Here is a 113,401-nt window from a genome sequence, read left to right as displayed (position 1 = left end):
ACGTGAAGGTGATGAAGACGGGCCAGCCCTACGTGGCGGTGGCCGAGGTGCAGTCGCGCGACGGCGAGCTGGTGCGCCTGTCGGGGCGGCTGGAGAGCCCGGTGGAAGGGCTGGTCGCGGCGGCGGATGCGACGTTCATGCTCCTGGACGCCGAGCGGATGGATGCGGCCCGTCACGGGCTGCCGGAAGAGACGCTGGAGAGCTTCAAACGCTACATGCGCGAGGTGACCTGAGATGCGGAACGACATCATCCAGATTCTGAGTGGCGAGCTGGGAATGCCAGCCGAGGAGCTGACGCCGGACGTGCACCTGCGGGGGATTGCGGGCATGGACTCCATGAAGGTGCTGTCCATCATCCTCAAGGTGGAGAAGAAGTTCGGCATCGAGATTCCGGACGACGCCACCTTCCGCATGGAGACGGTGGGGCAGTTCCTCCTGCTCGTCGAGACGCTGGCCGCGCCGCAATCGCTGCAGCAGGCGAGCTGAGCGGAGCCGCGGAGGTGTCCGGCCACCCCTGCGTGGAATGAACGTTCCTTCCACCCTCGGGGCGGGAAGGACACAGGTCGTGCAGGACCCTTCGCATCCTGGAAGAAACGAACCCACTCGTAGGAGCGTCGCCATGACCTCGCCCACGGAGAGCTTCTTCGCCTCGCTCAAGCGAGGCGACACGCTGGTGGAGATGTTGCGCCAGTCCTCGCTGGCCCACCCCGAAGCGGGCATCCGCCTGCTGAGTGGAGGCGAGGAGGTGGAGTGGCTGCCGCTGGCGCAGCTGTACGAGGACGCGGGGCGGCTGGCCACGGGCCTGCGCAACCAGGCGGGTGTGGAGCCGGGAGACCGCGTGGCGCTGCTGCTGCCCACGTCGGGCGAGAGCATCCGCGGGCTGTTCGGCGTGCTGGCGGCGGGAGCGATTCCGGTGCCGCTGCCACCGCCGCTGCCTTTCTCCAACCCGGAGCGCTACTTGGAGCGCACGCGCGGGGCGCTGGAGCGCTCTGGCATCAAGCTGCTGCTGGGGCCCACGGCGCAGGAGGGCTTCCTGCGGATGCTGGAGGACGGCATGGCGGCCCAGGGCGTGCGCACGCGCACGCTGGAGCCGCTGCTGGAGTCCGGGCCCACGTGGCACGCGGTGTCGCCGGACTCGCCGGCGCTCATCCAGTACACGTCGGGCAGCACCACGGCGCCGAAGGGGGCGGTGCTCACGCACCGCAACCTCCTGTCCAACGTGGAGGCGATTCGGCGCGGGCTGCGGATGACGTCGCAGGACGTGGGGTGCGTGTGGCTGCCGCTGTTCCACGACATGGGGCTCATCGGCTGCCTGCTGGCGCCCATCTACGTGGGCATGCACTTGGTGATGACGTCACCGGAGAGCTTCGTGATGGACCCGGAGGGCTGGCTGTCGTCCTTCGGGAAGTACCGGGGGAGCATCGCGCCCGCGCCGAACGCGGGGTACCTGCACTGCGTGAAGCGGGTGGGCGCGGAGGCGGTGAAGGGGCTGGATTTGTCCTCATGGCGGCTGGCGCTGATGGGGGCGGAGGCGGTGGACCCGGCGACGGTGCGGCGCTTCTGCGAGCACTTCGCGCCGGCGGGCTTCCGGCCGGAGGCGGTGATGCCCGTCTACGGGCTGGCGGAGGCGTCGCTGGCGGTGACGTTCAGCGCGGTGGAGGAGCCCCTGCGCACGCTGACGGTGTCGCGTGCGGCGCTGGGGCAGGACGTGGTGGAGCCGGTGGCGGCGGGCCATCCGGAGGGCCGCGAGGTGGTGTCGGTGGGCACGCCCGTGTACGAGACGGAGGTGCGCGTGGTGGACGCGGAGGGAAGCGACGCGGGCGCCGGGAAGGTGGGGGAGATTCTCGTCCGGGGCGGCAGCGTGATGCAGGGGTATGACCGCAACCCCGAGGCGAGCCGGGCTGCCTTCCGCGACGGGTGGCTGTCCACGGGGGACCTGGGCTTCCTGCATGAAGGGAAGCTGTACGTGGTGGGGCGCCGCAAGGAGGTCATCATCTCCAACGGCAACAACTACTACGCCACGGACGTGGAGGCGGCGGTGAGCCGGGTGCCGGGCGTGCGCGAGGTGCTGGCCATGGGCGTGCAGGTGGAGGGCACGGAAGGGCTGGTGGTGCTGCTGGAGACGAAGGAGCGGGACGAGGCGGTGCGCAAGAAGCTGGTGTCCACGGTGAGGGACACCGTGTCGTCGACGCTGGGGCTGTCACCGAAGGACGTGGTGTTGCTGGAGCGCGGGCAGATTCCGCGCACGTCGAGCGGCAAGCTGGAGCGGCACAAGGGGCGCGCGCTGTACGCGCAGTGGCTGTCGGAGCGCCAGGCTGCGTGACACCGGGACTGCTCAGCGGGTGGGCAGCTCGCGGAAGGTGAGGCCGTCCAGCTCCAGGCGGAGCACGACCTCCCTGAACCGCTCGGTGCCGATGACCATGGTGGCGAAGTTGCCCACACGAAACAGGTCCCGGTCCATGGGCAGGGATGCTGCGTCCAGGATGGGCTCTTCGGGCCGCCGGAAGCCGTGCCGGCCACAGGTGGCGCACGGCGGAGGCACGTCCGGCGGAATGCAGTCCGGGTGCAGCCGGCCGAGAGGCTCAATCTGGAGTTCCATCAGCTCCGGTGGGCTCTTCTGCCGGTACCGCAACTCCGTCCGGCAGCCGAGGAGGCCGCGTACTCCCTCGGCCTGGAGTCGCTCCAGCGCGTCCCGGTGCACGAGCAGGACCTCGATGATCCAGGCGAACGCTGCGAGCTTTCCCGAAGCCGTGCCTACCAAGGGGCCGAAGCGTGTCGCGGGGGGCAGCTCGGCACCTGGAGGTACCAGGGGGCGAACCAGCTCGCGCAGGCGCGCGAACTCGGCGAAGGGCTCGGGCCGCGCCTTCTCGAACTCTCGCCGCGCGGGTAGCTGCGACAGGTCGATGCAGGGGTACTCATGGCCCACGTTGCCCCAGGTTGCGCCGCACGTGTGGCAGCGCACAGCCGGGAGCTTCCACCTGTGCGCTCCGTGGGCCTCCCCGCCGTACTTCTCCGCAACCGCGTTGTCCTCATCCACCCAGAAGAAGCGGGTCATCGGTCCTCAGATACCAGGGCGGGAATGGTAGGGCTGGATGGGGCCACCGATGAGCTGGAAGCGATAGATGAGCTCTCCCGCGTACTGGTAGATCTCCTCGGGAGTGGCAAACGGGTTCGCTCGCTTGAAGTCTCGCCAGTCTTGATTCCACTGTCCGCCACGTCCACCGACCCTGTGAATCTCCCGATGGAGGTTGTACGGAAGGGGCATGGTGTAGTCGTGGATCTTGACGCCTCTTTCAATGAACCACTCCCTGAACTCCTGTGCCTGGGGAAAGATGTGGTGCTTCTCCCATCGTCCGGCCGTGAGCTGGCGTGAGGGAGGGAGGACCTCCGCGGGGGCGCCATTCCAGTTGGGAAACACCATGACGGCGCCACGGGGCAGGTGCTGCCCGCCGCCCCAGTTCCTCCTCGGCCCGCTGCCCGGCGCGGCTGCGGCGGCGGGAGGACGCGAGGGCGGGAAGCGCGCCAGCTCAAGCGCACCAGGCATGTCCTCGCAGCGGTAGAAGCCGCACGCGTCACCCAGGCACAGCAGGGTGACGCACCGGTCTTTTCCAGGGTCGTCGCACTCCACCTCCGCCTCGCCCCGGTGCTGCAGGGACGGGCGCGGGGCCGTGGAGCAGCCCAACCAGCACAGGGCCAGCAACGAGAACCAGAGGGCGTGAAGGGCTCGCATGCCTCGCGAACCCTAGCATCGGGAGTTCGCCCTCAGAACGCCACTGCGTGCTTCACTTCAAGGCGAGGCTCGACAAGAGCGTCGCGGAGAGAGAGCACTGGGAGGCATTCCCACGCTCGGTGAAGCGAGCCGTCCTCGTGTAGATTCTCGGCGCGATGCGGCCGGAGACGCGGCAGATGCGCATCGACGAGACGGTGCCCCAGGCTGCGAAGAACCGTCGAGCCAACCAGCTGCGGCAGGCGAGCTGAAGCCTGCTAACCCCCTTCAGGTAAGTCGCTTAGGCATTCTCAGTTGAGGCAGGTTAGATGTCGGCCCGCTGCCGGGTGCCTGAGAGGTACTCCTTCAACTCAGTCTTCATCTGCGCCGTTCGCCTCTCGACCACCAGCCGAACCTCCTCAGCGGTCTTTCCTCTAGGATCGACGAGGTCGGCATCCACACCGATCGCCCTCGCCCAGTCATCGACTTTGAGAGCGCCGGTCTTGAATTCGTGCACACGATCCAGGAACACGCGAAGTGGCGCGGCGCTCTTCGCAATGTTGAAGGATTTCTCAAGAAGACAACAGTTGCCGAGCGCGTTCATCGTGGTCGACATGTCATCCGTCGTTAGCGCTGACTCGTCCTCTTCGCCTACTTCTGCTGCATTCTGCGGCGTGTCCTGGAGTGTCTCCCAGAGCTTCACCGCGACAACATGATCGACGTCGACACTCAAGCTGCCGCGCTTCGACTCCCGCAGGGGCAGCTTAGACGCTTTCCAACGCTCAGCATCGATTCGATGCCACAACCAAAGAGGCAGGTAGTACTGGTGTACGGCGTCGCGGGTGAGGACGCCGAGGTCATCCAAGTACTTCGAAGACTCTGCTTGGAGGGCGCTGATCCACGCCTCCATCCGGCGCTTGAGGATTTCTATCACATCATCGGGGGCGGTCAGTTTCCGGATCCTCGCCCAGTCCGCCGACAGGTCCTTGATGTAGTCGGCGAACGCCTTGTCGGTCGACTTTCCCCACCGACCGGACCACTGCGACAAGAGAATCCAGCGATCGCACGAAGCAGCGAACGCAGCATCCAGAGACTTCTCGAAGCTGTCCTTCGCCATGACACCGAGCGAATGCTCTGCCAACCACTGGCGACCGAGCAGCCGCCAGGAGAGCAGCAGCGTGAGCACGTTCAGCGAACGGTAGTGGGTGCCGAAGCGAAAGCCGCGAACATCGACAAGCTGCGCGCCGTCCACCGCGTTCGCCGATACCGTCTCCCAGTTCTGTACAAGGTCCTGCACCATGGGGCGAACCTTCTCGCCACGAAGTAGGTCGTTTGCTGTGAGCAGCGCGCCGTCGCGGTGGAGGACTGACCACATCGCAGAAACGGTCCCGACGAGGGCATCAATGTCGAGTACTACGCCTTCCTCGGCAAGAGCTTCACCGAGTTCCTCAAAGCACTTACCAGCCGTGCGGTTGTCCGTCTTCGCTGCGTCCCATCCAGTCTTGATCCACGCGAAGGTAATCTCCTGGCGCGTGAGCGCACGCCCGGCGGTGTTGAGCCGGGTGAAGATGTTGACGATCGCGTCGTTGTAAAGGTCCTGGCTGAAGACTTGGTCGTTGAAAGGCGCGAGCTGCAGGTAGCTCACCTTCGACTGCTTGATCGCGACGAGCGTAACAATAAGTTCCGCGAGGGGCTCAAGCACGGCGTTGGCCACGACCTTCGGAACATCATGTTGCTCCAACAGCGGGGCGAGCCTCTCGCGGAAATGTTTCTCAAAGAGGCCCGGCTGCGTGGACGCCAAATCCCACAGGCGGCTCAGTCGAACGAAGCGGCCCTTGTTCTCCGTGTCAAAGCTGCTTGTGATCGGATGCTTGTAGTTCGTGGGGCGCTTCAGCGTCGAGCGCCCGCCATCTGGGCGCTGAACGACCCATACAAGGACATCGCGAAAATCAACCTTCGCCACACCTCCAGATGCCTGCACACGCTCGCTGAAGGAGTGAACATCGAGGCATAGGTGCCCGAGAGACCAGTGGCGCCTTGCGTTGCGACCGCGCGGGCGCTCAGCGTCGAGCACTGTCGACCACTCATGGTCGAGCAGACGAAACCCCCAGCTGTCGCCGCCAAACGCGAGCAGGAGGCTCTGCAGACGCTGCTGCCCATCGAGAACCATGCGGAACTGCGCTGGCGGGTTGCTCTTGCTGACCTGCTCGTCATCGAATTCGCCGGTTCGATCCGCTACCCGCCAGAACGGCCTAGATGGAATGCTGGCGAGGTCCTCCTTGTGAACGCTCCACAGCAACAGTGTGCCGAATGGCCAGCCTCGCAGCAGCGAGTCGACGAGGAGGGTGACCTGACTTGGGCTCCAAACGTACGGTCGTTGGAGGTCAGGAACGAGCAGGGTCGCGCCCTGATCCGAACTCGCAGCACGGAGAAGCTCGTGGAGTGGTTCAGCGCCTTCATCGTAGATCTTCATAGCCGCCCTCGCGGGGGGCATCGTACACCGTCGTGCCGACCAACAACACTCATACAGTTCGCTCAGAAGTCACCGCACCAACTCGCAGAAGGCGTACGTAAGCGAGGCCTGCTCGACGACGTTCTCGTCGCGCTCGTTGTCCCATTCGTTAGCGACGAACTTGATCGGCCATGCACGGGATAGCGACTAATTAGCCCCCTTCAAGAGGAAGGACGGACAACCTCTCAGCGGAGACCGTCTTAATGGAATTTGCTAGAGCAGGTTAGCGCGTGGGCAGCGCGCGGAAAGTGAGGCCGTCCAGCTCCAGGCGGAGCACGACCTCCCTGAACCGCTCGGTGCCGATGACCATGGTGGCGAAGTTGCCCACGCGGAACAGGTCCCGGTCCATGGGCAGGGACGCCGTGTCCAGGATGGGCTCTTCGGGGCGCCGGAAGCCGTGACGGCCACAGTTGGCGCACGGTGGAGGCACGTCTGGAGGGATGCAGTCCGGGTGCAGCCGGCCGAGCGGTTCAATCTGGAGTTCCAGTAGCTCGGGCGGGTTCTTCTTCTGCCGGTACCGCAATGCTGTCGGGCAGGCCCTCAGTCCCCGCAGACCTTCTGCATGAAGCTGCGCGAACGTCTCCTGTCGTACGAGAGGTACCAGCCCCGATACCCATACGAAGGCCGCGAGCTTTCCGGAGGCAGTGCCTTCCAGCGGCCCAAAGCCCGTGCCGGGGGGGAGCCAGGCATCAGGTGGAGCCAGGGGGCGAACCAGCTCGCGCAGGCGCGCGAACTCGGAGAAGGGCTCGGGTCTGGCCTTCACGAACTCGTGGTGCTCCGGCAGTTGTGACAGGTCAATGCATGGGTACTTGTGGCCTGCACCACTCCAGGTGACGCCACACGAGTGGCACTGCACACCGGGCAGTCCCCCACCTGCTCGTTGCGTCGACGTAGCCACCGTACGTCTCCGCAACCGCGTTGTCCTCATCCACCCAGAAGAATCGGGTCATCGGTCCTCAGGTTCCGCCTCGGCCCGGTGCTGCTGCATGGGCGCGTGCGTGACGGTGGCACAGCCTGCCCAGCACAGGGCCAGCATCGAGAACCAGAGGGCGTGAAGAGCTCGCATGCCTCGAGAACCCTACCATCAGGAACTCGCCATCATAACGCCACGACGTACTCCACGTCGTTGCAGGTCCAGCGCAGCATGACCACTTCGCTGGGCACGGACTTGAAACGGAGCCGCACCTGCTGACCGTGTGTGACGAGCATCTTCCGCGTGCTCGTCGTCAGGTCCACGTCGAGCGTGATGCGCGTGCCGTCAGCGAGCTCCGCCTCGAACGTGACACCCGGGTCCCAGAACAAGGCCTCGCATTGGAGCTCCAGCGTGTCGAGCCCGTCGGACGCGCCCAGCCTGCGTCCCCGCAGAACGATGGGGCCCTGTTCCGGTGCCACATCCACCTCATCGCGGCGATGCCCACTGCGCTTGGGCTTGCGCCGCGGGCGCTCCGTGCGCTCCGGTTCCTCGGTCACCACCATGAACGCCCTGATGGGTGCCCGTCCCAGGAACTCAGGAGGAGAGGGCGGTTCCGCCCCAGAAGCCGCCGGTGCTATCCGCCTCACCTGGATGAGTGGTCGCGATACCATCCCTCCCGAGAGCTGGAGCCCCAGACCGCTCGCGGACATCCCATGCGGCAATTCCTGTGGCATCACCTCACGCCGGGTGGGCGCGGTGGCATCCACGGTGGGCTCCTCGCTCACTGCAATCCAGGCCGTCAGCGCCGTGGCAATCCGATGCTCCAGTCCGAGCCGCTCGATGCTCGGCTCCATCTCCTCGCGCGGAGCACCTCCGGCAATCCGCATCGAGAGGTCTTCCACCTTCTCCCGCGCATACAGCGCCGCGATGGCCGGGCTGCCCTCTCCCGGACGCAGCGGAGGAACCAGGAGCCGTCTCTCCCATGAACCTTCGGGAGTCCGTCCTCTCACCGTGAGCGGCCCGCCCTCCGGGCGCAGCTTGAGCGACAGGAGCACCGGCGCCCCCGCCAGCAGGTCCGTCACCGAAGCGGGCGCCACGTCCTCGACGGCGTCCCCCTCCACGGTGACCTCCACCACCACGGGAGCCCGGGTCGCCGCGATGAGCCGGGCGGTGCCGCGCTCCACGTCCTCGTCCAGCCCGATGAGCACCTCCACGCCCCGCCCCGCCCGCGCCGCGGCCTGGGTAAGCGAGCGGTTCACCGACGACCCCACGCCCACCGTGTGCAGCCGCGAACCGCGAGGCAGGTGCCAGAGGAGGTGACTCACGATGTCCTGCTCGAAGCCGATGAAGCCGTCGGTGAAGAGCAGCACCTGACGCTGGCTGTCCGGACGCAGCGGACGGAGGGCCTCCTGGATGCCCTGGTGCATGTGGGTTGCACCGCCCACGGCCAGCTTCCGCACCCAGGACATGGCCTCGCCCCGCATGACCTCATTCGCGGGCACGGGCCCCCCAGTCCAGCGCCGCACCTGGCTGCTGAACACCAACAGCTCCAGCGAGTCCCGCTCCTCCAGCGTGTCGATGAGCGAGCAGATGACGCGCTTGCAGTACTCCAGCGGAGGTCCACCCATGGAGCCGCTCACGTCCAGCAGGATGACGAGGTCCCGAGCCATCCCCGCCGGCTTCACTGCGGGCGGCACCAGCGTGAGCAGCCCGAACGCACTCTCCGCCAACCGCCCTTCCAGCCGAGCCCCATGCAGTCGCACACCGGCCTCGGGCGTGGCCACAGGCCACCGCACCACGATGTCCCGGTCCAGCAACGCGCCCTGCTCCAGCCGAGCCACTGCCTTCCCCGTCTCATGCGAGCAGCGCACCGGATGGCTCGGACACTCGGGCTCGCGTCCATCCAAGAGCACATCTCCGATGGACAGCTCGAACGTGACGCCGAGGCCCGTGGGCCCACTGGCCACGTCCACGCAGATGCGGTCCGCATCCGGAGTGTGCCCCTCCGCGCCCAGGTAGCGAGGTGCGACGACGGTGGGGAACCGCCATTCCCACATTCCCTCGGACAGCCAGCGCAGGCGCTGGTCCACGGTCAGCTCGACGGTGAGCGGCTGGCCCGGAGGCACATTGCCCAGCTCCTGCGTGAAGAGGCTGGTCCGCTCCTGCGTGAGCAGCGCCGCCGTCCTGCCGGAGACCAGCGCCTGGTCGAAGCGCTCACGCGCGGCCTGCACCTTGTCGACCTCGCCCACGATGCGGCGCTCACCGATTCGGAACGCGTACCCCGCCACCGCGCCGTCCGCCGGCATCGGTACCTGGTAGCTGACCTGGAGCGGCTCCGCGTAGGGATTCTGGAACTGCTGGGTGAGCGTGACGCGGGCAATGCCCCCCTGCGCCTCCGCTCTCAGTGCCACGGCGGTGAGCGGCAGCTGTCTGCCATCCACCGAGACCATCCGACCACCGGTACCACGCTCCTGCCGCTCCGCGTTCGTCAGTGTGTGCCTCGATTCGAGCCTTCGGGTTCCAGCGCACCCACGGCGCAGCCCCAGGCCGACTGACAACGTCCCCCACCGACCCCATGTCATTGATGACTCAGAGTCTCCGTACGCCTGCTTGCCGGTGAGGACGGCCACCGTGCAGCCCGTGACGCCAGGCGCCACCGTCACCCGCGTCGCGCGGTGTGCGACGGGCTGCACACGCGCCGGGTCTCCGTGCGCAGGCCATCTCCAGGAAAACCGCGCACCTGGCCCATCACGGTGACGCGGCACGGCGGTTGCGTTGGTGGCCTCCCAGGAAGCGCACTGCACGGAGACCCTCATGCAACTGGCGATGAAGCACTCCTCGGCCGCGAGGTATTCGCGGACCCCTGGCAACACCGTCGCGGCGAGCGGCCTGCACTGTGAGCTGTACTCCACCGCGGAGGCCCTGCCGGACGCGGACTGGCGCACGGTGGTGGACGCCGGGCACGTCTTCCTCCAGCCCACGTACCTGCGAGCCCTGGAGCGCAGCCGCCCCGAGCGCATGACGTTCTTCTACGCCCTCTTCCGCGAGCAGGACCGCCCGGTGGCGGTGGCGAGCTTCCAGTGCGTGGACTTCGGCATGGACAGCTTCGGGCCCAACCTGCTGGCCGAGGGCGCGGAGTCGGCGGGCACGTCCTTCTTCGTGCGCGCGCAGCTCAAGCGCGTGCTGGGGCGCATGCGCGCGCGGGTCCTCATCTGCGGCAACCTCTTCGTGTGCGGCCCGCATGGCTTCGCGCACCGGCCGGAGCTGGACTCGGAGCGAGCCTGGTCCGCGCTGGCCGAGGCGGTGGACGTCCTCCAGGCGCGCGAGCGGGTGACGATGGTGCTGGTGAAGGACCTCGCGCCGGACGCGCACGGTGCCAACCGCGCACTGGAGCGCGCGGGGCTGGACTGCATCCAGGTGGAGCCCACCATGGTGCTCACCGTGCGCCCCACGTGGCGGCGCTTCGAGGACTACCTGGGCGACCTCACCACCAAGTACCGCGCGCAGGCCCGGCGCGTGCGGCGCCAGTTCGAGGGCGTGGAGCGACGGAGCCTGAGCGCTGGGCAGATTGCGGACTCCGGTCCGAAGGTGGAGGCGCTGTACGGCGCGGTCCTCCAGCGCTCGCGGCTGCGTCCCTCGAAGGTGGGGGCGTCGTACTTCGTGCAGCTCAAGGAGGCGCTGGGAGACGCCTTCGACTTCGTCGGCTACTTCGAGCGCGGAGACCTGGTGGCCTTCAACAGCCGCCTGCGCGCGGGCGACGAGCTGGAGAGCTACTACCTGGGCCTGGACTACGCACACAACGAGCGACTGGCGCTCTACTTCAACGCGATGCTGGACGACGTGGAGTACGGCATCGACACGGGCGCGCACCGGGTTCAGTTCGGTCGCACCTCGCTGGAGCGCAAGAGCGCGCTGGGCGCCGAGCCGGTGGCGCTGAACCTCTTCACGCGCCACCGCGAGCCGCTGCTGTACCCGCTGGCGAAGAGCCTCCTCCCGCTCGTGCAGCCGCGCTGGACGGCCCGCCATCCCTTCAAGGAGCACGCATGAAGCGCCACCTGCCCGCGCTGTTGATGCTGCTGGGCGTCGTGGCGACGCTGCTGCTGCTGCGTCCGCTGGCCGAGGGCGCGCTGCCGGTGCTGGACACGGTGCGCGCGTCGGGCCCGCGGGGCGCGGTCCTCTTCAGCCTCGCGTACAGCGTGGCCACGTTGCTGCTGCTGCCCACCACGCCCTTCACCCTCATCGCCGGTGCGCTCTATGGCCCATGGGGTGGCGGCCTGCTGCTGATGTTGCTCAGCCTGGGCGTGGACCTGGTGGCCTTCTACGTCGCGCGGCTGGCACGGGGCCCCTTCGCACGGATGAGCGAGCGCTTCCCCGGACTGGCGCGGCTGGACGCGGCGCTGGGTGAGGGGGGCTTCGGAGCAGTGTGCCTGCTGCGCCTGTCGCCGCTGGCTCCGTATGGCGCGCTCAACTACGCGCTGGGGCTGACGCGGGTGAGCCCGGCGGCCTTCCTTGCGGGCACGGCGGTGGGGAGCCTGCCGGCCACGCTGCTCTTCCTCATCCTGGGACATGGGGCTGCGGGAATGGTGGAGGGCGGAGGCGGCTCGCTCGGGCTCTGGGTGACGGTGGGGCTCACGGCGCTGAGCGCGGTGGGGCTCACCGCGTGGGCGAAGCGGAGGCTCGGTGCGCCGGTGGCGGCGCGGGAGGTGATGGGATGAAGCCCTCGGATTCGCGGGGACACGCCATGGACGCAGCGTCCATCCACAAGCTGAGCACCGGGGTGAAGCCGCTCGATGTGCAGGGACACGCCATGGACGCGGTGTCAGTCCGCAAGCCGAGCACCGGGATGAAGCCCTGGACGCAGGTGGAGCGCGTGGCGCGGCTGTCGCCCGAAGCGCTCGCGAAGCGCACCACGCCCGTCATCCTCACACGCGCCATTTCCGACTGGCCCGCGCTGCGCAAGTGGACGCCCGCGTACTTCCGCGACGTGTGCGGCGAGCAGGAGGTGTGGCTGCACCGCTTCACCCGGCGCAACGCCCTGAAGGCCACGCTGGGGACGTACGTGGACGGGCTGGAGGGCCGAGGCCCGCTGGCCGACGGCGGGCCCGACCTGTACTTCGCCTATGACGCCTCCGTGCTCGGCGGCTCCAACAGGCTGCGCGAGGACTTCGACTTCCGTCCCCTGTTCCCCTCGGGCATGGGGCTGCCGAAGACGGGGCTGTGGATGGGCCGCAAGGGCGCGCACACGCCGCTGCACTACGACATCGACGCCATCAACCTCCACGCGGTGCTGCGTGGCCGCAAGCGCTTCATCCTCTTTCCGCCCGAGGACTCGGCCCGGCTCTACCCGTCGGACGTCTTCGAGTGGACCACCGTCTTCAGCGAGGTGCGGGTCGCCCGGCCGGACCTCGCCCGGCACCCCGAGGCGGCACATGCTCAGGGCTACGAGGCCGTCATCAATCCCGGAGAGGTGCTGCTGCTGCCGCCCGGCTGGTGGCACGACGTGTCCTCGCTGGAGGACTCGCTGTCGCTCAACGCATGGTGGGTGACGCCGGGCCTGTTCGCCGGCCCGTCCCTGTGGCGCGAGAATGCACGGGCGCTGCTTCACCGGCTGGGCCTTCACGCCCGGAACCGCTGCACGTGCTGCGGGCACGGCGACCTGCGGCTGCACCTGGGCTGGGACGAAGCACCCGCCATGCCGATGCCCCTGGCGAAGGCGGGCTGAAGACCCGCGCCGCCCCGCGTATGGAGAGGCGGCGCGATGCAGCGGCTACCTGGCGTGGCAGCGCCTCATCAGAAGGCGCACTCGAAGGGGCCAGCCTGCGCTTCATTGGAGACGGCGCCGTTCGCGTCGAACACCCTGAACCGGATGGTCAGCGAGAACGTGGTGCCACCCGGCTCCGGCGTGAGGCAGTCGACGACGCGGGTGTAGCCGCCCGAGTCGTAGCCCTCGACGTAGATCCGGCCCATCATGAGGCGGCGATTCTGCCACTGCGGGTCGTAGGGCGCGCTACCGCCCGAGGCATTGGCCGTGCAGCTGATGTCGATTCCGGACGTGCGGGCGCACGAAATCGAAGCGGAGGGGCTCGTCAGCGCCGCAGCCTGTTCGCCCGTGCCTTCCCCCAGCTCCTCGGCGGCGGGGCCCTCGGGCCCACCGCAGGCGGTCAGCAGCAGCCCCGCCATCAGCGCGGGAAGTGAAGAAGAGACAGAGAAGAGGTGTCGCAAGGAGTGCCTCCAGTCAGGGGACGTGCGCGTGCGCGCTTTGCCTGTCTATCAGGCAAAGCCGTGGTTTGGCTTTGCGCGCCGCGCGATGTTGACCGGTGCTCACCTCGGGTTGCCGTGGAACAGTGGAAGACGCGACACGGATGCAATCCAATTACCTCTGGATGTTTCGGCGCTCGACCGCGGCCTCCAGCCGGGACAGGCCGCGCTTGAGCTCCGCGAGCTCGGCCCTCAGTGCGTCCACCTCGGCGCTCTTCGCGCGCAGCTCCTGGGTGCGCCGCTCCAGGGCCTGGATGGCGACCATGTTGACGCCGTCGATGTCGAGCAGGCCGATGCTCTTGTCATCGGTCCCCAGTCCGAACGCCGCGCGGAAGTCCTGGGCGACGGGGCCCAGGTGGCGCACGCCGGTGCCTTCCTCCCTGTAGCGCCAGCTCTCGACGGGCAGCCGCGCCACCTTCGCCAGCACCTCCTCGCCGTCGATGCGGCGGAAGTCCTCCTTCGTCTCCCGGTCCGACGTGCAGGTGAACACGCCCGAGCCCGCCGGCAGGTCGCACCCCGTGGTGAGGGCGCTGTTCGTCCTCAGCCGCACGCCGCCCGCGGCGCGCACCATGAACTGGTTGTTGGCGGTGCTGGCGGAGACGGTGTTGGTCGACTGGTCACCCCAGATGAACGAGCCGGTGTGCGTCGCCGTCGTCACCCGGTGCCCCAGCGCCATCGAATAGTCCTCATTCGCCGCCACCCGGTAGCCGATGGCGACCGAGCCCTGGCCGCCCGCGACGTTGGTGAAGCCCATGGCCACCGAGCCGAACCCGCCCGCGATGGAAGACGCGCCGGAGGTGAAGCTCGCCGTCCCGCTGGCCTGGTTGCTGCTGCCGAAGCACGCCGCGGCCGTGCCACTCGTGGAGCACTGGTCCCCGAAGGCGAAGGAGCCGAACGCGCTCGCCGTGGTCTGGTTGCCTCCCGCCCAGGAGTAGAAGCCCACGTTGGCCTCATCCCACTGGTCTTCGGCGGAGCCGGCGCGGAACGCGGCCTTGAACGGGTGCCACATGAGCCGCAGGCCCTTGCCCGTCATGGGAATCTTCCCGAAGCCCAGCTCTCCTCGCGCCAGCAGGCCGCCCGCCGAGTCCACGATGAAGAGCGGTTGCTTGAGCCACTCGGTCCCGCCGAGCGGCGCGGTGTTCTGGACGCGGAGCAGGGCCGTCGAGTCGTCAATGGCCGTGGCCGCATCGACGAGCAGGCTGGCCTTCGTCGTCAGCCGGCCATTCGTGCTGCCCGTTCCCGCGAGCGAGAACGAGGCGTCCTGGGGCTCCGTCCCATTCTGGATGTAGCCGCCGCTACCGGGCAGGGGAGGACGCGCGTCGGTGAGTCGCGGGTCGTTGCCCTCCACGGCCTTGCCCGGCCCGTCGCCGTACGCGACGCTGAGGATGCCGTCCTCCAACTCCAGGCCCGTTCCCGCTCCCAGGGTCTGCGAGTCCCCGCCACATCCTCCTGCGCTCACGGCGATGCATCCCAGGGCTGCCAGCACGGTTGCGGTCTTCATCGTGGTGTCCTCACTTGTAGGCCAGCGGGGGATGAACGGAGCTCGCTCCGGGTCTTCGCCCGACAGGGGGTTGTCGCACACCCCGTGCGTACGGTTGCCGGATTGCAGGAGGCATCACGGTGCGGGGCCCGGAACGTGGGCGGTGCGGATTTCAGCCGTGGCGGCCGGACGGGTGGTCCCACCGGCCACTCACTCCCAGTCGCGCCCACGTCCGCGTCCGCGAGCCGTTGAGTTTCGTGCATCCGCTCCGGGAGGGGCGTCGCGCCGATATCGCCTGGATGACGTGAGCAAAAAAGTCGTCAGGCAGGGCAGTCCCGTTCCCACCGGCAGTGACAATCCATAGTCGCCCAGATTTTCTGAAGAGGGCGGGTATGGACGGGCTTCGAGCAGGCGCGGTGGTGTTCCTGACGTGCGCGGGCGTGCTGTGGGCGGGCCCCACGTGGGCGCAGGAGTCCGTGGAGGAAGGCCCTGGCGAGGTGCTCTCGGAGGAGCAGCTCGAGGCGCTGCTGGACACGCCGGCGGCGCAGCCCAGCGCGGGCGCGGAGTCCGCGGAGGTCTTCGGGCCGGAGCAGCTGACGCCGTACTTCGCGGACGGGACGCTCGCGAAGGCGAAGTGGGAGTTCGACCGCGGCCGCTACAAGAAGGCGCGGGCGCTGCTGGCCCAGGGGACGGCCACGCCGCAGGTCCGCTTCCTCCTGGCACAGGCGGCCCTGCGGATGGGGGACTTCGCCGTCGCGGCCGAGGAGTTCGCGGCGCTGTCCGGTGACTACCCCGCCCTGCGGGACCACTGTCTGCTGAGGGCGGCCCACGCCAACGAGCGGCTGCGCCGGCTGGAGCTGGCGGCGGAGCAGTACCGGGCGGTGAGCCCGGGCTCGCCCCTCTACCCGGAGGCACGCTTCAGCCTGTCGAAGGTGCTCCAGCGCAAGCGGGACATCTCCGGTGCGCTCGCTGCATTGCAGGAGCTCATCGACAGCCGCCAGTCGCGCGGTCCGGACGCGCTCCGGATGAAGGCGCTGCTGGCCATCTGTGACCTGGCGCGCGCGCAGGGGCAGTACAACGCGGAGCACCGCGCGCTGCTGGAGGTGTGGGCCACCAGCCCGCTGTCGCGCGAGGCGCAGCGTGCCGCCCAGCGGCTCAAGGGCCTGCCGCTGCCCATCAAGTGGCGGGTGCGCCGCGCCGAGGCGCTGGTGGAGCTGCACCGCAACCACGCGGGCATGGAGCTGTTGAACGGGGTGCTGCCGCACGTGTCGATGCCGGACGAGCTGGCGTGCCGCGCGCACCTCACGTACGGCCGGGCGCTGCGCAAGGAGCGGCAGCACCGCCGGGCCATCCAGGTGCTGGCGCCGATGGTGGAGCAGTGCACCTCGCCGGAGCAGCGGCCGCTGGCGCTCTACGTGCTGGGGTACTCGCAGTCGGTGGTGGACCCGAAGGCGGCCATCCAGACCTACGCCACGCTGGCGCGGGACTACCCGGAGCACGGGTACGCGGACGACGCGCTCTTCTTCGAGGCGTGGTTCCTCCAGCGCACCGGGCAGCCGGACGTGGCGATGGCGCGGTACGAGGAGACGGCGAAGCGGTACCCGGCGGGCAACTTCGCCTCGGAGGCGCTGTTCCGGGCCTTCTGGCTGCATGTCCGCAAGGATGAGCGTGACGCGGCGCTGACCGCGCTGAAGGCGGTGGAGTCACTGCCCGCGGCGGCGCGCACCGACGAGGCGCTGTGGCGGGCGCGCTACTGGACGGCGCGCATGCAGGAGACGGGGCCGAACGCGAACGCCGCGCTGGACGGCTACGAGCACATCGCCGTCGAGCGCCCGGCGGCCTGGTACGGGATGCTGGCCCGCTCGAGGCTGGCGCTGCTCGCGCCCGAGCGCATGGCTCGCCTGCGAGTGACTCTGGGTGCCGTCGCGGGTGTCTCCGCCGGAGCTGCCTCCGTGGCCTCCGCGGGCACGGGTGGCTCGGGCAAGGCGGGTGTGGCCTCTGCGAGCACCGGCGGTGCGGGCGCAGTGGGAAGCACCGCCGTTGCTTCCATCGGTAGCGGTGGCCCGGGCGGCAAGGCGGGTGTCGCCTCTGCGAGCACCGGCGGGGCGGGCGCCGTGGGAGTCGTCGCCGCTGCTTCCGCTGCCTCCGCGAGCACCGGTGGCGCGGGCGGAGCAGGTGGCATCGCCGCGGCCTCCGGTGGCCCTGGCAGCGCGGGAGTGGCCGGTGGCATGAGTGCCCCAGGCCTTGCCTCCGTCGGCACTGGAGGCTCAGGTGCCGCCGGAGGGGGCTCCGGTGGTGTGAGCGCCCCAGGCCTTGCCTCCGCCGGCACGAGTGGCTCGGGCAGCGGCGGACTCGGTGCTTCGAGCACTCCGGGCCTCGTCTACGTCGGCACGGGTGGCTCCGCGGGAGGTACCTCCACCGGCACGGGGCGCCCGGACAGCGCGGTAGGCGTTGCCGCTGCTGGCACGGGCCGCCCGGTCACGCGTGGCGCCGTCGAGCGCGCCGTGGCCGTGGAGCCGGGCGAGCCGGTGGAGCCCGCCGAAATCTGGCCGCTGGCGCCCGGCCCGCTCCAGGCGGACGCGCGCTTCGTGGCGGGCGTGGAGCTGCTGCGGCTGGGGCTGCCCGGCTCGGTGGAGGAGCTGCTCGCGGTGGACACCCGCGCGCTGCCCGAGTCCTCGGCGCGGCTGCTGTACCAGACGGTGCAGCGCACGGGCCGGCGCCGGGCCGCGAGGCAGGTGGCCCGCTCCTCCCTGCGCCAGGAGGTGCACGGCCCGCTGAGTGCCGCGTCCCGCCCCATCTGGGAGGCCACGTGGCCCCGCGCCTACCGCAACCTCATCGAGCGCTACGGCCGGGCGTCGCGAGTGGACCCGGACCTGCTCCAGGGCCTCATCCGCGAGGAGAGCCGCTTCAACCCGCGCGCACGCTCCGCCACGGGAGCGCTGGGCCTGGCCCAGCTCATGCCCGCCACGGCGAGGCAGGTGGCGGACTCGCTGGAGGTGCCCCTGGCGGGTGAGTCAACGCTGCTCCAGCCCGCGCAGAACGTGCGGCTGGGCGCGGCCTACCTGGGCCAGCTGCTCAAGCAGTTCGGCGGCAACACGGCCTACGCGGTGGCCGCGTACAACGCGGGCCCTCGCGCGGTGGAGCGCTGGCGCCAGGCCCTGCCCCAGGCGGAGCTGGACGAATGGGTGGAGCACATCGCCTTCGAGGAGACGCGCGACTACGTGAAGAAGGTGCTCGGCAGCTACAGCGCCTACAAGCTGCTGTACGGGAACGAGCCCGCCCTGCTGCGCGAGCTCCGCCGCCCGGACGGCGTCGGCGTGAGGTGAGGCTCGGCACGGCGGGGCCCGGACACAGGCCCCGCCTGGAGACAGCCGCCTAGAAGTTGAGGCCGCCGTCCACGTCGATGGTGCGGCCGTTGAAGTAGTCGCACTCGATGATGAACTTCACGGCCACCCAGATGTCCTCGGGCACGCCGATGCGGCCCACGGGGATGTTGGACACCAGCGCGTCGCGGGCCTTCTGGTTCATGCCCTGCGTCATCGGCGTCTCAATCATGCCCGGGGCCACGGCGCCCACGCGGATGCCGAAGGGGGCGAACTCGCGAGACCAGGTGACGGTGTTGGCGGCCAGCGCGGCCTTCGCGGACACGTAGTTGGACTGGCCGCGGTTGCCGTGCCGGGCAATGGACGACATGTTGACGATGACGCCGCCCTTGGCGTCCGTCTCCGCCATCTTCGCCACCACCTCGCGCACCATCAGCGTGGCGCCGGTGAGGTTGACGCCGATGACGGCATTCCAGTCCGCCGTGGACAGCTTCTTCACCTGGCCGGTGGTGCGGTCCTTCTTCACCAGCAGCGCGTCCCGGAGGATGCCCGCGTTGTTGATGAGCCCGTTGAGGCCGCCCATGGCCCCGTGCGCCCAGCTGACGAAGGAGACCACGTCCTCCTCGGAGGACACGTCCAGCTTGCGGCGGTGGATGCCGGCGGGCAGGGCGGCGAGCCGCTCCTCGTTCACATCCCCCACCGCCACCTGCGCGCCAGCCTCCTGCAGCCGCTGCGCGAAGTGCGCGCCCATGCCCTGGGCGCCACCCGTGACGACAATCTTGAGGTCCTTGAGCTGCATGTCTCTCTCCGCGAATGGGGGCGGCGCGAGCCCGCGCCACCCTCGAAAGTGGGCGCAGGCTACGCAACCGGGCCCGTCCTGGCCAGCGGCGAGAGACTTGAAACCTGAATCAAGCTTCAACTTGGGAGAAGCCGCACGCGCCGCGTGGGCTGCAACGCGGCGCGGCACGGTTCTTCCATGGACCTACATGGCCGCGGCAATCACGGCGCCCAGCCGGCGCATGCCCTCGGCAATCAGGTCTGGCGGCCGGTTGGAGTAGTTGAGGCGGAGGAACTCCGGGCGCGGGTTGTTGGCGAAGAAGGGGCTGCCGGGCACGAAGGCCACCTTCTGCTCAATCGCCTTGGGCAGCAGCAGGTCGCCGCTGAGGCCCTCGGGCAGCTCCACCCACAGGAACATGCCGCCCTCGGGCGTGGTCCACTTGGTGCCCGCAGGCATGTGGGCCTCGAGCGCGGCCAGCATGGCGTTGGCGCGCTCGCCGTAGACGGGGCGCAGCGACTCCAGGTGGGCGCCGTAGTCGAAGCGGGTGAGGAGCCTGGCCACCGCGCGCTGGGCGAGCGTGGCGGTGTGCAGGTCCGTGGACTGCTTGGCCACGGTGAGGTTGCGCACGAAGTCGCGCGGGCCCACCACCCAGCCGATGCGCAGGCCCGGGGCGAGCGTCTTGGAGAACGTGCCCAGGGACACGACGACGCCCTCGTCGTCGAAGGCGGCCAGCGACGGCAGGTGCTCGCCGGTGAAGCGCAGCTCGCCGTACGGGTCGTCCTCGAGGATGAGGAAGCGGTGGCGCTGGGCCAGCCGCACCAGCTCGCGCCGGCGCTCCAGCGAGAGGGTGGTGCCCTTGGGGTTCTGGAAGTTGGCGACGACGTACACCAGCTTGGGCCGGTGCGTGGCCAGCAGGCGCTCCAGGTCGTCGGTGCGCATGCCCTGGTCGTCGCTGCCCACGGTGGCGAACTTCGCCTCGTAGCCGCCGAACGTCTGGAGCGCCGCCAGGTAGCTGGGGTTCTCCACGACGACGAGGTCACCCGGGTCCAGCAGCACCTTGGCCACCAGGTCGATGCCCTGCTGCGAGCCGTTGGTGATGAGGACCTGGTCCGCGGTGGACACGCGGCCGCGCTTCTGGAGGTGGCCGCAAATCCACTCGCGCAGGGGGGCGAAGCCCTCGGTGGTGCTGTACTGGAGCGCCGCGCGGCCCTCGGTGGCGAGCACCTCGGCGTGCGCCTCGGCGATGGCCTCCACGGGGAAGAGCTCCGGGGCCGGCAGGCCTCCCGCGAAGGAGAGGATGTCGGGCCGCTCGGCGACCTTCAGGATTTCGCGGACCGCGGACGTCTTGATGCGAGACATCCGCTGGGCCAGCCGCCATACGGGCGGCGGGGGAAGGGGGGCGCTCATCGCGTCGGCGCTCATGCGATTCACTCTCCTTTCAGCTGCTCGGCGGGGACACGCACATGCGTGTCCTCCTTGATGGATGACAGGACGATGGTCGTCTGCGTGCGGGTGACGCCGGCGATGGTGCGCAGCGTCTCCACGAGGAGCGAGTCGAGCGTCTTCGTGTTCGCCGTCTTGACCTTGAGGATGTACGAGTCCTGGCCGGCCACGCGGTGGCACTCCAGGACGTCCGGCAGCGCGAGCACCTTCTTCGCGAAGCCCTCGAAGTACTTGGGATGCTCGACGCTCACCCCGATGAAGGCGGTGATGTCCTTGCCGAGCTTCGACGCGTCCACCCGCGCCGTGTACCCGGTGATGATGCCGCGCTCCTCCAGCTTCCGGATGCGCTCGGCCACCGCCGGCTGCGACAGCCCCACCGCGCGCGACAGCTCCAGCTGCGTCGCGCGGCCGTCGCGCTGCAGCTGGTCGACGATGCGGATGTCGAGTTCGTCGAGGGGCATGGGGTAGGCGGACCTTATTTTTATAGGTGCTTCGAGGTTTCGGCAGTTAATTTAAATTTGATGCACCAAGGATGCAACCCGGGATTTCCCCAGGTGTGCACTGCGGTGCTGGAGCGGAAGGGCCTCCCTGCCAGGTAGGCCTTCGCGGCACATCCGGCGTGGATTGCACGGACGGTGCCACCGCGGAGGCGCGGGTGGGACGCGGTCCTGGCGGGTTTTCAGAGGGGAAATGGGAAGGGAATGCCCCATGGCGGACCCGGGACTTGCCCCACGGGGCGAAGTCGTCGCCCCGCGGTGTGCGCGAGTGGACGGTGGGGCGGGGCGCTGGCCGAGGGGCTGAGGCGAGGCGGTCCACGGCGCCCGAGCGTCGGGGCGCGTAGGCCGTGCTGCCAGCCGTGGGACGGCGCGGCGCTACGTGGGGTGCCGCGCGAGGCGTCGCGGGGCCGTCACGCGGCGGCGGAGTGCGCGAGGAGCCGCGAGGCCATCACTCGGCGGCGGGGGTGCGTGGCAGCTGGCGGACGGAGTGGCCCTGTTTCTGGAGGAGGGCGACGAGGCCCTGGGGGCCGACGACGTGGCCGGCGCCGACGACGACGAAGTGGGTGCGGGGCTGGGCGAGGAGGGCGTCCACGCTGGTGGCCATCTGCGCGTTGCGCTCGAAGAAGATGCGCTCGTAGACGGGGCGGTAGGTGGCGTCGTTGGCGCCCTGGAGGATGAGGGAGGCCATGCCGTCGGCGTCCCCGGCCTTCCAGGCGGCGACGAGCTGTTCGAGGACGGCGCCGGCCTCCTGGGTGCGGCGGAGCTGGTCGCGGAGCATGAGGTCCTGGAGCTTGTCCGGGGTGCCGGCGAGCATGCGGACCTGTCCCTCGGCGGTCTCCAGCTCGAGGATGGCCTTGCCGGCGTCGCGGGCGCGGCCGAGGAAGGCGCGGTCCACGCCATGGCCCTGCTGGTAGCCGGCGCGCTGCAGCTCGGTGACGCTGAGGACCATGCCGGCGAGCCACGGGCGCAGGCTCTCCAGTCCGTCGAGCTGCAGGCCCATGCGGTCGGCGGCGCGGCTGAGGAGGGTGACTGTCTCGGGGTCCAGGCGCTGGGAGAGGCGCTGGCCCTCGGGGAGGCGGCCCAGCTCCATGACGAGCTTCGCCATGGAGTTGGCATCCACCTTGCCGACATCCACCTCGACGACCAGCGCGTCGGACTTCGCGAAGGCGGTCTCCATGGCGGGAGGGAGGGTGAGCTCGCCCTCGCGGCCCATGTGGATGGAGCCGACGACGTAAGCAGTGCCGCCGCGCCCGTGTCCGTCCTTCACCTCCCAGAGGAAGGCGTGGCCGGTGTCGACGGGGGTGTACGTCTTCGCCGGGGTGGGCGTGGAGGCACAGCCCCCACCGAGCAGCGCGGTGAGGAGCAGGGACGTCAGCAGGAACAGGTGCTTCATGGCGGGCGGTTCCCCCGTGGGTGGCGGGGGCATCGAAGCATCGGCCCGCCCGTGGAGTCGAGGCGCTCCGGGTGCGGGTGGAAGGTCAGAGAATCACGCCATCGAGGCGGTCGAGGACGGCACGGATGGCTTCTTCGCTGGTGTCAAAGCGTTTAGCGAGCGCAGTGGCGGAGTCCGTCACGGCTACGGTTTGCGGCGGGGACATCAGGAAGGACTCCACCATGATGCGGGTTGTCCCCGGCCAGGGCAGCGCGAGCAGTTCCTTGTTGCGGCGCATGGGGTCGAGGATGGTGAAGCAGGGCCAGGACGGGAGCTTCAGGCTGCCGGGGTCGCAGTCGACGAAGCGACAAGCGGTCAGGTGTGCACCCGTGAAGTCGCAGTCCTCGATACCGCCGCGCTCCGGCTTTTCATCGTAGGGCCAGCGACCGAAGTCACAGCCGGTCATCGTGCCCGTGAATCGGCAGCCCTTCAGATTGGCATGGGTCCAGGGGAAGTTCTTCAGCTCCCGTTTCACCTCGATGGTGCAGTCGATGAGGCGTGGGCCGATGAGAATCAGATTCCTCGCGGCAACCCTCAGGACCAGGGTGCAATTCCGAAGCGTCAGGTTTGGACCCAGGAAGCCAATGTCCCCGGCCTTGATTTCGAGCCGCTCGTTTTCAATGTCCCGGTTCTCGATATTGAGCTGAGGCATCTTCCCGCCCCCTTAAAAGGTGATCATGCGGAAGAGGACATCCACCATGCGCTGGCCGTGCAAGGCCAGGTTCGAGTCCGTTCCAGAGAGAAGCTCGTACTTGTAGCCCGTAGAGGGGTCAATCACGTCGACACCTCGTAGATTCCACCTCAACTGGGGAAACTGGCTTCGCAGCACTCTTTCCACGAAGCGTCCCCGGGCTTGTCGCTCCAGGAGTCTCGCCATCCAGTGCTCCCCGCGAGAAACCGCCTGGGTGATGGCCTTTTGCTCTTCCAGTCGGAGTTCGTGAGGGCCCCACCTCTGGGCTGCCCGGAGCGCGGCGGCTTGAAGTTGGTCCCCCACCGGGTCTGTCGCCGGAATGTCCTTCAGCGGTTTCTTCGCGGGCACATGCCAGCGCTGCCCGTTGATGAGTACCTGCCGGTTTCCACCCTGGTGCTGGATGACGGTGGTGGCCTTCACCCGCGAGCCCGCCGCGCTGCCCGGGCTGCGCGTCAGGATGGAGAAGGTGCCCTCCGACGAGGCCGCCACCGTCTCCACCTCTGCCATCGTCGCGAGGCGCAAGCCACCCTGCGCCTCGGCCTGTACGGACGCCTGCGCGAAGCCGGGCAGCCTGGGCAGCTTCTCCGCCAGCTTCGCCACCGAGCCGCCCAGCACCGCGGTGGCCAGCAGCACCAGCACGCGCGCGGTATTCTCGCCCATCACCTTGCCGAAGTTCTCTCCGGCCGAGCTCAGCTCGTCAAAGGAGGTCGCCCTGTCCGCGTCCTCCACCAGCCGCGTCCAACCGCGCATCAGGCTCCACACCGTGTCCACGCCCAGCCAGGCGAGCAGGCCTACCGTCAGGCCGGCCGCGATGCCCTTGGAGACAGGCTCGGGTAGCACCCAGAGCAGCAGGTAGAGGGCGGCAATCCACACCAGCATGGCGAGCACGGCGGAGGGCTCCACCATCCCCTTGAGCGCCAGCTTCGTCTCCTCCAGCACCGAGCCGAGCGAGAGCGCCAGGGCCAGCGCGTACCTGTCGTCACCTCGCACGGTGGGACCATCCGCCAGCAGGTGCAGACAGTCCCCGCCGCCCTGGGCCCGCTGGCACCAGCGCAGGTACTCGCGCGTCAGCTCCACCTCCGCCCGCGAGGTGGAGGCCGTTACCTCCACGGGCGCCACCCGGATGATGGGGCCCTCCTCCGCGCGCGCCGCATGCCCACCCTCAGCCACCTGGGGGAGGAGTCGCCGCACCGCCTTCTGGGGCTGGGCCGAGGGGTGGGCTTCTTGCGCCAGCTTCGCCACGGCCTCGGTGAAGTCGTCCTCATCCAGCTCCACGGGCTCCACGGACACGGTGCGAGGAGACACGACGCTCAGCTCATACCGGGCTGCCCCGCCTTCATCCGCCCGTGCGCGCGTGACACGTGGAGTGCCGCTGCACGCGGTCAGTACGACCAGCAGGACGGCACCCGTTCGACGGAGCGGCATGTGGCTTCCAGGAGAGGGATGTGGGGGCGGAAGCATCGAACCATCGGCTACCCCGTGGCGTCGAGACATTCGAGAGGCGCGTGGCTCGCGTTCACCGCCTCGCAGCCGAGCAGGGAGAAGCGATGACAAGGTCGCCTCTGTCCTCTTTCAGGTGACGCACCTCCCTGTGGAGCACTCGCTCCCGTCATGCGGATTCGCGAGGCTGACCCTGCCCGGACTTGCTGAGTCGACCAGGCTGGGCCGGGAGTCCGGGCGCGGGCGAAGCCGCTGAACGAAACGCCGACACGTGTCGGGAGTCCGTCATGTCCGACAAGAGCGAGGTGTTCGTCAACGGCATGACGCCCGTCACCACCGAGAGTGGGGGCCGGGTGGTGGGCTTCCCGGACGTGTGCAAGGCGCCAGGGCCGGGCGGGCCCATGCCCATCCCGTTCCCCAACATCGCATTGAGCAGGGATTTGGAGAGCGGCTCCAGGACGGTGCGCATCAACGGCGCACCTGTGGCATTGAAGGACTCGCACATCGGTAGCTCCACCGGCAACGAGGCAGGCACGGCGGGTGGAGGCGTGGTGTCCGGCAAGACGAAGGGGCGCGCGCACCCGGTCACCTTCTCCTTGGATGTGCGCATTGAGGGCAAGCCGGTGGTGCGCAACTTCGACCTGTTCACCTTGAACGACCACAACACGGCGCCCTTTCCCATCATGCAGCCACAAGGGGCGCCCCCTGTGGCAGGGCGGGTGGGCGAAGTGGAAGTCGAGCAGCCCGTGGAACCATGCGACTGGTGCGGAAAGCCGAAGCACGAGTTCGACAGGAAGGGGCGAGTGGGCGGCAACCTGGGGAACTCCGCGGTGCTGGGGCGCAACATGCTGGAGGGGCGTGAGCTGTCCGTGCATCCCTGGTACGTGGGGCCTTTCTCCGTGGCCGCGCACCACCTCATCTGCCTGGAGGCGCTGGACGACGGCAGCTGGGCCACCTTCTGCTCGCAGTTCGGCTATCACCCGGACCGCAAGCCCAACGGCGTCTTTCTTCCAATGAAGATGGCGCTCGCATGCCACTTGTTCGTCGCGGTGCACCGAGGGAACCACGCGGAGGGCTTCGCCTTCGACCTGCACCTGCCGTATCCCAAGGCCGTCAAGAAGAAGCTCAAGGACATCACGAAGAAGTTGGAGACTGGCGAGTTCTGCTCCAACCCAGACGCGCTCATCAAGGCGATGGACACGCTGAGCGCGGAGATTCTGACCAGCATCAGCTCGGGCCTGTGGACGCTCACCCGGGATGGGCACGACTACCTGGCCGGGGGAGCGGGGTGCGGAGGGCTGAAGAGCATCAGTCAGAAGCCGACTCTCGCGCCATGCCCCCACGGACGGCGGCATGGCCTCACCCATGGAGTGATGGGACATCCGCTGGCGCCGAGAGCCCTCGCCGTTGGAGAGTGATTTTCATGCAGACCGAATACTTCGTCATTGAGTCCGCCGCCTCGAATGCTCATCCCATGCTGGCGTGGGACGAGTACCTCGTCGGATTCTCCAGGCCCAAGCCGGTCGGCCCCTTTCCCCTCCCTGTTCGGTTGCGACTCGGGAAACCCATTCCGAGAAACCCCGTCATGGTGGACCACCACGAACTGCCGGAGCCGGTGTTTTCCCCTCGTCTCAAGGAAGCGCTGGAGCCGCTCGACGTCTACGGCGTGCAGTTCGTCCAGGCAGACGTCAAGGTGAAGCCCGAGGACGTAAGGCGCTACTGGATTGTACACGTCTACAACTGGATTGCCTGTGTCGACCGGACCCGCTCGGTGCTTTCCCTCTATGACGACGGAAGCGTCCTCGGGGTCAAGAAGCTGGTGCTGGATGAGCAGGTACTCCAGGAGATTCCCCTGGAGCGGCGGCGGATCTTCTGCTTGGCGGAAGCCATCTCCACCCACGTCTTCCACCAGTCCATTGTGGAGAAGGTGCTAGCGCTCCAACCGGAGGGCCTGCGCTTCATCCGTGTGGACAAATGGAGCGACTCGGCCGCCTTCCAGCCCTGAGCTGACGCCCGCCGCGCGCTCACGGAAGCATCACGCCATGGATGATGGCCGTCCTGCCGCCCTCCGCCTCCCATATCCGGAGGGTGAACGGGCCCTGGGACTCCATGCCAGAGGTTTCCGCCTCCACGACCAGGGTGAGCCAGTCGCCCGGCGGGATGGCTGCCCTGGGCCACACTTCGAGCACCTTCAGTTCGACCCCTTTTCTGCCCTCCAGCGCCAACCTCGCATCGTGTGCGGTCCAGGGGGCCATGCCTTCGGGATTCACCAATCTCGCCGTTACGGCCACGCGCCCGGTGGCACGGAAGCTCGCCACGGGCCCATCCACGTGCAGGGCACTTGTCTTGGAGGCCTTGGCGCTCTTGCTGTTATCCCTGGCCGCGAAAGCGCGCATGTCGAGCAGGCTCAAGGCGTGAAGCCCCGCGAGACCTCCGGGGGCCGCATTCTGACCACGGAGCCGAGCGTTTTCTTCCTCGAGTTGGCGGACCTGCTCCTCCCGTGCTCTGAGTTCCTGGTGGAAGGACTCCACCGGACGCGTTTGCCGGTGTACGTCCACCAGGGGCTCGGCCAGCGTGGGGTGTACGATCAGCTGGAAGGCAGCACTTGTCGGGGCGGCGGTATCTTTGAAACGCACCGTCAGCCGGAGCCTCTCACCCGCCGCCAGCTTCTCGGAAGGCACCAGCTTGAGGCTGCTCGCTCCGGGCTCGGCTTGCGTGAATCGGTCCACGCCGTCGAGCGTCATGGAGCCCGGAACGAGCGTTCCATCGAAGTTGATGAGGGTCACCTGGCCCGGGCTGATGCAGACCTGAGCGGGCTCTGGCGGAGTCGTTGCGGAGAGCTCGACGTGATGAACGCCCGTCTTGCAGGAAGTGGCGTCCGGCTCGGCGGACGCGGGACCGGTCAGCAGGGCCGGTAGGAGGAACGCGAGCGGCGAGGCGAGCACGAAGCAGAACCTCCGGAGAGGGCACGCGGGGGGAGAACCTTCCGCGTCGTCTCTAGCATGAGCGGCGCGGTGTGCCCGCCTGTGCTTCGGGGCGGGGACCTATTCGAAGCTTTTCACCGCCTCCAGGTATCCAACGGAGAAGACCTTGACGTTGGTCGGGCTGCTGCCGGGCTCGAGTTCGAGCCCTCTCTTTCCCTCTGAATCAAGTAGCTCCATGCAGACGGGGACGGTGCGGCCCGTGTTCTTGAGTCGCGCCTGGGTGATTCTCCCGTAGACACGGTCTCCAAAGACGAGCCGGCCGGAGAGCATCGAGCCGTTCGGGATGTCGCCAAAATCCGAACCTGGGAGGAAGACCGAGATCCAGCCTTCTCGCACCGTGAGGACACGGTTCCCACCGCCGAACGTCCACGCTTCCCCGTCGCCCACGTCGATGTCGAGCTCCTTCATCGCCTCGATAGCGCCGGGTGGACACGGCTCGGGGAGCGGCTTCTCACGCACCTGTGCCCCCGGGCAGCCGAGCAGCGCGCAGGCAGTCGCCGCCACCTTGAGCGCCTTGCCCGTGCCGCTTCGCGCATTGACTGGCGGCGTGGGCTGACCCGGCGTGCCAGCCGGATGTTGCGTCATCACGGGGGTCGGTTCCTTCGGAGTCATCGCTGGAAGCTCGCTGGCCGCGGAAGGGTTGACAGCTTCGGGCGGGGCCGCGGCTCCGTCACTTTCCGGCGCCCGCTCAGGCGACGCCACTTTCCGGCCCGGTCCGCTTCCTTCGTCGGCGAAAGGCGGAGACCTTGCGCCTCCGAGGTGTGCAATGGCCACGCTCAGCACGACGAGCATCCCTGATAGCACCAGAGCCCTTGCGACCCAGCTTGCCGAAGAAGCCACCATCACCGGGGTTGCCCGAGCAGGCATGGACTTCGACCCGTCCAGGGGCGGTGTCGGGGACGCATCTGGAGCAGGCGACACGGCGATGGGCTCCGCTCCCGCGCCGAGCCGTGGCGGCCGCCTTCCCCGGCGCGGCGGCACATCCTTCCGGACCTCGTTGAGCCAGACCACCTCCTCGTCTGCCTCCGGCCCAGGGTGGGTGGTGACGTTGTGCTCGTCATGCGAGTCGCACAGGGGCACATGCCACTCAGGCGTGTCCCGCGTCAGCAGTTCCTCCAGCCGCGCCACCAGCGCTCCTGCATCCGGTCGCAGCTCCGGATGCTTCTCCAGGAGCCGCAGACCCAGCGCACTCAGCTCCTCGGGGACGCGGCCATTGCGGACGCGGGGCGCCACGGGAGGCTGGGCGATGACCGCCGCCTCGTCATCCTCCAGCCCTACGTGAAACGGCTTCCTGCCCGTCAGCAGCCAGTAGAGCACCACGCCCAGGGCATACAGGTCGTCTGCAGGCGTGGAGCGGTAGTGCGCATCGGGACTCTCGAGGTGTTCCCGGTGGAAGCGCCAGGCCTCCGGGCTCAGGTACGCGCGCGTACCAGGAGGCAGTAAGCCTCCCGTGAGCGGGGATGTGTCCTCGTGACTGCCCACGCCCAGGTCCACGAGCACCGCCTCGCCATCCCCCTCGCGCACGAGGATGTTGGCTTCCTTCACGTCGCGATGGAGCACCTTGCCCTGGTGCAGGGCCCCAAGCGCCCGCGCCACGCCACGGGCCCGGAGCAGCACCGCATGCGCGGACGGGTTCTCCGCGTCCGCCCAGACATCCAGCTGGCGCCCCTCCACGTATTCCATGATGACGACGAGGAAGCGTGGCGCCTGGTCCGGCCAGTGCCAGTACCCCAGCAGGCGCACGACGTTGGGGTGCTTCACCCGCGCCAGCATGAGCAGTTCGCGCTCGCCCCAGTCTCCCAGGCCCGACAGGGGCAGCAGCTTCAGCGCGTACCGCTGCCCGCCCCGCTCGGCGAGGTACACCGTGCCGAAGCCCCCCTGGCCGACGCGCGCCTTCAGGACGTACCCGCCCACGTCGTCCCCAGGCGCTGGCTCTGGCGGCGGCACTCTGTCGCGTGGATTCATGGAAGGAACGCGACGCTATCAAGCCGCGTGTCGAGGGCCTCGGACCGCGGTCCGGAGGCCGACGTAACAGGTAATGCCGAGGAGGAACCCCCAGCGTATGATGTCGGCGCCTCGGGTGCTCTCCCACCCAGCCTCCCCGCCATGAACGAGAAGCTCGCAGCAGTCATCGGAAAAGCCGCACGTGCCGCCCGCGAGCAACTGGGCCTTACCCAGGCCGAAGTGGCCGAGCTGATGGACCTCTCTCCCGTCGTCTACAACCGGCTGGAGCGTGGGCGCATGCTCCCCAGTGTCCCGACGCTCGTCCGGCTCTGCGAGACGCTCAAGGTGTCCTCGGAGGTCCTGCTCGGGGAGGACCGCCCCGCCACCCGGGCGAAGGGCAAGGACAAGCCCGGCAGGGAGGACCCGCCCTCCCTGCATCACCTGACGGAGCTCTCGCGCAAGCTGGATGAGACCCAGCGGCACGTGCTCATCCACATGGCGAAGGTCCTGCTCCGCTGAGCGAGGCTCTACCGTGGCTGCACCTTCATCGCTGGCATCAGCTCGTGGGCCTCCAGGCCCGAGGGATAGAGGTCACCCTCCAGGGGCTCTCCGAGGTCCCGCATGGCGCTGGCGTCGGTGATGACATGCTCCATGTCCTCGGCGACCTCCCTGCGCCCGTACCCGGGCTGCAGCGCATGGAGCTGGGTGCGTAGCTCTCGGCACAGTTCCTCCGCCGTAGCGTACCGGTCGGCGGGCTGCTTCTGGAGGGCACGGCGCAGGAGGGCCTGGAGTCCCTCTGGAAGCATCGCCGTCGCACGTTCGACATCCTCGTGCGTGCAGCGCTTCACGAGGGCAATCATCTGCCGGAGGGGCAGGTCGGGCTCTTCGTCCGCGCGCACGTTCGCTTCGACTTCGTCCAGGTGTGAGCGCTCCTGGACCAGCCAGAAGCCGAAGAGATGCCGGTTCGTCAGCGCCTCCAGCAGCACCAGCCCGAGCGAGAAGACGTCAGCCCGCACGTCCATGGGCGCGCCGAGCAGGTACTCGGGAGAGGCGTACATGAGGTCCCCCTTCAAGAGGTGCTCGGGCGTCTCCTCCCGTCCCACCCGCTTCGAGTACGCCGCCCCGAAGTCCGTCAGCTTCACCTGCCCCGTCTTCCGCTCCACGCGGATGTTCCGGGGGCTCACGTCGCGGTGGATGATGCCCAGCGGCTTGCCGTCCTCGCCCACGAGCGTATGGGCATGGTGGAGGGCATCCGCGACCTCGACGGCGACGTACACGGCGAAGGCGGGAGGCAGGGGCCGGCCGCGCATCGCCGCCACCGTGATGAGCGCATCGAGCGAAGGCCCCTCCACGTACTCCAGGATGGTGTGAGGCATCTGGCCGATGACGCGGAAGTGATGGACCTGCGCAATCGCGGGATGGCGCAGGCGGAGGGCCAGCAGCACCTCCTCTCTCAAGCGCTGCCGCATCTCGAAGGAGGCGGGATTGCGGAGCCGCTTGACGACCACGAGGCCCGGAGGCCCATGGCGCAGGCTTCGCTCGAACAGGAGCACCTGCTCACCGTTGTCCCGCCCCTCCAGGTGACGCACGAGCCGGAACTCCACGGGGCCCGCATGGAAGTTCGTGCGTGCCAGTTCCTGGCTCAGTTGCTCCAGTCCCCGGGCGAGCGCGCTCTTCCGGGCCTTCTTCTCGTGTGCCATGTCGGTCCTCTCCGAGCGGGCTACTTCGGCTCCACGGTGACGACCACGCCATGGTGGAAGGTGCTGTTCGGAAGCGTCGGCACGCTTCGGTCCTCGCGGAAGCCTCCCTCCTGGGAGGAGTAGAAGTTGCCGACCACGAACTCGCCGGCCCGCAGCGTGCCGTCCTGGACCTGGACGGGGCCGGCGCACTGGACGGGGATGCCCGTCAGCACCATGACCAGGCAGCCGTCGGGCCGGAGCACCGCGAGCGGCGCGAAGCGAAGCAGTCGCGCGTTGAGCGTCTCGCGGGAGACGGGCTGGCCCCCCAGCGCCACCTCCGCGAGCAGGTACGTCGCTGCCGTCCTGGGCCCGGTCCGCTGCATGCCACCGTCCGTGCTGTCGAAGGACAGCAGCAGCCACAGGCGCCGGGCCTCCTCAGGCGTCAGGCGGTCCTCCGCCAGCAGCGAATCGGCCCGGAGGCCCGCGTTGAGCAGCAGCATCCCGAAGTCGTCGGTGTTCGCCAGGAGCGTCCGTGGGTCGCCGTAGACGGCGGACTGCCTTCCGGAGCAGCCCGTCACCACCACCAGGAGCAGGAGCCCCCACGACACTCCGATGCGAGCCCCAGCCAGCGTGTCCTGTCTCGTCAGGTTCATGTGCGGATTAACCTCCTGGGTTGTTAAACCTGACGGGCTATCACAAGACTACTCCCAGGAGAAGCCGAGCCCTCGCCTCCAGGGTGTCGGACGGTGTGGGTGGCGCGAGATGCTCACGGCGTGTCCTCGGCATCACCCCGCGCGCGACGAACGAACGCACCGGTCGTGAGCGACCCTCCCGTGACCTCCAGGGGTTGCCCCCGGAAACCTGCCCTCACCGGTTTCGCGGTAGGCTCCCGGCATGGCAGTGCGAGGTCCGCGCTGACGCTCCGCGTCGCACCCTCAACATGACGCGTGGAGCCATGGGCCGCGCTTTGACAACCCCGTCAGCCGGGTGCTACCGCTAGGTGAAACATGAATCGGCCTTCAACTTCTCCCGACCGCTCCGGCCCCGTCACGCCGCGCGGTCAAAAGACCCGCGCGAAGCTGCTCAAGGCAGCCGAGTCGGTCTTTGGGGAGAAGGGTTACGAGCGCGCGTCCATCGCGGACATCACCCGCAAGGGCGGCGTGGCCCTCGGCACCTTCTACGTCTACTTCCCCGACAAGCAGTCCATCTTCGTGGAAGTCGTCGACGAGCTCGGCACCCGCCTGCGCCGCCTCATCGGCGAGGCCACCTCCGCCTGCTCCGGCCGTGTCGACGTGGAGCGCGAGGGCCTGCGCACCTTCTTCGAGTTCGTCCGCCAGCACCCCAACCTCTACCGCGTGGTGCGCCAGGCCGAGTTCGTCGACGAGGCCTGCTACCGCCGCTACTACGACCGCTTCGCCAAGGGCTACGTCACCGGCCTCAGCCGCGCCATGGAGGACGGCGAGGTGCGCCGCATGGACCCCGAGGCGCTCGCCTACTGCCTCATGGGCATCGGTGACTTCCTCGGCATGCGCTGGGTGCTCTGGGAAGAGGACCCGGGCCTGGAGCGCGTGCTCGACACCGCCATGAGCCTCATCCAGCACGGCCTCGACGCTCGCACCCCCGCGCCGCGCAACACCGTCAAGGCCGCCCCCGTCTCGAAGTCGAAGAAGAAGAACACCCTGCGCCCCACGCGCCGTCCCGCGCGCGGCGCCCGGAGCTGAAGAACACACGCCATGCGATACGCGCAGATCCTCTCCACTGGCCGCTACGTCCCCGAGAAGGTGCTCACCAACGCCGACGTCGAGAAGATTCTCGGCGAGAAGGTGGACGAGTGGCTCCAGCAGAACGTGGGCATCCGTGAGCGCCACGTCATGGCCGACGACCAGGCCACCAGTGATTTGTGCGTCGCCGCCGCCCGCCAGGCGCTCGAGCGCTCCGGGACGAAGCCGGAGGAGCTGGACCTCATCATCATCGCCACCGACACGCCGGACTACCTCAGCCCCGCCACCGCCTCCGTGGTGCAGGCCAAGCTGGGCGCCCCCAACGCCGGCACGTACGACCTCAACTGCGCCTGCGCCGGGTGGGTGACGGCGCTGGACGTGGCCTCGAAGACGATTGCGGCGGACGACAGCTACCACCGCATCCTCGTCGTCGGCGCGTACGGCATGACGCGCTACGTGAACTGGAAGGACAAGAAGACCTGCACCCTGTTCGCGGACGGCGCGGGCGCGGTGGTGCTGGGCGCGGGCGACAAGCCCGGCTTCATGGGCGCGAAGCTATTGGCCAACGGCGAGTACCACGACGCGCTCGGCATCTACACCGGCGGCACGCACCGCCCGGCCACCGCGGAGACGCTGCTGCTCACCGACGGCAAGCCCTCGGTGCAGTTCGTCCGCAAGTTCCCCGCCACCTTCAACACCGAGCGCTGGCCCATCCTGCTGGACCAGCTCCTCAAGCGGCAGCACCAGACGCTGGACGACGTGAAGCTCTTCGTCTTCACCCAGCTCAACCTGAGGACCATCGAAGCCACCATGAAGGTGCTGGGCCAGCCCATGGAGAAGGCCCACTACACCATGGACAAGTGGGGCTACACCGGCTCGGCCTGCATCCCGATGACGCTCGACGACGCGGTTGTGCAGGGCAAGGTGCGGCGGGGCGACCTGGTGGCCTTCTGTGCCAGCGGCGGCGGCCTGGCCATGGCGTCCGCCCTCTACCGGTGGACGGCCTGAGCCAGTCCGCGTGAAGGAGGGGACGCGCATGTTCATCGGAGACTGGATGGGGCGGGGCGCCCTCTACTGGCCCGAGCACGTCGCGGTGGTGGACACCGCGAAGGGTGGGGCCGGCCGCTTCACCTACCGTGCCCTGAATGCGCGCGCCGAGGCGCTCGGCGGCTGGCTGCGCGACGTGGCCGGCGTGAAGCGTGGAGACCGCGTGGGCCTCGTGGCCCACAACGGCGTGGAGTACCTGGACGCCCTCTTCGCCTGCGGGAAGCTGGGCGCCGTCTTCGTCCCCTACAACTGGCGCCTGCACGCCACCGAGCTCACCGACCTGGTGCGCGCCATCCGCCCGCGCGTGCTCCTCTTCGGCGACGACTTCCGCGACGGCGTGGCCCAGGTGCGCGAGCGCCTGGGCAGCGAGGGCCCCAGGCTGGTGGCCCTGGAGTCCCAGGGCTTGCCCGGCGCGGACGCCTACGCGGCGGCGCTGGCGCACGTGCCCGCTTCCCCGGTCACGAACGACGCGGTGAAGGAGGAGGACCTCCTCTGCCTGCTCTTCACCGGCGGCACCACCGGGCGCTCGAAGGGCGCGTGCATCAGCTACCGCATGGTGGCGTGGAACACGCTCAACACCCTGGTGCACGAGGTGGTGCCCGGCGACGTCACGGTGACGCACACGCCCATGTTCCACACGGGCGGGCTGCTCGTGTACACGGTGCCGCTGCTCACCGTGGGCGGCACCGTCGTCCTCATGCGGCGGTGGGAGCCGGAGGAGCTGCTCGCCCTCATCCCCCGCGAGAAGGTGACGCTCTTCTTCGCGGTGCCCACGCAGTACCAGCAGCTGCTCGACTCGCCTCGCTTCCGCGACACGGACTTCTCCTCGGTGCGCTTCATGACGAGCGGCGGCGCGGCCCTGCCGGTGACGCTGCTCCACGCGTGGCAGGCGGTGCACGCGGTGCCCTTCAAGCAGGGCTTCGGCATGACGGAGTTCGGCCCGGGCCTGTTCAGCATGGGGCCGGAGTTCGCCGTGTCGAAGGCGGGCTCCATCGGCCGGCCCAACTACTTCATCGCCGCGAAGCTGGTGGACGACGACGGCCGCGAGGTGCCCGTGGGCGAGGTGGGCGAGCTGGTCCTCAAGGGCCCGTCCATGTGCTCCGGCTACTTCGAGGACGAGGCCGCCACGCGAGAGGCCATCGACGCGGACGGCTGGCTGCACACGGGCGACCTGGCGCGGCGGGACTCGGACGGCTTCTACTTCATCGCCGGCCGCAAGAAGGACATGTTCATCTCCGGCGGGGAGAACGTCTACCCGCTGGAGCTGGAGTCCGCCCTCTACGAGCACCCCGCCGTGCAGCAGTGCGCCGTGGTGGGCGTGCCCGATGCGAAGTGGGGCGAGGTTGGCCGCGCCTTCGTGGTGCTGAAGCCAGGCGAGCGGGCGTCCTCGGAGGACCTGCTGGAGCACCTGCGCGGCCGGGTGGCGCGCTTCAAGGTGCCCAAGCGGGTGGAGCTGGTGGAGCGCCTGCCGCTGTCCGCGGCGGGGAAGATTCTCAAGCGTGAGCTGCGCGAGGCGGCCATCGCCGCGGAGCAGGGCACATCACAGGGCTGAGCGGCCCGTGCGGCGGCCCTTCCGTCATCACCTGTCACGACATCCCGGCGGTTGGTGCCGCCGGAGTAAGAGGAGCAATCCCATGAAGACGAAGCTGCTTTCCGCGGTGATGCTGTGCACGGTGGGCCTGGCGGGCTGTGGTGATGACGGCGAGGCGGTGGAGACCAACCTCAACACCCAGTCGGGCATCATGACCTTCCTGGAGGGCAAGACGCTGGTCATGGAGGGGGCGAGCATCCCGAGCCACCCGAACGGCGTCAACGAAGGCACCAACTTCGGCGCCAGCTCCCAGTGCTACCAGAAGGTCACCATGTCGGTGATGGGCGGCAACTTCAAGGTGGACAGCATCCCCGGCACCATCGAGGGCGCGCCGAACACGGGCCAGACGGGGACGTGCAACCCGGAGCTCCCGAAGAACGCGCTGAGCTTCACCTCCACCAACGTGCTCATGGAGAACGTCGCGACGGGAGGCACCTGCTTCGACGTCGTCTTCACCTACCCGAGCTTCAAGCAGGTGGGCCGTGGGAGCTTCTCCGCCGACCGCAAGACGCTGAGCCTGGAGCTCTTCTTCGAGAACGGCGCCACCGGCGCCAACTGTGAAGCCGGCCCGGTGGGCTCGAAGACCGTCAACATCGTCTTCCAGGGCCAGAGCGCGCCGTTCACCGGCGACGCGGTGCAGAAGTACACCATCCAGTAGCGGCGAGCCCCGCCGTTCCGGGGGGAGGGCGCGCTCCCTCCCTCCTTCCGGAAGGCAACAGCAGTGGTTGACGGCCCGGCCCAGGCTTCGCGGAGGCCTCGAGGGCCGCGCCCGGCAGTGAGCGCGGTGACATCTGGACCCGGCCTGTGCGTCGGGAGTGCCCCTCCCGGGGCCGAGGTGCGTATGGCATGGTGGTGGCTGTCTGAGACCCGCAGGACGGCGCGGCGGGCCGTGGTGGCACTGGCCCTGACGCTCGCGGGGGCCGCGTCGGCGCAGAGCACGCCCGTCCCCGGCCTCTATTATGGCGAGTGGTACGAGGAGAAGAACCGGGACGAGGATGCGGAGCCTCGTGAGTTCATCCTCATCAACTACTTCTTCACCCGCCTGTCGCTGACGAATGAGGTGGGAGACCCGGCCGGCCTGCGTGGCGTGGCGCTGGGGCCCATCGGCTCGCTGGCCGGCAGCGCCGTGCGCGCGGAGCCGGGCCGCGCGGCGTACTTCGTCGAGCAACGCTGGATTCCCGTCATCGAGTACAGCCCCCACTTCGTGGACGGGCTCGCCTCCTTCCGCGCCCAGTTCGAGGTGGACTTCCTGTGGGGCCGCTCGGCCAACGCCGTCCAGCAGAACGAGGGCGGCGGGTTCAACGCCGACCAGGTCAACATCCAGACCAAGAACGTCAACGTCGCAATCTATCCCACGCGCAAGCCGAGCCAGCTCACGCTGCTCATCGGCACCCAGCCCGTCTACGACTCCATCTACGACCCCACGCGCACGCCGCTCGCCGACATCACCCGCACCGGCTACAAGCTGACCTACCTGGGCAGCGACGCGACGGGCCTGTCCGTCTTCAGCAGCTACAAGGGCCACGCCAGGCTGAGCCTGCTGCCGCTGGGCACCGCCCAGTCGGACAAGGCCACCCGGGACGACCCGCGCCTCAAGTACATCTGGCTCATCACCGGTGACTACGCGTACCCCGTGCGCCCCGGCACCAACGTGGGCCTGTCGCTCTGGTACCTCAATGACGCCACCAAGGGGGATGCCTACGCCTTCGACGGCCTGGTGAAGAGCGGCCCTTCGTCCACGGGCCTCAACAGCTTCACCGGCACGGCGCGCTTCGAAATCGACCGGCCCACGGGCAGCGTCTTCTGGGTGGGCGCCAACTTCAACCACAACATCGACTTCCGCACGGGCCGGCTCGGCGCCTCCGGCTTCGTCATGTACAACGGGGGCAGGTACACCAGCGACGACCCGGAGCGCTCCGCGCTGGATGAGCTGAACATCTCCGGCCTCGCCGCCAACCTGGAGCTCATGTACCAGTGGGGCCGCGGCCCCGCGGACGTCGTCACGCTGGAGGGCATGTTCTCCACCGGCGACAACAACCTGGGCGACGAGGACTACACCGGCGCCTTCACCCTCAACCAGTACGGCCTGCCGGGCGCGGTGTGGTTCAACCACAAGATGCTCATCCTGTTCCCGTTCACCAGCACCGTGAACAACTACACGGGCGCGGTGACGGACATCTCCAACCAGGGCTACGGCCTGCGCGCCGGCATCGCCTCCGCGGCGTGGGACATCGTCCCCAACAAGCTGAACCTCAAGATGGCGGTGGGCACGGCCAACTCCGGCGCCACGCCGGCCCGGTGGAACCCGGACGTGCGGCGCGGCCGGTACATCGGCACCGAGGTGAACGCGGAGCTGCGCTACCACATCCGCTATCTGATGACGGCCGGCCTGCACGCCGGCTACCTCTTCCGCGGCAGCTTCTACGACGGCTCGACCACCGTGCGGACGAACCCGTGGGCCGCCTTCACCACCTTCACCTGGTACGCGTTCTGACCATGAGCACCTCCCGCGCCTTCACCGCCCTGCTCGTCGCGGCGGGGCTGTCCTCCGCCGGCTGCGTCCGCTCGTACGCCGGCCAGTCCGCCCTGTCCTTCCAGGACCTGGACTACACCTCCGAGGCTACGAAGCAGCCGTGGCCCGTGAAGCGGATGCCGCTGCCCGACACCGCCGCGCAGCTCGGCCTGGCCACCGTGCCCGAGGTGGCCTACGTCGACATGCCGGCCACGAGCCCCGACGCGAAGACGATTGTCTTCGTGCACGGGCTCGGCTCGTACCTGAAGTTCTGGCGCTCGCAGCTCGACGCCTTCCACCAGCAGGGCTACCACGTCGTCGCGGTGGACCTGCCGGGCTTCGGCAAGTCCGACAAGCCGGGCTCCTTCCCGTACACCATGGAGGCCATGGCCGACGTGGTGCGCGAGCTGGTGCGGGGGCTGGGCGTGGACAAGCCCATCCTCGCCGGGCACTCCATGGGCGGGCAGACGTCGCTGTCCTACGCCATCCGCTACCCGGACGAGCTGAGCGCGCTGGTGCTGGTGTCGCCCGCCGGCTTCGAGAAGTTCTCCTGGAAGGAGAAGGCCTGGTTCGAGCGCGTGATGAGCACGGAGTTCATCAAGACCGCGCCCGAGGCCGCCATCTGGGGCAGCGTGCGCCAGGGCAACTTCATGCACTGGCGCCCGGAGCTGGACTGGCTGATTGAAGAGCGCGTGCGGCTGGCGAAGTCGCCCGAGTTCGACTCGTACGCCTACGCCAACGTGCGCACGGTGAAGGGCCTGGCGCACAACGACTTCGTGCGCGACAACCTCCACCGCGTCACCGTGCCCACGCTCATCGTCTACGGCACGGATGACCGGCTCATCCCCAACCCGTTCCTCCACGGCGGCGAGGCGCGCGACATCATGGAGTACGGCGCCTCGCGCATCCCCGGCGCCAGGCTGGTGCCGCTGCAGGGCTGCGGCCACACGGTGCAGCTCGACTGCCCGGCCCGCTTCAACGAGGTGGTGCTGCCCTTCGTGAGCGACGCGGCGCAGGGGCGCATCGCGGTGCCCGAGGGCACGGCGCCGAAGGAGGCCGCGCCGAAGCCGGGCGCGCCCATGGCTCCGTCCACCGGGCCGAACACGCCGGAGGGCACGCCTCCGCCGACGCCGGGCCAGGAGGGCGCTCCGGCGCCCGCGGACGCTCCCCGGCCGTGAGCACTGCCTGCCGCGTCCACTCCCCCACGGCATGGACGCGGCGGTGGCCCCTCCCGGGAAGCAGGGCTCCCGGGACGGGCCGGCACGCTGCTGTTCGGAAATGTCGGGACATTTCGCGACGCAAAACCCCCGACATTTCCGAACAGTGACCTCCGCGGGCGTGCCCGTGCGCTCTGACGGCTACGGGATGACCTGGCTGCGCACCATGCTGTACTGCACGGCGGCCGTCAGGTCCTTCGAGTTGAAGTGGCCGTAGGGGTAGGCGGAGTACACCTTCTCGCCCGTCTGCCCGGGGATGCGGGAGGTGTAGTCACCGTAGACGACACCTCCGTAGCCGATGACCTCGTCCGCGGTGGAGTAGATGGAGTACCGGTGCGCGCCCTCGTAGCCGCTCGTGGAGCGCAGGTTGTTGAGGTACGCGGAGCGGCCCGTCACCACGCCGAAGTAGAGGTAGCCCGGGTACAGGCCGTTGGTGGAGCCGCAGGTGGGCGTCGTCGGGCCCGTCTGGTAGCAGGACGTCAGGCCCAGGTTGGCGCCGGCGATGCCGACGAAGGTGTCCACCGAGCTGGTGAGCGGCGCGCCCACGTAGTAGTCGCCGCCGGCCGCCGAGTCATTCGCCCAGCCTCCGAGGATGGCCTTGCGCGCCAGCGTCACGCCCATGGAGTGGGTGACGATGTCCACCTTCGCCGCGCCGGTGTACGCCTTCACCGCCTCGATGAACTTGCGCACCTTCATGACGTGGGCCTTCGAGTGGTACTGCGACGCGGAGCTCAGCGCGCTGGCCGGGCCCCACGTCGTCGCGTACAGCTCGCTCGTCTTGTAGCCCTTCGAGTGGAAGTGCTCGATGGACGCATTCCAGCCCGTCTGTCCCGCGGTGCCGGTGCCCACCGCCTTGTCCGAGTTGCCGTGGATGAAGATGACGGGCTGGTTCACCACGGTGTCGGTGCCGCTGGCCCTGCCGCCGTAGCTGCCGCCGGGCACGTCCGCGCGGACGAAGTCGTAGTCAGCGTAGCCGTTGTTGCTCAGCCACTGGCGGAAGTCCGCGGTGACGCCGGTGGTGGCCACGGCGGGGGACTCGGCGGTGCCGAGGTCTTCGTCTCCGAGCGCTTCGCCTCCGGGGGCTCCGCTTCCGGGGGCTTCGACGGCGGGAGCCTCGGGGAGCGTGGACTCGGGCTCGAGCCCCTCGCCGCAGCCGGTGGTGACAGAGCCGAGCAGCAGCGTGCCCGCGAGAGTGAGCGAATGCCGCAGACGCATGGACTTCTCCTTGGATTGTGGGGAGTGCGCGCGGAACGAAGACGTCCTCGTGCGCGAGACACAGTGTAGTGGCCGCGCGTGCGCACGTCTCATCAATCCCTGACATGAATGCGTTTGTCGCGTTGCGTCGCGTGATACTCACGGGGCCATGCGCGCACGCAAGGTCGTGATTCCCAAGGCGGGTGGGTACGAACAGCTCCACCTTGAAGACCTGAATCAGGTTTCACCTGGGGCCGGGGAGGTGGTGGTGGCCACCGAGGCCATCGGGGTGAACTATGCGGACTGCGTCATCCGCATGGGGCTGTACGCCTCGGCGAAGGAGTACGTGGGGTGGCCCATCACCCCCGGCTTCGAGTTCGCTGGCACGGTGGTTGCCGTGGGTGCGGGCGTGAAGGACCTGTCACCGGGGGCGCGGGTCTTCGGGGTGACGCGGTTTGGGGGATATGCGACGCACGTGGCGGTGCCGCGGCACCAGGTGTTCGCCCTGCCTTCGCGGCTCACGATGGAGCAGGCGGCGGGCTTCCCCACGGTGTTCCTCACCGCCTACTACGCGTTGTTCGAGCTGGCGCACCCGCGGCCGGGAGCGAACGTGCTGGTGCACTCGGCGGCGGGGGGCGTGGGCAGTGCGCTGCTGCAGTTGGGGCGCATCGCCGGGTGCCGGATGGTGGGCGTGGTGGGTGGGCCGCACAAGGTGGAGGCGGCGCGGGCGATGGGGGCGGAGGGGGTCATCGACAAGAGCCGCGAGGACCTGTGGAAGGCGGCGGAGGCGGCGGCGCCGCGCGGGTACGACGTGGTGCTGGATGCGAACGGGCCGTCCACGCTGCGCGACAGCTACAAGCACCTGGCGTCGCCGGGGAAGCTGGTCATCTACGGGTTCCACTCGATGCTGCCGCGCACGGGCGGGAAGCCGAACTACGCGAAGCTCGCGTGGGACTGGATGCGCACGCCGCGCTTCGACCCGCTGACGCTGACGAACGACAACACCAGCGTGCTGGCCTTCAACCTGTCCTATCTCTTCGAGCAGCGCGCCGTGCTGGAGGAGTCCATGGCGCGGCTGCTGGGCTGGGTGGAGGAGGGGAAGCTGGTGTCGCCGCAGGTGACGCGCTTCCCGCTGGACGCGGTGGCGGAGGCGCACCGCGCGCTGGAGTCCGGCACCACGGTGGGCAAGCTCGTGCTGGTGCCGTGACGAAGCCCGGCGAGGCGTGCGCTGTCGCTCCTGGCACGCGCGCCCCGCACCGTGCCCGGCCCCACCTCTCATGGGGCGGCACGGGGCCGGGCGGGTCGGCTAGCGTGCGGGGCCATGCCCATCGTCCATGACTGGCTGGCCCGCCGCGCCGCGCTCGACCCGGACCGCACCGCCCTCATCGATGCGAACCACGGCGAGCGCCGCATCTCCTACCGCGAGTGGGACGCCGCCGCCTCGCGCACCGCCGCCTTCCTGCACCACGCACTCGGCGTGGGGCGGGGAGACCGCGTCGCCGTGCTCGCCTACAACTGCGTCGAGTTCCTCGACCTGGTCTTCGCCTGCGCGAAGCTGGGCGCCATCCTCCAGCCGCTCAACTGGCGCCTCAGCGCGGCGGAGCTCGGCGGGCTGCTCGTGGATGCGGAGCCCTCCGTCCTCGTCTTCGGCCCCGAGTTTCGCGCCCAGGTGGACACCGTCCGCGCCCGCGCGCCCTTCGTGCGGCACTGGCTGTGTCTTGCCGAGCCCGGCCCCGGTGAGCGCGCCTTCTCCGAGCGCGAGGCCGCCTCGAAGGCCCCGCTCCCCAAGCTGGAGCTGGAGGCCGACGCGCCGTGGGTGCTCTGCTACACGGGCGGCAGCACCGGCCTTCCGAAGGCCGCGGTCCTCACCCACGGCTCCATCACCGCCAACGCGGCCAACACGGTGGTGAGCTGGGGGCTCGCCGCCACCGACGTGGCCCTGCTCAACGCACCGCTGTTCCATGCGGGAGGCTTGAGCGTCTTCACCACGCCGCTCGTCTACGTGGGCGGCGCCTCGGTGGTGTGCCGGAGCTTCGACGTGGACGGCGTGTTCGACCTCGTCAACCGGGGCGCGGTGAACCTGGTGTTCGGCGTGCCCACCATGTTCATCGAGATGCAGCGCCACCCGCGCTTCGAGGCGGTGGACCTGTCGCGCCTCAAGCTGCTCATCAGCGGCGGCGCGCCGTGCCCCGCGCCTGTCTTCGAGCGCTTCTTCGCGCGGGGCGTGGACTTCAAGACGGGCTACGGCCTCACGGAGGCGGGCCCCAACAACTTCTGGCTGCCCCCGGGCGAGGTGCGCCGCAAGCCGGGCGCCGTCGGCGTGCCCCTCTTCCACGTGGAGGCCCGCATCGACGGAGAGCAGCGGCCGGGCGACGTGGGCGAGCTGCTCCTGCGCGGGCCGCACCTGTGCGCCGGCTACTGGCGCCGCCCCGAGGACACCGCGCGCACCTTCGCCGACGGCTGGCTGCACACGGGGGACCTGGCCAGCCGTGACGCGGACGGGTGCTTCCGCATCGTCGGCCGCAGCAAGGACCTCATCATCTCCGGCGGGGAGAACATCTATCCATCCGAGGTGGAGAGCGTCCTCGCCGGCCACCCCGACGTGGCCGAGGTCGCCGTCATCGGCGTGCCCGATGCGAAGTGGGGCGAGACGCCGCGCGCGCTCGTCGTCCCGCGCCCCGGCACCGCCCCCACCGCCGAGGCGCTCATCGCCTTCTGCGAGGGCCGGCTCGCCCGCTACAAGACACCGAAGTCCGTGCGCTTCATCGACGCCCTCCCGCGCACGTCTCCCGGCAAGGTGGACCGGCGCGCGCTCGCCGCCGCGCACGGCACGCCCTGAGGCCGGAGCCGGCCAGCGTCTGGGTCCACCCGACTGCCGTGCGCGGCGAGGTCCCCTGCAAGGTCTCCGCCCGGGTCGCGGCTGCCACCAGCGCCCGCCTGGGCAGCCGGGGGCCCACGAAGCCGGAAGGGGCACCAGCCCGCCCTGGTGCCGGGGGCGGGGAGGGCGATATTCACGGAGCGCTCCCCTGTTCACGGGGAGCCCCGTGCTTGGAGCCCTCATGCTCTTCTCCCTGCGTCTCCTGGTGGGCCTCTGCGGCGTCATGGCGTTGACAGGGTGCGCGAGCGCCCCGCGTACCGGAGAGGGGCCGGCGCTGCCCCGCCGGTTCGCCCAGGCCCTGCAGGTCCCCGTGGAGGAGACGCTGGCCGCCGCGCGCCAGCTCCTGGTGGAGGGGGGGTACACCTTCGAGGGCGCCCAGGACCCGGGTCAGCTCCTCACCGACTGGAGGGCTCCGAAGGGGCAGGCGGGCGCCACCCGCTCGCGCTACCTGGTGACGGGCATCTCCGTGGGGCCCCTGCGCTCCGTGGTGCGCGCCTTCCGCATGACGGAGGGCAGCGGTGGCGCCATCTCACGGGAGCGGGACTTCGCGCTGGAGGAGAAGCTGGGCCTGCGGCTGGTGTCCGGCGCTTCCTCCGGTGTGGCCCGGGGCCGGGCTCCGGCGCTTCCCCCCGCCACGGCGGTGCGGGAGGAGCACTTCTACCTCACGCGCTGGCAGGAGGAGCCGCGCTGCCCGAGGAAGGTGCGGGGCCTGAAGGAGCTGCTGAAGCCGGGGTTGATGATGCTCATCGGCGAGCAGCTCGGCTCGCGCGAGGCGCCCCAGGTGGTGGGCGACCTGGTGTGCCAGGCGGCCGAGGCCGGCCAGTCCGTGGCGCTCGGCCTGTCCATTCCCAGGGACGAGCAGGCGCGCATCGACCGGTATCTCGCCAGCGCCGGGACTCCGACGGACCAGGACGCGCTGCTGGAGGGGCCCTTCTGGCGGAGGCCCTACCAGGATGGCAGGAGCAGCCGCGCCGTGTTCGACCTCATCGACCGGGTGCGCGCCATGCGCGAGCTGGGGCTGCACGTTTCCCTGGTGGCCTATGACACGGACGAGGTCCACGGCAGCGAGCGCGACGCCGCGCTCGCGGACGTGTGGCTGAAGCGCCATGCCGCGCGGCCGGAGGAGGTGCTCGTCGTGCTGGCCGGCAACACCCACGTGCGCACCGTCACCGGCACGCCGTGGGACAAGGACTTCACGCCCATGGCCCACCACCTCCAGAAGGCGCTGCCGGAGCTGCGAGCGCTGGAGCTGGGGTATGCGCAGGGCAAGCGGTGGGGCTGCGACCTGGACGTCTGGAGCCGGCTGGACTGCCGGATTGTCACCGCCGCCCCGGAGCCCCGCGTGACGGACACTCCGGGCCTCAGCCCCTACGTGCGCCTCTATCCCTCGCCCACGGAGGAGGGCTACCAGGGGCTGCTCTTCGTCGGGGAGCTGTCGCCGTCGCGCCCGGCCATCGAGGTGCCCCCCAAGCAGGAGCAGCCCGCGCGCGAGCTGAAGCCCTCCACGCCGCCGCCGCGTCCGCCCAACTACTGATGCGGCGTCAGAGATAGGCCAGCAGCCGGCCGCAGGTGATGACACCCGTCCAGAGGAGGACGGAGAGGACGGCGGCCACGCGCGCGGCGGGAGGTATCGCGGCGTCCGTGTCCCAGTCCCGGACCGAGCGGAAGACCCCGCGGTGGAACAGCGCGGCGTTGAGCCCCGCGAGCAATAGCAGCGCGAGCTTGAGCCCGAAGACGGGGCTGCTTCCCAGCTGCGTCGCCTGGGTGAGGAAGAGGAGCGCGCCGGACGCCGCCGCTACCGCGAGGCCGCGCCGGGCCCAGGGCAGCAGGTGTGCGGCGAGCTCCGTCACGGGGAGCCGGCGCGAGAGGCCGAGCAGGCGCAGGTCGAACATCACGGCCGCGCCCACGAGGACGACGAAGCCGAGGATGTGGACGGTCTCCAGCAAGGGGTAGAGCAGGGGCTCGCGGCGGAGCACGTCCGCGAGCCAGGTCGATTCCAGCCAGCCGAGCCACCCGCGGTCGACCGGCTTCGACATCAGCGCAGCTCCACCGTCTTGCCTCCCGCGGTGATGCGCTCGGCGCGCAGCTCATCCTTGGTGGTGCGGTGGGGATAGCCCTCCACTGTGACTGTGGCGCCCTCCTTCAGCGCGCTCTTCGGCAGGCCGCGGCTCTCCATCCGGGAGGGCGGCGCGAGGACGACGTGCCACTTTCCTTCCCTGGCCTCCAGGTCGACGTAGCCGTGCGGGTTCTCGTAGCCGGATGCGCGGATGACACCCGTGAGCTTCATGGTGCGTTCACTGTCGTAGCTGCTCCAGCCGTGGTGCGCGAGCGCGCCCCCGGAGATGCACAGCGCCGCGAGCGCGCCGGCCCAGGTCGAAGTCCTCATCGTCGTGCCTCCTCTCCTGGGGAAACCCCGCTTCAAAGGCCGGGCCTTCATTCATGGCGAGCAGGCGGGCGGGCGGCTGCCGGGGCGTGTGCGCGGGGAGCGCGGGCCGGGTCAGCCAGGGCGGGGCCGCGAGGCCTCCTCCAGCAGGGCGCGCAGCTCCTGCTCCAGCCCCGGCACCGAGGCGCCGCGCAGTCCGCCCCCGCCACGGAAGAGGGACAGTCCCTCGAAGAACGCCACCAGCAGCGCCGCGCGCCGCTCGCGCCGGGCCGGAGGGAGGTCGGGCGCGAGCTCACCCAGCAGCTCCACGAGTCCCGCCCTGAAGCCGCCATAGAAGACGGCGAGCGCGTCGGCCACCATCGCGTCCCGCGCTGCCATGGCCCACAGCTCCGCGAAGAGCTGGCAGTGGCGTGGCGACTCCTGGTCCTCCAGCAGCGCATCCAGCGCGCGCCGGAGCCGCTCCTCCGGCAGGGCTCCCCCGCCGTCCACGCGCGCCCGCACCCGGCGCGTGGCCTCCTCCAGGTAGCGCGCGAGCAGGGCGCGCACCACGTCCTGCTTCGTGGGGAAGTAGTACTGAAGGTTGCCCACGCTCAGGCCCGCGCGCCGCGCCACCTCGCGCAGGGTGAGCCCCGCGTAGCCGTCCCCGACCAGCGTGTCGGTGGCCGCCTCGAGGATGGACTCCACCCGCTCGTGGCCCTTGGCATGGACCGCCGTCCCCTCGCGGGGCCGCGCGGAGGGAAGCCGTGCGGACTTTGCTCGTGGAGTGCGTGGCATCAGGCCGCCTCCCGCTGGAGCTGCTCCTCGACGCGCACCTCCACGCCGCAGGCCCGCAGGGCCGCCAGCGCGTGCTCGGCGCGGGGCTCGTGCTCGGGGAACCACACGCCGGCCGGGGGCGGGGGCGCGCCATCCAGCCCGAGCAGGCGCTCCACGCCCAGCAGCGCCCCCACCGCCGTGAGGTGCGCCTGTCCCCGCGGGTCCACGACCTCGATGCGCGTGCGGCCCCGCGCTCCTTCCACGTCAGCCACCCACGCCGCGACACCGCCCGTGCCATTGCTGGCCATGAGCGCGCGGCGCAGCCGGGTCAGGCGCGGGTGCTGGAGCAGCTTCACGACTCCGAGCCGCTGGAGCGCCGCGAGCAGCCAGGTGACGGCCCCCGAGTCGAACCCCAGCCGCGTCGCCACCGTCCTGGCGCCCAGCACCACTGGCAGCGTGGCCTGCTCGGGCGTGTCGAGCCGGAAGACGCGCGTGTGCCGCCCGTCGGAGAAGGTCACCCGCCGGCCGTCCGTCAGCGGCACCACCCACCGCTCTGCTCCGCCTTCCGTCACCTCGAAGGACAGCCCCAGCCGGTCCATGTACTCCAGCGAGTCCGGGCCGGCTGCGTCGGTGAGCGAGAAGCGGATGCCCACCTCCACGCGCTCGAGGCGCCCCAGCCGTGGCGCCGACGCGGCGACCAGCCTGGGCACGAGCCCCGCCATCCACGCGGAGCTGAGCAGCACGGGCGCGCGGGAGGCCGTCCCCGCGAGCCGCAGCACCGCCGTCTTCATGCGCGACGTCCAGCGGGTGATGTCGAGCACCGGCACTCCGTCTCGCGCGGCCGACAGCAGGAGGCGGTCCTCCGGGTCGTTGACGAGCGACACGACGGCCCGCGGCCGCGAGGCCAGTCCGGCCAACGGACGCTCCGCGCGCACGTCCAGCACCGCCGCCTCGGCCCCGCCGAGCTGTCCCGCCAGCAGCTCGGCGGGCTCCCTCCGACGTCCGGCGATGACCAGCGGCAGGTCCGGATGCCGCTCCCGCAGCAGCCGGGCGAGCTGCGCTCCCACCACGCCATAGCCCCCCACCAGCACGACGCTTCCCTCGGACTTCATTCCGCTCTCCAGGCCCCGGCGCGGCACGGCCACGCCCGTTGAACCTGGTTATAGGTCGGTTGACCTATAATTTCATGGCAATCGACTTTGGGGCTCCCGGTCTCACTCCCAGGGGTAGGCTGCGCTTCGTGACGACCGACAGACTCGACGACCTTGGCCGGGAGACGACCTTCGCGGAGCTCCACTCCCGCCTCCACCTTCACCGGTGGGAGGGGGAGCTCCATGAGTTCGAGCGCCCCAACGGCCCGCCTCCCGGCAAGCTTCGCATCATCGACGGGGGCGTCGACGGCTCCGGAGACATCGATACGGGCAAAGGCCCCTATGTCGTCCTGGTCGACGGTTCCCTCAAGACGTCCGGCCACCTCGACCTGTGGACCTACGAGTATCTCCCCGGGCTCGTCATCGTCCGGGGAGACGTCCATGCGCGCACGCTCTCGTTCGGCAACGGGGCGCGGGTCTTCGTCGAAGGCTCGGTCTTCGTGGACGAATGGCTCTTCGGCCAGTACGGGGACCACAACGCCGTCCTCAGCGCCACGGGTGAGCTCCGCGCGAGGGCGAGCTTCCTCGGGGCGACGGCCTTCTTCTATGCGGACGGAGGGGTGCGCTCGCTGGTCTACGCGCCGCGCGGAGGCTGGGAGACGCTGGAGCCGGACATCGAGAACGAAGGGGAAGGGGACGGAGGAGGCTTCTTCGACCCGGCGGTGCTCGACCGCTATGGCGACCTCGACTTCCGCCTGGCCATCCAGGCCGCCCGCGAAGGTCGGCCCCTGTTCCTGCCCGGCGTCGAGGAGCGCTTTCCCGCTCGGCTGACCTCACGAAAGACGAGGTAGGGCTCTGCCGTCCGGTGAAGGTCAGCCCTTCGCGCCCACGCGGATGGCGGAGAAGCCCGAGTCGGGGTCGTTGCCCGTCATCTCGAGGCGACCGCGGATGGCCCATTCGTGCTGGGCGTAGTGGCCCATGAAGGAGGGCTCGACGTTGGACGGCAGGCGCACCTGACCCTCGAACACCTTCGTCTCGTTGGGAGCAAGCGTGAAGGTGGGGGCAATGGCGAACTGCTGCTCGAAGCTGGTGTACGAGCTCTTGCTGGTCTGAAGGCTCACGCCGCTCTGCGTGCCCGAGGGCAGGCGCACCGTTTCAACGGCACGCAGGTCCACGAAGACGCCGCCTGACTTCACCTGCGCGCCGGCGGAGCTGACCGTGAGGCGCACGGAGACGACGTCTCCGGGAAGTGCCACGCTGGGCTCGTATTCCAGGGAAACGCGCGCTGCGCCGCCCGATACCGTGTGTGCCGCGTTCTTCAACTTGTCGAGCAGTCCCATGTCCGCACCCCTCTGTGTGATGAGAGAAGGCGGGCAGCCCGGCTTGGGCGTTCCGTCTTCCCTCCAGGGGTGATGCGCCCGGGCTTCGTTGTGATGCCGTCGTCACCCGCTGTGAGCCTGCGTGCCGCGGCTGGATGGCCTAACCTCCTCGGCGCCTTCCCTGGAGTGCATCTGTGTCCTCGACGCCGTTTCCCTGCTGGATGCGCAAGCTGTGTGTCGCCGCGGCGCTCGCCACGCTCTGCCTGGCCGCGGCCGGCTGCGATGACGAGGCGCCCCCTGTCGTCCTTCCTGGCGAGATTCCGGCCAACGTCCGGGCGTATCACTACGCCTTCGACCTCGGAACACGCGAGGCCCGGTCGACGGCCTATCTCGACGTGGCGGCTCCAGGCGGAGACTGCGTGACGCTGGATGCGCCCACGGGAGTCAGCGAGCTCCGCTGGAATGACACCGCCCCCGCTCATGTCGAGCCGGTGGACGGCTCGCTCCGTGTCTGCGGTGAGCCCCTCTCCGAGGGGCAGCTCGCACTCGGAAGCCGCTTCCTCGTCCCGGAGCAGACCTACGAGTACACGCCCGTCGGCTTCTCCCGCACCCAGGACTCCGCGGGCAATCCCTTCTCGTACCTGCTGGGCTGGGTCGAGCAGTGTGACCGGTTCGGCCCGTGCAATGACGCGCCCGCGAGCCAGGCCCATTTCGTCTTCGACGTGGTGCATGCCGACGGCGAACACACGCTGTGCCCGGGCCGGCGAACCCAGGTGAGCGTGACCCGGACACGCTGCGAGCTGCTGGAGACTCCCGCGCCCACCTACTCCGCCTTCGCCATCGCCTCGAACCCCGGCTGGAGAAGGTCGGAATGGCTCGACGTGGATGGCACGAAGCTCATCTTCTTCGAGACCCAGGGTGGCCGGCTCGCCACGTCACTCTCGAAGGCGGACATCGCCGACTTCCTGAGGTGGATCCAGGGCCTGCTGGGCCCGCTTCCCTACGGACCGGAGCTGCGCATCGCGGGGGCGCCGACCCAGTGGCTGGGCATGGAGCATCCCGCCAACATCATCCTGCGCGACACCCTGCCGGAGCTCCCCAACAGGGAATATGCGGACATGACGCGCCATGTCCTCATGCATGAAATCGTCCATCAGTGGGCGGGGAACCGCATCACCCTGGAGCGCGCGAATGACTTCTCCTGGAAGGAAGGCATCGCCGAGTACCTCACCTATGTCCATGAGCTGTCGAAGTGGCCGGCGGATGCGGCCAGGACACGGGCGCACTGGGACCGTGTGGCACGCACCGCGCTGCACTACCCCGGGACATCCGACACGCCGGTGCCCTTCCTGGTGTTCGCGGGAGAGACGTATGGCACCGGCTCGATGCTCTTCTTCGTGCAGCTCGAGGACCTGCTCCCCGGGGGGCAGGCCTCCATCGTGCGGGCCATCCAGGACTTCCTCTCCGGCCCTCCCGGCGCACGCAGCGTCGCGGACCTGCAGGCAGCGCTGGAGCGAGAGTCAGGAGAGGACCTGGACGACTACTTCGACGCCTGGGTCCATGGCACGGGCGAAGCGGACTGGCCCACCTTCCAGGCGGACGCCGTTCGAAGCGACGGAGCGCTGAGGCTGACGGTGACGCAGTCGGCCCTCCAGCCTGGAAAGGTCTACCCGGTCAAGGTGGTGATTCGGCTGAAGGGGGCCACCCAGGTGCTGGACGTCGCCGTCGACTTCGGGCTGCATCCCACGACGGGCACCCTCACCGTGCCCGTCGTATTCTCGGAAGAGGTGACCTCGATTGGCTTCGACCCTGACAACCGGGTCGTCAGCTGGAATGTCAGCGCCAGCCAGTTGCCGCTGGAGGCGCCGCCCCAGCATTGGATCTTCTAGCGGCCTGGCGCGGGACTACCGGATGCGGACGGCGTCCGCGACGACATAGCCCGCGGCCCCGGTCCACCGGCTGACCTGCACCTTGTTCCAGCCCGCGGAGAAGTTGAAGGTGCCCAGGGTGTTCCAGTTGCCGCCGCCCGTCTGCTGATTCACGTACACCGTGCCCAGCTTGGTGCCGGACGCATTGAACACGTTGAAGGGCGCCTCGGTGGAGCGGTCCGTGGCCGAGGTCCACCAGCCATCCACGGTCTTGGTGGCCGCCGCCGGCAGGTTGAACCAGAACGTCACCGGCTCCGACACCGCCGCGGTGGGGGCCACGTAGTAGCCCGAGCCGTAGTAGCCGCCCACGTTGGTGGAGGAGACCCAACTGGTGCCCGCCAGCTCGACGTAATACTTCGAGGTGTCGTTGTTGGCGTTGTTGCTGTCGATGATGGTGCTGGAGGTGGTGTCCCCGCAGTACGACTTCACCTTGTTGATGTACGTGGTCCACGGCCAGTTGGGACCCGGGTCCGTGCGGTTGTAGGGCTGCAGCCGGCCGTGCGCGACGATGTGGTAGCTGTCGCGCACCACCGTGCGGTCCCGGGTGATGTCGCACGTGAGCTTGGCCGAGGCGTCAATCTGCCCCGCCGGGAAGGACGACTGGCTGGCGTAGCCCGCGTGCTCGATTCCCACCGAGAAGTTGTTCACGGAGGACCCGTTGAGGCCGCAGCTCACGTTGCCGTTGAGGGTGCAGTCGTAGGAGGCCGCCACGTGCCAGCCGCGGTCCGTCTCGCGCAACAGCTGGGTGATTTCGCTGCCGCTCTCGTTCACCGTGTAGTGGGCGCTGACGTCGGAGTCGGGGTTCACCTGCCAGCTCCAGCAGCCCGAGTAGCCGCCCTCGCAGGTGTGGATGACGACCATCGAGATGTCGGTGCCCGCGGGACGCGCGTTGTAGTTGCTAGAGGGGCGCCAGATGGAGGCCGCGTAGTCCGGGCCCGCGGCCATCGCCTGCACACCGGGCGAGGCGAACCGGGCTTCGACTTCGGCGGGGGACAGCGACACGGCCACCTGTCCGTCGGGCGTGTGCGCCACGGCGCCCTCGCGCATCACGCTGTAGACGGATTGGTGGACGAACTGCGTCTGCGCGTCGGGATTGGAGATGCCGCTGAGCTTCACGGCGGCCGGGGCCCACGCGCCCACGTCGGAGCGGTCCACCTGCAGCTCGTCCGCGTATGCGGACAGCAGGGCCGCGGCGGCCCGGATGTTGGCCTCGGGCTCGGTGCGTACCGCTTCTTCGGTGCGTCCGGTCAGCCGCGCGCCCTCGGAGACCTGGGAGCCGCGCAGGGCCATCAGGCCGTGCGCCGGGGACAGGCCCGGGAACTCCTCATGGCCCTTCACCATCTCCCACCGCGTCTCGGCGTAGGCGTAGGCCTTGAGCAGGTCGACCGGGACGTCGAACTCCCTGGCGGCTTGGGCGAAGGCTTCGTCCAGCGCGTACGGGGTGCGCTCGGCCTCGCGCTGGGCGGGCGTGCGCGAGTCCTCGACGGCCGCTGGCGTCTCGGGAGGAGGCGACTCCTGTGGACCACAAGCGACCAGGGACAGCGCGGCGGTCAGGGTGGCCAACGGCTTACGGAACGGATGCATGCACGGCACTCCTTGGGGGAGAGGAGGTGAAGTGACAGCTCCGGCTCCTGAGACAGGGGCGGGAGGTCCTTCTTATATCCCAAGGAAGTCGTGTTTTGCTTGGAGTTCAGCGATGGCGGAAATGGGTGTTCAGTGTCCCTGTGGGCTGACTGCGGCGAGCAGGGCCCTGGCGGCAGCCTCCGGTTCGCTGAAGGCCAGCTCGACAAGCTGCTCCAGGGTGGTGGCGTCCATCTGCGTGAGGCGTTGTTCGGCTTCAGGCGGGAGCACGAGCTTCCGGGCCTTGGCGAATTGCAGCAACGTCCGGGCACGCTCCTGGATGCGCACCTGAGCGGATATCTGAGCGGATATCTGAGCAGATATCTGCGCGGATACCTGAGCAGATATCTGAGCGCGCAACTTCACGCGTTCCTCGGCCAGCAGTTCTTCCCAGATAGGTGAATCCAGCATGACGCTCCTCAACGACTGGCTGAGCCACTGACTGCCAAACCGACGGGCGGCCAAGGCGCCCAGCACCACGAGCAAGTCTAACCGCTCCTCCTCGGTCAGGCTCGCCTCCTGGCGCAAGCGGGTCTCGGCCCAGGTCGCCCGCTCGGGTCCAGCCGTCTGCTCCATGACGGAGAGAGCAAGGAGGGCGGGTTTCTGGAGGGTGGGCAGGGAGAAGTCCACCTCCCACAGCCGCACCACCAGGAAGTCGAACGAGAGGACCCGCCGGCCGGCGCAGGCGAAGGTGTAGGGCGGGGGTGCTCCCTCCGCCTCGGGAAGCAGGTACAGGGCGACGGGCAGCACCGGGAGGCCTTCGCGCAGGTGCGCGCGCACCGCGTAGTCCAGCAGCCTCCGCGAGAAGCCCGCCTCCGGTTGGGCCTGCACCTCTACTTCCACGGCGAAGCGCTCGCCCTGGGCCTCCACGATGAGCAGCGCATCCGCGCGCCGCTCGGACTGGGGCAGGCTGGTGTCGGCGGCACGCACCAGCGTGGGCGCGTTGGGGCCGAAGAGCAGGAGCAGCAGCTGGTCGGGATGCCCCTGCACCAGCCGCCGCAGTATCAGGTCATAGACGGACGCCATGCGACGTCCAGGGTAGCCAGGGGTCTGATATACCCGAGGGGATGGGCGCACTCCCTCCTCAGCTGCGCGGCGTGTCTCCGGGCTGCTGCGCCGTGAAGCGCGCGGCCAGCTCCTTCAGCCGGGACGCCCTCGCGCGCAGGTCGTCCACGGAGCGCGCAATCTGCTGCACCCCGGCCACCGACTCCGTCGAGCGCACCGATAGCGCCTGGATGCGCCCGGCGAGGCTCTCGCCCGAGGCGGACTGGCGCGTGTTCTCCTCCGCCATCCGCTCCACGTGCGCGCCAATCTCCCGCACTCCGGCCACCAGGCGCTCCAGCGCGTCACCCGCGGCCGAGGACAGGCCCATGCCCTCGCGCACCTTCGCCGTGCCCTGCCGCATCAGGTCCGCCGCCGCCGCCGTGTCCGCCTCGCTCTGGCCCAGCAGCGACTGCACCTGCCCGGCCGCGTCGCGCGTGCGGGTCGCCAGCTTGCGCACCTCGCCCGCCACCACCGAGAAGCCCTTGCCGTGCTGGCCCGCGCGCGCTGCTTCAATCGCCGTGTTCACCGCCAGCATCTGCGTCTCGTCCGCCACCTGCTGGATGAGCCGCAGCATCTCCCCCGTCACGCGCCCCGACGCCTGCAGCCGCGCCACCGTCTGCGCCGAGCGCTCCACCACCTCCACGATTTCCACCATCTTCCGCGAAGCGTGGCCCACCGCCGTCCCACCCTCGCGCGCCACCGCGCCGTTGTCCGCCGCCGTCGCCGCCGCCGTGCGCGCCGCCTCCGCTCCCTGCGACACCCGCGCGCTCATCCCCTGCACCGCCTCCGCCGTGCGCTGCAGCGACTCCGACTGCTCACGCGTGGTGAGCGACAGCGTCTCCGCCGACGTGCGGATGCGCTCGGCGTCCGCCGCCGTCGCGCCCGCCGCCTCCACCAGCGCCCCCACCACCTCGCGCAGCCCCGCCACCATGGTGTTGAAGGCCTCCGTCAGCCGGCCCACCTCGTCCGTGGACTCCACCTGCACCCTCACGGCCAGGTCTCCGCGCGTCACCCGGTTCGCCGCGTCCGCCAGCGCCCTCACGGGCTTCACCACCCGCCGCGACACGTATGCGCCCGCCAGCACCGCCAGCATCAGCGCGCCGCCCACCGCCAGGAGGATGCGCCGGCGCACCGCCGCCACCTCCTTGTCGATGTCCTCCACGTACACGCCCGTCCCCAGCACCCAGCCCCACGGCTTGAAGAGCTTCACGTAGCTCTCCTTCGGAATGGGGTCCGGAGAGCCCGGCCGCGTGGCCTCGTAGGCCACCGAGCCCTCGCCCTTCGCGCGCGCCAGCGTGACGATGTCCACGAACACCGGCCGGCCGCGCACGTCCCGGTAGCCCTTCAGGTCCTTGCCCAGCATCGCCGGCAGGTGCGGGTGCATGATGAGCCGCGTGTCCAGGTCGTTGACCCAGAAGTACTCCACGCCCGAGTAGCGCAGCCGCTCCAGCAGCGCGGACGCCTGCGTCTGTGCCTGCTGCCGCGTCAGCGTCCCGGCCCGCTCCTGTGCCTCGTACGCCTCCAGCACCCCGTAGGCCGTCTCCACCGCCTGACGCAGCCCGCGCACCCGGTCTTCGCGCAGCTGCTCGCGGAGCTGCGGCAGCACGTAGCCGAGGATGACGATGAGCAACGGCAGCGCCACGACGCCCATCGCCACACAGAGCTTCACCAGCAGGCTGCGCTTTCCAAGCGACATCGCTCGCCAGCGTAGCCCTCCTGCCCGTGTCGCGCTCAGGCTCATGGGCCCGGCTCCCCGCCTGGCACCACGCGCCGTTCCGATTCGGCGCAGCCGTGCACACCCGGCGTGTGGTGCGAGCAGGTCCGCCGTCGCCCGCCTGCTCGCTCCAGGGCACGCGGAGCCGGGGCTGGACGGAGAGGGCGCGTGCCCGTGCCGCGAAGAAGTGCCCCGGGCCGAGGCGCCCTGGCGGGCCGTGGCCCCGGAGCCGAGGCTCCGCGGATGGCTTGCGACGCGGATGGGATGTGTCACACCGCTGCAGCGGCCCGGCTGGCTCGGGAGATCCACCTGCCGGGAGCCCGAGCCAACCCTCCGGGGAGGAGCCGGCGGCAGGACTTGCCGGAGCCGTAGGAAAGTTGCCGCCCAACGTTATAGGTCGTCCACGCTCCGGAGCCCTTCCCCGTGCGGGAGTGACTCCTGGAAGCCCCGCCAGAGGGGTGTTCCGTCGAGGAAGCCGTGCGCCCGGCGCGGGGGGCCGAACCCCCGGAGTTTCCCTCGGACACGGTGACCCTATGGGTGAACAACTTGAGACTGACCCGGCAAGTTCTGTCTGTCTGCCCCCATACGTCCTATGCCAGCGGCCAAACGTTTCGGGTCGGTAAGGCATGGACAAGAAACTCGCAACCACCATCGGAGCAGCGGCGCGCGCCGCCCGGACCCGCCTGGAGCTCACGCAGGCCGACGTCGCTGAACGCATTGATGTGGCCACCGAGGTCTACGGCCGTCTGGAGCGCGGCGGCATGCTGCCCAGCGTGCAGACGCTGCTGAAGCTGTGCCACGAGCTGCACGTCTCCGCGGATGAGCTGCTGGGCCTGGCCTCGCACGGCGCCGCCGCCTCGCGCGCCGCGGAGCCGCCGCCCTCGCCCCAGGAGCGGCCGGAAGTCCGGCGCCTGCTGCGCACCGTGCGCCAGCTGGACCCCTCCAAGGTGAAGCTGCTCGGCCTCGTGGCCAACGCGCTGGGACGGCGCTGAAGCGTGCCTCCCGCCGAGGGCCGCGAGGCGGCCCTCACCGCCTCACAGGTTCGACAGGACGCGGTCCAGCTCGTCCGGCTTCACGGGCTTGACCAGGTGCAGGTCGAAGCCCGCCTTCAGCGCCCGGTCCTGCCCCTCCGGGCCGCCGTAGCCCGTAATCGCCACCAGCCGGATGCTCGTGCCCACCCGTGAGCGCAGCTCCTGCGCCACCCGGTAGCCGTCCATCCCCGGCAGGCCGATGTCCACCAGCGCCAGCTCCGGCGCCTGCGTGAGCGCCAGCGCCACGCCCTGCAGCCCGTCCGGCGCCACCGCCACCTGGTGGCCCCACAGCTCCAGCAAGTCCCTCATGGCCTGGCGCGCGTCCGAGTTGTCCTCCACCAGGAGGATGCGCCGCCCGCGTCGCGCGTCCACGAGCTTCTTGCTGTTCGCCGACTCGGCCAGGTCCGACAGCAGCGGCAGCCGCACCACGAACTCGCTGCCCCGGCCCGGGCCCTCGCTGTGGGCGAGCACCTCGCCGCCGTGCATCCGCACCAGCTTGCGCACCAGCGTCAGGCCGATGCCCAGCCCTCCGCGAGAGCGCTCCAGCGAGGTGTCCGCCTGGGCGAACAGCTCGAAGATGTAGGGCAGCACGTCCGCGGGGATGCCGATGCCGGTGTCCTTCACCCGCACCACCACCCGCGCCGAGCCGTCCACGCCCTCCTTCTCCACCCGCAGGGAGATGTGGCCGCTGTCGGTGTACTTCGTCGCGTTGTCGAGCAGGTTGGTGAAGACCTGCTCCAGCCGGGTGCCGTCCGCGTTCACCCACAGCGGGCCGTGGGGCAGGGATATCTCCATGCCCAGCCCGCGGGACTCGGCCTGCTGGCGGCTGACCTGGAGCACCTGCTGGAGCACGGCGAGCAGGTCCAGCCGGCCGGTGCGCAGCTCCACCTTGTCGCGGGTAATCCGGCTCACGTCGAGCAGGTCGTCCACCAGCCGCGCCAGGTGGTTCGTCTGCCGGTGGATGATGCCGCGCATCCGCGCTTCCTTGGCGTCGTCCGTGGGCTTGCGCTCCAGGATGCCAATGGCCGTCATGATGGCGGCCAGCGGGTTGCGCAGCTCGTGCGCGAGCATGGCGAGGAACTCGTCCTTGCGCCGGTCCATCTCCACCAGCTCGTCCGCGCGCAGGCGGGCGGCCTGCTCCGCGTGGCGCAGGCGCAAGAGCGACTTCACCGTGGCGATGAGCTCCGCGGCCTCGAAGGGCTGGGTGAGGTACGCGTCCGCGCCGCCATCCAGGCCGCGCACCTTCTTGTCCGACGTGACGAACGTCGCGGACGTGTGCAGCACCGCCATGGACGCGGTGCCGGGGTTGGCGCGCAGCCGCTCGCAGACCTCGTAGCCGCTGATGTCCGGCAGCTTCACGTCCAGGATGATGACGTCCGGGCGGTGCTGCTCCGCCATCAGCAGCGCCCCCATGCCGGTGGCGGCCTCCAGGACCTTGTAGCCCGCCATCTCCAGGATGCGGTTGACGAGGTAGCGGTTGGCGTCGTCGTCGTTGACGTTGAGGACGGTGGCCAGTCGGGGCTCAACCACGGCGGCTACCCTCCAGCAGGGAGTGGGAACCCAGGCCTGCCTTGGCCAGGGCATCGCGGATGCGCGTAATCGCCACCTCGCGGCTCAGCGTGTGCTTGGCGAGGATGGCGGCCGTCTCCCGGGCCAGGCGCGTGCGCTCGTCCTCCTTCAGCTCGTGCGAGGTGTGGAGGATGACGGGGATTTCCCGCGTGCGAGGGTCCGCCTTCAGCTCGTCCAGCACGTCGAAGGCGGTGATGTCCGGGAGGACGAAGTCCAGGAAGATGAGGTGCGGGGCCTGCTCGCGCGCAATCTGGACGCCCTGCTTGCCGCCGGAGGCCTCCAGCAGCACGTAGGGCAAATCCTTGAGCAGCTGCTTGAGCAGGTAGCGGTGCACGTCGTCGTCGTCGATGAGGAGCAGCCGCTCCACCGGCCCGCTGCGCGCCATGGCCTGGAGCTTCTTCTGCAGGCGGACTTCATCCACCGGCTTGAGCCAGAACTCGTCGGCGCCCAGCGCGCGCGCCTTCTGCTCGCGGTCCGTCACGGTGACGACGAGCACGGGGATGTCCCGCGTGGACTCGCCGTTCTTCATGTCCGCGAGGAAGTTCCAGCTCGTCTCCCCCTCCAGCATGACGTCCAGCACCATGGCGGCGGGGCGCACGCGCTCCAGCACGCGCCGGGCCTCCTCCGTGCTGCGCACCGGCAGCACCTGGAAGCCGGAGCGCGCCAGGTACTTCTCGTAGAGGAAGAGCGTCTGCCGGTCGTCCTCCAGCACCAGCACCGGGGCGCGGGTGGGGTCCAGCTGCTGACTGCGCGTCGTCAGCCCCGTCATCTCCGCCACCTCCGTGTGGACGCGGGGGAGGGTGACGGTGAAGGTGGCCCCATGGCCCAGGCTGCTCTGCACGGTGAGGGTGCCGCCCAGGAGCTCCGTCAGCTTGCGCGCCAGCGGCAGGCCCAGGCCGGTGCCCTTCACCTTGCGCTGCAGCGGGCTGTCCACCTGGGAGAACTCCTCGAAGATGCGCTCGTGGTTCTCCGGGGCGATGCCGATGCCCGTGTCCTGCACGGTGAAGATGACGGTGTCGCGCGGGCCCGGGGTGACGGCCACGGTGACGTGGCCGGACTCGGTGAACTTCACCGCGTTGGACACCAGGTTGCGCAAGATTTGGCTCAGCCGGGACTCGTCCGTCTCCAGCTCCAGCGCCTCTTCGGGCTCCACCAGCCGCAGCTCCACCGGCGAGTCCGGCGGCAGCAGCGGCTTCATCATGCCGCGCAGCGCGCTCAGCACGTCGCGCACCACGAAGCGGCTGTGGCGCAGCGTCGTCTTGCCGGCCTCCATCTTGGAGAGGTCCAGCAAATCATTCACCAGCTCGAAGAGGGCTTCCGCGGAGTTGCGGATGAACTGGACCTGCTTCTCCTGCTCGCCGCTGAGCGTGCCGTTGATGGGGTTGAGCAGCACCTTGGACAGCCCGAGGATGGAGTGCAGCGGGGTGCGGAACTCGTGGCTGACGTTGGCCACCACGCGGCTCTTGATTTCGGAGGCGAGCTGGAGGCTCTCCGCCTTCTCGTCGAGGGCGGTGTGGAGGACGCGCACGCCGCGGTTGGACTCCTCCAGCTCGCGGTTGAGGCGCGTCAGCTCCTCCGCGCGGCGCTTGAGCTCGCGCTGCTGGCGCTCCGTCTCGCGGTGGAGGGTGGACACCTCGCTGAGCGAGGCGCTCACCTGGTTGAGGGCGTTGCCGTAGTCCTCCGGCACCAGGCTGCCCACCATCAGCACGCCGCCCTCATGGGGCCGCGCGCGGAAGGCGAAGGTGGTGGGTGAGTTGTCCCTGCAGAGGATGAGCTCCCAGCCCTCCACCCGCTCGTCGCGGGCCTGGACCAGCAGCTTGTCCACCTTCTCCTCGGCGCCCTTCGCCGCCAGGCTGCGCAGCGTCTGGCCGGGCGTGGCGGAGAGCAGCGCGTGTGCGCGGGCATCCACCCAGGTGAGGGTTCCGCCGCTGTCGCAGGCGAACGCCACCTCCCGGCTCAGGTCGTCGAAGAGGCCTACATCGGGGGAGGCAAGGTGCCTCATGAACGGGTCTCCTCCCAGGACACGCCCGCGGTGGCGAGCAGCGTCCGGGCTTCCGGGTGCCGGGGGCCCAGCACAGCCTTCAACATGCCGAGCACGCTGGGAAATGCCAGCAATCCAAAGCCGCGCCGCGGCCAGAAGCCCACGTACCAACGCACATGGTCCCCCATCAGCTCGGGCCGGCCCGACGCGAGCGCGTCCGCGAGGTAGGACAGGTGCAGCCGCAGCTCGTCCTCCAGGCGCGGGCGGTCCTCGGGGATGATGTAGAGCGTCAGCCGCGACGCGGCGGCGCGGGCCAGCTCCGGGGCGTCCTGCTCCAGGGCGTGGGCGGGCCCTTCGGTGTAGCGCAGCGCATGGCGCGCGGCGGCCACGTAGTCATGGGGCTCGGTGCCCGGGCCCCAGCCCTCCGCCGCGAGCGCCGAGGCCAGCCCCGCGAAGTGGTCGTCGAGGTGGCGCGTGCACATGCCGCGCGAGACGAGCAGCGTGCGCAGCCAGCGCGCGTAGCCCTCCATCACGGAGGGCTTGCGCTCGTCCAGGGCCTGCACGAGGTAGCGGACGTGGAAGAGGGCGTCCTCGTCGCCGAAGCGGCGGGAGCGCTCCAGGCCGTAGCGCGCCTCCCAGAAGGGGTCCTTGTACAGCGCCTCCACCGAGGCGGAGGCCAGTCGGTTCGCGCGGCCCTCCACGGTTCTACTCAGCGGCTCCATCGTGTTTCAGACTCCCAGGGTCCGGCAGGCGGAGGCCACGAGCTCGCGCGCGTCCCTGCCGAAGAAGCTCACGCCCAGCTGCTCCTCGAGGATGGGCGCCCAGCGGAAGGCCAGTCCTCCCACGGCGATGGGGATGCCTGGCAGCGCCTCGCGCGCATGGGCCACGGCCTCGCGCAGCTGGGGAAGGTGGTACGTCATCGTCACCGACAGCGCGAGCAGGTCCGGCCGCACCTCGCGCAGCATGCGCGCAAGGTGCTCGGGCGGGACGTTGGCGCCGAGGAAGCGCACGTCGAAGCCCGCCATCTCCAGGAAGTCGCTGGCCATGCGCGGCCCCATCTCATGCAGCTCGTCCTTCACGCACGCCATCATCACGACCTTGCCGTTGTCCGGATCTCTTGGCAGGTGGCGGTACAGGTGTGCGAGGGCGAGCTGGGAGATGGCGGTGGCCAGGTGCTCCTGCGCCACGGAGATGATGTTCTCCTGCCACAGCCGGCCGATTTCATACTGCGCCTCCTGGATGACCTCCAGGTGCAGCACCTGGAGCGGCACGCCGCGCAGCAGGCCCTCATCCACCAAGAGACGCAGGGCCTCCTTCCGGTTGCCGGCGAGCTGCGCTGCGACATACCGCTCGCGCAGGGAGGTCAGGGAAGGTTCGGTGTCGGGGAGCACGGGCGTGAAGGACGCGGGCAGGGGGCTGAGGCTAGTCGTGAACGCACGGTAGTAAGGAGCCGTTTCTCAGTTACAGCGAAGCCACCCCGTTTTCATCGCCCACCTGACACTGCTCTGCCCTGCGGAGGGGTGCTCGCCTGCCTGGCTGGCGGTAGTTTTTTCAGGACCGCCGGGGCAGGCGGACGGTGAAGGTGGTTCCCTGCCCGGGGGCGGAGGCGAGCTCCACGGTGCCGCCGTGCGCGTCCACGAGGTGGCGGACGATGTAGAGGCCCAGCCCGACGGAGCGGCTCGCGGTGTGGGTCTCCCCCGCGCCCCGGTGCATGGGCTGGAACAGCGCCGCGCGGACGCCTTCGGGGATGGGGTCGCCCGCGTTGTGGACGGACAGGGCCCACTCCGCCTCGGTGCCCCGGGCGCGCACGATGACGGGCGTGTCCGGCGGGCTGTAGCTGAGCGCGTTGGAGACGAGGTTCGTCATCACCTGCGCCATGCGGTCCGCGTCCCATTCGCCCTGGCCCTCGCCCGTCAGCTCCAGCCGCAGGTCGCGGTCCGCGTGCGCCACGCGCAGGTCCTCCACCACGTTGCGCGCCACGTCGTGCAGGTCCGCCATGTCGCGCGCCAGGGCGATGCCTCCGCCCAGCCGCGCCTGCGTGAAGTCGAGCAGGTCCCGAATCATTCGGCTCGCCCGCTCACCGCTGGCGACGATGCGCTCCAGGTGCCGCTTCACGGTGCGCTCCTCCAGGCCGTCGCGGCGCAGCAGCGTGGACGCGGCCAGGAGCATGACGGAGAGCGGGTTGCGCAGGTCATGCGAGACGATGCCGATGAGCTGCCGCTCGAAGTCCACGCGCCGCAGCAGCTCCGAGCCCAGCCGCTTGCGCTCGGTGATGTCCTTGGCCACGCCGATGAAGCCCAGCGCCTGGCCGTCCTCGTTGTTCAGCACGGTGGTGTGGATGTCCACCCAGACCTCGGCGCCATCCTTGCGCCGCCCCTTCCACTCGCCCCGGTAGTCCTCCCCTTCGCGGATGCGCGCGAGGTCTCCCGCGGCGGCGCCGAAGTCCTGCTCCGGGTACAGGCGCATGGGGGACTCGCCCAGCATCTCCCCGGCCGTGTAGCCGAAGAGGACCTCGGCGCCGTGGTTCCAGTGGGTGATGCGCCCGTGCAGGTCCGTCACCACCACGCTGTCTCGGACGTTGCGCAGGATGATGGCCTGCTCGCGCAACTGGGCGTTGGCGCGCTCCAGCTCGGCGCGCGTCGCCCGTTCGACTTCGAGGAGGCGGGCGCCCTCGCGGGCGACCTCGTACACCCGCAGGAGCGTGTTGAGGGTGGCCAGCAGCTCGGCGGGGTCCACCGGGGCGACGAGGTAGCTGTCCGCGCCCCCCTGGAGGCCCTCCACCCGGTCCATCGTCGAGGTGAAGGACGAGGAGAGCTGGATGATGGGGATGGAGGCCGTCGCCGGGTCCGTCTTCAGCCGCCGGCACACCTCGAAGCCCAGCATGTCCGGCAGCTTCACGTCGAGCAGCACCGCGTCCGGCAGCTCCCGGGCGCGCCGCAGCGCCTCCTCGCCGGTGGCCGCCTCCACCGCGGCGAAGCCCGCCCGGGTCAGCGTGACGCTGAGGAGGTAGCGGCTCGGCTCGTGGTCGTCGACGACCAGGATGCGAGGGGCGGGGCGGACTGCCGGGCGCGTGCTGTCGGGAACCATCGGCATGAAGGATTACCCGCCTGCCTCCTCGTTTCTTCCTCGTCCGCGGGACTCTGTCGGATGGTGGTGAGTGCAGGTGCGCCACGGGGGGCGGACACCGGGCGGGCGGCCGGGCGAGAGGGGTGGCCCGGGCGGAAGAAACAGGGTACGGACACGGGCGCGAAGGGCGCGGTGACAGTTTTTCCCGGCACCGGTGTTTCCCTCGCCGAGACGAGGGAGGCGCAAGTCCGGTGTCAATCGATGTGGAGGCCTATTACCGCCGCTACGGCCCCCAGGTGCTCCGGCGCTGCCGCTTCCTCCTGCGAGACGAGGAGAGGGCCGTGGATGCCATGCACGACGTGTTCGTCCAGCTGCTGCGCTACCAGGGCGCGCTGAAGGACACGGCGCCCTCCAGCCTGCTGCACCGCATCGCCACCACCGTGTGCCTCAACCGGCTGCGCGGGGCGAAGCGACGGCCGGAGGACCGGGAGGACGAGCTGGTGCTGCAGATTGCCTCCGCGGAGGACAACGAGTCGCGCGTGGCCGCGCGGGGGCTGCTGGACAGGCTGTTCGGCCGCGTGCCCGCGTCCAGCCGCGACATCGCCGTGCTGCACCTGGTGGACGGGATGACGCTGGAGGAGACGGCCCGCGAGGTGGGCCTGTCCGTGTCCGGCGTGCGCAAGCGCCTCAGGGCCCTGACCGCCATGCTGCAGGAGCTGGAGCTGGAGGCCGCATGACGACCCCCCACCGCACCCCGGACTGGTTGCTGGAGCGAATCGCCCTGGGCGAGCTGCCCCCCGAGGAGCTGGCCGCCGCCCGCGCCCGGCTCGCCGAGGAGCCCGACGGGCCGTCGCGCCTGGCCGCGCTGGAGGCCGACACGCACGCCACGCTGGAGCGCCTGCCCCCCACGCGGGTGGTGCGCGAGGTCCAGGCCCGCGCCGCCCGGAAGGACGCGCCCCGCCCTTTACCCCGCCTGGCACCGGCATGGGGACTGGTGCCGCTGCTCGCCGCCGTGGGCCTCTTCGTCCTGGTGCTGCCGTCCGAGTCCGGGAGGACTGGCGGGGACGGGACGATTCCCGGCGACGGCGCGGAGGTGACGCGCATCAAGGGGCTGGCGCCCCAGCTCGTCGTCCACCGCCAGGCCGCCGGGGCGGGCCCCGAGCGCCTCACCGACGGGGCACCCGCCGCCGCGGGTGACGTCGTGCAGCTGGCCTACATCGCCGCGGGCCGCACCCACGGTGTCATCCTCTCCGTGGACGGCCACGGCGCCGTCACCCTGCACGCCCCGGAAGCCGGGCACGGGACGCAGGCCGCGGCGCTGGCGCCCTCGGGGACGCACTCGCTGCCCCGCGCGTATGAGCTGGATGACGCACCGCGCTTCGAGCGCTTCTTCTTCGTCGCGGCGGAAGGCCCCTTCGACGTGGAGCCCATCCTGGCCGCCGCGCGGGCGCTGGCGGAGGGCCCGGACGCCCGCTCGGCCCCCCTGTCTTTGCCCGAGGGCTTGACGCAGGTGTCCTTCACGCTGGAAAAGCAGAGGTGATGAAATCCTTTGCGCTCCTCGCATCGTGGCTGTGGGCGGGGGCGGCGGTCGCCGGGCAGTTTCCGGAGGCCTTCCGCCCAGGGCCGGAAGCGGGGGGGCCCCGCCTCGCGCAGATGTCGGGCGAGTCGGCCCCGGGCTCCTCGGGCAGCCTGCGCAAGGGCAAGGTGCACATGGAGACCTGGGCGAGCGACATCCAGTTCTTCAACCTGGCGGCGAAGATTGGCGGCGGGCCCTTCTACATGACGGTGCTGGCGGGCATCGAGCCGGGCCGGGACGCGCGCTTCAGCTTCGGCGCGGGGCTGGGCGGGCACGTGACGCTGAGCCGGCGCCTGTGGCTGGACGTGGACGTCACCGGGGGCGCGGTGCAGCCGGTGCAGAAGCCGCTGGAGGGTGACGGCGGCAACGTGCTGGGACAGGGGCGGCTGATGCTCGGCTTCCAGGTGCTGCCGCGCCTGGCCGTGTTCGCCGGGCCCACCTACAACCTCTGGTACGTCTGGGGGCAGCCGGACTTCGGCTCCATCACCCGGATGTCGGTGAGTGAGAGCCAGCCGGAGTCGGACAGGCGCCTGCAGCACTGGCCGGGGCTCCAGCTGGGACTGCACATCTGAGCCGGGCGGCTACTTGCCGACGAGCCGGGTGGCGCGCAGCACGGTGGCGTCGCCGGCGGGCCCGGCGTTCTTCTGGATGTCCAGGGTGGCCTCGACCTTGAGGCCCTCGCCCATCTCCGTCTGCTGCATCAGGGACTGCAGGCGCTCGTCGGAGCCGCCGGCCAGCGCCGTCAGGTCCACCTCGTGGATCATCAGGGCGTCCGAGCCCGGCTTGTCCACGCGGGCGGCCGTGTAGGACGGGCAGGGCGGGGCGATGCAGCGGATGCCGCTGTTCTTGACGATGTAGACGGCGCTCTCACCTGTCTTCACTTCGGCCTCGGGGTTGGGGGTGGGGGCGGCGGTGCCGGGCTCGTTCTGGGGGGCGGCGGCGGTGGGTGGCGGGGCCTGCGTCCCGGGCGCGGCGGCGGTGCCGGGCTCGCTCGGGGGGGGCGCGGAGGAGGGGGCCGGCTTGTTGTTGCTGCACCCGGCGGCGAAGCCGAGGGCGAGGGCGGCGAGGAGCAGCGGACGGACGTTCATGGGAACTCCGGAAGACAAGGGGGGCACAGTGTGTCCCGCATCGGCGGTGGGGGCCAGTCCACTCTCTCTTCCAAGGCAGGGGTGGCTGGCGGCATTCCCCGGGCGGACTATGTTCCGGCCATGGACCAGGACACGGATCCACGCCGACGTGAGCGCTACCTTCAGCTGCTACGCGCCCAGTCCCCCGAGGACCGGCTGCGCAAGGCGGGGGCCCTGACGCGCGCGGTCCGCCAGCTGGCGACAGCGGGCATCCGCCAGGCGTTTCCGCTCGCGGACGAGGCGGAGATCCGGGTCCGGCTTGCCGAGCGCCTCTACGGGCGCGAGGTAGCGGCCCGGCTGTTCGGCTCCCATCCGGCGCTGCGCGGATGAGCGAGCCTGACGTCATCGCCGTCGCCCTCCAGTGCGCCGAGGCCCTGGAGGTGGCTGGGGTGGGATATTTCCTCGGAGGCAGTCTGGCGAGCTCGCTCCAGGGGGAGCCCCGGGCGACCAACGACATCGACTTCGTCATCGACCTGCGCCTGCCCCAGCTGCCGGCATTCGTTCAGGCCTTGGGGCCCGACTTCGACGTGGACGAGGAGTCGCTCCGAGATGCCGTCCGTCAGGGGGCTTCCTGGAACATCTTCCACCTGCCCAGCGTCACCAAGGTGGACCTCTTCCTCCTCCGTCCGGGCGACTTCGACCGGAGCGAGTTCGAGCGCCGCCGCCGGGTGGTCCTCACGCCGGAGGGCAAGGGCCTCTTCATCAAGAGCCCGGAGGATTCCGTCCTGCGCAAGCTGTTGTGGTTCCGTGAGGGTGGAGAGCTCTCCACCACGCAATGGCGCGATATCGTTCAGGTTCTCCGGGTGACCGGCGGTCAGATGGAATTGGGGTACCTCGACGCCTGGGCAGAGCGACTGGGTGTGGCCCCGCTCCTCGCCCGGGCGTGGACAGTGGCGAAATAGAGGGCGCTGCTCTCGTTGACGTCCCTTGTGGCAGGGGCTACATCCGGCCTCGCTGATCGGCCCTCCGGGCCGTGACCTGTAAGGACACCTTCCGATGGAATTCCGCATCGCCGCCGACGAGCTGAAGAAGGCCCTCTACCGCGCCCAGGGCATCGTGGAGCGCAAGACGACGATGCCCATCCTGGCGAACGTGCTCGTCAACGCGAACAAGGGGGGCATCACCGTCACCGCGTTCGACCTGGACATCGGCATCGTCTCCGAGCACCCCGCCGAGGTCATCAAGACGGGCGCCGTCACCCTCAGCGCCAAGTACGTCTTCGACATCGTCCAGAACCTGCCCGACGCGCAGGTGACGCTGAAGAAGCTGGCCAACAACTACGTGGACATCTCCAGCGGCTCGGCCCACTTCAAGATTGTCGGCATGGCCGCCGAGGAGTACCCCAAGCTGCCCAAGGAGGAGAACGCTCCGCTGGTGCAGGTGGGCGGCAACACCCTGCTGGAGATGATCAAGAAGACGCAGTTCGCCATCTCCAGCGACGAGACGCGCTACATCCTCAACGGCGTCTTCTTCGAGCCCCAGTCCCAGGGCAAGGTCCGCATGGTGGCCACCGACGGCCACCGCCTGTCGCTCATCGAGCGCGAGATGGCCGGCGACTTCATGCTCAAGAGCGGCGTCATCATCCCCCGCAAGGGCCTGATGGAGCTCAAGCGCCTGCTCGACGAGGCCCCGGACGCCGAGTGCCACCTGGGCTTCGCGGAGAACTCGGCGCTGTTCAAGAAGCCCGGCCTCACCATGGTGATGCGCCTCATCGACGGCCAGTTCCCCGAGTACCAGCGCGTCATCCCCAAGGAGAGCGAGAAGGTCGTCCTCGTGCCGAAGGTGCGCTTCCTGGAGGGCCTCAAGCGCATCGCCCTGCTGTCGGCGGACAAGAGCAACGCCGTGCGCATCGGCCTGGAGCAGAACAAGCTCGTCATCACCGCGAGCAACCCGGACCTGGGCGAGGCCAAGGACGTGCTGGAGCTGGCCTACCAGGGCGACGACATCACCATCGGCTTCAACGCGCGCTACCTGATGGACGTGCTCGCCGTCACCGAGACGGACGAGGTCTCCTTCGAGCTGGGCGACGAGCACAGCCCGGGCGTCCTGCACGGCCCCGGTGACCGCAGCTTCACCGCGGTCGTCATGCCGATGCGCGTCTGAGTCCTTGGTGCGGTGGACGGCCCCGAGCCCCGTGCGGAAGGCGGGCCACCACGGTGAGTGGTGGCCTCCCCCGGGGCTCGAGGCCCCTGCTCCCGGGTGGCCGGTGAGCGGAGTGGAATGACGGTTCCTTCCACAGGGGCGCTGGCCCGGGAACCTGGCGCCGCGCGCTGGCTCCGTGCGGGTGCGTGGTGGCTTCTCGCGTGGACGTGCCGCATCCTGGACGGGGCGGGTGTACTCGGAGGCAGCTGCAGGCCGCGTTGCGCCGTCCTGTCGACGTATCGCAAGCCAGCTCCGTTCAATCGTGCGGGCGCGCTGTGGCCGGGGGCCTGTGTGGCGCCGGGGGTCTTCGTATACTTGCGCCGTGGCTACGCACCCGGATGATCTGCGCGCAAGGCTGGAGGACCGGGCGGACCTCCTGGAGGCGACGCGCCTGCGCTACCGGGCCCTGCGGGGCCTGCTGGACGCCTTCTTCTGGAAGGACCGGATGCGCGCCCACTTCGAGCTGCTGCGCGAGGTGGCCCAGGCCCAGCCGGAGGTGGACGCCGCGCTCGCCGCGCTGAAGCGCCGGGCCTCCGCGGAGGGCTGGCCGCGCGACGCCGCTCCCGTGAAGCTGATGGCCGAGCTGGAACGCCTGCGTGAGGACGTCCAGCGCTCGGCCTTCAAGCGGCTGCCGGAGGAACAACGTCCGGCGACGCTCGGTGAGGCGCTGCTGAAGCTGGAAGAGGTGGTGCTGGAGGCGGGACCGGTGCTGGGCCGGCGCACCTGGGCGCGTGCCGTGGAGCTGCTGCCGCGCAACCTGCCGGAGCTGCGCGCCGCGTGCGTCGCCGCCGAGGTGTTCGAGCGCGTCTTCAAGCGGCCCGCGCCGGAGGGGCTGCTGCCCTTCACGGTGGCCGAGGCGGAGGAGTTGCGCCGCGCGCTCCCGTTGGCGGAGTCCGCGCTGGCGGCGCTGTGGCAGCGGCTGGAGCACTTCGACACCAGCGGGCGGGTGAAGGAGTTCCTGGAGCGGCGAGCGCCGCGCGTGCCGCTGCAGGTGCCTCGCAGCGGGCCGGAGCTGCTGCTGCATGCGGCCTTCTGGCACGGCGTGGCGCGGGCCCGGCTGCGCGCGTTGCTGGAGGCTCGGCTGGCTCCGGTGGTGCCGCGCGACGCGGAGGTGCCCGAGCTGCTTCCGTGGCTGGCCGCGCGGGAGGGCGCTGCGTACGGCGGTGCTCGCGAGACGCGGGGGGATGCGTGGGGGGAGGGCGCTGCGTACGGCGGCACGCGTGATGCCCGGCTGGCGGCGTGTGACACCTTCGGTGAGGGACGCGCGGCACTGTTCGAGCTGGCTGCGGAGCTGGCGGCCTTGTCGCGCGAGCGGCCTCGTGGCGCCTGGGACGAGGAGTCCGCGTGGGTGCGGCTGTGGAACGCGGCGCAGCGGGCGAAGGGGGAAGCGGGGCCAGACGTGGAGCGCCTGCGCGATGCGCTTCGCCTGTTCATCCTCCTTCGTGGCCAGTCACAGACGCCCGCGCGCCTGTTCTCACCAGATCGCGCACGGCCGAAGGCTGCGGACGTGGGCGCGGAGGTGAAGGACCTGGCCGCGCTGGTGCATGCCGCTCGGACCGCCGCCACGCGCGGAGGCTGACTCCGGACGCTGATGCGCGGGGCCCCGCCGCTTCGCGCCTCGCGGAATGAGCGTTCCTTCCGGCTCGGGCTCGCGAGGACCGAGCCCTCCGGTGTCAGGGCTTGTCCGAAGCGCGGACCTCGCTGATGCACAGGTCCGTGAACTTCTTGCCCGGATGGACGGACAGCACCTCGATGGCGACGAACGTGCCAGCGGCCTCGGGGTCGGGCTTGTACGCGGGGAGCTTCAGCTCCTGGTAGCCGTTGACGTCCTTCAGCTCCGCCTCACCGGTGGCCGCCACCGTGAGCCCGCCGTAGCCGATGCTCGACTGGCTCGCCGAAGCGCTCCGAGCCTGCAGCACCGCGAGCCGGACCTTGCGCGGCCGGGCATTCGCCGCATGGAGCTGCGCCGACTTGCCGAAGCCCGCCCAGATGCTCACGGGCTGGCCCGGCTGCTCCACCCGGACCACCAGCACCTCGCCCACGCCCGTTCCCTTCGCACCCTCGCACCAGGCCGTGTCCGGCTTGCCGTCCATCGCCTTCTCGGCCGAGTAGCCGCAGGTCCACTCGTGGAGGGACATCTCCCGCACGCGCAGGTCGTCCTCGGCCTCGGGCGGACAGTCCTTGCAGGCGGGAGGCTTGCCCTTTGGCAGCAGCGTCGTCGACGCCCAATCGGAGAAATCTCCCGTGAGGCCATGCGAGAAGCCGCCGCTGAGACTCGCGCCGGTCTGGAGCCCCTTCAGGGAAAGGCTCCCCTTCGCCGTACACGCCTTGCCCTCATACGCCTGGGCGGCTGCGATACCGGGCAGCGCGAGGACCGCCACGGCGGCGAGCATCCCCAACCGGAAGGACTCGCATCGCCGGGCGCAGTCATCGGAAGCACTCTTCATGGTCAGCTCCCTTCGAGCGTCCGAAGGCGGACGCGAAGAGAGTACCTTCCCAGCGTCCGCGGCGCCGGTCCACGATGCGCGCACCAGCGCGGGCCGCGCCGCCGACACCCCGCACCTGGCCCACCCGGCCGCCTCGCCCCGAGCAGCGGGGCCACAGCGCCTCGCCGCCGGAGAACCTTCCGCGAGTTCTACTCCGCGCGCGCCTCCACCACCGGCATCAGCCGCGAGGCCAGGGCCGCCACCAGGGCATCCTCGGTCACCGCCGCCGCCATGTTGGGAACGCCGAGCCGCTTCGTGGCCACGGTGCGCAGTGAGTAGAACGCCCACGCCGACGCTACCGCCGCCGCGCCGCCCAGCACTCCCGCCAGGGCCACCACGGCGCGCCGCTGGCCCGCCACCGACGAGGCCGCCGCCACCACGCCCGTGAGCACCCGCCCCGCCAGCGGCACCAGCTTCACCCGCGCGGGCGTCTTCGGCAGCTTGTCCACCACCAGCTCACCCAGCGCCAGCAGCCCCAGCACGCGCGGCACCCACGGCTTGGACAGCGCGTCCGACAGCGGGTCCTGCTTCGCGCCCGGGTCCTGCGACAGCCGCCGGCTCACCAGCGCGGGCGCGCTCATGCTCCGCATCCCGGCGAGCACGCCGAGCCCCAACGGGGTCAACCATTGTCCTCGAGTCACGGCTTCCACCTCCTCGTCCACCTGCGTCTTGCGCCGGCCCGGCGCACGCTGCGCGAAGAACTGCACCGGCCCCAGTTCCAGCTCATGGCCGGAGTGCTCCAACTGGCCGCTGTGCGCCGGCTGGCCCACCAGGTCCGGGCGGCGCCGCGTCAGCTCGCGCAGCCGCACGTGCGTCAGCCGGTGCCACGCGCGCTGGTAGCGGCGGCCCACCATCGTGAAGCCCAGCCGGCTCCACCAGTTGGGGAACTGTCCGGGACGCCAGGCCGCCTCGATGGTGAAGCGCACCTCGCCTGTCTCGTGGTCCTTCTTCAGCAGGAACCACTCCCGCCCGGCCTCGATGTGGCCCGACAGCGTCTCGAAGCTGAAGCCGTAGATGCTGCACTTCTCACCGTGCTCCAGCCGCGTGCCGCCCACGCGCACCGCGCACAGGTAGCGCAGCTTCTGCCCCAGGGACTTGAGCTCCAGCAGCACGGTGCGGCCGCGCAGGGGCTCCTCGGCGGTGAAGTGCCAGCGGACGATGCGCGGGTCGGAGAAGTCGAACGTCTCCAGCACCTGCCGCGCGCGCTCGAAGAGGCCGTCGGGCCGCGGCGGCCCCTGCGCCTCGCGGCCCAGCACGCCCTCGGAGCGCACCTGACTCCAGCCCGCATCCAGCGTCATCTCATCCGAGCGGTCCGGAAAGTTGCGGTCCAACCCACGTGCCCGCTGGAGCCGGGGCACCAGCTCCTCCTCCGTCCATCCGGAGAGCCACCGCCATTCAATCATGTCCCTAGTCTCCCCTCGCAACGAACGTTGGCCCGTGCTCCGGGTCGCCACCTTCCGGCTCGTCGTCCAGCTCCGTGGTGTCGGCGTGGATGGCACCCACCACGCCCTCTCCGGCGGTGGCGGCGGCGCGCAGCACGAACTCGGTCCAGGTGTTGGTCTGCATCGCCTCGCCCGCGGTGACGAACCCGACGTAGTGGAACGTGGAGCCGGAGCGCGCCCGGCTTCGGATGTGGAAGATGACGTCGCCCAGGTCGTTGCGGTAAGCCCCGAAGGTGATTCGCCCCGCCTCCGGGTGGCCGGGCAGGGTGGCGAGCGTGAGGCTCTGTTCGTCCCGGTGGATGACGCGCACGCCGAAGGTGCCCGCGCCCTGAATCTTCACGGACAGCTCGTCGCCCAGCTCCAGTGGCTCACCTTCCTTCGATTCGTCCGTGCGCTTGAAGACACACAGCTCCGCGGGCGCGAACTCGGCGAAGCGGCGCGACACCCAGTCCATGAGTTTCGACGGAGGGTGCTCGCAGCCCTTGATGACCGCCCAGTAATCGCGTTGCAGGAGGGGACCCGCCCCGTCCTCGGGGAGCAGGAGCTCGCCTGCCTGGTGGGTTTCCGTGTCGGTTGATGCGCTCGCCATCTCGCCCTTTCCGTGGTCCGGCCCCACCATGATGGGGACCGCCTGGCCAGGCTGCATGGAGCCGCCGGGCCCGGGCGGAGGGGATATGCGGCGGGTCTGCCTGCCCGCCCAGGGAGGGAGCATGGGAATGGACGTCAACCCGGCGAGCGAGGCTTCGGAGAAGGAGTACATGGCACCCCCGGTGGTGCGGCCCGAGCACGAGGAGGACTCGCTCACCCGCCTGCTGGAGCAGCAGACGGCCAAGGTGCCCTCGCACGTGTTCCTCTTCGCCAGCTTCTGCGCGATGGGCGTGTCGCTGAGCCTGGAGCTCGGCCGGCGCGAGCGCGCCGCGCGCTTCATCGGCCTGTGGGTGACACCCCTGCTGGTGATGGGCGTCTACAACAAGCTGGTGAAGACGCTCGGCCCCCGCTGACGGAGCCCAGCGCTAGTCACGCACGTCCACCTGCCCCAGCGGCATGCCCTGGCCGTTGACCAGGGCCTCGAAGCGGTGCGGGCCGGGGTAGTGGCGCCGCGTGGTGAGCTGCGCGAAGGAGACGCGCTTGCCCACCTCCTCCGTCTGGCCGGCCTCCAGCGTGAGCGCGCGCACCTTGAACACCTTGGGGCGCGCCTCGCCGCTGGCCTTCTGGAAGTACACCGCCAGGTCCACCACCAGCGCCTGACTCCGCTTCGAGCGGTTGGCCACCTCGAAGCGGACCTCCACCGTGCCGCCCAGCGTGGCCTTCCGGGGCAGCGACGTGGCGCGCACCTCGATGCCGGACGGCCTGCCCGCTCCGAGCACCTCCAGCGCCGCGGGCTCTCCGCGCTTGATGGACGAGCGCAGCGCGTGCCGCACCAGCCACTCGCGCTGGGGCGTCGCGTCCTGCATCCACGCCTTCGCCACCTTCACCAGCAGCTCCGGGTGGTCCTTGCCGATGTCGTTGAGGTTGTTGGCCACCGAGCGGCGCACGTACAGCTCCGGGTCGTCCTTGAGCAGCTCCAGCAGCGCCAGCACGGGCGTCGGGTCCTGCTGGAAGGCGCGCAGCCGGGACGCCCACGGCAGGCGCGGGCGCGTGCCCTCCGACACGAGGCGCCGCACGTGGGCGCTCGAGTCCCGCGCCCACTCGCGCAGGCGGGCCAGCGTCTTCTCCGGATGGCGCTCCAGGAAGCCGCGGATGGCGAACTCCGCGGTGAAGCGCTGGGTGAGGGCATGCAGCGCGTGCATGGACTCCTCGAAGTGCTCCAGGCCGTGGGCCGCCACGTATTGCGTGTGGGGGAGGTAGAAGAAGACCTCCATGCCCGAGCCTTCCGTCTGCTCCAGCTTCGGCCCCAGTGAGCGCAGCAGGATGTCCACCGCGCGCGGATAGTCGGCGGGCAGCGCACGCTGCATCGCGTCGCGGATGTGCTGCGCCCGGCCAATCAGCTCATGGCCCTCCAGACCGTGGCTGGCCTCACGCAGGAACACGTCGCGGGGAAACGCCGGGTACGCGCCGTGCAGTGCCGTCGCGAGGCGCTCGACGAGTCGGGTATTGAAGAAGGTCTTCAGTGGCTCGGCCATGGGCGCGGCATCCTGGCATGCGCTCCTCGGGACGCCAGCCCGAGCACGAGGATGCCCCATGTACGAAGCGAGGGCAGGTGCGGGCACGAGCCACCCACATGCCATGAGGCAGCCTGTCATCGGGGCCAGCGGGCGGACGGTGGCGGGTGCGTTCGGCCCCCCGGGCTGGGCAGGTGCCCGCGGCATCTGCTACGCCCTGGGTTGTGGCGAAGACGCACAAGGGCCGGGGGCAGAAGCGCGAAGCGGGGCGGAATCGCGCCAGCGCCGAGCGCTCGCGAGCATCTTCCGGCACCCGGCCCCTGCGAGAGCAGCTCGCCGCCGTGCCGGACCCGCTCGCCCTGCTGGAAGGGCTCTTCACGCACTCGCCAGTCCCATACGCCGTCTTCACCGCGGATGGGCACTGCCTGCTCATCAACCCCGCGTACCGGGAGATGTTCGGCGCGGAGCCTCCGCCCGAGTACGACCTCTTCCGCGACGAGCTCCTGGAGCGGCTCGGGTTCCTGCCGTACTTCCGCCGCGCCTTCGCGGGGGAGACGGTGCAGACGCCGGTCTTCTGGTACGACGTGCGGCAGCTCGAGCACATCCAGGTGAAGGATGCGAACCGCATCGCCATCTCCTGCAGCTGCTTCCCGCTGGCCCCCGCGGGCGCCGAGGTGGGCCACATCGCCATCGCGTACAAGGACGTGACGGCGGAGCTGCTGGCGCGCGAGGCGGAGCGGGTGGAGCGGGAGAAGCTGCACCAGCTCTTCGCCCAGGCGCCCGTGGCCATCAACGTCCTGCGCGGCGAGGAGCTGCGGTTCGAGTTCGCCAACCCGCTCCTCCAGAAGCTGATGGGCGGGCGCGAGCTGCTGGGCCGCACGCTGAAGGAGGCGATTCCGGACGTCTCGCCGGAGCTGGTGAGCCTGCACCTGGGCGTGCTGGAGCTGGGGGAGCGGGCCATCGCCAACGAGTTCCCTCTCATCATCGACTACACGGGCGAGGGGCGCGTCGAGACGAAGTTCTGGAACTTCATCTACGAGCCGCTGCGGGACGAGCGCGGCCGGGTGGACGGGCTGATGACGTTCGCCTTCGAGGTGACGGAGCAGGTGCTGGCGCGGCAGGCGGTGGAGAGCCAGCAGAAGTGGCTGGAGGCCGTGCTGGACCTGATGCCCATGCCGGTGGTGATGGTGGAGCCGGACACCGGCGCCATCAGCTTCTCCAACGCGGCCGCGGACCGGCTCCACGGCGGGCACATCCCCAAGCAGGAGTCCCTGCTCGCCTACTCCGAGCGGTTCCACATCACGGACCCGGCGGGCCGGCGGCTGGGCGCGGACGAGATGCCCGCCGCCCGCGCGGCCCGGGGCGAGCGGCTGGACGGGCTGGAGGTCGTCTGGCACACGGACGCCGGCCAGCACATGGTCAGCGTCCATTCGGAGGCGCTGCCCGCCATGCACGGGCACCCGTCCGTGGTGGTGATGCCCTTCCTGGACATCACCCGCCTGAAGACGGTGGAGCGGCACCTTCAGGAGGCCATCCGCGCGCGCGACGAGTTCCTCTCCGTCGCCAGCCATGAGCTGAAGACGCCGCTGACGTCCCTGGGGTTGCGGCTGCACGCGTTCGGCCGCGCCATCGAGGCGAATCCGGAGTCCGACGTCGCCCGCCGCCATGGCCGCGAGGTGGCGGCGATGCGCCGGCAGGTGACGCGGCTGGCGGAGCTCATCGACGGGCTGCTGGACGTGTCGCGCATCAGCACCGGGCGGCTGAAGATTCACCGCGAGCCGGTGGACCTGGGGGCGCTCGTGCAGGAGATGGTGGCGCGCTTCATCCCCGAGGCCGAGCGGGCCGGGTGCGTGCTGGAGTACCAGCCGCCCGCGGCGTCGTGCGTGGGCAGCTGGGACCGGCTGCGGATGGAGCAGGTGGTGTCCAACCTCCTGTCCAACGCGCTGAAGTACGGCGCGGAGCAGCCCGTCCACGTGCACGTGGAGGAGGAGGACGGGCGCGCGCGGCTGTGGGTGCGCGACGAGGGCATCGGCATCGACCCGGAGGCCCACGCGCGCATCTTCCAGAAGTTCGAGCGCGCCGTGTCCGAGCGGAACTACGGCGGCCTGGGCCTGGGGTTGTACGTGGTGCGCACGCTGGTGGAAGCCATGGGCGGCACCATCCGCGTGGAGAGCCAGCCCGGCGAGGGCGCCACCTTCATCGTGGAGCTGCCGCTCCAGGCGTCCGAGCTGGAGCAGCCATTCACACCCCATGCCGCACCCGCCGAGGGGCAGGCCGCCTCCTGACGGGGCGCGCGAGCCCCCTGCCCGTCTCCCGGACAGGCTGTGAGATAGGTCCCCCGGGAGGCGCGGAGAAGGTTATACGGAGGGGGCCGTGCGCCTCCTCGCGCTCCAAGTCCAGGACTTCCGAAACCTCCCCCAGGTCCAGCTCTCGCCCAGCGCCCACGCCACGATTGCCGTGGGGCAGAACGGGCAGGGCAAGACGAACCTGCTGGAGGCGCTCTACTTCCTGGCCACCCTGAAGCCGCTGCGCGCCGGCCGCCTGTCGGAGCTGGTGCGCTGGGGCACGCAGGGCGCGCGGGTGACGGGCCGCTTCCTCCTCAAGGGAGCGGAGCGGGAAATCTCCGTCGAGGTGGGCGGCGGCACGCGCCAGGCCTTCGTGGACGGGAAGAAGGCGTCCAGCCTGGAGGACTACTTCGGCGGCGTGTCCGTGGTGGCCTTCACTCCGGATGACTTGGAGGTGGTGAAGGGCGGGCCGGACGCGCGCCGGGCCTTCCTGGACCGCGCGGTGTTCAACCGCTTCCCGGCCTTCCTGCGCGAGAGCCGCGAGTACGCGCGCGCGCTGAAGAACCGCAACCGCCTGCTGCGCGACGGCAATGCGGTGGAGCCCGCCTACCTGGAGGCGTACGACGAGACGCTGGCGAAGGCGGGCGCGCGCATCTACGCGCGGCGCCGGGCGCTGATGGCGGAGCTGGCGCCCAGGGCGCAGGCCACCTTCGCGTCCATCGGCCGCACGGTGGACCCGGCCACGTACGGCTACCACCCCGCGCACCTGGGCGGCGACTTCGCCACCGCGGACGAGGCCGCGCTCGCCGCGTGCCTGCGCGAGTCGCTCACCGCGCGCATGCGGCGGGACTTGGACCGGGGCTTCACGTCGGTGGGGCCGCACGCGGACGACGTGTCGGTGACGCTGGGCGGGCGCAGCGCGCGGGCCTATGCGAGCCAGGGGCAGCAGCGCGCGCTGGTGCTCGGGTGGAAGATTGCCGAAATCGAGAACCTCGAAGCCTCGATGGGCTTCCTGCCGCTGCTGCTGCTGGACGACGTGTCGAGCGAGCTGGACCCGGAGCGCAACGCGTACCTGATGGACTACCTGGCGCGCAGCGGGGCGCAGGTGTTCCTCAGCACCACGGATGGCTCGCTGGTGCGGGGCGCGGCGGCGGAGGACACCCTCTGGCTGTCCGTGCAGGCAGGGCAGGTGGCGGTGCGCGGCCCGGAGGTCCCCGCCCCCAGCGCCGTCACGGAGTGACGCGCCGCCGCTGCCACGGCCAGTGGATGCGCCGCGCGGGGGCGTGGGCCTTCGCCTCCTCGGGGCTGACGTGCTCGAAGAAGGGGAAGCGGTACTCCGCCCACAGCACGCCGTAGGCCACGGCGAAGAGGAACGCGCCCAGGGCCAGCCACCAGGGCGTCTCCGTGGCCAGCGCCACGCCCGACAGCACCAGCATCGCCACGCCCAGGCCCAGCGACACCTCGCGCAGCCGCTTCGACTCGCTGAAGGCCATGCCCATGGACACCAGCGACAGGGCGAGCATCACCCACGCCATCCAGTAGGACGTCCGCGCGTACAGGTTGGCGATTCCCATCAGGAACAGCCCGAAGCCGAATATCGCGAGTCCACCGTCCATCGTGTCCTCCTCACCCGGAAGCCGCGCCGCGGGGGAGAGCGGGCAGCCACGCTGCGCGGATGGGTGCTGGAAGGAAGATGCGGCCCGGCGCGCGGGTGGGGGACTCCCCTGGCCCGGAGGCCCTCCGCGACTGATTGGGCACGGGGCGGACGGACACGGGCTGTCGCGGGCGCGGGAATACGGCGCGCGAGGTGTGACAGTGGACGTTTCGGGGTGTGGAAATCCTTGCGGCGGCGGCCCGGGTGACGCATGTCTGCTCGCGCAGCGGGCCGGAAGAGCCGACACGAAGAACGGTGCCATGTCGCGGACGATGTTGCTGCTCCTGTTGCTCCTGTCGCACCTGCCCATCGCGGGCTGTCGCCGCATGAGCTTCGAGGACTCCGTGCTGACGAAGCCGGACGTGCGCTACCGCGTGGGCCAGCTGCCCGAGCACTGGCGCCGGGTGTGGCTGGAGGGCAACGACCTCGCCTTCTCCGAAGAGGGCACCGGCCGCGCGCTGTCCGTCAACGCCACGTGCGAGGGGCATGACGACCCGCCGCTGCCCGTGCTCACCCGGCACCTGCTCGCGGGCTTCACGGAGCGGCAGGAGGTGTCGCAGCAGGTCGTCCCGCTGGCCGGACGCGAGGCGCTGCGCAGCCGCTTCCTGGCGAAGCTGGATGGGGTGCCGGTGCAGTTGGAGCTGGTGGTGCTGAAGAAGGACAACTGCGTGTTCGACTTCTCGTATGTGGCACCGCCGGCGCTCGCCGAGGCGCGGCTGGCGGACTTCGAGGGGCTGCTGGCGGGCTTCGAAGCGGAGCGCGCGAGATGATGTCGCCCCCCGTGGAGGCCGGTGCCGAGCGTCCGGGCCTGGTGGAGCGCGCGAAGGTGCACCTGTCGTCGCTGGGGGCCATGGCCCTGATGACGGGGCAGGTCTTCAGCCGCGCGGTGCGCCCGCCGTACAACTGGAGCGCGCTCGTCTACCACACGGAGTCGCTGGGGGTGCGCTCGCTGCCGATTGCGGTGCTGACGGCCACCTTCGCGGGGCTCGTCATCTCGCTGCAGTTCGCCTACTTCCTGGCGCGCTTCGGCGTGCAGTACACGGTGGGGCGCGTGGTGGTGCTCACGCTGTTCCGCGAGCTGGCGCCGGTGCTCACCGCGCTCACGGTGGGGGCGCGCATCGGCAGCGGCATCGCCGCGGAGCTGGGCTCCATGACGGTGACGGAGCAGGTGGACGCCATCCGTGCGCTGGGGGCGGACCCGCTGCGCAAGCTGGTGGTGCCGCGCGTGCTGGCGTGCCTGCTGGTGATGCCGGTGCTCACCATCTTCGCGGACGTCATCGGCCTGGTCGCCGGTGCGCTGGTGGTGCGCCTGCAGTATGCGATTACGTTCGACCTCTTCTTCCAGGGGGCGCTGGCCGCCGTCTTCATGGAGGACTTCGTCTCCGGCGTGTTCAAGGGCGCGGTGTTCGGCGTCATCATCGGGCTGGTGGGCTGCTTCAAGGGCCTCACCGTGGAGGGCGGCACCGAGGGCGTGGGCCGCGCCACCACGCAGACGGTGGCGATTACCTCCGTCACGGTGTGCCTGGCGGACTTCTTCATCACCAAGCTGACGCTGTACCTGTGACGCCATGCGCTCCGCCCGACGAAAGCAGGCGCCCGCCTTCGAGTTCAACACGCCCCAGCCGGGCGAGCAGCTCATCCACTTCGAGCACCTGACGAAGTCGTTCGGCGCCAAGCGCGTCTACGACGACGTGGAGCTGGACGTGCGCGCGGGGGAGACGCTGGTGGTGATGGGGGGCTCGGGCACGGGCAAGAGCGTGCTGCTGCGCTGCCTCATCGGCCTGTTGAAGCCGGACACGGGGCGCATCCTCTTCCAGGGGCATGACCTGACGGGCTTCTCGGAGGAGCAGTTCATCCCGCTGCGCCGGCACGTGGCCATGGTGTTCCAGGGGGCGGCGCTCTTCGACTCGCTGAGCGTGGGGGAGAACGTGGCGTATCCGCTGCGCGAGCACTTCCCGGACATGCCGGCGGACGAGGTGCGCCAGCGGGTGGCGGAGAAGCTGGAGTGGGTGAACCTGCCGGGCACGGAGGCGCTGAAGCCGTCCGACTTGTCCGGCGGCATGAAGAAGCGGGTGGGGCTGGCTCGGGCCATCGCGACGAACCCGGAGGTCATCCTCTGGGACGAGCCCACCACGGGGCTGGACCCCGTCACGACGCAGTCCATCAACGAGATGATCAACTCGATGAAGACGAAGCTCGGCTGCACCTCCATCGTGGTGACGCACGACATGGTGAGCGCCTTCGCGGTGGGAGACCGGCTGGCGATGCTGGCCAACCGGCGCATCGTCCAGGTGGGCACGCGGGAGGACATCCGGCGCTCCACGGTGCCGGAGGTGCGCGCCTTCCTGGACGCGCGCCGGGCCGAGCTGCTGCCGGGAGGCGAGTCATGAGCCTGTTCACCTCCGCCTCGGGCGAGCGCCGGCTGGCGCTGCGCGCGGGGCTGTTCGTTGCCATGGGGCTGGCGGTGGCGGGCGTGGTGGTGCTCTTCATCGGCCAGGAGTCGCGCCTGTTCGAGCGGCAGGCGGTGTACCGCGCGTACTTCACCAACGTGCAGGGGTTGAACGACCAGTCTCCCGTGTGGCTGGGAGGGCTGGAGGTGGGGAAGGTGACGGGCATCTACTTCTCCCAGGACCCGAAGGACCCTCGGCTGGAGGTGCGGCTCCGGGTGTCCACGAAGTACATGGACCGCGTGCGGGCGGACTCGGTGGCGCAGCTGGCGAGCATGGGCGTGCTGGGGGACAAGGCGGTGGATATCTCCCTGGGCAGTCCCACGGCGCCGCCGGTGGAGTCGGGCGGGGTGCTGAAGTCGTCGGCGGGGGGGGACATCTCCTCGCTGCTGTCGAGCGCGGGGCGGGTGATGGAGGACACGCAGGCCATCAGCAAGTCGCTGCGGGTGGCGGCGGAGGCGTACGCGGACCCGGCGCTGGCGAAGGACGTGGCGCGGAGCCTGTCGAGCCTCGCGACGCTGCTGGAAGAGGTGGAGAAGGGCGACGGCGTGCTGCACGCGCTCATCTACGACAAGGCGGCGGGGCGCGAGGTGCGCACGCTGCTGGCGAACACGTCGCAGGCGGCGCAGCGGGTGGACGGCGCGGTGGGGCACCTGGAGGCGCTGCTGCGCGAGGTGCGCACGGGTGACGGCACGGCGCACGCGCTCATCTACGGTGACGAGGGCGCGACGGCGCTGCGCGAGCTGGGCGCGGCGGCGGGGCAGCTGGCGGGGCTCATCGAGGACGCGAAGAAGAGCGAGAACGGGGCGGTGCACCAGCTGGTGTACGGCGACGCGAGCGGCATGTTCGCGGACCTGGGCAGCGCGGCGGCGGACCTGAAGAAGATTACGTCCACCGTGGCGAAGGGAGACGGCACGGTGGGCGGGCTCATCAGCGACCCGACTGTGTACGAGGACTTGCGCGAGGTGCTGGGCAACGTGAAGCGCAACCGCATCCTCCGCGCGCTGGTGCGGTTCTCGCTGAACAACCGCGAGGACCTGGAGCAGATGGGGGAGCCGCGGAAGGAGGAGAAGCCGGTGGCGGGGGGCGGAAGCCAGGTGGTGCCCGTGGCTCCGGCGCCCGCGGCGGCGGTGGCGCCTGTGAAGCCGGCGGAGCCTCCGTCGCCATAGTCGGCATGAGGCCAGCGGGTGTTGGATTCTGACCGGCATCGTGGACTGAGGTTCGGGTCAGCCTACGATGAGCGCCATGGCAGCTACGAAAGCCCATCTTGCTGTGGTGACTCTTGTTGGGCTCACCATGAGTTGCGCCACTGCGGGCACCTGCCTGGACTCCGAGACATGCTGCCTGCAACGACACCCTGGCAATCCTGAAGCGTGCGGGCTCTCGACATCCGAGGCCGCCGCCATCCTTGCGGCAGGCTCCGCCGCGGCCACGGCAGCAACCCTCTCATCCGTCGATGCCGAGGACGACCCCGACGAGGGCTGGCGACAGCACTGCATCGATACCTACGTCCTCTGCAAGAGCCAGAAGAAGCCGCGATGGTCGGGGGACTGTTACGCCTGCTTCCGCAACTGTGAGGGCCAGCGTCAGTGGCCGTTCGAACTGTGTTACCCACGTCCCTAGGAGAAAGATGTATGCCCGACCCGCGAGCCTGGGAGGCAATCAGGGAACTGGACCGTCGCGTCACCGAGCAGGGGCAGTCGTTCTCGCTCACGGATGAAGTTCGCGCCCTCCTCATGGACACTTCGTCAGATGTTGCCATCACGCCAGAAGAGGCTGAGCGGGCGCTCCTCAGCGAAGCGAGCGCGGCTGAGCTGCTGAAGGAGATTGCGAAGCGCATTCGCATGGGGTCGCGTCGCCTGTCGCGCGCGTTGGTAGATTCTGCTCGATGCCAGGAAGCTGGTGATACGGAGGCAGCGCGCAAGCTGCTGATGGATGTGCTCGCAGTCGAAGTCGTTCCGCACTATCGGGAGATCATCCGGACACAGCTCGACGCTTTGGATGACGAATCGTAAAGGGGCCACCGTTAGCGTGGTCCCACCGGCCAGCCGAGGAGTACCGTTTTTCCCATGGCACTATCAGGACTGCGGGACGTCAGCGGACCAGCAGCTCACGGAACAGGATGTCGCCGAGCTGGAGTCGCTTCACTGCGTCGACGAAGCGCTCATTCGCGATGATGATGGTCTCGAACTCGCGAAGGCGGAAGAGGTCCCCGTCTTCTGGCAGGGTCGTCCCATCCAGTACCGGGGCCTCCGCCGGGTAACTGTTCCGATGGCTGCCACACCGGCTACAGGGCGCCTGCCAGCTCGATGGGTAACACGAGGGATGAAGGCTCCCACGCACCTGGATCTCCAGGTCGAACAGCTCCGGCGGGTGCTTGCCCCGGTAGCGCAGGTCTCCCGGAGCGCCGTGGAGGCCACGCATGCCCGAGGCCTGGAGCTTCTCCAGCGTTTCACGTGAGGCCCACAGCGCCCAGGGCGCCTGGAAGTAGAAGTCGCCGAAGCGCCCCGAGGACTTCCCGGTGACTGGGCCGAGCTGGGTCCCCGGCACCAGCGGGGCTCCGGCGGGAACCCGAGGCCGCAGCAGCTCGCAGAGTTCCTGGTACGTCTCCAGCGATATCTCTTCGAGGCTCCGAGCTTCTTCCAGCAATCCTCGCTCCGGGAAACCGGAGAGGTCCACCGTCGAGTACGCCTCGCCGAGGCCGCCATGCCCACCGCACAGCGCGCACGCGACGCTGGGAATGCACCATGGGCTCACACCATCGATGGTTCCCGTGTGCTGGGTGTCCGCGTCTTCGCGAACCTCGTAGAACTTCATTCACACCTCGACTGATACTTCGCACCAGCCATGGCAGTACGAGCCGCTACACGCCGGTGAACCCTGGAACGCAGTGCACGAGTATCCATAAGTCCATCCCGAGTAATGGGTTCCTGTCACGTAGGCTGAGGTCGTAGATTTCAATACGGACTGCTGTGCAGCCGGGCGCCCCACCGCCCGTACGCCTCCGCCGCGTTGCCACATCGGACGTCTCGGCCCGTATCCGCGACGAGGCTCCGAGCGGCCGTGCCGTGAAGCCCCGCCATGCCCCGTACCACCCCTCCGTGATACCGACCTGCCCGTGTCCCGCTCCCGGCTCGCCACCGTCCTGCAACCGTACCCGCTCCGCCGTCAGCTCGAGGAAGCCGACTGTGGCCCTGCCTGCCTGGAGATGGTCTCCGCGTACCACGGCGGCCGCCACGACCTGGCCTTCCTGAAGGAGCTGGCCCATGTGCAGACGGGCGGCGTCACCCTGCTCGACCTGTCCACCACCGCGGAGAAGGTCGGCTTCAAGGCCCGGGGCTTCCTGGTGGAGGACTTCTCCGACCTGGATGACGAGGAGGGCCGCGCCATGCTGCCCGCCATCCTCCACTGGGAGGAGAACCACTTCGTCGTCCTCTACAAGCTGACGCCGAAAGAAGCCCTCATCGGAGACCCGGCGCTGGGCCTGCGCCGCATCCCGCGCGCGCAGCTGGCAGACCACTGGAACGGCATCCTCCTCACGCTGGAGCCCACCGAGGCCCTCTTCCGTCCCGTCGAGGTCCCCGGTGCGCCCGTCGCACGGAAGGGCCTCGGCAGCCTGCGCCGCTTCGGCCGGGGCCTGCTGCGCTACCGCGTGCTGCTGTTCCAGGTGCTGCTCACCACGGTGCTCCTCCAGGCCCTCGCACTCACTCAGCCCTTCCTCATCCAGGGACTGGTGGACAAGGCGGTGGGTGGCCGCGACGTGACGCTGCTGACCGCCGTGGGCGTGGGCCTGGGCGTGCTGCTGGTGTCCCAGGTGCTGGTGACGGTGGCACGCGGCACGGGCCTCTTCATGCTGTCCAGCGGCTACTCGGTGCTGCTGCTGGCGCAGTTCTGGAAGCGCCTGTTGTCGCTGCCAGTGTCGTTCTTCGCCCGGCGCCACCGGGGTGACTTGCTCCAGCGCATCGAGGACCACCAGCGCATCCGCCGCATCCTCCAGGGCGCCTCCGTCTCGGTGCTCCTCGACCTCATCATGCTGGTGGGCTACGGCGTGGTGCTCTTCCTCTACGACGCCACCGTCTTCGGCATCTTCCTGACGGGCGCCACTGTCTACACGGTGTGGACGCTGCTGCTCATGCCCCGGCGCACCGTGCTGGACCACCAGCGCTTCCGCGTGGCCGCGGACGCCAGCCGCCTGGAGATGCAGATGCTCGGCGGCATCCAGACGCTCAAGGCGTGCGGCGCCGAGCGCCAGGCCCGCGCCCGCTGGGAAAAACTCCAGGCGCGCGAGGTGGAGGCCGGGCGCCGCATCTGGCTGCACGACACGCTGCACACCTCCGGCGCGCAGCTCGTCAACCAGTCCGTGTACGTGGGCATCCTCGTGTACGAGGCGCACCTGGTGCTCGCGGGCCAGCTCTCGCTCGGCCAGATGGTGGCCACGCTCGCCATCCTCGGCCTGGTGCTCGCGCCGATGCAGAACCTGGTGATGTTCATCCACCAGCTCCAGGACGTGTTCATCTCCCTGCGCCGCGTGGACATCGTCTACGACGCCGAGCCCGAGCTGCGCGACGACGCGGTGCCCGCCACCGGCGCCCTGACGCACGCGCCAGAGCTGAAGCTGGAGGACGTCACCTTCCGCTACGGCTCTCCCAACGAGCCGCCCGTGCTGGACGGCGTGAGCTTCACCATTCCGGCCGGGAAGATGACGGCGGTGGTGGGCCGCTCGGGCGCGGGCAAGACGACGCTCACCCAGGTGCTGTACGGCCTCTACCGGCCACAGCACGGCCGCGTGCTCTATGACGGCAGGCCAATTGAATCCATCGACCCCACGGCCCTGCGCCGCTCGGTGGCCTTCGTGTTCCAGAAGACGGACATCTTCGACGGCACGCTGGCGGAGAACATCGCCCTGGGCGACGACACCCCGGACCCGGACCGGCTGCTGCACGCCGCGCGCACCGCGTGCCTGGACTCGCTCCTGGAGCTGCCCAACGGGCTGAAGACGAAGATTGGCGAGGCCGGTGTGCGCCTGTCCGGCGGCGAGGAGCAGCGCCTGCAGCTCGCCCGCGCCATCTACCGGGACCCGCGCGTGCTCTTCCTCGACGAGGCCACCAGCCACCTGGACGCGGAGCTGGAGCGCGCGATTACCGAGGCCCTCCAGCGGGAGGCCGCCGGCCGCACGCTCGTCGTCGTGGCCCACCGGCTGTCCACCGTGCGCCGCGCGGACAAGATTGTCGTCCTCGACAAGGGCCGCGTGGTGGAAGAGGGCACCCACGACGAGCTGGTCGCCATTCCCGGCGGGCGCTACCGCTCGCTCGTCGAGAACCAGATGGAGCAGCGCTGATGACGCCCGAGCCCCGCCGAGACGATGACCTGGACGCCGACCCCGCCCTCACCGACGAGCTGCGCGCGGTGATGCACCCCCGTGCGCTCCGCCCCCTGGCCTTCACCCTGGTCCTGGTGGTGGCGCTGGCCGTGCTGGCGTGGGTGGCCTCGCGCACGGTGCTCGCCGCGCTCTGGAGCTGAGCCGCGTCTACCCGCGCCCCGCATGGCGGGCGAGCGCCCGGACGAAGTGGCCGGCGATGTCCGAGCCGGCCCGCGCGTCGAAGCCGAGGAACATGGCGGAGCCGTTGAGCTCCAGGAACCGCGGCACGCCGTCCGCGCCGCGCTTCAAGTCCAGCCCCGTCCACCGCAGGCCCAGCACCTCGCACGCCTTCACGCAGTCGCGCGCCACCTCGGGCGGCAGCGCTACCTGCTCGATGCGCTCCTCGTTCTGCCGGAAGTCGAGCGCGGAGGTGACGATGCGCAGGCTGGCGATGACTTCCCCGTCCAGCACGTACACGCGAAGGTCCTCCCCGGGCAGCAGCTCCTGGAAGGTGACGGGCGCGCCGGCCAGCGCGGCGAGCCGCTCGTCGGTGAGGTCCTCGGCGGTCAGCTCACGCGTGGCGGCGCCGCCCATGACGGGCTTGTAGGCCACGCGCCCTCCGGCGGCGAAGCGGCGCACCGCCTCCGCGTCGTTGCTCCACAGCGTCCGGGGCACCGGTAGGCCCGCGGCCTTGAGGGCGCTGAGCTGCACCGGCTTGTGCATGAGCCAGTCCGACGAGGGCGGGTTGTACATGGGCACGCCCAGGTGCTCCCACCGGCTCATCAGCCCCATCAACAGGGTGGCCTTCTCGCGGAAGGCCGTGAGTGTGGTGCGCCAGTCCGCATCCATGGCCTCCTGCGCATCCACCCCGAAGGCGAGCGGCCCCGCATGCAGGCCGCGCACGTAGACGGCGGCGGGCCGTCCCAGGGGGCGCCCGTCCGCGATGATGCCGTCCACGTCGTCGGTGAGCGACAGCCGCGTCTCGTCCGGGAAGGCCAGCGTGTCCAGCACCACGGCCTCCACGCCCTCGGCGCCCAGGCGGCGCGCCACCTCGCGGATGTGGGGGTCCTCGCTCGAGCCCACCAGCGCCACCGCGCCTGTCCGTGTCCCTCGCGTCATCGTGCCCGCGCGCCTCCCGTCATGGCCTTCGATACGGGCATACGGAGCCGGGAGCTACCGCTGGGTGTCGGGGACGTCGGTTTCCTCACCCACCATCATCGTGGTGACCTGGGCGCTCCGCTGCACCTCGGGCGGCCGGGGCGGTGGAGCCAGGTCCCTCACGAACAGGGCGGGAGGCCTTCTCTGGGAGTCGGGCTTGCGCATGGGGCTGCCTCCACGGTGTCCACGAAAGCCGTCCGGCGCCAGGGGCGGGCTTCCCTTCGTCGCACGGCCGGGAAGCGGCCCGGGGAGCGGTCGCCGCGGAAAGTGAAACGGCGGGCCCCCACACCTTCGTGGGAGACCCGCCGCTCACTACCAGGAACTCTCGTTCGCTGGACCCTTGGGTCTAGCGGTACGTCGTCTTCATGCTGTTCATGCGGGTGCGCTGACCCGCGCTGAACGTGTTCATGCAGGAGTCGTAGCTGTAGTCCATGAAGTTGGTGATGGGGTCCAGACCGGCCGTCGTGCAGGTGTCACGGCCCGTGGGGCAGCCGGAAGCCGGCGAGGCCTCGGGCGGGGTGTCGCTCACGCTGTCACCGGGGCTGGCGCAGCCGCCCTGGAACGTGTGGTACAGGCCGAGCCAGTGGCCGACCTCGTGGGTGCCCGTGTCGCCCTGGTTGTAGTTGGTGGCCGAGCCGCCGGGCAGCGAGGAGTTCAGCACCACCACGCCGTCCATCTTCCCGGCGGCGTTGGTCCAGGGGAAGGTCGCCCAGCCGAGCAGGCCGCCACCGGGGGCGGAGACGTAGAAGTTCAGGGTCTCCTTGCCGCCGCGGCGCAGCGTGTTCTTCATCGCCGACTCACCGGAGGAGCCCGGCTGCGCGCTGTACCAGGTGCTGTTGTTGGTGGTCGTCGTGCCCGCCAGCGTGAACGTCGCGCCCGTGGACGCGTACGCGGCGTTGAGCACGGCCAGCTGGTTGTTGATCTGCGTCGTCGTCACACCACCCGTGCCCGTGCTGGTGCGGATGATGTGGAACCAGGTCGGCACCGTGAAGGCCTGCGCCGTCACGCGGCCCTCCAGGGCCAGCTGCGCACGGCGGGCCTCGAAGTCCGCCTCCACCTGCGCCACCGTCTCCGGGTCCAGGTCCGGGTTGCCGCACTTGCGGGTATCCGTCGCGGCCTCCTCGACGGGCTCCCCGGCCTGCAGCTCAGACTCGTCAACGGGACCACAACCGACCATCGCCACCAGGGCACCAACAGTCACAGCCGACTTCCCGAAAACTCCGCGCATGCGTCCACCCTCCAAGGTGAATGACGCGCGTCTTGTATATGAATCCGGAAATATAAACAATGCGAGAAGTAACTAGTAAAACCGGATTACATGTATGTCTGGAATGACTCGATACGGGTTTTTTTCCACCCGGCTGTTTCGAGGTGCGCGGAAGTCTAGGCTCGCGCCCCCGCGAGGAGGACACGTGAAGGCCCGACTCACCCTGCTGCTGCTGGCCGCATCGCTGCTGACGTCCGTGGAAGCCCATGCCGCGCCGCGCCGTCTGGTGTTGCTCTTCACCGGAGACAACCAGGGTGAGATAGCGCCGTGCGGCTGCAAGGCGGAGCCCCAGGGCGGGCTGGCACGGCGGAAGACGGCCGTCGAAGCGGAGCGTGCGCGGGGCGTACCGGTGGTGTTGCTGGACGCGGGTAACGCGCTGTTCCGCAAGCCGTTGCGTCAGGATGACGCAGTCGTCCAACAGCGCGCGGACCTGGTGCTGGAGCAGATGGAGGCGCTGGGCACGGCGGCCATGGCGGTGGGCGCGCGGGACTTGTCCCACGGCCTCGCGTACCTCCAGAAGGCCACGCGCGGGCCGAAGAAGCAGCTGAAGCTGCTGTCCGCCAACCTGGTGGACAAGGCGGGCAAGGCGCCCTTCGCGGCGTCCACGGTGGTGGAGGCCGGGGGCCTCAAGGTGGGCGTGGTGGGCGTGTCGCCCGAGGGCGCCGTGGCCGGAGAGCCCGCGCTGACGGGCCGGGCGCCCCTCGACGCGGCGCTGGCCGAGGCGCGCAAGCTGCGCCAGGCGCGCAAGGTGGACGTGGTGGTGGTGCTGGCGGCGGTGCCCTACCAGGAGGCCATGAAGCTGGCGCTGCTGGCGAACGACGCGGTGGACTTCGTGGTGCAGTCCAGTGAGAACAAGGGCCTGGGCATCGGCAAGCGGGTGGGCACCCACGCGGCCGTGTTCCCCGCGGGCGAGCTGGGCCGGCAGTTGACGCGGCTGGAGCTGAGCGTGGACGGGCCGGGGCCTTCGGTGGACCTGGGCATGGGCTCGCGGACGCGGCAGCAGCTCCAGGTGGTGGAGGGCAACCTCCTGAAGGCGCACGAGCGCCTCAATGCCACCCAGGACGCGCAGGCGCGCGCGGACCTGTCCCGCACCATCGTCGAGCTGGAGGGCCGCCTGCGGCAGCTGGAGTCGGAGGCGGAGGTGAAGCCGGCGGCCGGCGGTCGCTCGCACCAGCTCTCCTACATCACCCTGGGAGAGGCGGTGGCGGACGACCCGGCGCTGAAGCAGCGCGTGGAGAAGCTCGAGCCGCCCGGCTCCGCCATGCCCGTGCCCTGACGCGTCCGTCCGACTTCGTACGCGGCGCCGAGGCCGGAGGCGCCAGGGTGCTCCGGCCTCGTCGTTTCCGGTGACTTCCGGCGGGGGCTCGGCTCCAATCCGCCGCCATGAACGCGCTCGCCCTTCGTGAGGACCGCTTCCTGGACGTGCTCCGGCGGCTCATCGCCCTGACGCCGAAGCTGCAGAACAACCCCGCTGCGGGCCTGGTGCCCGAGGAGCGGCTGGCCGCCCAGGTGGTGCTGGACGCGCTGGCCCCGCACCTCCAGAGCGGCTTCATCCAGGCCGAGTCCCTGGCCGCGGCCGGCAACGAGTCCCGCCCCTGCCTGGTGCTCACCGTGAAGGGCAGCGACGCGGCGGCCGGCGCGCTGGGCTTCGTGGGCGCGCACTTCGACGTCGTCCCCGCGGACGAGAAGGGCGAGGGCTGGGAGCGCAGCCCCTTCACGCTGTGGGAGGGGCCCGGCGGCGTCCTCTACGGGCGCGGCGTCACCGACTGCCTGGGCCACGTGGCGGTGCTGACAGACTTGCTGGCGCAGCTCGCCGAGCGCGGTGAGCGCCCGCGCCGCACGCTGAAGGTGGTGCTCATCTCCAACGAGGAGTCCACGGACCTGCCCGGCCTGGGCCTGGGCTACGTGGCCGAGCAGGGCCGGCTGAAGGACCTCGCGGGCCAGCCGGTGTACTGGCTGGACAGCGCCAACTTCGGCCCCACGCTGGGCACCGGTGGCATCGCCCTGTGGGAGCTGAAAGTCACCGGCGTGGGCGGGCACTCGGGAATGCCGCAGAACTGCGTCAACGCGCTGGAGCTGGGCATGGCGGCGTCGCTGGAGCTGGCGCGCTTCTTCCGCGAGCGCTTCCCGCCCACCGAGGACGAGAAGAAGTGGGGCTTCCTCTCCTCGTCCAGCCTCAAGGCCACGGTGGTGGAGGGGCCCAACGCGAAGGAGACGAAGATTCCCTCCGACGTCACGCTGCGCGGCGACGTGCGCCTCACGCCCTTCTACGACTTGAAGGAGATGCAGCGCACGGTGACGGACTTCATGCGCGAGCTGGATGCCCGGCTGGAGCGCGACGAGGCCATCCCCGGCTTCCCGCGCACGCGCACCGCGGCGGGCAAGCGCGGCACGCTGTCCTTCCGCTTCCCGGGCAGCGGGACGGAGGGCATCGCGTGCCGGCTGGACTCGCCGGGGCTCCAGGCGCTCAAGGACGCGATGCAGGCGGTGCGCGGCGTGGCGCCCACGCCCTTCTCGCTCACCGGCTCGCTGCCGCTCGTGAGGGATTTGCAGCGCCAGGGCTGCGACGTGCAGATAACGGGCTTCGGGGAGATGGCGTACTACCACGCGCCCAACGAGCAGGCGCGGCTGGAGGACTTCCGGCAGGGCTTCACCATCCTCCGCGAGCTGCTCGTGCGGCTGTAGCGCCGCGGGAGGCTCACGATGCGGGTCGCCGAAGCGTTCCTCACGCGGCAGGGCCAGGTGCAGGCGCTCTGGCCCTATGAGTCCTCCTACGACGTCCACCACTTCCTCTTCGAGGCGGACGCACGGAGGCTCGCGGCGCTGGTCGACGCCCTCCGCGCCTTCGAGCGCACGGCCGAGGTGGCGACGCTGGTCGACTACCTTGCCCGCGAGCGCCCGGACTTCGACCGCGCGCTCGACGAGGTGCGCTGGCATGTCCCCGCGTCCGAGCTCGAGGCCTTGATGCGCGAGGACGGCGACGCGCGCGCGGCGTGGCTGGATGCGCGCGAGGGTACAGGGTGGGTGCGGGCGCATCGCTACCAGCAGCTCCGGTTCGGCGTGCGGCGCTTTCGAGCGCTCGTCGAGAGGGAGGCCGCGCGGGAGCTGATTCATTCCGAGGCGGAGGTGCTCTGGCGGCTCGTGCGGGAGTCCCCCGCTCCGGGGGCCATCGTCCAGACGGCCCGGGAGCGCGCCAGGGAGGGCCACTCGCACGAGGTCTTCGGACTCTGCCTGCAGACGGCGCTGCTCCCGGAGGCCGACGACCTGGGAGGGGGTGTCCTCTTCAGCCTCGACATCGGCCCGGGGGACCCGGGGCCGTACCCGCTGCCACGGACGCTCGTCTCCGAGGTGTTCCGGGCCTCCGCCCTGCTCTCGGATGGCCGCCATGAAGAGCTGGGGGCCATCACCTGGGGCGTGGGCGAGGACCTGGAGCAGGTGGCCCGCGAGCTCCGGCTCTCGGGAGGGCAGTACGCCTCGACGGAGCTGGCGGACGCGCTGGCCCGGCTGGGCGCGCGGGGCGCGTGTGCCGTGTCCTTCACGGCGCTCAGGCGGGACGCGGAGGGCTGACGCTGTCGCGCGTCCATCCTTCCGGCGCACATGTCCGTGGACAGCGGCCGGGGCCGGTGGGCACAGTCGGTCCGCGCCGTATCGAGGGCCGCGGGCACCTCCGCCCGCGCCGGACTCGGGCGCGAGGAGTGGTGACACCGTGAGAGACCTGCTGATGATTCCGGGCCCGGTGGAGTTCGAGCCAGAGGTGCTGCAGGCGCTGGGCGCTCCCACGCTCGGCCACACGGACCCGGCCTTCATCGCCATCTTCGGCCGGGCGCTGAAGCGGCTGCGCGAGGTGTGCCTGGCCCCCGGCGCCCAGCCCTTCGTGGTGGCCGGCTCCGGCACCCTGGCCATGGAGCTGGCGGGCGCCAACCTAGTGGAGCCGGGAGACGCCGCGCTGGTGGTGAACACCGGCTACTTCAGCGACCGGATGGCGAAAATCCTGGAGCGGCACGGCGCGAAGGTGACGCACGTGCGCGCGGCCCCGGGTGACGCTCCGTCCGTGGACGAGGTGGAGACGCACCTGGCGCGCGGAGGCTTCAAGCTGCTGGCCGTCACCCATGTGGACACCTCCACCGGGGTGCTGACGCCCGTGGAGGCGCTGGTGAAGGCCGCGCGCAAGCACGGCGTGCTGTCCGTGGTGGACGGCGTGTGCGCCACCGCCGGCGAGGCGTTCCACCAGGACGCGTGGGGCGCGGACGTGTACCTCACCGCCAGCCAGAAGGCGGTGGGCGTGCCGCCCGGGCTGGCGCTGCTCACCGTGGGGCCCCGCGCGCTGGAGGCGTGGCGCGCGCGCAAGGTGCCGGTGGCCAGCGTCTACTCGGACTGGGCGGAGTGGCTCCCCATCATGGAGGCGTACGAGGCGGGCAAGCCGGCGTACTTCGCCACCCCGCCCGTCAACCTCGTCTGCGCGCTGGACGTGAGCCTGGGGCAGGTGCTCGCCGAGGGCATGGAGGCGAGATTCGCCCGGCACCAGCGCATGGCGCGAGCCTTCCGCGCGGCGTGGAAGGCGCTGGGCCTGCGCATGCTGCCGGTGTCCGACGCCGTGGCCGCCCACACCCTCAGCGCCGTCTACTACCCGGACGGCGTGGACGCGTCGCTGGTGGGGCGCGTGAAGGGGCAGGGCATCGTCGTGGCCGGCGGCCTCCACCCGGAGCTCAAGGCGCGCTACTTCCGCGTGGGCCACATGAACCGCGTGGGCCCCTCGGACGTGCTGGCCGCCGTGGGCGCCGTGGAGCGCGCCCTGCTCGCCGCCGGCCACGAGTCGGAGCCGGGCGCGGGCGTCGCCGCCGCCCAGGCCTCGCTCGCCGCGAGCTGACGCCCCGCGTCGGACGGCCACCCCCTGTCGGTTCATCTCCCCCTCCCGGTCTGCTCAACCGGGAGGGTTTCGTCTTCCCTGGGAGACAATTGCGTCCAGCCAGGAAGAATGATTCGACAGGAATAGAAAAGTATGAGAGGGTTGGCATCCCGGAAGTGGGGGGAATCAGGCCAAGCCGGAAGTACCTGCCAGATTCACGGGCAGTCCATTTCCGAGCCTGACCTGGAGCGTCCCCTCGGGGGAGATGACCATGCACCTGAGTACTGAATCGACGAGCGCTGGCGGCGCGGCCTGGGAGCTGGAGCTGCGGAGGCTTGCGGCGAGCGACGAGGACACGGCGCGGGGGATGTTCTTCCAGGGGACGTTGGACGTCGTCGGCTTCCTGGGCGGTGAGGGCGCGGTGGCCCGGTGCAAGGGCGTGGCGGGCCTGTGGGAAATCAACCCCGTGCACATGTACCCCATCAGCAAGTTCCTGCGGATGACGTCCACGGCGGCGCGGCTGCTGGCGCCCCAACTGGACGGCTTCGAGGGGGTGCTGCGGCGCATGGGGACCCAGGCGACGGTGGACTTCCTGTCGTCCATGTTCGGCAGGGACCTGATGCAGACGGCCAGCGGCAGCCCGCGCAAGCTGCTGCAGTCACTGGGTGACTCGTACCGTGCGGCGGTGAGCTACGGCGAGCGCTACCCGCTGTGGACGAGCGAGAAGAGCGCGCGCTTCATCATGCGGCGCGACTTCATGCCCGCCGCGTACCACGAGGGGACGCTGCTGAGCGTGCTGGAGGCCATCGGCGCGCGCGACGTGCGGGTACACGGGCGGCAGGTGGCGCTGCTCGATAGCGAGTACGAGCTGTCCTGGAAGTGAAGTAGCCTGTCCGCCTGCATGAAGGCGGGACCAGGCATGGTGGCATCCGGAGTCTGTCCCGAGAGGCGACACCGTGCGCGACGGTGGGCCCGGCGTTCCGGGCGGCTCTTGGCCCTGGCCGCGCTGCTGTTGGCGGGCGGCGTGGCCGCGCAGACCTCGGTGGACCGGGCCTTCGTGAGCGTCACCCTGGCGCCGGGCACGTCGCTTGGTGAACGCGTGGGGTGGCTCACGCAGCGGCGCCAGCTGGATGTCTTCCTGAGCCTGCCGCCGCTGTTCCTGGACGGGACGCGGCTCATCCTGGCCCCGACGGTGACGTACGGCAGCCGCGTGCTGTCGGTGGAGGGGAGTGGGCTGCGGGCGGAGGACGCGTCGGACTACCGCCTCCACCACGTGCAGCTGGGCCTGTCCCTCATCCGCCCCCTGCCGCCGAAGTGGCTGTTCATCCTGAGCACGTCTGCGTCGGCGCGGAGCGACTTCCGCGACGGGTTCAAGCCCGGGGAGGACCTGACGTGGACGGGCGTCGCGCTGGCGAGCTACTCGCTGGACGCGGAGCGGAGCGTGAAGCTGAACTTCGGGCTCGTCGCGGTGTACCCGTACGACCTGCTGCCGGTGATTCCGCTCGTGGGGCTGGTGTACCGCAAGGGGCCCTTCATCGCCGAGGTGGGCTTCCCGCGCGTCCACCTCCTGAGGCGGCTGGGGGAGGGGCTGGAGGCCGGCATCACGGGGAGCTTCGAGCGGCAGACGTTCCACACCTCGCTGTCGCAGGCGCGGGATGCGCTCGGCGCGCACTACGTGCAGGAGACGACCTTCCGCGTGGGGCACGCGCTGAACGTGCGGCTGGCGGGAGAGCTGTGGCTGAACACGTCCGCGGGGCTCATCGTGGCCAACGGCTTCACGTTGCTGGACCGCGAGCGTGAGCGGATTGGCGGCATGGACCTGGGCGCGGCCGCCTCGCCCTTCGCCCGGGTGGACCTGAGCTGGCGTCCCGCGCCGCGCGTCCCGGCAGCGGTCTGTCCGGCGCCCCCGGGCGATGCGATGGACGGTGCCGCGTCACGGCTCGGCGAGCCGCGGGTCCGGTAGTCCGGCTCGCCGCTGGTATCCACCGCGCGTGCGTGGGTGGCGGCGGAGGGAGGCCGCCCCCGTGGCCGATGGCCAGAACGCCCGGTGCCCTGAGGTCCTCCAGCTTCTTCTTCGTGAACCTGCCCACCGACTCGCGCCCCTTCGCGAAGGGGCAGATGGATCCGGGGTGAGTCTCTTTCGGCATGGATATACCTGCCACGGTCAGCCAGGTATAAACTGGGCGGCGGACCCTTGGAGGAGCCATCCATGCAGACCCCCGGCCCCGCGCCGCGTACGACCACCACTCGGGACGCACCGCCCCCCTTCGCCCCGGAGCGTCGTCACCTGCTCTTCAAGGTGGAGCACACCCGGTACGAGTTCCTCCGGACGCTGGAGCGCAGGGGCAACGGCGAGGTGCTCCTGCTGGCCGAGCGCCGCGAGCGGCATGGGCTGGCGGGCCCTGTCGTCGTCAAGCACGTCCGCTCACCCGCGGACCCCCTGCGGCGGCATCGGCTGGCGGAGGAGGTGCAGCTCGCCTACCGGCTCCACCATCCGGCCATCGCCCAGGTGCACTACTTCAAGGTCCACCAGGGCGCGCCGTACGTCATCATGGAGCACGTGGACGGGCCCTCACTGGAGACGGTGCTGGGGCTCATGGCCATGCGCCGCGCACCGGTGTCCACCGTGTTCGCCCTTCATGTCGCGACGGAGGTCGCGGACGCCCTGCACCACGCGCACACGCTCACGGACGGACAGGGGCGACCGCTGGGGCTGGTGCACCGGGATGTCAGCCCGCGCAACGTCCGGGTGGCCCGGACGGGCGAGGTCAAGCTGACGCACTTCGGGGTGGCGTACTCGCACCTGGTGGGCCGTGAGGAGACCGCCGAGGCGCTGCTCAAGGGGGACGTGGCGTATGCCTCGCCGGAGTACCTGCATGGCAAGCCCCTCACTCCTGCCTCGGACGTCTTCTCGCTCGGGCTGGTGCTGGTGGAGCTGGCCACCGGGCGCCACCTCTTCGCGGAGGCCGTGGAGACGCTGGAGGTACCTCCGCCCCGGTCGTCGGTCCTCCGTGTGGAGGAGGCGCCTTCGCTGCCGCTCACCCAGATGCTCGCGGTGGTGGAGCGCTACACCCCGGCGGACGTGGAGCAGGCGGTGGCGGGCCTGCCCCCGGACGTGCGCGCCGTCCTGCACCGCGCGCTGCGCAAGGAACCGTGCGAGCGTTACGCCTCCGCCGGGGAGCTGTGCGCCGCGCTGCGCGACTGTCTGAGCGCGGCGGTGGCGCGAGAGGGCCGGCCCTACGCACGTGCCGAGGCGGCCCTGGAGCTCGCCCGGCTCACCACGGACGCCAGCGCCTCACGGGACCAGGTGGAGCTGCTGGACGAGAGTCTCTTCCAGGCCGGCCTGGAGGCGCACGAGCTGGGGCCTACCGGCCCAGGGCGCCCGCCATGATGACGAGCGCCTTGAGCTTCTCCTCGTCCAGCTCCTCGGAGAGCGTCAGCAGCCGGCGCAGCAGGGGCGTCTCCTTCTTCGCGCCACGACGGGCCTCGCGGGCGAGGCCCAGCAGCTCGTCCGTGGAGATGCGCAGCACCATGGCCACCTTGCGCAGCGTGGACACCCGGGGCAGCATCTTCCCGCGCTCCATGCGGCTGTAGACCATGGGGTGCATGTCCAGCAGGGCGGCCACCTCCACCTGCGTGAGTCCCCGGCGTGCGCGGGCTTCGCGCAGCGCCTTGCCAAACGTCGCTCCCAGCTCTTCGTCCATGTGCGGGCGGCAGCGTAGCGGAAATCCTCCTTGCGAGGGCGGGCCTGGCAGCGCCTCCTCGAGGGTGCCCGGGACGGTGCGGAGCGACGCGGCATGAGGAGGGACGGCCTCCACCCCCCGCACCCCGGGCGAGGTGCAGGGGAGGTGATGCTATACCTTGGACGGTGATGGTGTGGTAAGCAGCACGGTCGGTGCCTCCCTCTCCTCCCCGGCTGGCGGGGCGCCGCACCGCCGCGCGTGGCTTCACGCCCGTGCCAGGGTCGGGTCATCCGCGCTCGAGCGCCGGGGAGTCCGCATGAGAGAAGCGCACATCCTCCACCTGCCGCCCGGCACCGACATCGCCGGGTTCGTCCTGGGCCCCCTGCTGGGAGCGGGAGGCTGCGGTGCGGTGTACCGGGCCGTCGGGGGAGGGGATGAGGTCGCGCTCAAGCTGCAGTCGCTGCGGAGGCTTGCCGGCTGGCCGGTGCGCGAAGGCACCATCCTCCTGCGTCTCGAGCACCGCAACGTGGTGGGCTTCCGTGCGTGTGGCCTGTACCCGGGACACGCGCCTTGCTGGTTCTACCTGGCCATGGAGTACGTGCGCGGGCGCACGCTGCAGCAGTGGGTGGACGAGGAGAACCCGGGCGCGCGGCGCGTGGCGGGGCTGCTGCTGGGAATGGCCCGGGGCCTGGAGGCCACCCACGCGGCACAGGTGCTGCATCGGGACATCAAGGAGCACAACGTCGTGGTCCGCGAGGAGGACGGGGAGGCGGTGCTGGTGGACTTCGGCGTGGGGGACTACGCCGGCGCTCCGAGGCTCACCCACGGTGTGCTACCGCCGGGCACCCCGCGCTACCGCAGTCCGGAAGCCCTGGCCTTCCGCCGGGCCAGCAGTCTCACCTCGGACGTCCGCTACGTGGCCACGCCCGCGGACGACCTGTATGCGCTGGGCGTCGTCCTCTACTGGATGCTCACGGGGCTGCATCCCTTCGTGGAGGTGGAGACGCCCTCCCAGGTGGAGGAGGTCATCTCCCACGTCCCGGTGGCGCCGCACGTGGCGAACCCGCGCGTGCCGGCCGTGTTGAGCGGGCTGTGCATGCGGCTGCTCTCGAAGCACCCGGAGGAGCGGGACACCGCGACGGCCCTGTGCGCGGCCGTGGAAGAGGCGCTGGCTGGCGCGGACGCGAGCTGGGACGTGCCGCTGTGCGAGGCGCACCCGGAGATACCCGAGCCGCCGCGTGTCTGGCCGGAGGATGACGCCGCCGCGCTGGAACTGTGGGTCCGCGAGGGGCCGGGGAATGGCGGCCCGCCGCGCCGGGGCAGGAGGCCTGGAGTCGTTGAAGGTGAGCCCATCGTGGAGCCGGAGCCGGAGCCGGCGCCGGTGGATGTGGCCGCCGTGCCTCCCACTCGGTTGCTGCGCGCGCGGCCCGCCCGGGCGTCCGGAGCGCTCGCGCGGCCTGTCCGGGGCCGGGCCCTCCTGGGCGGGGCGGCGCTCCTGGCGGTGGGGGTGGCGTTCGCGGGTGGGTTGTTGCTGGAGCGGACCTGGCGGCCGGGTGCGCCCCCGCTGCCCGAGGCTCACGGGGAAGTGGCGCCGGCCGGTCCCACGCTGGAAAGTGGACGGGCCGCGAGGCCGCCCCAGGCGGCGCCCACCGCCGCGGCCACCGCCTCGCTCGCGGTGACAGCGCAGAAGGAAGACCTACCCGTGAAGAAGACGCCCGACACCGTTTCGTCCCCCGCGCCGCCGGCGTCCGCGCGGCCTGGAGTGCTGGCCCGAGCGCTCACCACGGCCGCGGCCTGCACCGCGCTGGCCTGTCCCAGTGGGCCCCAGGTGCGCCCCCCGCCCGTGCCGGAAGCGTGTCCTCCGGGCGCCGTGGACGCCATGAAGGAACTGGGCATCCGGATGTACTCGCCCGACCCCATCACCTTTGGCGCCAGGGGGCTGGGTTATCGCGTCATCACCGTCAGGGAAGGAGAAGTGCAGGCGAGGGTGGGCCCTGACTTCGGCGCGCTCGAGAATGGAACGGTGCGTGGGCACCTCTTCGTGCGAGGTGACCGGGTCTATGGACGCTTCATCGAAGGGACGACCAAGACGGGTAAGACGTTTCCTGTCTGCCTGTCACTGGCGAACGAAGATGAGAAGGGAGTCCTGCGGGAGGACAGGAGCGGTGGCCCGGACTCCGCGCGCATCTACTCCACCCAGAAGGTCATGGCGGTGCCGAGCTTCGATTGAGCTGCCACAACGCTCTGGGATCTGACCGCGCGGCGCTACTGCCTGCCCGCATCATCGCTTCCGAGGGACTCTCCGCATGCTTGGCCTGATGCCCACCGTACTCTTGCTGCCCGCGCTGTTGAGCGGTCCGGATGTCTCCACACGGGTGGACACGGACGCCTGGGAGACAGGCGCGCGCCGTGTGGAGCTGCGTGCGGAGGCCTCGGGAGAGTCGGTGGAAGTCCGCGTCAGCCCAGGAGTAGGGACGCTCCTGCTGTTCGACTCTCCTCCGTCGCGCGTGGAGGTGGAGGCGCGTCAGCACTTCCGGGGCGTGGGCTTGGAAGGCGCCATGCTGACGCTGGTGCCCGACGCGACCTTCCAGGAATTGGGGCAGGCGCGGGTGACCGCGCACTTCACTGATGGCGCGGCTCCCGCGACGGCCGCGTTCCTGCTGCGCGTGGTACCCCCTGCCCTGGCGGAGCGGCAGGTCGAGGTTCATCGCCGTTCGCGCGGACTGGAGTCCTACGTCCAGGAGAACAGGGAACTCCGCTCGGAGAACGAGGCACTGCGGAGGGAAGTGGCGCGGCTTCAGGCGATGCAGGCGCATCCGGACGGGCTGGCGGGCCTGCTGGCGTCCGGCGTCATGACAGACAAGGGGGTTGTTGCACGTGATGTTACCTCCGCGCTCCTGATCCGGCCCAGGGATACGCTGTCCAAGGTTGACGCCAGGGCCTTCAGGTCCACCCAGCGGGTCGCGCTGGAATTGCTGCTGGAAAACTCTGGCGCCCAGCCGTGGCGTGCGGCGGGAGCGGCGCTGCAAGCCAGGGCCGGCGCGGTGCTGAAGGTGCTGCGCGTCTGGCAGCCGGTGCCCATTGCTCCAGGTGAGCAGGGGTACGTAACCGTGGAGGCGGAGAATGCTCCGCAGGTAGCGCAGGGCCCCTTCACGTTGACGCTGTGGGAAGAGGGCACCCGACACCCCATCACCCTGGGCAACATCACCTTTCCATGAGGCCAGATGCCGACGTGCCACGTGGGCCGAGTCCACAAGGCGCCATCCGCACGGTCGTCAGCATCAAGGGCCATCAGGGGCCGCACCCGCAGGCCTACCACGAAGAGGTCTTTCAGCGGTTCTTCGAGGCAACCAATAGATGTCGGAGCATGGGCCAATGCAGAGAAGCGCTGACGGAGGCACTACACCGGCTGGCACGCGAGACTGCCACCGAAGGTTCACGGCTCAATAAACTTGTGACGCGGAGCGAGTAAGCTCGCGAGCCTGCCATGCCAACACGGTTTTATGAATTGACTGACGACATGTCCATCCAGGGGCGCTGGTTGCTTGGAGTTCCCAGGGATGAACAGGGTCGCGAAATCGAAGAACCCTGGCTCTTCACGGATGGGGCGACGGTTGCCGACTCGAGGCACCTGCGCCTTCCCGTTGTTGTCCCTGGCTCAGCCCTCGATTTTTCTCGGGCGGCCTTCGCGATTCCCGTCGTACACCATCGTGTTGCTACGCGTCTGGCGGAGCTTGCTCCTTCCGATGTCCAGTTCGTTGACGCGACCGTGCAGGGACAAACCGAAAGTTTTTGTATTCTCGTCGCAACCCAGCTCGTCAAATGCATTGATGACAAGGCATCCGCGGAAGTCGAATATTGGCGGGAAGCGGATGGCCGGCCAGAGAAGGTTGGAAGGTATCGGAAGGTTGCCGGAATGCGCGTGGATCCGCTCAAGGCCGGCCAGGCGAAGGTCTTTCGTCCTTGGGGGTGGTCTGTCTCCTTGATTGTCGGTGAGGACATCAAGCAGGCCCTGGAGGAGATGGGAGCAACGGGCGTTCGGTTCACGGAGGTGTGACTGACTGGGTGACCCGTGCGCGATGAGGCGAAGCCGGTGGGTGAGCGCCGGAGATATTTCAAATTGTCACCCGGCGTGGTCCGTGGTGCGTGGGCCCTGGGGATTCCTACCGACCTGAACGGCCGCGAAGTGGAGGACCCCTGGATGTTCAAAACGGGGGAGCGAGTCCAGGGAGTCAGCCGTCTCATCCTGCCGGTTGACCGTCCCGGTAGAGGCTCGGATTTCTTCCTTGCTGGCATTGCGACTCCCGTCGTCCACGCCAGGGTCGCGACGGTCTTGACGGCGTTGGCTCCCGGCGACGTCCAACTGCTTCCGGTGAATGTGGCGGACAGCGTCGATAACTTCTTCATTCTCGTCGCCGTCCGGGTCGTTCGCTGTGTCGATGACGAGGCATCCGACGAAGTGGAGTATTGGCTGCCTCAGGACGGGGAGCCCGAGAAGGTGGGGACATATAGAAAAGTTTCGGGCATGCGCATCGACCCGTCGAAAGTCGGAGACGCCAAGGTGTTCCGTACCTGGGGTTGGTCCATCGCCCTCATTGTCTCGGAGGAGATAAAAGACGCCTTGGAGCGTATCGGCGCCACCGGCGTGAGCTTCACGGAGGTGTGAGCGCTGCGCCCCTACCACTCGGCGCGTGCCGCACCGCGGTCGGAGCATTTCTGGTAGTTGGGGCGCATGGTACTGCGGTGGCTGACATGGCTGATGATGCTGTCCGTGGCCAGCGGGTGTGCCACGTCGCGCGTGGTGCGGCTGGACACCGGAGCGGGCGAAGTCATCACCTTCCACCCGCGCACGGATGAGTTCGAGCCGGTGGAGTTGGAGGAGGACGAATTCATCGAAGCCGTCGCCGCCGAGGCGCGGATGAAGCGGGCGCCTTTGCGTCTCCAGGAGGCGGCGCGGCGGCTCTTCGCCATGGACGCGCGCAGTGGCACCTACGACTTCGACACGCGCACGCGCCGCTTCACGCCGGTGGAGGGCGGCGCGCCGCTGGAGAGCGACTTGCCCGAAACGGACGTGGCGCTGACGCGCGCGTACCTGCGCTGGTGCGAGAGAACGCAGCGCGAGGGCGACTGCCTGAAGCTGCTGGAGGAAGGGCCCACGCTGAATGGGGACGGCCGCTACGCGCTGGCGATGGGGCTGGCGATGGGCGTGGTGAACGAGGAGATGATGGAGGGCTTCAAGGACATGGCGGACCCGGAAGCCATGTTCGCGGCGGTGATGTGGACGGGCACGATGTACTTCCTGTTGGTTTCACTACGGGAGCCTGTGTCGAAGGGCGTGGCGGCGGTGATGACGGCCACGCTGGTGGTGTACCTGGGGGTGGACACGTTCTGGGGGCTGATAACGGGCTTTCGGCGGCTGGTGGAGGAGGCGGACCGGGCGCGCACCTTCGACGAGCTGCGGGACGCGGGTGAGCGGTACGGGAAGGTGATGGGGAGGAACGCGGCGAGGGCGTTCGCGCTGCTGGCGACGGTGGCGCTGGGGAACACGGCGGCGGGCTTCGCGGGCCGGGTGCCGAGGCTGCCCGGCTCGGCGCAGGCGTCGGTGCAGTCAGGCTCGCAGCTGGGTATCAGCCTGACGGGAGTCGGCGAGCTGCAGACGGTGACGGTGACGGGAGAGGCCATCACCGTGGGGCTGGCCCCTAGCGCGGTGCTCGCGACGGCGAATGGCTTGGGCGGGGCCGGGCTGGAGCCGGTGGAGGCCAAGGGCCATGACCATCACATCGCCACCAACAAGTGGACGAAGGACATCAACACCGAAGGTCCCTGGACTCCGAAGTTCCAGCGTATCTTCGACCGGGCAGGAATGTCGCTGAATGACCGGGCCAACATCGTCAAGGTCAAGGGCCATCAGGGCCCCCATCCACTGGAGTACCACAAGCAGGTGTTCCGGCGCCTGGACGAAGCCACCGTGAGATGTCGCACGATGCAAACCTGCCGGGACGCACTCACCGAGGAGCTTCATCGATTGGCACGGCAGATCTCCACGCCCGGTACTTCGCTGAACAAGTTGGTGACCCGTTCCGAATAGAGGGGATTCGTCCATGAGGGCACGGCGATATTTCGATCTGGCCGACGACATGACCATTCCTGGCCGGTGGTCGCTCGACGAACCAACAGACCCCGGGAACAGAGAACTGGACGACCCCTGGATGTTCAGAGTGGGAGAGACCATTCCCGACCCTGGGCCTTTACGCATTCAACGAAACCGCCCAGGGAAGCCGCTCGACTTCACGATTGCAGCTTTCGGCATCCCCGTGGTCCACGACAGGGTTGCCGCTGTCTTCGCGGAGCTTGCCCCACGGGATATCCAGCTGTTCCCAGTCGAGGTTCAAGACCAGTCCGAGCAGTTCCATATCCTCGTGGCGACCCAGCTCATTCGCTGCATCGATGACGCAGCCTGCAAGGAAGTGGAGCTCTGGACGCCCGAAGATGGGCGGCCGGAGAAGACCGGGAAGTACAGAGACGTATGGGGCATGCGCATCGACCCATCGAAAGTCGGAGACGCGAAGGTGTTCCGCACCTGGGGTTGGTCCATCGCCCTCATTGTCTCGGAGGAGATCAAAGACGCCTTGGAGCGCATCGGCGCCACCGGCGTGAGCTTCACCGAGGTCTGACGGCCAGGCACGTCCCTGAGCGGCTGCCCCTCCACCTGCCTGGCAGGCAGGCGCTGCCCGCCATGCCCCCGTGTCTCCACCCTGTCCTGCCTCCCGGGCGCTCCAGGGCATGTCAGGGGCGAGTGCGCATGATGGGTGGGCCACCTCCGGACGCCCGCCTTGGCCCAACTCGACCCTCGCCGCTTCCGCCGTCTGCTGCTGCGCTCCGTGGCGCTGCCGACAGTCCTGGTGGGCGCGCTCGCGGTGCTGCTGTTCTGGGAGGTGCGCCAGCTCCTGGAAGCCAACGAGACCGCGGACCGCTCCGATGCCGTGCTCGCGGAGGCCATCCAGGTGCGGCAGCTCCTCGTCGACCGGGAGACGGGCCTGCGCGGCTTCCTCCTCACCGGCGACCCCAACTTCCTGTCGCCCTACCACGCCGCGGGCCGGGCGCTGCCGCCCGTCATGACCCGACTGGAATCGCTCGTCGCCGATGCGCCGGACCAGCTCGCCCGCCTGGCGCAGCTGCGCGGGCGCTGGCGGGACTGGGAGCGTTTCGCTGACGAGGAGCTCAGGCGTCACCGGGAGGGTGAGGACTGGCTGGTGCTGGTGCGCGAGGGGCAGGGCAAGCGGCGCATGGATGCCCTGCGCCTGCTGCTGGACGAGTTCGTCGCCTCCGAGCGCGAGCGCATCACCCACCGCGCCGCCGTGGCCGAGCGACAGGCCCTGCTGGTGCTCTGGGGAGGGGCCGCCTGGCTACTGGCCCTGGGAGGACTGCTGGCCTGGCTCGCCCGCCGGCAGCTTGTCCACCTGGCAGGCGACTATGAGTCCCTGCTGGAGCAGGCGCAGGCCCAGGCGGCCGCCCTGCGCGCCAGCGAGGCGCGGCTGGAGACGCGGGTCGCCCTGCGCACCCAGGAGCTCCAGGTGGCCAACCGCGAGCTGGAGACCTTCTGCTACTCCGTCTCTCACGACCTGCGCGCCCCCCTGCGCGCGGTGGACGGGTTCAGCCAGGCGCTGCAGGAGGACGACGGCGAGCGCATCTCCCCCGAGGGCCATGAGCACCTGCGCCGGCTGCGCGCCGCCGCCAACCGCATGGGGCAGCTCATCGACGACCTGCTGCGCCTGTCCCGCATCACCCGCGCCGAGCTCGTCCGCGAGCCGGTGGACCTGAGCGCCATCGCCACCGAGGTGGCGGACGCGCTGCGCAGGGCCGAGCCCGGCCGCGAGGCGACCTTCCACCTCGCCCCGGGCCTCACCACCCGGGGGGACGCCCGGTTGCTCCGGGTGGTCCTGGAGAACCTGCTGGGGAACGCCTGGAAGTTCACCAGCCAGCGCTCCGGCGCACGTATCGAGTTTTTCGCCGAGTCCCGGGAGGGGCGGCCCCGTTACTGTGTCCGCGACAACGGCGTGGGTTTCGACATGGCGTACGCGGGCAAGCTCTTCTCCCCCTTCCAGCGGCTGCACCGTCCCGCGGACTTCCCAGGCACCGGCATCGGGCTGGCCACGGTCCAGCGCGTCATCCACAAGCACGGCGGCGACATCACCGCGGAGGCGGTGCCCGACGGCGGGGCCACCTTCTGCTTCACCCTCGAGGAAGCGCACGAATGACTGGCTCCGAGCGACCCATCCTCCTCGTGGAGGACAATCCGGACGACGTGGACCTCACCCTGCGGGCCTTCAAGCGCGCCGGCATCACCCGGCCGGTGGAGGTGGCCCGCGACGGGGTGGAGGCGCTCGACTACCTCTTCGCCCAGGGGACCTTCGCCGGCCGGGCGGGCCATCAGCTCCCCGTGGTGGTGCTGTTGGATTTGAAGCTGCCGCGGATGGACGGACACGAGGTGCTGCGGCGCATCCGGGCGGACGCGCGCACGCGGCTGTTGCCGGTGGTCATCCTCACCTCGTCGGTGGAGGAGACGGACCTGATGCGTGGCTATGGCGGCGGGTGCAACAGCTACGTGCGCAAGCCGGTGAGCTACACGGAGTTCGTGGAGGCGGCACGCCAGCTCGGCCTGTACTGGCTGGTGCTCAACCACGAGGCCCCGCCCGTCCCTCCGCCGGGGACGCGTGGATGAAGCCGCTGCGGCTGCTGATGGTGGAGGACAACCCGGACGACGAAGCGCTGGTCGTCATGGAGCTTCGCCGCAACGGCTTCGCCGCGGAGTCGCACCGGGTGCAGACCGCCGACGCCCTGCGCGAGGCCCTGCATCGCCAGGACTGGGACATCATCCTCTCCGACTACTCCATGCCCCGCTTCACCGCGCTGGACGCGCTGGCGGTGCTGCGGGACACGGGGCGCGACATCCCCTTCATCGTCGTGTCCGGCAGCATCGGCGAGGACGAGGCCGTGGAGGCGATGCGGGCCGGGGCGCGCGACTACTTCGCCAAGGACCGGCTGGTGCGCCTGGGCGCGGCCGTGGAGCGCGAGCTGCGCGAGGCGGAGGCGCGGCGCGAGCATGCGCGCGAGGAGCTGGACCGGGTGCTGCTCGCGCAGAGCTCCGAGGCGCTCGCCGAGCCGCTCGATTTGGACGAGCGGCTGAAGCGGCTGGTGCGGATACCCGTGCCCCGGGTGGCGGACTGGTGCGTCATCTTCCTCCACGAGCGGGCGCGCGGCGGGCTGCGGCTGGCGGCGCTGGCGCACCCGGACGCGGAGCGGGAGGCGCGCGCGTGGGCCATGGACCAGCGCTTCACGGCGCCCCTGGACGCGCAGGCGGGCCCCGCGCGCGTGCTGGCCACGGGCGAGCCGGAGTGGGTGGAGGACGTCTCGAAGCGCTCCGTGCCCGTCACCCGGGACGCGGAGCACCAGCGCGAGGTGGACCGGCTGGGGCTCCGCTCGGTGGTGTACGTGCCGCTGCGGGGCCGCGCGAGCGTCCTGGGCGTGCTGGGGCTGGCCACCAGCGGCGAGCGGCGGCTGGGGGCCGCGGACCTGACGCTGGCGCGGGAGCTGGGGCGGCGCGTGGGCCTGGTGCTGGAGAACGCGCGTCTGTTTCGCGAGGCCCAGGACGCGGTGCGCCTGCGCGACGAGTTCCTCACCGTGGCGGCGCACGAGCTGCGCACGCCCCTCACCACGCTGCGGCTGCAGCTGGGCTCCATGCTGGCGCCCTCTCTGCGCGGGCCTCCGGCCCCGGAGCTGGTGACGCGGCTGGAGCGCAGCCTGCGCCAGGTGCGGCGGCTGGGGACGCTGGTGGAGGGGCTGCTGGACGTGTCCCGGCTGAGCAGCGGCGAGCTGCGCCTGGCCCCCGAGCGCTTCGACCTGGCGGAGCTGGTGCGCGAGGTGACGGGGCGCTATCGCCCGGAGGCGGTGGGCGTGGGGTGCGAGCTGCGCGTGTCCGGCGAGCCCGGCATCTGGGGCCGGTGGGACCGGGTGCGGGTGGACCAGGCGGTGGCGGCGCTGGTGTCCAATGCCCTCAAGTTCGGCCCTGGCAAGCCGGTGGAGGTGGACGTGGAGACGGTGGGCCCCCGGGGACGGGTGTGCGTGCGGGACAGGGGTATCGGGATTCAGGAAGACCAGCTCGAGCTCATCTTCGAGCGCTTCGGGCGCGCGGTCAGCTCGCGCTCCTATGGCGGGCTGGGCCTGGGATTGTACCTTGCCAGGCGCTCCGCGGAGGCGCATGGAGGGCGTGCGTGGGCGGAGCCGCGCGAGGGTGGCGGAGCCTGTTTCACCCTGGAGCTGCCGTTGGAGAAGGAGATGCGTGAGTGAGCCGGCCGCTGCTGGTGGTGGACGACGACACGGACCTGCGGGAGGCGCTGGAGGAGGTGCTCCGCGACGCGGGCTACGAGGTGCTGGGGGCCAGCAATGGCAAGCACGCCCTGGAGGTGCTGGGTGCCGCGCAGACGCTGCCGGGCCTGGTGCTGCTGGACATGATGATGCCGGTGCTGGACGGGGGCGGCTTCGCCCGCGCCATGCGCCGGGAAGACAGGTGGCGCGACATCCCCGTGCTCGTCTTCTCCGCCTCCGCCAATGCCCGGCAGGTGGCGGAGGAGATTGGCGCGTGCGGCCACCTGCGCAAGCCGGTGGACGTGGACACGCTGCTGGACGCGGTGGGCCGGCACAAGGTGCCGTGAGCCTTCGGCCCCTGTTCCGTTCGGCATTCGTCATGGGCACGGCCCGCGTGGGGCCGCTCACGCCGGGCGGAGAACATCCGCGCGCGAATGCGCGCGCAAAAGCGCGCACCGGTGCGTCAGTGCGGGTAGGGTGCGCGCGACACCCATGAGCAGCCCGCGCTTCTTCGCCTTCGACCCCCGCGCCACGCGCCTCGGCCTCTTCTTGGGCGCCTGCGTGCTGGCCGTGCTGTCCGCCTGGGCCGTGGCCGACTTCCGGGACGGAGGCGGCACCCAGTCCATGGCCCGCGCCGGCGTCTCGGCGGGGCTGATGCTCGCCTTCCTCGTCGCCTTCCACCGGCTGCGGCCCCGCTCCGGCTGGGGCGTCACCCTGGATGCCCGCGGCGTGCGCGTGGCCCGTCCCTTCAGCCGCAACGCCCTGGATTTGCACTGGGGCCAGATTGATTCCGTCCGCCGGCTCGGCCGCAGGGGGAACGTGCTCGCGCTGTCCCTGGGAGAAGAGGGAAGGGTGCTCGTCACCCGGCATCTATTCGCCCGCAAGGCTGTTTTCGAAGAGTTGATCTCGGCGCTGGAGGACCGGCTTCCGCCGCCGCGATTGGACTCCTGAGACTCCCGCCTGGCGGGACGGCCTCCCGAGGGGGCGGCCAGGCGATTTTCATGAATGTTTACGCAGCTTTGCGAGGCCTCGTTGCCCTTGTTCGGTGTGCCCTGAGGTGCTAGGCACGAGCCTGTCGCAAAGCTCCTTTTCCCAAGGACAGTTTCGAATGGAAAAGACCCCCGCTACCAGTCCGGCGGTCGCTCCGCCGCCCGTGGATTATGGGACGGACAGCATCACCAAGCTCGAGGGCCGCGAGGCAGTCCGCAAGCGCCCCGGCATGTACATCGGCGACACCATGACCTACGGGCTCCACAAGCTCGTGTACGAGGTCGTGGACAACTCGGTGGACGAGGCCCTCGCGGGCCACTGCACGGACATCGAGGTGGTCATCCACGTGGATGGCTCGCTGAGCGTGCAGGACAACGGGCGTGGCATCCCCGTGGGCCCGCACCCCAAGTTCCCCAACAAGGACACCCTGGAGGTCGTCCTCACGGAGCTGCACGCCGGCAGCAAGTTCGGCAACGGGGCCTACAAGGTCTCCGGCGGCCTTCACGGCGTGGGCGTCACGTGCGTGAACTTCCTCTCCGAGTGGTTCAAGGTCCGCGTCCAGCGCAACGGCAAGGTGTTCGAGCAGGCCTATCAGCAGGGCCTCCCCGTGTCGCCGCCGCAGGAGGTGGGCACCACCGACAAGCGCGGCACGCACATCGCCTTCAAGCCGGACATGACGGTGATGGAGACCACCGACTTCAACTTCGAGACGCTCAGCCAGCGGCTGCGCGAGCTGGCGTTCCTCAACGCCGGCCTGCACATCACCATCCGCGACGAGCGCTCGAACAAGGAGCACGACTTCAAGTTCGACGGCGGCATCGCCTCGTTCGTGGAGTACCTCAACAAGTCCAAGGAGGTGCTGCACGAGAAGCCCATCTCCTTCAAGACGGAGCGGGAGGGCGTGACGCTCGAAATCGCCATGCAGTGGAACGATGGCTACGACGAGCGCATCTACACCTTCGCCAACAACATCAACACCCACGAGGGTGGCAGCCACCTGTCCGGCTTCAAGGCGGCCCTGACGCGCACGCTGAACAGCTACGCGGAGAAGGGCAGCCTCTGGAAGGACCTCAAGGAGACGCCCACGGGTGAGGACGCCCGCGAGGGCCTGTCCGCCGTCATCTCCGTCAAGCTGCCCAACCCCCAGTTCGAGGGGCAGACGAAGACGAAGCTGGGCAACAGCGAGGTGAAGGGCCTGGTCGAGCAGATGGTGAACGACCAGCTCGCCACGTTCCTGGAAGAGACGCCGATGGTCGCCAAGAAGGTCGCGGCGAAGATTGGCGACGCCTGCCGGGCCCGCATCGCCGCGCGCAAGGCGCGCGAGACGGTGCGCCGCAAGGGCGTGCTGGACGGTGGCGGCCTGCCGGGCAAGCTCGCGGACTGCCAGAGCAAGGACCCGCACGAGAGCGAGCTCTACATCGTCGAGGGTGACTCCGCAGGCGGCTCCGCGAAGCAGGGCCGCGACAGGCGCAACCAGGCCATCCTCCCCTTGCGCGGCAAGATTCTCAACGTGGAGAAGGCGCGCTTCGAGAAGATGCTCACCAGCGCCGAAATCGTGACGCTGATTACCGCCCTGGGCACGGGCATCGGCGCCGAGGACTACGATCCGGAGAAGGCGCGCTACCACCGCATCATCCTGATGACGGACGCAGACGTGGACGGCAGCCACATCCGCACGCTGCTCTTGACGTTCTTCTTCCGGCAGATGCCGGAGCTGCTCCAGAAGGGCTACCTCTACATCGCCCAGCCGCCGCTCTACAAAGTGACGCGCAACAAGAAGGACATGTACGTCAAGGACGAGCGCGCGCTGAACGAGTACCTGCTCAAGGCCGCGTCCGAGCACTCGCGGGTGCTGACGCCGGATGGCGAGCTGGGCGGCGCCGAGCTGAAGTCGCTGCTGGAGAAGGTGATTACGTACGAGGAGCGCCTGGAGAAGCAGGCGAAGCGGCGCGACGCGCGGGTGGTGGACGCGCTGCTCCAGGCCACGCGGGTGACGGCGGAGACGCTGGCGGACGACGCGGCCATGGAGACGGCCGTGAAGGACGTCTACGCCTACTTCGAGCGGCGGATGCCGGACGTGCTGGGCCGCGTGCGCCACGCGCTGGTGCAGGACCCGGAGCACCTCACGAAGAAGCTGGTGTTCCACACCGACGTGAACGGCGCCATGCGGGACACGGTGTTCGACCACGCCTTCCTGTCGTCTCCCGAGTACCTGGAGCTGGTGGGCCTGCGTGACGCCTTCCAGGCGCTGGGCCGCGCGCCCTACAAGGTCCGCGTGGACGGCGGCGAGGTGACGGCGTTCACCGTGCAGGAGGTGCTGGCCGCGGTGCGCAAGGACGCGCAGAAGGGGCTGGGCCTGCAGCGCTACAAGGGGCTGGGCGAGATGAACCCGGAGCAGCTCTGGGACACCACCATGAACCCGGCCACGCGCACGCTCCTCCAGGTGCGGGTGGAGGACGCGGTGGAGAGCGACGAAATCTTCTCGCTGCTGATGGGCGAGGCGGTGGAGCCGCGCCGCGAGTTCATCGAGCGCAACGCGCTGGACGTGCAGAACCTGGACATCTGAGTCCGCGTCCGCGGCGCAGGTCGTGACAGAAGGCCCCTGGTTCCTCGCGAACCGGGGGCTTTTTGCTTTTCCGGCCGAAGCTTTCTCCCCCTCTCCGTTGTCATTTGTCGCAGGCGACGTCTCACGACACCGGCTCCGTGGCTACGGGGTATCCACTATGTCTTTGGGAGAAGTTGCAAGGAATTGGCGTGGTCCGGTGGAAAACCACGGTGCAGACGAAACATTGTTGCATTGGTTGACACGTAAATAATGTCTGCCTTAGACATGCTTCCTGCTTTCCACGTGATTGTCAGACTCTTCCGGTATCAAGGGATGCAGTAGCACGGAGAAAGCGACACGGGCCGCACGCGAGCATCGGCGTGGCAGGGGCGGTTGCCGGTGGCATGGGTGCGGTAGGGGCGGCGCGTCGTTGACGGACGCGGGCTGGCACTCGACGTCAAGGAGCACCGACACATGCGAAAGCTGTCTACGTGGCCAGCGGGCGGAATGCGCCCGCTGAAGGCCCTGGTGGTGGGTTGTGTCTTCGCTGCGCCCTTGTCCGCCTTCGCGGGCCCCTCTGACGCGGTGAGGCCGCCGGCCTCCGCGCGCCGGGTGGCGCTGCCTCCGGCGGTGCTCGTCACCGGCTCGGGAGGTGTCGCCGCGGGTGACACGGGGGGGTACTCGCTGGTGACGCCCGCCGGGCTCGTGTTTCACCGCACGGACAGGGCTGTCTCGGCGCTGCGCTCCATCCAGGTTCCCGACACGGCCATTCAACTCCATACGTGGCAGGAATTGCAGGACAACGGGCTGCGCCTTTCCTACACCGCGTATACGCGCGGCGGCACGGAGCTGTTCGGCCGCGTCAGGGATACGCGCTACCTGGTGAGGCTGGACGATGCGCAGTTCGACCCGCTCCAGGGCACGCAGCCCTTGTCCGCGAGCAACCTGGCCGCGGACCGGGACAACACGCTGCACCTGGTGCAGTTCCACGGGACGCCGCTGCCGGAGTTCCGTGAGGCCATCGAGCGCGAGGGCGGCAGGGTGCTGCGCTTCCTCACGGACCACACCTTCATGGTGGAGATGGACGCTGACGTGCACAAGCGCGTGGCGGAGCTGCCCTACGTGCGCTGGGTGGGGCCCTACCACCCGGAGTACCGGCTGGAGCGCGAGCTGCGGGACGCGCTGACGGGCCTGATGCCGGAGCCGGCGCGGCAGCGCTACTCCATCATGGTGGGGGAGCGCGGCGCGAGGCAGCAGGGCCAGGTGGTGGGGCTGGTGCAGCGGCTGGGCGGCACCGTGGAGCTCATCGAGGCGGGCGGCATGCGCGTGGAGGCCACGCTCACCGCGGCCCAGCTGCGCCAGGTGGCCCGCTCCAACGCGGTGCAGTTCATCGACCGGTGGGGTGGTCCCGGTGAGGTGGACATGGACATCGTCCGCAGCCTGGGCGGCGCCAACTACCTGGAGGGGCTCAAGGGCTGGACGGGGCAGGGCGTGCGCGGTGAAATCTTCGACACCGAGCTGCTCACCACCCACCAGGAGTGGTCCACCCCGCCCATCATCCACAGCACGGGCACCACGGGCAGCCTCCACGGCACGTCCTGCTACAGCAACAACTTCGCCCGGGGCGCGACGCCGGCCGCGCGCGGCATGATTCCCAGCGGCCAGGGCATCTTCTTCCGCTACAGCGAGTCCTCCCAGTTCGGCGGCCCCAAGTCCCGCTACACCATCAACCAGGAGCTGACGGACCCGGCTGGGACGTTGCGCGCCGTGTTCCAGACGTCGAGCGTGGGCAGCTCGCTGACGACGGCGTACACCACCATCTCCGCCGAGGTGGACGACTACCTCTTCAAGCACCCCATCCTCAGCACGCAGTCGCAGAGCAACGCGGGCAGCCGCAACTCGCGCCCGCAGGCGTGGGCGAAGAACATCGTCTCCGTGGGTGCGTTCCAGCACGCGAACACCGCCAACCGCGCGGATGACCGCTGGAACTTCACCGGCAGCATCGGCCCCGCGGCGGACGGCCGCATCAAGCCGGACCTGTCCTACTTCTACGACTCCATCCACTCGGCCTCCGGCGGCGGCAACACCAGCTACACCCAGTTCGGCGGCACCAGCTCCGCCACGCCGCAGACGGCGGGCCACTTCGGCCTGCTCTTCCAGATGTGGCACGAGAGCGTGTGGACCGGCTTCGGCGGCAAGGTGGACGTGTTCGCCAGCCGCCCGCAGATGGCCACCGCCAAGGCGCTGATGATCAACAACGCCCACCGGTACAACTGGCTGGCGGGCGGCTCCAACGCGGACATCGACCGCTTCAAGCAGGGCTGGGGCACCTCCGACATCCGCCGCCTGTATGACCGTGCTCCGAAGACGAGCGTCATCGACGAGACGGACCTCGTCACCCCGCAGGGCGTCAAGACGTACAACGTCACCGTCCAGCCGAACGAGACGGAGCTGAACGTCACGCTCGTCTTCACCGACCCGATGGGCACCGTCGGCGCGGCCCAGGCGCGCATCAATGACTTGTCGCTCCGCGTGACGGCGCCGAACGGCACCGTGTACTGGGGCAACAACGGCCTGACGGCGGGCAACTTCTCCACGCCGGGTGGCACGTCCAACACCGTGGACACGGTGGAGAACGTGTTCCTCCAGAGCCCCGCGGCCGGCAAGTGGAAGGTGGAGGTGCTGGGCGACGAAGTCGTCCAGGACTCCCACGTGGAGACGCCCGCGCTGGACGCGGACTACGGCCTGGTGGTCAGCGGCGGCGTCATCGTGGTGGGAGACGCCAACGGCAACGGCTGCGTGGATGCCGACGACATCAACCTCATCACCGCGGCCATCGGCCAGTCGGTGCCGCCCGCCAGCCCCGCGCTGGACCTCAACGGCGACGCAGTCATCAACATCTTCGACCGCAACATCGCCCTGCAGAACTACGGCAAGGGCTGCCCGTAACACCTCACCTTCTGCTCAGGAGCCTTCCCATATGCGCACCAACACTCAACGACGCTTCCTCTCCCAGACGGCCGTGGCGCTCGCCTGCGCCGGTGGCCTGTCCTCCAGCGCGGCGATGGCGGACGAGCACGTCCTCATCCTGCTCGACGTGACGGCCAGCATGAGCCAGCAGTCCGTCCCCGGTAAGTCGCGCCTCCAGGTGGCCAAGGAGAACATCAACAACTTCCTGGACACCGTGT

Annotated in this window: 101 protein-coding genes and 2 pseudogenes (2 of these 103 running past the window's edge); 61 read left to right on the top strand and 42 right to left on the bottom strand. The window is 69.9% G+C overall.

Features of this window, described 5'->3' with window-relative positions:
- The 3 genes from LXT23_RS05620 to LXT23_RS05610 form a co-directional block, all read left to right on the top strand.
- On the top strand, positions 1-233 hold the 3' end of the coding sequence (locus tag LXT23_RS05620) for a PaaI family thioesterase (protein ID WP_253979024.1). It extends 277 nt beyond the left edge of the window; 233 of the gene's 510 nt are visible here — the last part of the coding sequence; its start codon lies beyond the left edge, outside the window; its stop codon occupies positions 231-233.
- A 1-nt stretch (position 234) separates the two neighbouring features.
- Entirely contained in the window at positions 235-486 is a 252-nt protein-coding gene (locus tag LXT23_RS05615; RefSeq protein WP_253979023.1) for an acyl carrier protein, read from the top strand.
- A 133-nt stretch (positions 487-619) separates the two neighbouring features.
- A complete protein-coding gene (locus tag LXT23_RS05610; RefSeq protein ID WP_253979022.1) occupies positions 620-2,323 on the top strand; it encodes a fatty acyl-AMP ligase in 1,704 nt (567 codons plus the stop codon).
- A gap of 12 nt (positions 2,324-2,335) precedes the next feature.
- On the opposite strand, the gene sitI6 (LXT23_RS05605) is transcribed toward LXT23_RS05610, so the two are convergent.
- The 5 genes and pseudogenes from sitI6 (LXT23_RS05605) to LXT23_RS05585 form a co-directional block, all read right to left on the bottom strand.
- Complete coding sequence (gene sitI6, locus LXT23_RS05605) at positions 2,336-3,055, bottom strand: SitI6 family double-CXXCG motif immunity protein (RefSeq protein ID WP_253979021.1); 720 nt, start codon at positions 3,053-3,055, stop codon at positions 2,336-2,338.
- 6 nt (positions 3,056-3,061) lie between these two features.
- A complete protein-coding gene (sitA6, locus tag LXT23_RS05600; RefSeq protein WP_253979020.1) occupies positions 3,062-3,730 on the bottom strand; it encodes a SitA6 family polymorphic toxin lipoprotein in 669 nt (222 codons plus the stop codon).
- Positions 3,731-4,031: 301 nt separating this feature from the next.
- Positions 4,032-6,179, bottom strand: coding sequence for a DUF262 domain-containing protein (locus LXT23_RS05595; RefSeq protein ID WP_253979019.1), 2,148 nt, complete (start codon positions 6,177-6,179; stop codon positions 4,032-4,034).
- A gap of 262 nt (positions 6,180-6,441) precedes the next feature.
- Positions 6,442-7,168: pseudogene (gene sitI6 / locus LXT23_RS05590) on the bottom strand (SitI6 family double-CXXCG motif immunity protein).
- Between the two features lie 148 nt (positions 7,169-7,316).
- Positions 7,317-9,572, bottom strand: coding sequence for a VIT domain-containing protein (locus LXT23_RS05585; protein WP_253979018.1), 2,256 nt, complete (start codon positions 9,570-9,572; stop codon positions 7,317-7,319).
- Between the two features lie 373 nt (positions 9,573-9,945).
- Between LXT23_RS05585 and LXT23_RS05580 the strand changes: the two genes are divergently transcribed.
- Genes LXT23_RS05580 through LXT23_RS05570 form a run of 3 tightly spaced genes read left to right on the top strand, consistent with a single transcriptional unit; the run spans position 9,946 to position 12,853 of the window.
- Entirely contained in the window at positions 9,946-11,178 is a 1,233-nt protein-coding gene (locus LXT23_RS05580; RefSeq protein ID WP_253979017.1) for a hypothetical protein, read from the top strand.
- Positions 11,175-11,846 carry a TVP38/TMEM64 family protein gene (locus LXT23_RS05575; RefSeq protein WP_253979016.1) on the top strand — a complete coding sequence of 224 codons (672 nt, stop codon included), beginning with the start codon at positions 11,175-11,177 and terminating at the stop codon, positions 11,844-11,846. The genes LXT23_RS05580 and LXT23_RS05575 overlap by 4 nt, the downstream gene beginning before the upstream one ends.
- Entirely contained in the window at positions 11,843-12,853 is a 1,011-nt protein-coding gene (locus tag LXT23_RS05570) for a cupin-like domain-containing protein (RefSeq protein ID WP_253979015.1), read from the top strand. Before LXT23_RS05575 ends, LXT23_RS05570 begins: the two co-directional genes overlap by 4 nt.
- A 68-nt stretch (positions 12,854-12,921) precedes the next feature.
- On the opposite strand, the gene LXT23_RS05565 is transcribed toward LXT23_RS05570, so the two are convergent.
- Positions 12,922-13,353: a hypothetical protein gene (locus LXT23_RS05565; RefSeq protein WP_253979014.1), complete on the bottom strand. Its 432-nt coding sequence runs from the start codon at positions 13,351-13,353 to the stop codon at positions 12,922-12,924.
- A 151-nt stretch (positions 13,354-13,504) separates the two neighbouring features.
- Complete coding sequence (locus LXT23_RS05560; protein ID WP_253979013.1) at positions 13,505-14,890, bottom strand: tail fiber domain-containing protein; 1,386 nt, start codon at positions 14,888-14,890, stop codon at positions 13,505-13,507.
- Positions 14,891-15,261: 371 nt separating this feature from the next.
- Here LXT23_RS05560 and LXT23_RS05555 point away from each other — a divergent pair, with 371 nt between their 5' ends.
- A complete protein-coding gene (locus tag LXT23_RS05555; protein ID WP_253979012.1) occupies positions 15,262-18,195 on the top strand; it encodes a transglycosylase SLT domain-containing protein in 2,934 nt (977 codons plus the stop codon).
- Positions 18,196-18,244: 49 nt separating this feature from the next.
- Here LXT23_RS05555 and LXT23_RS05550 read toward each other — a convergent pair whose 3' ends face one another.
- The 6 genes from LXT23_RS05550 to sitA5 form a co-directional block, all read right to left on the bottom strand.
- Positions 18,245-18,991, bottom strand: a complete 747-nt coding sequence (locus LXT23_RS05550; RefSeq protein WP_253979011.1) for an SDR family oxidoreductase — start codon at positions 18,989-18,991, stop codon at positions 18,245-18,247.
- Between the two features lie 183 nt (positions 18,992-19,174).
- A complete protein-coding gene (locus tag LXT23_RS05545; RefSeq protein WP_253979010.1) occupies positions 19,175-20,392 on the bottom strand; it encodes an aminotransferase-like domain-containing protein in 1,218 nt (405 codons plus the stop codon).
- A 5-nt stretch (positions 20,393-20,397) separates the two neighbouring features.
- Positions 20,398-20,874: an Lrp/AsnC family transcriptional regulator gene (locus LXT23_RS05540; protein WP_253979009.1), complete on the bottom strand. Its 477-nt coding sequence runs from the start codon at positions 20,872-20,874 to the stop codon at positions 20,398-20,400.
- Between the two features lie 484 nt (positions 20,875-21,358).
- The gene (locus tag LXT23_RS05535) at positions 21,359-22,303 is read right to left on the bottom strand and encodes a TraB/GumN family protein (RefSeq protein ID WP_253979008.1); all 945 of its coding nucleotides are present in this window, start codon (positions 22,301-22,303) and stop codon (positions 21,359-21,361) included.
- 85 nt (positions 22,304-22,388) lie between these two features.
- Entirely contained in the window at positions 22,389-22,994 is a 606-nt protein-coding gene (locus LXT23_RS05530) for a pentapeptide repeat-containing protein (protein ID WP_253979007.1), read from the bottom strand.
- 12 nt (positions 22,995-23,006) lie between these two features.
- Positions 23,007-24,458, bottom strand: coding sequence for a SitA5 family polymorphic toxin (gene sitA5, locus LXT23_RS05525; RefSeq protein ID WP_456104434.1), 1,452 nt, complete (start codon positions 24,456-24,458; stop codon positions 23,007-23,009).
- 302 nt (positions 24,459-24,760) lie between these two features.
- Here sitA5 and LXT23_RS05520 point away from each other — a divergent pair, with 302 nt between their 5' ends.
- Both LXT23_RS05520 and LXT23_RS05515 read left to right on the top strand, forming a co-directional pair.
- On the top strand, positions 24,761-25,891 hold the full coding sequence (locus LXT23_RS05520; RefSeq protein ID WP_253979005.1) for a PAAR-like domain-containing protein: 1,131 nt from the start codon (positions 24,761-24,763) through the stop codon (positions 25,889-25,891).
- 5 nt (positions 25,892-25,896) lie between these two features.
- Positions 25,897-26,478, top strand: a complete 582-nt coding sequence (locus tag LXT23_RS05515) for an imm11 family protein (RefSeq protein WP_253979004.1) — start codon at positions 25,897-25,899, stop codon at positions 26,476-26,478.
- 19 nt (positions 26,479-26,497) lie between these two features.
- Here LXT23_RS05515 and LXT23_RS05510 read toward each other — a convergent pair whose 3' ends face one another.
- Complete coding sequence (locus LXT23_RS05510; RefSeq protein ID WP_253979003.1) at positions 26,498-27,418, bottom strand: DUF2381 family protein; 921 nt, start codon at positions 27,416-27,418, stop codon at positions 26,498-26,500.
- Positions 27,419-27,517: 99 nt separating this feature from the next.
- Positions 27,518-29,371 carry a protein kinase domain-containing protein gene (locus LXT23_RS05505; protein ID WP_253979002.1) on the bottom strand — a complete coding sequence of 618 codons (1,854 nt, stop codon included), beginning with the start codon at positions 29,369-29,371 and terminating at the stop codon, positions 27,518-27,520.
- Positions 29,372-29,563: 192 nt separating this feature from the next.
- Between LXT23_RS05505 and LXT23_RS05500 the strand changes: the two genes are divergently transcribed.
- Entirely contained in the window at positions 29,564-29,920 is a 357-nt protein-coding gene (locus LXT23_RS05500) for a helix-turn-helix domain-containing protein (RefSeq protein ID WP_253979001.1), read from the top strand.
- Positions 29,921-29,928: 8 nt separating this feature from the next.
- Here the strand turns inward: LXT23_RS05500 and LXT23_RS05495 are convergent, their stop codons facing one another.
- On the bottom strand, positions 29,929-31,101 hold the full coding sequence (locus LXT23_RS05495; RefSeq protein WP_253979000.1) for a serine/threonine-protein kinase: 1,173 nt from the start codon (positions 31,099-31,101) through the stop codon (positions 29,929-29,931).
- 20 nt (positions 31,102-31,121) lie between these two features.
- Positions 31,122-31,733, bottom strand: a complete 612-nt coding sequence (locus tag LXT23_RS05490; RefSeq protein WP_253978999.1) for a hypothetical protein — start codon at positions 31,731-31,733, stop codon at positions 31,122-31,124.
- Positions 31,734-32,087: 354 nt separating this feature from the next.
- Here LXT23_RS05490 and LXT23_RS05485 point away from each other — a divergent pair, with 354 nt between their 5' ends.
- The 6 genes from LXT23_RS05485 to LXT23_RS05460 all read left to right on the top strand — a co-directional run bounded on the left by LXT23_RS05485 (position 32,088) and on the right by LXT23_RS05460 (position 39,129).
- Positions 32,088-32,801 carry a TetR/AcrR family transcriptional regulator gene (locus LXT23_RS05485; RefSeq protein WP_253978998.1) on the top strand — a complete coding sequence of 238 codons (714 nt, stop codon included), beginning with the start codon at positions 32,088-32,090 and terminating at the stop codon, positions 32,799-32,801.
- Positions 32,802-32,813: 12 nt separating this feature from the next.
- Entirely contained in the window at positions 32,814-33,809 is a 996-nt protein-coding gene (locus LXT23_RS05480; RefSeq protein ID WP_253978997.1) for a 3-oxoacyl-ACP synthase III family protein, read from the top strand.
- Positions 33,810-33,837: 28 nt separating this feature from the next.
- Complete coding sequence (locus tag LXT23_RS05475; RefSeq protein ID WP_253978996.1) at positions 33,838-35,400, top strand: acyl-CoA synthetase; 1,563 nt, start codon at positions 33,838-33,840, stop codon at positions 35,398-35,400.
- An 82-nt stretch (positions 35,401-35,482) separates the two neighbouring features.
- Positions 35,483-36,097, top strand: coding sequence for a hypothetical protein (locus LXT23_RS05470; RefSeq protein ID WP_253978995.1), 615 nt, complete (start codon positions 35,483-35,485; stop codon positions 36,095-36,097).
- A gap of 183 nt (positions 36,098-36,280) precedes the next feature.
- Entirely contained in the window at positions 36,281-37,933 is a 1,653-nt protein-coding gene (locus LXT23_RS05465) for a hypothetical protein (protein ID WP_256560505.1), read from the top strand.
- A 2-nt stretch (positions 37,934-37,935) separates the two neighbouring features.
- On the top strand, positions 37,936-39,129 hold the full coding sequence (locus tag LXT23_RS05460) for an alpha/beta fold hydrolase (RefSeq protein WP_253978993.1): 1,194 nt from the start codon (positions 37,936-37,938) through the stop codon (positions 39,127-39,129).
- A gap of 180 nt (positions 39,130-39,309) precedes the next feature.
- On the opposite strand, the gene LXT23_RS05455 is transcribed toward LXT23_RS05460, so the two are convergent.
- Positions 39,310-40,383 carry a lipase family protein gene (locus tag LXT23_RS05455; protein ID WP_253978992.1) on the bottom strand — a complete coding sequence of 358 codons (1,074 nt, stop codon included), beginning with the start codon at positions 40,381-40,383 and terminating at the stop codon, positions 39,310-39,312.
- Between the two features lie 148 nt (positions 40,384-40,531).
- Between LXT23_RS05455 and LXT23_RS05450 the strand changes: the two genes are divergently transcribed.
- The 3 genes from LXT23_RS05450 (at position 40,532) to LXT23_RS05440 (ending at position 44,774) form a co-directional block, all read left to right on the top strand.
- A complete protein-coding gene (locus LXT23_RS05450) occupies positions 40,532-41,569 on the top strand; it encodes a synaptic vesicle VAT-1 family membrane protein (protein WP_253978991.1) in 1,038 nt (345 codons plus the stop codon).
- A 114-nt stretch (positions 41,570-41,683) separates the two neighbouring features.
- A complete protein-coding gene (locus LXT23_RS05445) occupies positions 41,684-43,201 on the top strand; it encodes an acyl-CoA synthetase (RefSeq protein WP_253978990.1) in 1,518 nt (505 codons plus the stop codon).
- Between the two features lie 220 nt (positions 43,202-43,421).
- The gene (locus LXT23_RS05440; protein WP_253978989.1) at positions 43,422-44,774 is read left to right on the top strand and encodes a TraB/GumN family protein; all 1,353 of its coding nucleotides are present in this window, start codon (positions 43,422-43,424) and stop codon (positions 44,772-44,774) included.
- 7 nt (positions 44,775-44,781) lie between these two features.
- On the opposite strand, the gene LXT23_RS05435 is transcribed toward LXT23_RS05440, so the two are convergent.
- The 4 genes from LXT23_RS05435 to LXT23_RS05420 form a co-directional block, all read right to left on the bottom strand.
- Positions 44,782-45,276: a DUF6644 family protein gene (locus LXT23_RS05435; protein WP_253978988.1), complete on the bottom strand. Its 495-nt coding sequence runs from the start codon at positions 45,274-45,276 to the stop codon at positions 44,782-44,784.
- On the bottom strand, positions 45,276-45,626 hold the full coding sequence (locus LXT23_RS05430; RefSeq protein WP_253978987.1) for a DUF6152 family protein: 351 nt from the start codon (positions 45,624-45,626) through the stop codon (positions 45,276-45,278). The genes LXT23_RS05435 and LXT23_RS05430 overlap by 1 nt, the downstream gene beginning before the upstream one ends.
- Before the next feature lie 111 nt (positions 45,627-45,737).
- The gene (locus tag LXT23_RS05425) at positions 45,738-46,397 is read right to left on the bottom strand and encodes a TetR/AcrR family transcriptional regulator (RefSeq protein ID WP_253978986.1); all 660 of its coding nucleotides are present in this window, start codon (positions 46,395-46,397) and stop codon (positions 45,738-45,740) included.
- Positions 46,397-47,488 (bottom strand): saccharopine dehydrogenase family protein, encoded by a 1,092-nt coding sequence (locus tag LXT23_RS05420; RefSeq protein ID WP_253978985.1) that lies wholly within the window; start codon positions 47,486-47,488, stop codon positions 46,397-46,399. Before LXT23_RS05420 ends, LXT23_RS05425 begins: the two co-directional genes overlap by 1 nt.
- Before the next feature lie 128 nt (positions 47,489-47,616).
- Between LXT23_RS05420 and LXT23_RS05415 the strand changes: the two genes are divergently transcribed.
- Positions 47,617-48,318 carry a hypothetical protein gene (locus LXT23_RS05415; RefSeq protein WP_253978984.1) on the top strand — a complete coding sequence of 234 codons (702 nt, stop codon included), beginning with the start codon at positions 47,617-47,619 and terminating at the stop codon, positions 48,316-48,318.
- A gap of 21 nt (positions 48,319-48,339) precedes the next feature.
- Here LXT23_RS05415 and LXT23_RS05410 read toward each other — a convergent pair whose 3' ends face one another.
- Positions 48,340-48,723 carry a hypothetical protein gene (locus tag LXT23_RS05410; protein ID WP_253978983.1) on the bottom strand — a complete coding sequence of 128 codons (384 nt, stop codon included), beginning with the start codon at positions 48,721-48,723 and terminating at the stop codon, positions 48,340-48,342.
- Positions 48,724-48,980: 257 nt separating this feature from the next.
- Here LXT23_RS05410 and LXT23_RS05405 point away from each other — a divergent pair, with 257 nt between their 5' ends.
- Positions 48,981-50,675: a M1 family aminopeptidase gene (locus LXT23_RS05405; RefSeq protein ID WP_253978982.1), complete on the top strand. Its 1,695-nt coding sequence runs from the start codon at positions 48,981-48,983 to the stop codon at positions 50,673-50,675.
- Positions 50,676-50,690: 15 nt separating this feature from the next.
- Here LXT23_RS05405 and LXT23_RS05400 read toward each other — a convergent pair whose 3' ends face one another.
- The 3 genes from LXT23_RS05400 to LXT23_RS49555 all read right to left on the bottom strand — a co-directional run bounded on the left by LXT23_RS05400 (position 50,691) and on the right by LXT23_RS49555 (position 55,074).
- The gene (locus tag LXT23_RS05400) at positions 50,691-52,298 is read right to left on the bottom strand and encodes a golvesin C-terminal-like domain-containing protein (protein WP_253978981.1); all 1,608 of its coding nucleotides are present in this window, start codon (positions 52,296-52,298) and stop codon (positions 50,691-50,693) included.
- 129 nt (positions 52,299-52,427) lie between these two features.
- Positions 52,428-53,360 (bottom strand): RpnC/YadD family protein, encoded by a 933-nt coding sequence (locus LXT23_RS05395; RefSeq protein ID WP_253978980.1) that lies wholly within the window; start codon positions 53,358-53,360, stop codon positions 52,428-52,430.
- A 58-nt stretch (positions 53,361-53,418) separates the two neighbouring features.
- Entirely contained in the window at positions 53,419-55,074 is a 1,656-nt protein-coding gene (locus LXT23_RS49555; RefSeq protein WP_256560504.1) for a methyl-accepting chemotaxis protein, read from the bottom strand.
- 644 nt (positions 55,075-55,718) lie between these two features.
- Here LXT23_RS49555 and LXT23_RS05375 point away from each other — a divergent pair.
- Positions 55,719-56,084: a helix-turn-helix transcriptional regulator gene (locus LXT23_RS05375; protein WP_253978979.1), complete on the top strand. Its 366-nt coding sequence runs from the start codon at positions 55,719-55,721 to the stop codon at positions 56,082-56,084.
- Between the two features lie 42 nt (positions 56,085-56,126).
- Here the strand turns inward: LXT23_RS05375 and LXT23_RS05370 are convergent, their stop codons facing one another.
- From LXT23_RS05370 to LXT23_RS05350, 5 genes are all read right to left on the bottom strand, one after another.
- Positions 56,127-57,653 (bottom strand): response regulator, encoded by a 1,527-nt coding sequence (locus LXT23_RS05370; protein ID WP_253978978.1) that lies wholly within the window; start codon positions 57,651-57,653, stop codon positions 56,127-56,129.
- On the bottom strand, positions 57,646-59,694 hold the full coding sequence (locus LXT23_RS05365) for a hybrid sensor histidine kinase/response regulator (protein ID WP_253978977.1): 2,049 nt from the start codon (positions 59,692-59,694) through the stop codon (positions 57,646-57,648). The genes LXT23_RS05370 and LXT23_RS05365 overlap by 8 nt, the downstream gene beginning before the upstream one ends.
- Positions 59,691-60,395, bottom strand: a complete 705-nt coding sequence (locus LXT23_RS05360; protein WP_253978976.1) for a hypothetical protein — start codon at positions 60,393-60,395, stop codon at positions 59,691-59,693. The genes LXT23_RS05365 and LXT23_RS05360 overlap by 4 nt, the downstream gene beginning before the upstream one ends.
- A 6-nt stretch (positions 60,396-60,401) precedes the next feature.
- Positions 60,402-61,064 (bottom strand): cobalamin B12-binding domain-containing protein, encoded by a 663-nt coding sequence (locus LXT23_RS05355; protein WP_323378780.1) that lies wholly within the window; start codon positions 61,062-61,064, stop codon positions 60,402-60,404.
- A 160-nt stretch (positions 61,065-61,224) separates the two neighbouring features.
- Complete coding sequence (locus LXT23_RS05350; protein ID WP_253978975.1) at positions 61,225-62,766, bottom strand: sensor histidine kinase; 1,542 nt, start codon at positions 62,764-62,766, stop codon at positions 61,225-61,227.
- 224 nt (positions 62,767-62,990) lie between these two features.
- Here LXT23_RS05350 and LXT23_RS05345 point away from each other — a divergent pair, with 224 nt between their 5' ends.
- The 3 genes from LXT23_RS05345 to LXT23_RS05335 are packed head-to-tail and all read left to right on the top strand — an operon-like array spanning position 62,991 to position 64,887.
- The gene (locus LXT23_RS05345) at positions 62,991-63,476 is read left to right on the top strand and encodes an RNA polymerase sigma factor (RefSeq protein ID WP_253978974.1); all 486 of its coding nucleotides are present in this window, start codon (positions 62,991-62,993) and stop codon (positions 63,474-63,476) included.
- On the top strand, positions 63,473-64,279 hold the full coding sequence (locus LXT23_RS05340; protein ID WP_253978973.1) for an ActD-like protein: 807 nt from the start codon (positions 63,473-63,475) through the stop codon (positions 64,277-64,279). Before LXT23_RS05345 ends, LXT23_RS05340 begins: the two co-directional genes overlap by 4 nt.
- A complete protein-coding gene (locus tag LXT23_RS05335) occupies positions 64,279-64,887 on the top strand; it encodes a peptidase (RefSeq protein WP_253978972.1) in 609 nt (202 codons plus the stop codon). The genes LXT23_RS05340 and LXT23_RS05335 overlap by 1 nt, the downstream gene beginning before the upstream one ends.
- A 9-nt stretch (positions 64,888-64,896) precedes the next feature.
- On the opposite strand, the gene LXT23_RS05330 is transcribed toward LXT23_RS05335, so the two are convergent.
- Entirely contained in the window at positions 64,897-65,403 is a 507-nt protein-coding gene (locus tag LXT23_RS05330) for a DUF6748 domain-containing protein (protein ID WP_253978971.1), read from the bottom strand.
- A gap of 120 nt (positions 65,404-65,523) precedes the next feature.
- Between LXT23_RS05330 and LXT23_RS05325 the strand changes: the two genes are divergently transcribed.
- From LXT23_RS05325 to LXT23_RS05310, 4 genes are all read left to right on the top strand, one after another.
- Entirely contained in the window at positions 65,524-65,772 is a 249-nt protein-coding gene (locus LXT23_RS05325) for a hypothetical protein (RefSeq protein ID WP_253978970.1), read from the top strand.
- A complete protein-coding gene (locus tag LXT23_RS05320; protein WP_253978969.1) occupies positions 65,769-66,344 on the top strand; it encodes a hypothetical protein in 576 nt (191 codons plus the stop codon). Before LXT23_RS05325 ends, LXT23_RS05320 begins: the two co-directional genes overlap by 4 nt.
- 94 nt (positions 66,345-66,438) lie before the next feature.
- On the top strand, positions 66,439-67,545 hold the full coding sequence (gene dnaN / locus LXT23_RS05315) for a DNA polymerase III subunit beta (RefSeq protein WP_253978968.1): 1,107 nt from the start codon (positions 66,439-66,441) through the stop codon (positions 67,543-67,545).
- A 361-nt stretch (positions 67,546-67,906) separates the two neighbouring features.
- A complete protein-coding gene (locus tag LXT23_RS05310) occupies positions 67,907-69,163 on the top strand; it encodes a hypothetical protein (RefSeq protein ID WP_253978967.1) in 1,257 nt (418 codons plus the stop codon).
- Between the two features lie 94 nt (positions 69,164-69,257).
- Here the strand turns inward: LXT23_RS05310 and LXT23_RS05305 are convergent, their stop codons facing one another.
- The 3 genes from LXT23_RS05305 to LXT23_RS05295 form a co-directional block, all read right to left on the bottom strand.
- A complete protein-coding gene (locus LXT23_RS05305) occupies positions 69,258-70,031 on the bottom strand; it encodes an NADase-type glycan-binding domain-containing protein (RefSeq protein ID WP_253978966.1) in 774 nt (257 codons plus the stop codon).
- A gap of 188 nt (positions 70,032-70,219) precedes the next feature.
- Complete coding sequence (locus tag LXT23_RS05300; RefSeq protein ID WP_253978965.1) at positions 70,220-71,473, bottom strand: DUF1990 family protein; 1,254 nt, start codon at positions 71,471-71,473, stop codon at positions 70,220-70,222.
- Between the two features lie 4 nt (positions 71,474-71,477).
- Positions 71,478-72,101: a DUF1990 family protein gene (locus LXT23_RS05295; protein WP_253978964.1), complete on the bottom strand. Its 624-nt coding sequence runs from the start codon at positions 72,099-72,101 to the stop codon at positions 71,478-71,480.
- A 121-nt stretch (positions 72,102-72,222) separates the two neighbouring features.
- On the opposite strand from LXT23_RS05295, the gene LXT23_RS05290 reads away from it, so the two are divergent.
- A complete protein-coding gene (locus LXT23_RS05290) occupies positions 72,223-72,513 on the top strand; it encodes a hypothetical protein (protein WP_253978963.1) in 291 nt (96 codons plus the stop codon).
- 12 nt (positions 72,514-72,525) lie between these two features.
- Here LXT23_RS05290 and LXT23_RS05285 read toward each other — a convergent pair whose 3' ends face one another.
- The gene (locus tag LXT23_RS05285) at positions 72,526-73,635 is read right to left on the bottom strand and encodes a DNA alkylation repair protein (RefSeq protein ID WP_253978962.1); all 1,110 of its coding nucleotides are present in this window, start codon (positions 73,633-73,635) and stop codon (positions 72,526-72,528) included.
- Positions 73,636-73,838: 203 nt separating this feature from the next.
- On the opposite strand from LXT23_RS05285, the gene LXT23_RS05280 reads away from it, so the two are divergent.
- Positions 73,839-75,899, top strand: coding sequence for a sensor histidine kinase (locus tag LXT23_RS05280; protein ID WP_253978961.1), 2,061 nt, complete (start codon positions 73,839-73,841; stop codon positions 75,897-75,899).
- 88 nt (positions 75,900-75,987) lie between these two features.
- On the top strand, positions 75,988-77,139 hold the full coding sequence (gene recF, locus LXT23_RS05275; RefSeq protein ID WP_253978960.1) for a DNA replication/repair protein RecF: 1,152 nt from the start codon (positions 75,988-75,990) through the stop codon (positions 77,137-77,139).
- On the opposite strand, the gene LXT23_RS05270 is transcribed toward recF, so the two are convergent.
- The gene (locus LXT23_RS05270; protein ID WP_253978959.1) at positions 77,129-77,515 is read right to left on the bottom strand and encodes a hypothetical protein; all 387 of its coding nucleotides are present in this window, start codon (positions 77,513-77,515) and stop codon (positions 77,129-77,131) included. The genes recF and LXT23_RS05270 overlap by 11 nt on opposite strands.
- Positions 77,516-77,813: 298 nt before the next feature.
- Between LXT23_RS05270 and LXT23_RS05265 the strand changes: the two genes are divergently transcribed.
- From LXT23_RS05265 to LXT23_RS05245, 5 genes are all read left to right on the top strand, one after another.
- On the top strand, positions 77,814-78,323 hold the full coding sequence (locus tag LXT23_RS05265) for a hypothetical protein (protein ID WP_253978958.1): 510 nt from the start codon (positions 77,814-77,816) through the stop codon (positions 78,321-78,323).
- Complete coding sequence (locus tag LXT23_RS05260) at positions 78,323-79,117, top strand: MlaE family ABC transporter permease (protein WP_253979529.1); 795 nt, start codon at positions 78,323-78,325, stop codon at positions 79,115-79,117. The genes LXT23_RS05265 and LXT23_RS05260 overlap by 1 nt, the downstream gene beginning before the upstream one ends.
- A gap of 4 nt (positions 79,118-79,121) precedes the next feature.
- Positions 79,122-79,943, top strand: coding sequence for an ABC transporter ATP-binding protein (locus LXT23_RS05255; protein ID WP_253978957.1), 822 nt, complete (start codon positions 79,122-79,124; stop codon positions 79,941-79,943).
- Positions 79,940-81,169: an MlaD family protein gene (locus LXT23_RS05250; RefSeq protein ID WP_253978956.1), complete on the top strand. Its 1,230-nt coding sequence runs from the start codon at positions 79,940-79,942 to the stop codon at positions 81,167-81,169. Before LXT23_RS05255 ends, LXT23_RS05250 begins: the two co-directional genes overlap by 4 nt.
- Before the next feature lie 465 nt (positions 81,170-81,634).
- Complete coding sequence (locus LXT23_RS05245) at positions 81,635-82,015, top strand: DUSAM domain-containing protein (protein WP_253978955.1); 381 nt, start codon at positions 81,635-81,637, stop codon at positions 82,013-82,015.
- A gap of 79 nt (positions 82,016-82,094) precedes the next feature.
- On the opposite strand, the gene sitI6 (LXT23_RS05240) is transcribed toward LXT23_RS05245, so the two are convergent.
- Positions 82,095-82,817, bottom strand: coding sequence for a SitI6 family double-CXXCG motif immunity protein (sitI6, locus tag LXT23_RS05240; RefSeq protein WP_253978954.1), 723 nt, complete (start codon positions 82,815-82,817; stop codon positions 82,095-82,097).
- Between the two features lie 301 nt (positions 82,818-83,118).
- On the opposite strand from sitI6 (LXT23_RS05240), the gene LXT23_RS05235 reads away from it, so the two are divergent.
- The gene (locus tag LXT23_RS05235) at positions 83,119-85,338 is read left to right on the top strand and encodes a peptidase domain-containing ABC transporter (RefSeq protein WP_253978953.1); all 2,220 of its coding nucleotides are present in this window, start codon (positions 83,119-83,121) and stop codon (positions 85,336-85,338) included.
- Entirely contained in the window at positions 85,338-85,520 is a 183-nt protein-coding gene (locus LXT23_RS05230) for a hypothetical protein (protein WP_253978952.1), read from the top strand. The genes LXT23_RS05235 and LXT23_RS05230 overlap by 1 nt, the downstream gene beginning before the upstream one ends.
- Before the next feature lie 7 nt (positions 85,521-85,527).
- Here the strand turns inward: LXT23_RS05230 and LXT23_RS05225 are convergent, their stop codons facing one another.
- The 3 genes from LXT23_RS05225 to LXT23_RS05215 all read right to left on the bottom strand — a co-directional run bounded on the left by LXT23_RS05225 (position 85,528) and on the right by LXT23_RS05215 (position 87,718).
- On the bottom strand, positions 85,528-86,478 hold the full coding sequence (locus LXT23_RS05225) for an ATP-grasp domain-containing protein (protein WP_253978951.1): 951 nt from the start codon (positions 86,476-86,478) through the stop codon (positions 85,528-85,530).
- 54 nt (positions 86,479-86,532) lie between these two features.
- On the bottom strand, positions 86,533-86,682 hold the full coding sequence (locus LXT23_RS05220; RefSeq protein ID WP_253978950.1) for a hypothetical protein: 150 nt from the start codon (positions 86,680-86,682) through the stop codon (positions 86,533-86,535).
- 181 nt (positions 86,683-86,863) lie between these two features.
- A complete protein-coding gene (locus LXT23_RS05215; RefSeq protein ID WP_253978949.1) occupies positions 86,864-87,718 on the bottom strand; it encodes a zinc metalloprotease in 855 nt (284 codons plus the stop codon).
- A gap of 211 nt (positions 87,719-87,929) precedes the next feature.
- Between LXT23_RS05215 and LXT23_RS05210 the strand changes: the two genes are divergently transcribed.
- The 7 genes from LXT23_RS05210 to LXT23_RS05180 all read left to right on the top strand — a co-directional run bounded on the left by LXT23_RS05210 (position 87,930) and on the right by LXT23_RS05180 (position 96,021).
- Positions 87,930-89,060, top strand: coding sequence for a bifunctional UDP-sugar hydrolase/5'-nucleotidase (locus tag LXT23_RS05210; RefSeq protein ID WP_253978948.1), 1,131 nt, complete (start codon positions 87,930-87,932; stop codon positions 89,058-89,060).
- 107 nt (positions 89,061-89,167) lie between these two features.
- Positions 89,168-90,469 carry a M20/M25/M40 family metallo-hydrolase gene (locus LXT23_RS05205; RefSeq protein ID WP_253978947.1) on the top strand — a complete coding sequence of 434 codons (1,302 nt, stop codon included), beginning with the start codon at positions 89,168-89,170 and terminating at the stop codon, positions 90,467-90,469.
- Between the two features lie 18 nt (positions 90,470-90,487).
- Positions 90,488-91,351 (top strand): hypothetical protein, encoded by an 864-nt coding sequence (locus LXT23_RS05200; protein WP_253978946.1) that lies wholly within the window; start codon positions 90,488-90,490, stop codon positions 91,349-91,351.
- Positions 91,352-91,490: 139 nt separating this feature from the next.
- A complete protein-coding gene (locus LXT23_RS05195; RefSeq protein ID WP_253978945.1) occupies positions 91,491-92,651 on the top strand; it encodes a pyridoxal-phosphate-dependent aminotransferase family protein in 1,161 nt (386 codons plus the stop codon).
- A 250-nt stretch (positions 92,652-92,901) separates the two neighbouring features.
- Positions 92,902-93,513, top strand: coding sequence for a DUF2378 family protein (locus tag LXT23_RS05190; RefSeq protein ID WP_253978944.1), 612 nt, complete (start codon positions 92,902-92,904; stop codon positions 93,511-93,513).
- A 108-nt stretch (positions 93,514-93,621) separates the two neighbouring features.
- Positions 93,622-94,593: a hypothetical protein gene (locus LXT23_RS05185; RefSeq protein WP_253978943.1), complete on the top strand. Its 972-nt coding sequence runs from the start codon at positions 93,622-93,624 to the stop codon at positions 94,591-94,593.
- 246 nt (positions 94,594-94,839) lie between these two features.
- Positions 94,840-96,021 (top strand): serine/threonine-protein kinase, encoded by a 1,182-nt coding sequence (locus tag LXT23_RS05180; RefSeq protein WP_253978942.1) that lies wholly within the window; start codon positions 94,840-94,842, stop codon positions 96,019-96,021.
- On the opposite strand, the gene LXT23_RS05175 is transcribed toward LXT23_RS05180, so the two are convergent.
- A complete protein-coding gene (locus LXT23_RS05175; RefSeq protein WP_253978941.1) occupies positions 95,996-96,334 on the bottom strand; it encodes a helix-turn-helix domain-containing protein in 339 nt (112 codons plus the stop codon). The two genes, LXT23_RS05180 and LXT23_RS05175, sit on opposite strands and share 26 nt — an antisense overlap.
- A gap of 295 nt (positions 96,335-96,629) precedes the next feature.
- Here LXT23_RS05175 and LXT23_RS05170 point away from each other — a divergent pair, with 295 nt between their 5' ends.
- The 15 genes and pseudogenes from LXT23_RS05170 to LXT23_RS05100 form a co-directional block, all read left to right on the top strand.
- A complete protein-coding gene (locus LXT23_RS05170) occupies positions 96,630-98,543 on the top strand; it encodes a serine/threonine protein kinase (protein WP_253978940.1) in 1,914 nt (637 codons plus the stop codon).
- Positions 98,544-98,619: 76 nt separating this feature from the next.
- Positions 98,620-99,531 carry a DUF2381 family protein gene (locus tag LXT23_RS05165; RefSeq protein ID WP_323378769.1) on the top strand — a complete coding sequence of 304 codons (912 nt, stop codon included), beginning with the start codon at positions 98,620-98,622 and terminating at the stop codon, positions 99,529-99,531.
- Between the two features lie 53 nt (positions 99,532-99,584).
- Positions 99,585-99,785: pseudogene (locus tag LXT23_RS05160) on the top strand (AHH domain-containing protein); the annotation flags it as partial.
- 15 nt (positions 99,786-99,800) lie between these two features.
- Positions 99,801-100,370: an imm11 family protein gene (locus tag LXT23_RS05155; protein WP_253978938.1), complete on the top strand. Its 570-nt coding sequence runs from the start codon at positions 99,801-99,803 to the stop codon at positions 100,368-100,370.
- Positions 100,371-100,514: 144 nt separating this feature from the next.
- On the top strand, positions 100,515-100,979 hold the full coding sequence (locus LXT23_RS05150) for an imm11 family protein (protein ID WP_253978937.1): 465 nt from the start codon (positions 100,515-100,517) through the stop codon (positions 100,977-100,979).
- A 66-nt stretch (positions 100,980-101,045) separates the two neighbouring features.
- Positions 101,046-102,401: an AHH domain-containing protein gene (locus LXT23_RS05145; RefSeq protein ID WP_253978936.1), complete on the top strand. Its 1,356-nt coding sequence runs from the start codon at positions 101,046-101,048 to the stop codon at positions 102,399-102,401.
- Positions 102,402-102,414: 13 nt separating this feature from the next.
- A complete protein-coding gene (locus LXT23_RS05140) occupies positions 102,415-102,987 on the top strand; it encodes an imm11 family protein (RefSeq protein WP_253978935.1) in 573 nt (190 codons plus the stop codon).
- A 159-nt stretch (positions 102,988-103,146) separates the two neighbouring features.
- Positions 103,147-104,571, top strand: a complete 1,425-nt coding sequence (locus LXT23_RS05135) for a sensor histidine kinase (RefSeq protein WP_253978934.1) — start codon at positions 103,147-103,149, stop codon at positions 104,569-104,571.
- Complete coding sequence (locus tag LXT23_RS05130; RefSeq protein WP_253978933.1) at positions 104,568-105,035, top strand: response regulator; 468 nt, start codon at positions 104,568-104,570, stop codon at positions 105,033-105,035. The genes LXT23_RS05135 and LXT23_RS05130 overlap by 4 nt, the downstream gene beginning before the upstream one ends.
- Entirely contained in the window at positions 105,032-106,660 is a 1,629-nt protein-coding gene (locus LXT23_RS05125) for a hybrid sensor histidine kinase/response regulator (protein WP_253978932.1), read from the top strand. The genes LXT23_RS05130 and LXT23_RS05125 overlap by 4 nt, the downstream gene beginning before the upstream one ends.
- Positions 106,657-107,025, top strand: coding sequence for a response regulator (locus tag LXT23_RS05120; protein ID WP_253978931.1), 369 nt, complete (start codon positions 106,657-106,659; stop codon positions 107,023-107,025). The genes LXT23_RS05125 and LXT23_RS05120 overlap by 4 nt, the downstream gene beginning before the upstream one ends.
- Before the next feature lie 145 nt (positions 107,026-107,170).
- Positions 107,171-107,629 carry a hypothetical protein gene (locus LXT23_RS05115; RefSeq protein WP_253978930.1) on the top strand — a complete coding sequence of 153 codons (459 nt, stop codon included), beginning with the start codon at positions 107,171-107,173 and terminating at the stop codon, positions 107,627-107,629.
- Between the two features lie 157 nt (positions 107,630-107,786).
- Positions 107,787-110,234 carry a DNA topoisomerase (ATP-hydrolyzing) subunit B gene (gyrB, locus tag LXT23_RS05110; protein ID WP_253978929.1) on the top strand — a complete coding sequence of 816 codons (2,448 nt, stop codon included), beginning with the start codon at positions 107,787-107,789 and terminating at the stop codon, positions 110,232-110,234.
- 453 nt (positions 110,235-110,687) lie between these two features.
- Complete coding sequence (locus LXT23_RS05105; RefSeq protein WP_253978928.1) at positions 110,688-113,162, top strand: S8 family serine peptidase; 2,475 nt, start codon at positions 110,688-110,690, stop codon at positions 113,160-113,162.
- 31 nt (positions 113,163-113,193) lie between these two features.
- On the top strand, positions 113,194-113,401 hold the start of the coding sequence (locus LXT23_RS05100; protein WP_253978927.1) for a VWA domain-containing protein. Its footprint extends 806 nt past the window's final position; only the first 208 of its 1,014 coding nucleotides appear in the window; the start codon lies at positions 113,194-113,196; the stop codon falls past the right edge of the window.

Origin of the sequence: Pyxidicoccus xibeiensis, from assembly GCF_024198175.1 — a bacterium.
Classification (GTDB): domain Bacteria; phylum Myxococcota; class Myxococcia; order Myxococcales; family Myxococcaceae; genus Myxococcus; species Myxococcus xibeiensis.
The sequence above is the reverse complement of the archived record's forward strand: the minus strand, read 5'-3'. Positions and strand labels throughout refer to the sequence as shown.

Coding starts and splice junctions, on each gene's coding strand:
- LXT23_RS05615 (WP_253979023.1), top strand. CDS start 235: ATGCGGAACGACATCATCCAGATTCTGAGTGGCGAGCTGGGAATGCCA.
- LXT23_RS05610 (WP_253979022.1), top strand. CDS start 620: ATGACCTCGCCCACGGAGAGCTTCTTCGCCTCGCTCAAGCGAGGCGAC.
- sitI6 (WP_253979021.1), bottom strand. CDS start 3,055: ATGACCCGCTTCTTCTGGGTGGATGAGGACAACGCGGTTGCGGAGAAG.
- sitA6 (WP_253979020.1), bottom strand. CDS start 3,730: ATGCGAGCCCTTCACGCCCTCTGGTTCTCGTTGCTGGCCCTGTGCTGG.
- LXT23_RS05595 (WP_253979019.1), bottom strand. CDS start 6,179: ATGAAGATCTACGATGAAGGCGCTGAACCACTCCACGAGCTTCTCCGT.
- LXT23_RS05580 (WP_253979017.1), top strand. CDS start 9,946: ATGCAACTGGCGATGAAGCACTCCTCGGCCGCGAGGTATTCGCGGACC.
- LXT23_RS05575 (WP_253979016.1), top strand. CDS start 11,175: ATGAAGCGCCACCTGCCCGCGCTGTTGATGCTGCTGGGCGTCGTGGCG.
- LXT23_RS05570 (WP_253979015.1), top strand. CDS start 11,843: ATGAAGCCCTCGGATTCGCGGGGACACGCCATGGACGCAGCGTCCATC.
- LXT23_RS05560 (WP_253979013.1), bottom strand. CDS start 14,890: ATGAAGACCGCAACCGTGCTGGCAGCCCTGGGATGCATCGCCGTGAGC.
- LXT23_RS05555 (WP_253979012.1), top strand. CDS start 15,262: ATGGACGGGCTTCGAGCAGGCGCGGTGGTGTTCCTGACGTGCGCGGGC.
- LXT23_RS05550 (WP_253979011.1), bottom strand. CDS start 18,991: ATGCAGCTCAAGGACCTCAAGATTGTCGTCACGGGTGGCGCCCAGGGC.
- LXT23_RS05545 (WP_253979010.1), bottom strand. CDS start 20,392: ATGAGCGCCGACGCGATGAGCGCCCCCCTTCCCCCGCCGCCCGTATGG.
- LXT23_RS05540 (WP_253979009.1), bottom strand. CDS start 20,874: ATGCCCCTCGACGAACTCGACATCCGCATCGTCGACCAGCTGCAGCGC.
- LXT23_RS05535 (WP_253979008.1), bottom strand. CDS start 22,303: ATGAAGCACCTGTTCCTGCTGACGTCCCTGCTCCTCACCGCGCTGCTC.
- LXT23_RS05530 (WP_253979007.1), bottom strand. CDS start 22,994: ATGCCTCAGCTCAATATCGAGAACCGGGACATTGAAAACGAGCGGCTC.
- sitA5 (WP_456104434.1), bottom strand. CDS start 24,458: ATGCCGCTCCGTCGAACGGGTGCCGTCCTGCTGGTCGTACTGACCGCG.
- LXT23_RS05520 (WP_253979005.1), top strand. CDS start 24,761: ATGTCCGACAAGAGCGAGGTGTTCGTCAACGGCATGACGCCCGTCACC.
- LXT23_RS05515 (WP_253979004.1), top strand. CDS start 25,897: ATGCAGACCGAATACTTCGTCATTGAGTCCGCCGCCTCGAATGCTCAT.
- LXT23_RS05500 (WP_253979001.1), top strand. CDS start 29,564: ATGAACGAGAAGCTCGCAGCAGTCATCGGAAAAGCCGCACGTGCCGCC.
- LXT23_RS05495 (WP_253979000.1), bottom strand. CDS start 31,101: ATGGCACACGAGAAGAAGGCCCGGAAGAGCGCGCTCGCCCGGGGACTG.
- LXT23_RS05490 (WP_253978999.1), bottom strand. CDS start 31,733: ATGAACCTGACGAGACAGGACACGCTGGCTGGGGCTCGCATCGGAGTG.
- LXT23_RS05485 (WP_253978998.1), top strand. CDS start 32,088: ATGAATCGGCCTTCAACTTCTCCCGACCGCTCCGGCCCCGTCACGCCG.
- LXT23_RS05480 (WP_253978997.1), top strand. CDS start 32,814: ATGCGATACGCGCAGATCCTCTCCACTGGCCGCTACGTCCCCGAGAAG.
- LXT23_RS05475 (WP_253978996.1), top strand. CDS start 33,838: ATGTTCATCGGAGACTGGATGGGGCGGGGCGCCCTCTACTGGCCCGAG.
- LXT23_RS05470 (WP_253978995.1), top strand. CDS start 35,483: ATGAAGACGAAGCTGCTTTCCGCGGTGATGCTGTGCACGGTGGGCCTG.
- LXT23_RS05465 (WP_256560505.1), top strand. CDS start 36,281: ATGGCATGGTGGTGGCTGTCTGAGACCCGCAGGACGGCGCGGCGGGCC.
- LXT23_RS05460 (WP_253978993.1), top strand. CDS start 37,936: ATGAGCACCTCCCGCGCCTTCACCGCCCTGCTCGTCGCGGCGGGGCTG.
- LXT23_RS05455 (WP_253978992.1), bottom strand. CDS start 40,383: ATGCGTCTGCGGCATTCGCTCACTCTCGCGGGCACGCTGCTGCTCGGC.
- LXT23_RS05450 (WP_253978991.1), top strand. CDS start 40,532: ATGCGCGCACGCAAGGTCGTGATTCCCAAGGCGGGTGGGTACGAACAG.
- LXT23_RS05445 (WP_253978990.1), top strand. CDS start 41,684: ATGCCCATCGTCCATGACTGGCTGGCCCGCCGCGCCGCGCTCGACCCG.
- LXT23_RS05440 (WP_253978989.1), top strand. CDS start 43,422: ATGCTCTTCTCCCTGCGTCTCCTGGTGGGCCTCTGCGGCGTCATGGCG.
- LXT23_RS05435 (WP_253978988.1), bottom strand. CDS start 45,276: ATGTCGAAGCCGGTCGACCGCGGGTGGCTCGGCTGGCTGGAATCGACC.
- LXT23_RS05430 (WP_253978987.1), bottom strand. CDS start 45,626: ATGAGGACTTCGACCTGGGCCGGCGCGCTCGCGGCGCTGTGCATCTCC.
- LXT23_RS05425 (WP_253978986.1), bottom strand. CDS start 46,397: ATGCCACGCACTCCACGAGCAAAGTCCGCACGGCTTCCCTCCGCGCGG.
- LXT23_RS05420 (WP_253978985.1), bottom strand. CDS start 47,488: ATGAAGTCCGAGGGAAGCGTCGTGCTGGTGGGGGGCTATGGCGTGGTG.
- LXT23_RS05400 (WP_253978981.1), bottom strand. CDS start 52,298: ATGCATCCGTTCCGTAAGCCGTTGGCCACCCTGACCGCCGCGCTGTCC.
- LXT23_RS05395 (WP_253978980.1), bottom strand. CDS start 53,360: ATGGCGTCCGTCTATGACCTGATACTGCGGCGGCTGGTGCAGGGGCAT.
- LXT23_RS49555 (WP_256560504.1), bottom strand. CDS start 55,074: ATGTCGCTTGGAAAGCGCAGCCTGCTGGTGAAGCTCTGTGTGGCGATG.
- LXT23_RS05375 (WP_253978979.1), top strand. CDS start 55,719: ATGGACAAGAAACTCGCAACCACCATCGGAGCAGCGGCGCGCGCCGCC.
- LXT23_RS05365 (WP_253978977.1), bottom strand. CDS start 59,694: ATGAGGCACCTTGCCTCCCCCGATGTAGGCCTCTTCGACGACCTGAGC.
- LXT23_RS05360 (WP_253978976.1), bottom strand. CDS start 60,395: ATGGAGCCGCTGAGTAGAACCGTGGAGGGCCGCGCGAACCGACTGGCC.
- LXT23_RS05350 (WP_253978975.1), bottom strand. CDS start 62,766: ATGCCGATGGTTCCCGACAGCACGCGCCCGGCAGTCCGCCCCGCCCCT.
- LXT23_RS05340 (WP_253978973.1), top strand. CDS start 63,473: ATGACGACCCCCCACCGCACCCCGGACTGGTTGCTGGAGCGAATCGCC.
- LXT23_RS05335 (WP_253978972.1), top strand. CDS start 64,279: ATGAAATCCTTTGCGCTCCTCGCATCGTGGCTGTGGGCGGGGGCGGCG.
- LXT23_RS05330 (WP_253978971.1), bottom strand. CDS start 65,403: ATGAACGTCCGTCCGCTGCTCCTCGCCGCCCTCGCCCTCGGCTTCGCC.
- LXT23_RS05325 (WP_253978970.1), top strand. CDS start 65,524: ATGGACCAGGACACGGATCCACGCCGACGTGAGCGCTACCTTCAGCTG.
- LXT23_RS05320 (WP_253978969.1), top strand. CDS start 65,769: ATGAGCGAGCCTGACGTCATCGCCGTCGCCCTCCAGTGCGCCGAGGCC.
- dnaN (WP_253978968.1), top strand. CDS start 66,439: ATGGAATTCCGCATCGCCGCCGACGAGCTGAAGAAGGCCCTCTACCGC.
- LXT23_RS05305 (WP_253978966.1), bottom strand. CDS start 70,031: ATGAAGAGTGCTTCCGATGACTGCGCCCGGCGATGCGAGTCCTTCCGG.
- LXT23_RS05300 (WP_253978965.1), bottom strand. CDS start 71,473: ATGATTGAATGGCGGTGGCTCTCCGGATGGACGGAGGAGGAGCTGGTG.
- LXT23_RS05295 (WP_253978964.1), bottom strand. CDS start 72,101: ATGGCGAGCGCATCAACCGACACGGAAACCCACCAGGCAGGCGAGCTC.
- LXT23_RS05290 (WP_253978963.1), top strand. CDS start 72,223: ATGGGAATGGACGTCAACCCGGCGAGCGAGGCTTCGGAGAAGGAGTAC.
- LXT23_RS05285 (WP_253978962.1), bottom strand. CDS start 73,635: ATGGCCGAGCCACTGAAGACCTTCTTCAATACCCGACTCGTCGAGCGC.
- LXT23_RS05270 (WP_253978959.1), bottom strand. CDS start 77,515: ATGGACGGTGGACTCGCGATATTCGGCTTCGGGCTGTTCCTGATGGGA.
- LXT23_RS05265 (WP_253978958.1), top strand. CDS start 77,814: ATGTCGCGGACGATGTTGCTGCTCCTGTTGCTCCTGTCGCACCTGCCC.
- LXT23_RS05260 (WP_253979529.1), top strand. CDS start 78,323: ATGTCGCCCCCCGTGGAGGCCGGTGCCGAGCGTCCGGGCCTGGTGGAG.
- LXT23_RS05255 (WP_253978957.1), top strand. CDS start 79,122: ATGCGCTCCGCCCGACGAAAGCAGGCGCCCGCCTTCGAGTTCAACACG.
- LXT23_RS05250 (WP_253978956.1), top strand. CDS start 79,940: ATGAGCCTGTTCACCTCCGCCTCGGGCGAGCGCCGGCTGGCGCTGCGC.
- LXT23_RS05245 (WP_253978955.1), top strand. CDS start 81,635: ATGCCCGACCCGCGAGCCTGGGAGGCAATCAGGGAACTGGACCGTCGC.
- sitI6 (WP_253978954.1), bottom strand. CDS start 82,817: ATGAAGTTCTACGAGGTTCGCGAAGACGCGGACACCCAGCACACGGGA.
- LXT23_RS05230 (WP_253978952.1), top strand. CDS start 85,338: ATGACGCCCGAGCCCCGCCGAGACGATGACCTGGACGCCGACCCCGCC.
- LXT23_RS05225 (WP_253978951.1), bottom strand. CDS start 86,478: ATGACGCGAGGGACACGGACAGGCGCGGTGGCGCTGGTGGGCTCGAGC.
- LXT23_RS05220 (WP_253978950.1), bottom strand. CDS start 86,682: ATGCGCAAGCCCGACTCCCAGAGAAGGCCTCCCGCCCTGTTCGTGAGG.
- LXT23_RS05205 (WP_253978947.1), top strand. CDS start 89,168: ATGAACGCGCTCGCCCTTCGTGAGGACCGCTTCCTGGACGTGCTCCGG.
- LXT23_RS05200 (WP_253978946.1), top strand. CDS start 90,488: ATGCGGGTCGCCGAAGCGTTCCTCACGCGGCAGGGCCAGGTGCAGGCG.
- LXT23_RS05190 (WP_253978944.1), top strand. CDS start 92,902: ATGCACCTGAGTACTGAATCGACGAGCGCTGGCGGCGCGGCCTGGGAG.
- LXT23_RS05180 (WP_253978942.1), top strand. CDS start 94,840: ATGCAGACCCCCGGCCCCGCGCCGCGTACGACCACCACTCGGGACGCA.
- LXT23_RS05175 (WP_253978941.1), bottom strand. CDS start 96,334: ATGGACGAAGAGCTGGGAGCGACGTTTGGCAAGGCGCTGCGCGAAGCC.
- LXT23_RS05170 (WP_253978940.1), top strand. CDS start 96,630: ATGAGAGAAGCGCACATCCTCCACCTGCCGCCCGGCACCGACATCGCC.
- LXT23_RS05165 (WP_323378769.1), top strand. CDS start 98,620: ATGCTTGGCCTGATGCCCACCGTACTCTTGCTGCCCGCGCTGTTGAGC.
- LXT23_RS05155 (WP_253978938.1), top strand. CDS start 99,801: ATGCCAACACGGTTTTATGAATTGACTGACGACATGTCCATCCAGGGG.
- LXT23_RS05150 (WP_253978937.1), top strand. CDS start 100,515: ATGTTCAAAACGGGGGAGCGAGTCCAGGGAGTCAGCCGTCTCATCCTG.
- LXT23_RS05145 (WP_253978936.1), top strand. CDS start 101,046: ATGGTACTGCGGTGGCTGACATGGCTGATGATGCTGTCCGTGGCCAGC.
- LXT23_RS05140 (WP_253978935.1), top strand. CDS start 102,415: ATGAGGGCACGGCGATATTTCGATCTGGCCGACGACATGACCATTCCT.
- LXT23_RS05130 (WP_253978933.1), top strand. CDS start 104,568: ATGACTGGCTCCGAGCGACCCATCCTCCTCGTGGAGGACAATCCGGAC.
- LXT23_RS05125 (WP_253978932.1), top strand. CDS start 105,032: ATGAAGCCGCTGCGGCTGCTGATGGTGGAGGACAACCCGGACGACGAA.
- LXT23_RS05115 (WP_253978930.1), top strand. CDS start 107,171: ATGAGCAGCCCGCGCTTCTTCGCCTTCGACCCCCGCGCCACGCGCCTC.
- gyrB (WP_253978929.1), top strand. CDS start 107,787: ATGGAAAAGACCCCCGCTACCAGTCCGGCGGTCGCTCCGCCGCCCGTG.
- LXT23_RS05105 (WP_253978928.1), top strand. CDS start 110,688: ATGCGAAAGCTGTCTACGTGGCCAGCGGGCGGAATGCGCCCGCTGAAG.